This window comes from Bacteroides sp. HF-4919 (assembly GCF_018860125.1).
In genome coordinates this window covers 230686-322521 of the sequence record NZ_JAHKNF010000008.1, presented here as the reverse complement: position 1 = coordinate 322521, position 91836 = coordinate 230686, and the positions used below count along the sequence as shown (strand labels likewise).

Annotated in this window: 71 protein-coding genes and 1 pseudogene (1 of these 72 only partly in view); 47 read left to right on the top strand and 25 right to left on the bottom strand. The window is 44.1% G+C overall.

Annotated features, from left to right (window positions below; translation table 11 throughout):
• Positions 1-196 precede the first annotated feature (196 nt).
• From KO473_RS15475 to KO473_RS15415, 13 genes are all read left to right on the top strand, one after another.
• Entirely contained in the window at positions 197-469 is a 273-nt protein-coding gene (locus KO473_RS15475; protein WP_005821379.1) for a hypothetical protein, read from the top strand.
• Between the two features lie 401 nt (positions 470-870).
• Positions 871-2367 carry a 2-isopropylmalate synthase gene (locus tag KO473_RS15470; protein ID WP_005780895.1) on the top strand — a complete coding sequence of 499 codons (1497 nt, stop codon included), beginning with the start codon at positions 871-873 and terminating at the stop codon, positions 2365-2367.
• A gap of 47 nt (positions 2368-2414) precedes the next feature.
• A complete protein-coding gene (gene leuC / locus KO473_RS15465; protein WP_005821378.1) occupies positions 2415-3809 on the top strand; it encodes a 3-isopropylmalate dehydratase large subunit in 1395 nt (464 codons plus the stop codon).
• 102 nt (positions 3810-3911) lie between these two features.
• Complete coding sequence (leuD, locus tag KO473_RS15460) at positions 3912-4502, top strand: 3-isopropylmalate dehydratase small subunit (protein WP_005780891.1); 591 nt, start codon at positions 3912-3914, stop codon at positions 4500-4502.
• A complete protein-coding gene (locus KO473_RS15455; RefSeq protein ID WP_005821377.1) occupies positions 4481-6010 on the top strand; it encodes an alpha-isopropylmalate synthase regulatory domain-containing protein in 1530 nt (509 codons plus the stop codon). The genes leuD and KO473_RS15455 overlap by 22 nt, the downstream gene beginning before the upstream one ends.
• Positions 6011-6022: 12 nt before the next feature.
• Positions 6023-7084 carry a 3-isopropylmalate dehydrogenase gene (gene leuB, locus KO473_RS15450; protein WP_005807868.1) on the top strand — a complete coding sequence of 354 codons (1062 nt, stop codon included), beginning with the start codon at positions 6023-6025 and terminating at the stop codon, positions 7082-7084.
• Positions 7085-7301: 217 nt separating this feature from the next.
• Positions 7302-8036 carry a glycosyltransferase gene (locus KO473_RS15445; protein WP_005807866.1) on the top strand — a complete coding sequence of 245 codons (735 nt, stop codon included), beginning with the start codon at positions 7302-7304 and terminating at the stop codon, positions 8034-8036.
• A gap of 4 nt (positions 8037-8040) precedes the next feature.
• Entirely contained in the window at positions 8041-8688 is a 648-nt protein-coding gene (locus KO473_RS15440) for a lipid-A-disaccharide synthase N-terminal domain-containing protein (RefSeq protein ID WP_005807865.1), read from the top strand.
• On the top strand, positions 8678-10231 hold the full coding sequence (locus KO473_RS15435) for a glycosyltransferase family 39 protein (RefSeq protein WP_005807863.1): 1554 nt from the start codon (positions 8678-8680) through the stop codon (positions 10229-10231). Before KO473_RS15440 ends, KO473_RS15435 begins: the two co-directional genes overlap by 11 nt.
• Positions 10232-10244: 13 nt before the next feature.
• Entirely contained in the window at positions 10245-11255 is a 1011-nt protein-coding gene (locus KO473_RS15430; RefSeq protein WP_005821375.1) for an NAD-dependent epimerase/dehydratase family protein, read from the top strand.
• Between the two features lie 150 nt (positions 11256-11405).
• Positions 11406-11690 (top strand): hypothetical protein, encoded by a 285-nt coding sequence (locus tag KO473_RS15425; protein WP_005780879.1) that lies wholly within the window; start codon positions 11406-11408, stop codon positions 11688-11690.
• 1016 nt (positions 11691-12706) lie between these two features.
• Positions 12707-15886, top strand: coding sequence for a TonB-dependent receptor (locus KO473_RS15420; protein WP_122130206.1), 3180 nt, complete (start codon positions 12707-12709; stop codon positions 15884-15886).
• A gap of 12 nt (positions 15887-15898) precedes the next feature.
• Entirely contained in the window at positions 15899-17518 is a 1620-nt protein-coding gene (locus tag KO473_RS15415) for a RagB/SusD family nutrient uptake outer membrane protein (RefSeq protein ID WP_005780874.1), read from the top strand.
• Between the two features lie 193 nt (positions 17519-17711).
• Here KO473_RS15415 and KO473_RS23490 read toward each other — a convergent pair whose 3' ends face one another.
• The 5 genes and pseudogenes from KO473_RS23490 to KO473_RS15395 form a co-directional block, all read right to left on the bottom strand.
• Positions 17712-18320, bottom strand: coding sequence for an NUDIX hydrolase (locus tag KO473_RS23490; RefSeq protein WP_032541802.1), 609 nt, complete (start codon positions 18318-18320; stop codon positions 17712-17714).
• A gap of 126 nt (positions 18321-18446) precedes the next feature.
• Positions 18447-18962 (bottom strand): annotated as a pseudogene (locus tag KO473_RS23485) (HAD family hydrolase); the annotation flags it as partial.
• Positions 18963-19065: 103 nt separating this feature from the next.
• Positions 19066-19629 (bottom strand): Crp/Fnr family transcriptional regulator, encoded by a 564-nt coding sequence (locus KO473_RS15405; protein ID WP_005821368.1) that lies wholly within the window; start codon positions 19627-19629, stop codon positions 19066-19068.
• A gap of 15 nt (positions 19630-19644) precedes the next feature.
• Positions 19645-20310, bottom strand: coding sequence for a phosphatase PAP2 family protein (locus KO473_RS15400; protein WP_005821366.1), 666 nt, complete (start codon positions 20308-20310; stop codon positions 19645-19647).
• A 23-nt stretch (positions 20311-20333) separates the two neighbouring features.
• The gene (locus tag KO473_RS15395) at positions 20334-22172 is read right to left on the bottom strand and encodes an LTA synthase family protein (RefSeq protein WP_005821364.1); all 1839 of its coding nucleotides are present in this window, start codon (positions 22170-22172) and stop codon (positions 20334-20336) included.
• Positions 22173-22262: 90 nt separating this feature from the next.
• Between KO473_RS15395 and cysK the strand changes: the two genes are divergently transcribed.
• Together cysK and KO473_RS15385 are read left to right on the top strand one after the other, a co-directional pair.
• Positions 22263-23213: a cysteine synthase A gene (cysK, locus tag KO473_RS15390; RefSeq protein WP_005821362.1), complete on the top strand. Its 951-nt coding sequence runs from the start codon at positions 22263-22265 to the stop codon at positions 23211-23213.
• A 132-nt stretch (positions 23214-23345) separates the two neighbouring features.
• The gene (locus tag KO473_RS15385) at positions 23346-24215 is read left to right on the top strand and encodes a lipopolysaccharide assembly protein LapB (protein ID WP_252733284.1); all 870 of its coding nucleotides are present in this window, start codon (positions 23346-23348) and stop codon (positions 24213-24215) included.
• A gap of 394 nt (positions 24216-24609) precedes the next feature.
• Here the strand turns inward: KO473_RS15385 and recQ are convergent, their stop codons facing one another.
• On the bottom strand, positions 24610-26415 hold the full coding sequence (gene recQ / locus KO473_RS15380) for a DNA helicase RecQ (RefSeq protein WP_005807850.1): 1806 nt from the start codon (positions 26413-26415) through the stop codon (positions 24610-24612).
• 233 nt (positions 26416-26648) lie between these two features.
• On the opposite strand from recQ, the gene KO473_RS15375 reads away from it, so the two are divergent.
• The 3 genes from KO473_RS15375 (at position 26649) to KO473_RS15365 (ending at position 29925) form a co-directional block, all read left to right on the top strand.
• Complete coding sequence (locus KO473_RS15375; protein ID WP_005780854.1) at positions 26649-27113, top strand: AraC family transcriptional regulator; 465 nt, start codon at positions 26649-26651, stop codon at positions 27111-27113.
• 94 nt (positions 27114-27207) lie between these two features.
• Entirely contained in the window at positions 27208-29259 is a 2052-nt protein-coding gene (locus KO473_RS15370; RefSeq protein WP_181996019.1) for a dihydrofolate reductase, read from the top strand.
• Positions 29260-29262: 3 nt separating this feature from the next.
• On the top strand, positions 29263-29925 hold the full coding sequence (locus KO473_RS15365; protein ID WP_005780849.1) for a DNA alkylation repair protein: 663 nt from the start codon (positions 29263-29265) through the stop codon (positions 29923-29925).
• A 142-nt stretch (positions 29926-30067) separates the two neighbouring features.
• Here the strand turns inward: KO473_RS15365 and KO473_RS15360 are convergent, their stop codons facing one another.
• Complete coding sequence (locus tag KO473_RS15360) at positions 30068-31726, bottom strand: glycosyltransferase family 39 protein (protein WP_005780847.1); 1659 nt, start codon at positions 31724-31726, stop codon at positions 30068-30070.
• A 95-nt stretch (positions 31727-31821) separates the two neighbouring features.
• On the opposite strand from KO473_RS15360, the gene KO473_RS15355 reads away from it, so the two are divergent.
• From KO473_RS15355 to KO473_RS15335, 5 genes are all read left to right on the top strand, one after another.
• Positions 31822-32310 carry a Fur family transcriptional regulator gene (locus KO473_RS15355; protein WP_005780845.1) on the top strand — a complete coding sequence of 163 codons (489 nt, stop codon included), beginning with the start codon at positions 31822-31824 and terminating at the stop codon, positions 32308-32310.
• Positions 32307-33578: an adenylosuccinate synthase gene (locus KO473_RS15350; RefSeq protein ID WP_005780843.1), complete on the top strand. Its 1272-nt coding sequence runs from the start codon at positions 32307-32309 to the stop codon at positions 33576-33578. Before KO473_RS15355 ends, KO473_RS15350 begins: the two co-directional genes overlap by 4 nt.
• 136 nt (positions 33579-33714) lie before the next feature.
• Entirely contained in the window at positions 33715-35019 is a 1305-nt protein-coding gene (locus KO473_RS15345) for an alpha-L-fucosidase (RefSeq protein ID WP_005780841.1), read from the top strand.
• A gap of 117 nt (positions 35020-35136) precedes the next feature.
• Positions 35137-35823, top strand: coding sequence for a zinc metallopeptidase (locus KO473_RS15340; protein ID WP_122130203.1), 687 nt, complete (start codon positions 35137-35139; stop codon positions 35821-35823).
• 412 nt (positions 35824-36235) lie between these two features.
• Complete coding sequence (locus tag KO473_RS15335; protein WP_122130202.1) at positions 36236-37366, top strand: 6-bladed beta-propeller; 1131 nt, start codon at positions 36236-36238, stop codon at positions 37364-37366.
• A gap of 102 nt (positions 37367-37468) precedes the next feature.
• On the opposite strand, the gene KO473_RS15330 is transcribed toward KO473_RS15335, so the two are convergent.
• Positions 37469-38857 carry a transglutaminase domain-containing protein gene (locus tag KO473_RS15330; RefSeq protein ID WP_122130201.1) on the bottom strand — a complete coding sequence of 463 codons (1389 nt, stop codon included), beginning with the start codon at positions 38855-38857 and terminating at the stop codon, positions 37469-37471.
• Positions 38858-38952: 95 nt separating this feature from the next.
• Between KO473_RS15330 and hisS the strand changes: the two genes are divergently transcribed.
• Positions 38953-40317, top strand: coding sequence for a histidine--tRNA ligase (hisS, locus tag KO473_RS15325; RefSeq protein ID WP_122130200.1), 1365 nt, complete (start codon positions 38953-38955; stop codon positions 40315-40317).
• 162 nt (positions 40318-40479) lie between these two features.
• Here the strand turns inward: hisS and KO473_RS15320 are convergent, their stop codons facing one another.
• Together KO473_RS15320 and KO473_RS15315 are read right to left on the bottom strand one after the other, a co-directional pair.
• The gene (locus tag KO473_RS15320) at positions 40480-43017 is read right to left on the bottom strand and encodes a S9 family peptidase (protein WP_122130199.1); all 2538 of its coding nucleotides are present in this window, start codon (positions 43015-43017) and stop codon (positions 40480-40482) included.
• Between the two features lie 23 nt (positions 43018-43040).
• On the bottom strand, positions 43041-45224 hold the full coding sequence (locus tag KO473_RS15315) for a GH92 family glycosyl hydrolase (RefSeq protein ID WP_122130198.1): 2184 nt from the start codon (positions 45222-45224) through the stop codon (positions 43041-43043).
• A 404-nt stretch (positions 45225-45628) separates the two neighbouring features.
• Here KO473_RS15315 and KO473_RS15310 point away from each other — a divergent pair, with 404 nt between their 5' ends.
• The 9 genes from KO473_RS15310 to KO473_RS15270 all read left to right on the top strand — a co-directional run bounded on the left by KO473_RS15310 (position 45629) and on the right by KO473_RS15270 (position 53002).
• On the top strand, positions 45629-47215 hold the full coding sequence (locus tag KO473_RS15310) for a hypothetical protein (RefSeq protein ID WP_005780829.1): 1587 nt from the start codon (positions 45629-45631) through the stop codon (positions 47213-47215).
• 85 nt (positions 47216-47300) lie between these two features.
• Positions 47301-48452, top strand: a complete 1152-nt coding sequence (locus KO473_RS15305) for a glycosyltransferase (protein WP_005807832.1) — start codon at positions 47301-47303, stop codon at positions 48450-48452.
• A gap of 26 nt (positions 48453-48478) precedes the next feature.
• A complete protein-coding gene (locus KO473_RS15300; protein ID WP_005780826.1) occupies positions 48479-49498 on the top strand; it encodes a lysylphosphatidylglycerol synthase transmembrane domain-containing protein in 1020 nt (339 codons plus the stop codon).
• Between the two features lie 82 nt (positions 49499-49580).
• Positions 49581-49742, top strand: a complete 162-nt coding sequence (locus KO473_RS15295; protein ID WP_005780825.1) for a hypothetical protein — start codon at positions 49581-49583, stop codon at positions 49740-49742.
• 697 nt (positions 49743-50439) lie between these two features.
• The gene (locus KO473_RS15290) at positions 50440-50592 is read left to right on the top strand and encodes a hypothetical protein (protein WP_005820048.1); all 153 of its coding nucleotides are present in this window, start codon (positions 50440-50442) and stop codon (positions 50590-50592) included.
• 135 nt (positions 50593-50727) lie between these two features.
• Complete coding sequence (locus KO473_RS15285; protein WP_005780820.1) at positions 50728-51201, top strand: sigma-70 family RNA polymerase sigma factor; 474 nt, start codon at positions 50728-50730, stop codon at positions 51199-51201.
• A gap of 9 nt (positions 51202-51210) precedes the next feature.
• Complete coding sequence (locus tag KO473_RS15280; protein WP_122130195.1) at positions 51211-51789, top strand: hypothetical protein; 579 nt, start codon at positions 51211-51213, stop codon at positions 51787-51789.
• Between the two features lie 129 nt (positions 51790-51918).
• Positions 51919-52080 (top strand): hypothetical protein, encoded by a 162-nt coding sequence (locus tag KO473_RS15275; RefSeq protein WP_005780817.1) that lies wholly within the window; start codon positions 51919-51921, stop codon positions 52078-52080.
• 40 nt (positions 52081-52120) lie between these two features.
• Positions 52121-53002, top strand: a complete 882-nt coding sequence (locus KO473_RS15270; RefSeq protein WP_005780815.1) for a polyphosphate kinase 2 family protein — start codon at positions 52121-52123, stop codon at positions 53000-53002.
• Positions 53003-53093: 91 nt separating this feature from the next.
• Here KO473_RS15270 and KO473_RS15265 read toward each other — a convergent pair whose 3' ends face one another.
• The 7 genes from KO473_RS15265 to KO473_RS15235 form a co-directional block, all read right to left on the bottom strand.
• The gene (locus tag KO473_RS15265) at positions 53094-53636 is read right to left on the bottom strand and encodes a DUF3575 domain-containing protein (protein WP_005821341.1); all 543 of its coding nucleotides are present in this window, start codon (positions 53634-53636) and stop codon (positions 53094-53096) included.
• Positions 53637-53639: 3 nt separating this feature from the next.
• Positions 53640-55676 (bottom strand): M48 family metallopeptidase, encoded by a 2037-nt coding sequence (locus KO473_RS15260; protein ID WP_005821339.1) that lies wholly within the window; start codon positions 55674-55676, stop codon positions 53640-53642.
• 24 nt (positions 55677-55700) lie between these two features.
• Complete coding sequence (locus tag KO473_RS15255) at positions 55701-56519, bottom strand: hypothetical protein (RefSeq protein ID WP_005821337.1); 819 nt, start codon at positions 56517-56519, stop codon at positions 55701-55703.
• A gap of 80 nt (positions 56520-56599) precedes the next feature.
• Entirely contained in the window at positions 56600-57682 is a 1083-nt protein-coding gene (locus KO473_RS15250) for a hypothetical protein (protein WP_005821335.1), read from the bottom strand.
• A gap of 14 nt (positions 57683-57696) precedes the next feature.
• Complete coding sequence (locus tag KO473_RS15245) at positions 57697-58830, bottom strand: DUF5031 domain-containing protein (RefSeq protein WP_032537538.1); 1134 nt, start codon at positions 58828-58830, stop codon at positions 57697-57699.
• A 13-nt stretch (positions 58831-58843) separates the two neighbouring features.
• Positions 58844-59977 (bottom strand): hypothetical protein, encoded by a 1134-nt coding sequence (locus KO473_RS15240; protein ID WP_122130219.1) that lies wholly within the window; start codon positions 59975-59977, stop codon positions 58844-58846.
• Positions 59978-60010: 33 nt separating this feature from the next.
• Entirely contained in the window at positions 60011-61210 is a 1200-nt protein-coding gene (locus KO473_RS15235) for a FimB/Mfa2 family fimbrial subunit (protein ID WP_122130194.1), read from the bottom strand.
• A 677-nt stretch (positions 61211-61887) separates the two neighbouring features.
• On the opposite strand from KO473_RS15235, the gene KO473_RS15230 reads away from it, so the two are divergent.
• The 5 genes from KO473_RS15230 to KO473_RS15210 all read left to right on the top strand — a co-directional run bounded on the left by KO473_RS15230 (position 61888) and on the right by KO473_RS15210 (position 67182).
• Positions 61888-62160 (top strand): co-chaperone GroES, encoded by a 273-nt coding sequence (locus KO473_RS15230; RefSeq protein ID WP_005780804.1) that lies wholly within the window; start codon positions 61888-61890, stop codon positions 62158-62160.
• 42 nt (positions 62161-62202) lie between these two features.
• Positions 62203-63840, top strand: coding sequence for a chaperonin GroEL (gene groL, locus KO473_RS15225; protein WP_005780800.1), 1638 nt, complete (start codon positions 62203-62205; stop codon positions 63838-63840).
• Positions 63841-63985: 145 nt separating this feature from the next.
• A complete protein-coding gene (locus KO473_RS15220; protein ID WP_005807819.1) occupies positions 63986-65143 on the top strand; it encodes a 6-bladed beta-propeller in 1158 nt (385 codons plus the stop codon).
• A 21-nt stretch (positions 65144-65164) separates the two neighbouring features.
• Positions 65165-66448, top strand: a complete 1284-nt coding sequence (locus tag KO473_RS15215; protein ID WP_122130193.1) for a carboxypeptidase-like regulatory domain-containing protein — start codon at positions 65165-65167, stop codon at positions 66446-66448.
• Between the two features lie 155 nt (positions 66449-66603).
• On the top strand, positions 66604-67182 hold the full coding sequence (locus KO473_RS15210) for a flavodoxin family protein (protein ID WP_005807817.1): 579 nt from the start codon (positions 66604-66606) through the stop codon (positions 67180-67182).
• Positions 67183-67285: 103 nt separating this feature from the next.
• On the opposite strand, the gene KO473_RS15205 is transcribed toward KO473_RS15210, so the two are convergent.
• Positions 67286-69025 carry a thiamine pyrophosphate-dependent enzyme gene (locus KO473_RS15205; protein WP_122130218.1) on the bottom strand — a complete coding sequence of 580 codons (1740 nt, stop codon included), beginning with the start codon at positions 69023-69025 and terminating at the stop codon, positions 67286-67288.
• Positions 69026-69265: 240 nt separating this feature from the next.
• Here KO473_RS15205 and KO473_RS15200 point away from each other — a divergent pair, with 240 nt between their 5' ends.
• A complete protein-coding gene (locus KO473_RS15200) occupies positions 69266-69484 on the top strand; it encodes a winged helix-turn-helix domain-containing protein (protein ID WP_005780792.1) in 219 nt (72 codons plus the stop codon).
• Positions 69485-69552: 68 nt separating this feature from the next.
• Here the strand turns inward: KO473_RS15200 and KO473_RS15195 are convergent, their stop codons facing one another.
• Positions 69553-69978, bottom strand: a complete 426-nt coding sequence (locus tag KO473_RS15195; protein WP_005821327.1) for a DUF6249 domain-containing protein — start codon at positions 69976-69978, stop codon at positions 69553-69555.
• A gap of 134 nt (positions 69979-70112) precedes the next feature.
• Between KO473_RS15195 and KO473_RS15190 the strand changes: the two genes are divergently transcribed.
• The 3 genes from KO473_RS15190 (at position 70113) to KO473_RS15180 (ending at position 72327) form a co-directional block, all read left to right on the top strand.
• Positions 70113-70664, top strand: a complete 552-nt coding sequence (locus KO473_RS15190) for an RNA polymerase sigma factor (RefSeq protein ID WP_122130192.1) — start codon at positions 70113-70115, stop codon at positions 70662-70664.
• Positions 70664-71035 carry a hypothetical protein gene (locus KO473_RS15185; RefSeq protein ID WP_181996020.1) on the top strand — a complete coding sequence of 124 codons (372 nt, stop codon included), beginning with the start codon at positions 70664-70666 and terminating at the stop codon, positions 71033-71035. Before KO473_RS15190 ends, KO473_RS15185 begins: the two co-directional genes overlap by 1 nt.
• Before the next feature lie 278 nt (positions 71036-71313).
• Positions 71314-72327 carry a low specificity L-threonine aldolase gene (locus KO473_RS15180; protein ID WP_005821326.1) on the top strand — a complete coding sequence of 338 codons (1014 nt, stop codon included), beginning with the start codon at positions 71314-71316 and terminating at the stop codon, positions 72325-72327.
• 114 nt (positions 72328-72441) lie between these two features.
• Here KO473_RS15180 and KO473_RS15175 read toward each other — a convergent pair whose 3' ends face one another.
• Both KO473_RS15175 and KO473_RS15170 read right to left on the bottom strand, forming a co-directional pair.
• On the bottom strand, positions 72442-74658 hold the full coding sequence (locus tag KO473_RS15175; RefSeq protein ID WP_005821325.1) for a TlpA disulfide reductase family protein: 2217 nt from the start codon (positions 74656-74658) through the stop codon (positions 72442-72444).
• Between the two features lie 920 nt (positions 74659-75578).
• Complete coding sequence (locus tag KO473_RS15170; RefSeq protein WP_005821322.1) at positions 75579-78089, bottom strand: glycoside hydrolase family 9 protein; 2511 nt, start codon at positions 78087-78089, stop codon at positions 75579-75581.
• A 284-nt stretch (positions 78090-78373) separates the two neighbouring features.
• On the opposite strand from KO473_RS15170, the gene KO473_RS15165 reads away from it, so the two are divergent.
• The 5 genes from KO473_RS15165 to KO473_RS15145 all read left to right on the top strand — a co-directional run bounded on the left by KO473_RS15165 (position 78374) and on the right by KO473_RS15145 (position 84402).
• Positions 78374-79594 (top strand): BamA/TamA family outer membrane protein, encoded by a 1221-nt coding sequence (locus tag KO473_RS15165; RefSeq protein WP_122130190.1) that lies wholly within the window; start codon positions 78374-78376, stop codon positions 79592-79594.
• Positions 79581-81281: a phosphoethanolamine transferase gene (locus KO473_RS15160; RefSeq protein ID WP_005821318.1), complete on the top strand. Its 1701-nt coding sequence runs from the start codon at positions 79581-79583 to the stop codon at positions 81279-81281. The genes KO473_RS15165 and KO473_RS15160 overlap by 14 nt, the downstream gene beginning before the upstream one ends.
• A 141-nt stretch (positions 81282-81422) precedes the next feature.
• Entirely contained in the window at positions 81423-83060 is a 1638-nt protein-coding gene (locus KO473_RS15155) for an ATP-binding protein (protein ID WP_032535629.1), read from the top strand.
• 73 nt (positions 83061-83133) lie between these two features.
• Positions 83134-84075: a DnaJ C-terminal domain-containing protein gene (locus KO473_RS15150; RefSeq protein WP_005821314.1), complete on the top strand. Its 942-nt coding sequence runs from the start codon at positions 83134-83136 to the stop codon at positions 84073-84075.
• A 15-nt stretch (positions 84076-84090) separates the two neighbouring features.
• The gene (locus tag KO473_RS15145; RefSeq protein WP_005780772.1) at positions 84091-84402 is read left to right on the top strand and encodes a chaperone modulator CbpM; all 312 of its coding nucleotides are present in this window, start codon (positions 84091-84093) and stop codon (positions 84400-84402) included.
• Between the two features lie 146 nt (positions 84403-84548).
• Here KO473_RS15145 and KO473_RS15140 read toward each other — a convergent pair whose 3' ends face one another.
• The 4 genes from KO473_RS15140 to KO473_RS15125 form a co-directional block, all read right to left on the bottom strand.
• Positions 84549-88574 carry a glycoside hydrolase family 2 TIM barrel-domain containing protein gene (locus tag KO473_RS15140; protein WP_216035109.1) on the bottom strand — a complete coding sequence of 1342 codons (4026 nt, stop codon included), beginning with the start codon at positions 88572-88574 and terminating at the stop codon, positions 84549-84551.
• A gap of 235 nt (positions 88575-88809) precedes the next feature.
• The gene (locus KO473_RS15135) at positions 88810-90513 is read right to left on the bottom strand and encodes an acyl-CoA dehydrogenase family protein (RefSeq protein ID WP_005780768.1); all 1704 of its coding nucleotides are present in this window, start codon (positions 90511-90513) and stop codon (positions 88810-88812) included.
• Between the two features lie 3 nt (positions 90514-90516).
• The gene (locus tag KO473_RS15130; RefSeq protein WP_005821312.1) at positions 90517-91536 is read right to left on the bottom strand and encodes an electron transfer flavoprotein subunit alpha/FixB family protein; all 1020 of its coding nucleotides are present in this window, start codon (positions 91534-91536) and stop codon (positions 90517-90519) included.
• 15 nt (positions 91537-91551) lie between these two features.
• Positions 91552-91836 carry the 3' portion of an electron transfer flavoprotein subunit beta/FixA family protein gene (locus KO473_RS15125; protein ID WP_005780764.1) on the bottom strand. The gene runs 588 nt beyond the window's last position, so 285 of the gene's 873 nt are visible here — the last part of the coding sequence; its start codon lies off the right edge, out of view; it ends in the stop codon at positions 91552-91554.

The window sequence follows — 91836 nt, the reverse complement described above, 5'->3', positions numbered from 1 at the left end:
AACAGAGAAGTTAAGCCTGATCACGCCGATGGTACTGCGTAACAGTGGGAGAGTAGGTAGTCGCCGTTTTTTTCAGAGAGTTCATCCCCTCGGGTCAGAAGACACGAGGGGATGACTTGTTTTTGGGAGATTCATTTATTTTATCTATATTTGCAAATGAGTATTTATATAAACGTTTAAAGCAAATATTTAAAGTATGAAGACAAAATTCTTTTTAGCTGCTGCAATGGTGGCATTCTCTTTTGCGATGATTTCTTGTGGTGGTAATAAAACAGCTAATTCGGAAGCTGCTACAGACTCTACGTCAGTTGCTGTAGAAGCAGTGGAATCTGCTGCAACTTGTTGCAAAGGTGACTCTGCTGTTTGTGACTCTGCCAAGGCTTGTTGCAAAGATAAAGCTGCATGCGACCAGAAAACAGAATGCCCTCAGAATGCAAATTGTGAAAAGAAAGCTTGTGATAAGAAGTAATCAGCAGGTATTAAAGCTATAATTGAGTGGGAATAAGGTATCTAACAGTACTTTATTCCCATTTTTTGTAGGCAGATACATGAACTTTGATTGTGATATATTTGTTATTATATAGTAGTTCTTCTTATGAAATGATATTTTTATGAATAAAAAAGTAACGTTTTATTTGGAGGCTAAGAAATAATCTATACCTTTGCATCGTCAAACAATAAAAGAGACAATAAACATGAATCAATCATTTATACATATTCTACTGTGTGGTATTATTATTCTGCTGGCAAAGGTCGGGGGAAGTGAGTGTCGCGCGTAAATGTGTATAATGAAAATATACGAAAGCCTTTCTCACTTCCTTGTGTGAAAGGCTTTTTTGATGGTGTATAATCAGATTAAAAAAATAGAATATGAGCGACAGATTATTTATTTTCGATACCACCCTTCGCGATGGTGAACAAGTACCGGGATGCCAGTTGAATACAGTGGAAAAAATTCAGGTGGCAAAGGCATTGGAAGTTTTAGGTGTAGATGTAATTGAGGCAGGTTTTCCTATTTCCAGCCCGGGTGATTTTAACTCGGTGATTGAAATATCAAAGGCTGTGACCTGGCCGACGATTTGTGCATTGACGCGTGCGGTACAAAAAGATATCGATGTGGCAGTGGATGCCCTGAAGTTTGCTAAACATAAGCGTATTCATACAGGAATCGGTACTTCAGATTCACATATTAAATATAAATTCAATTCTAATCGGGAAGAGATTATCGAACGTGCTGTGGCGGCAGTGAAATATGCCCGTCGTTTTGTGGATGATGTAGAGTTTTATGCAGAGGATGCAGGACGTACGGATAATGAATATCTGGCTCGTGTGATTGAAGCGGTTATTAAGGCTGGTGCTACAGTAGTGAATATTCCGGATACAACAGGTTACTGCCTACCTTCCGAGTATGGCGCGAAAATCAAATATCTGGTAGATCATGTAGCAGGTATTGAGAATGCAATCATTTCTACCCACTGTCATAATGATTTGGGAATGGCTACTGCCAACACGATGGCAGGTATTCTGAATGGTGCCCGCCAGGTAGAGGTTACCATCAACGGTATCGGTGAACGTGCGGGAAATACGGCCCTTGAAGAGATAGCAATGATTATTAAAAGCCATCACGAGATTGATATTGAGACGAATATCAATACTCAGAAGATTTATCCTACCAGCCGTATGGTATCGAGCCTGATGAATATGCCGGTACAGGCTAATAAGGCCATTGTTGGACGCAATGCATTTGCGCATTCTTCGGGTATCCACCAGGATGGCGTACTTAAGAATGTGCAGACTTATGAAATAATTGATCCGCACGATGTGGGTATCGACGATAACTCTATCGTATTGACAGCCCGTAGCGGACGTGCTGCCTTGAAAAATCGCCTTTCCATTCTGGGTGTAACACTGGATCAGGAAAAACTGGATAAAGTATATGAAGAATTCCTGAAACTTGCCGACCGCAAGAAAGATATTCATGATGATGATATTCTGGTATTGGCGGGTGCAGACAGAAGTGGTAACCATCGCATCAAATTGGAATATCTTCAGGTGACCAGTGGAGTAGGAGTCCGTTCCGTTGCCAGCCTCGGATTGAATATTGCCGGAGAGAAATTTGAAGCGGCTGCCAGTGGTAATGGTCCGGTGGATGCTGCCATCAAGGCTCTGAAGCGTATTATTGACCGTCATATGACTTTGAAGGAATTCACGATTCAAGCCATTAGCAAAGGAAGTGATGATGTGGGTAAGGTACACATGCAGGTTGAGTATGATAACCAGATGTATTACGGATTTGGTGCAAATACGGATATCATAGCTGCATCGGTAGAAGCCTATATCGATTGTATCAACAAGTTTACTAAGTGATGTGACTCTAAACGTAATTTGTAAATCGTAAAATAATAAATAAAAAGATGAATACATTATTTGATAAAATATGGGATGCACACGTAGTGACTACGGTGGAAGATGGCCCTACACAACTCTATATCGACAGATTATATTGTCACGAAGTAACCAGTCCTCAAGCTTTTGCCGGTTTACGCGCACGCGGGATTAAAGTACTCCGTCCGGAGAAGGTATATTGCATGCCGGACCATAATACACCGACTCACGATCAGGATAAGCCTATTGAAGATCCTGTCTCAAAAACTCAGGTGGATACATTGACTAAGAATGCAGCCGATTTTGGGCTGACGCATTATGGGATGATGGATAAAAGAAATGGTATTATTCATGTGGTAGGTCCCGAACGGGGACTCACTTTACCCGGAATGACGATTGTCTGTGGCGATTCACATACTTCTACTCACGGTGCGATGGGAGCGGTTGCTTTTGGTATCGGTACAAGTGAGGTTGAAATGGTACTTGCTTCACAATGTATTTTGCAGTCACGTCCCAAGACTATGCGTATCACGGTAGATGGTGAATTGGGTAAGGGAGTTACAGCCAAGGACATTGCCCTTTATATGATGTCGAAAATGACGACCAGCGGTGCAACCGGTTATTTTGTAGAATACGCCGGTGAGGCAATCCGCAGTCTGACAATGGAAGGCCGGTTGACACTCTGTAATCTTTCTATTGAGATGGGAGCCCGTGGCGGTATGGTTGCTCCCGATGAAGTGACTTTTGAATACATCAAAGGGCGTGAAAATGTTCCTCAAGGCGAAGAGTGGGATAAAGCAATGGCGTATTGGAAGACTTTGAAGAGTGAAGAAGATGCGGCTTTTGATAAAGAAGTCCATTTTGATGCAGCTGATATCGAGCCGATGATCACTTATGGAACTAATCCGGGTATGGGTATGGGCATCACGCAGCATATTCCTACAACCGAGGGTATGAATGAAACGACGAAAACTTCATTCTTGAAATCTCTGGACTATATGGGATTTCAGCCGGGTGAATCATTGTTGGGTAAAAAGATTGATTATGTATTTCTGGGTGCTTGTACTAATGGGCGTATCGAAGACTTCCGCGCATTCGCTTCCATAGTGAAAGGGCGTCAGAAAGCCGAACATGTGATTGCATGGTTAGTGCCGGGTTCTTGGATGGTTGATGCCCAGATCCGTGAAGAAGGATTGGATAAGATTCTGGAAGATGCCGGTTTTGCCATTCGTCAGCCGGGATGTTCGGCTTGTCTGGCCATGAACGATGATAAGATTCCTGCCGGTAAATATTCAGTTTCTACCAGTAACCGTAATTTTGAAGGACGTCAGGGGCCGGGAGCCCGTACGCTATTGGCCAGCCCGCTTGTGGCGGCCGCTGCTGCCGTAACGGGAGTGATTACCGATCCGAGAGAACTGATGTAATAGAGCTATAGGACGATCGGGGATTTACTGCTCAAGGAGTTTGTGAACGGAGATTGTCCGCCTGCACTGTAAATCGCAATTATTTAAATCGAAAATAAAAAGATGAAAGCAAAATTCAATATACTTACAAGTACTTGTGTGCCTCTTCCATTAGAGAATGTGGATACAGACCAGATTATTCCCGCGCGTTTTCTGAAAGCTACAACCAAGGAGGGGTTTGGAGAGAACTTGTTCAGGGACTGGCGTTACGATAAACAAGGGAATAAAATAGAATCATTCGTGTTGAATGACCCTACATATGGAGGACAAATTTTGGTAGCCGGAAAAAATTTTGGTTCGGGATCCAGCCGAGAGCATGCTGCCTGGGCCATTGCCGATTATGGTTTCCGTGTAGTGGTGAGTAGTTTCTTTGCAGATATTCATAAAAACAATGAATTGAATAACTTCGTTCTTCCGGTTGTGGTAACCGAGGAATTCCTTGCAGAGTTGTTCGATTCCATCTTTAAGAATCCGAAGATGGAAGTGGAAGTCAACCTGCCGGAACAAACCATCACTAACAAAGCTACCGGAAAGAGTGAACATTTTGAAATCAATGCCTACAAGAAGCACTGTCTGATGAATGGACTTGACGACATCGACTTTTTGTTGACTAATAAAGATAAAATAGAACAATGGGAAAAGGCGTCAAAATAGAAATCATGGACACGACTCTCCGCGACGGTGAACAGACCAGCGGAGTATCGTTTGTGCCCCATGAAAAACTAATGATTGCCCGACTTCTGCTGGAGGAGTTGAAAGTAGATCGTGTGGAGGTAGCTTCGGCACGTGTGTCCGATGGAGAGTTTGATGCGGTGAAAATGATATGTGACTGGGCTGCCCGAAGGAATCTACTCCAAAAAGTAGAGGTATTGGGGTTCGTCGACGGACATACTTCATTGGATTGGATTCATGCTACCGGATGTCGTGTCATCAATCTGCTGTGCAAAGGTTCGCTGAAACATTGTACCTGCCAGTTGAAGAAAACGCCCGAAGAACATATCGAAGACATTCTTGCCGTAGTGGATTATGCCAATGAACTCGATATTGAGGTTAATGTATATCTGGAGGATTGGAGTAATGGTATGAAGGACTCTCCCGAATATGTGTTCCGGATTGTGGATGCATTGAAGGAGACCACTATCAAACGGTTTATGCTTCCCGACACATTGGGTATCCTGAACCCGCTTCAGGTGATTGAGTTTATGCGGAAGATGAAAAAGCGTTATCCTGACACACATTTCGACTTTCACGCACACAATGATTATGATCTGGCTGTAAGTAATGTGCTTGCTGCCGTGCTGAGTGGGGTAAAAGGGCTCCATACCACTATCAACGGTTTGGGTGAACGTGCCGGAAATGCTCCTTTGGCGAGTGTACAGGCCATCTTGAAAGACCATTTCAATGCCATAACCAATATCGATGAGAGCCGGCTGAATGATGTGAGTCGTGTGGTCGAATCGTATTCGGGCATTGTGATACCCGCCAACAAACCGATTGTAGGTGAGAATGTATTTACTCAGGTGGCCGGCGTACATGCCGATGGAGACAATAAAAGTAATCTTTATTGTAATGATCTGCTTCCCGAGCGTTTCGGGCGTATACGCGAGTATGCTTTGGGGAAAACTTCCGGTAAGGCCAATATCCGCAAGAATCTTGAAAGTCTGGGACTGGAACTGGATGAAGAGTCCATGAAGAAGGTTACGGAGCGAATCATTGAGTTGGGTGATAAGAAAGAGTTGGTTACTCAGGAAGACTTGCCCTATATTATTTCTGATGTGTTGAAGCACGATGGCATGAGCAATAAAGTAAAATTGAAAAGCTACTTTGTCACTTTAGCACACGGATTGAAGCCGATGGCAACACTGAGTATCGAAATCGACGGTCAGGTTTACGAAGAAAGTTCTTCCGGTGATGGACAGTACGATGCCTTCGTACGCGCTTTGCGTAAAGTATATAAGGTGACTTTGGGGCGTAAGTTCCCGATGCTGATCAATTATGCCGTAAGTATCCCCCCCGGAGGCCGTACCGATGCCTTCGTGCAGACAGTCATCACCTGGAGTTTTGGTGAAAAGGTGTTCCGTACCCGTGGATTGGATGCCGACCAGACAGAGGCTGCCATCAAAGCTACTATTAAAATGCTGAATATAATAGAAGAATATTAATTATTGAACAATATGGATTTTAAAATTGCTGTATTAGCCGGTGACGGCATCGGACCGGAAATCTCTGTACAAGGTGTAGAGGTGATGAGTGCCGTCTGTGAGAAGTTTGGACATAAAGTAAACTATGAATATGCCATTTGTGGTGCGGATGCTATTGATAAAGTAGGTGATCCTTTCCCCGAAGAAACCTATCAGGTGTGTAAGAATGCCGATGCAGTTCTCTTTTCGGCTGTAGGTGATCCTAAGTTTGACAATGACCCGACTGCCAAGGTACGTCCGGAGCAAGGACTGCTGGCTATGCGTAAGAAACTTGGTTTATTTGCCAATATCCGTCCGGTGCAAACCTTTAAATGTTTGGTTCATAAGTCGCCTCTTCGTGCAGAGTTAGTAGAGGGAGCCGATTTTCTGTGTATCCGTGAGCTGACCGGTGGTATGTATTTCGGTGAGAAGTATCAGGATAATGATAAAGCATATGATACGAATATGTATACACGTCCTGAGATTGAACGTATCCTGAAAGTCGGTTTTGAATACGCAATGAAGCGTCGCAAGCACCTTACCGTAGTCGATAAAGCCAATGTGCTTGCTTCCAGCCGTCTGTGGAGACAAATTGCACAAGAGATGGCTCCGCAGTATCCGGAGGTGACTACTGATTATATGTTTGTGGATAATGCTGCAATGAAGATGATCCAGGAGCCTAAGTTCTTTGACGTAATGGTGACGGAGAATACCTTTGGCGACATTCTGACCGACGAAGGTTCTGTAATTAGCGGTTCTATGGGATTACTCCCGTCTGCTTCTACGGGCGAGAGTACTCCGGTGTTCGAGCCGATTCACGGTTCATGGCCGCAGGCAAAAGGTTTGAATATTGCTAACCCACTGGCACAAATCCTTTCGGTAGCAATGTTGTTCGAATACTTCGATTGCAAAGCCGAAGGCGCTTTGATCCGTAAGGCTGTCGATGCTTCTTTGGATGCAAATGTACGTACCCCCGAAATTCAGGTAGAAGGTGGTGATAAGTTTGGCACGAAAGAAGTAGGAGCATGGATTGTTGATTACATCCGGAAAGCCTGATTTCGTTTTTATATTTATAAAACAACAGACAATGCCGGAGAGGAGTGATATTCTTTCCGGCATTCTTTTTCTGTTTTAAGTCTGTATGAATGTTATAATCCGGTTTCATTTTTTCTTTTTGTGCTATAAAAACATAAATTAGATTTGGTTTGTTGTTTCAATACCCCTGTTTTATTTCTTATTTTTTGTATTTTTGCAGGATATTTACAATGAGGCAATGAATAAAACGATCAATTATCAACTGACTATCGTTGTTCCGGTATACAACGAAGAAGACAATATCTACTCTTTGGAACAGAAATTGGGAGAATTTTTGCCCAACTCTATTTGTACGGCTTGTGTATTGTTCGTGAACGATGGTTCACGTGATAACAGTAAGCAACGTATCATGGAGGTATGTGCGCGCAATAAGGATTTCTTTTATATGGATCTGGCAAAAAATTCCGGATTGAGTGCCGCCATGAAAGCGGGTATCGACTACGCTGAGTCGGTATATGTGGGATACATGGATGCCGATCTTCAGACTACTCCCGAGGATTTCAACCTGTTATTGAAGGATATTGCCGACTATCAGTTGGTGATGGGTATCCGTGCCAATCGTAAAGACTCCTTTTTTAAAAACCTCCAGTCCAAGATTGCCAATGGTTTCCGGCGGATGATGACCCATGATGGTGTTCAGGATACAGGTTGCCCTCTTAAAGTGTTGCATACGGCCTATGCCAAACGTATTCCGTTCTTTACGGGTATGCACCGTTTTCTTCCTGCGTTGATTTTATTGCAGGATGCTAAGATCAAACAGATTCCTGTCCGTCATTTCCCGCGTGTAGCAGGTACATCCAAGTATCATTTGTGGAACAGACTGGTTTCTCCTTTCCTCGATTGCTTTGCGTACCGTTGGATGAAGAAGAGATATATTAACTATCGTGTCGGCGACAATAACTTAATGGAGTAGTCTTGTGGGAGGTAACGGCTTTATTTATGTAATCGGTTTTTTGGCGCAGGCTTTTTTCTCTGCGCGCATCATATTCCAGTGGGTACTATCGGAAAAAGCAAAGAAGGTAGTATCTCCTTCCATATTTTGGATTCTGAGCATTGCCGGTTCTTATCTGTTGTGTATCTATGGGTGGTTGCGTGATGATTTTTCTATTATCTTCGGACAGTTTATTTCTTATTATATCTATTTGTGGAATCTGAACGAGAAGGGTATTTGGAATAAATTGCACGGGGTACTGAAAACTCTGCTGGTAATTACCCCCATTATTGCAGCAGCTTTTATGCTGCACGATGCACAACACTTTATCGATAGTTTCTTCCGAAACGAGAAGGTGCCTCTCTGGCTGTTGGTCTTCGGTTCAATGGGACAAGTCATTTTCACTCTTCGTTTTGTATATCAATGGGCTTATTCATTCCATCATAAAGAGTCTTTACTGCCTGCCGGTTTCTGGATTATCAGTCTGGTCGGTTCATCGGTTATTGTGGCATACGGTGTATTCCGTCTCGATCCGGTTCTGATTTTGGGTCAGTCTGTCGGTTTCGTAGCCTATTTTCGCAATCTGATGATTGGGCGTAAAAGCTCCAAGCAATCAGTTGCCTATGAAAAGTAAATTTCTTCCGTTTTTATTATTGCTGGCAGTATTGCCCGTGCTGATTTTCCGGGATTATACTCCCTCCAATGAGTTACGCTATCTGAGCATTGTCGACGAGGCACTGCGCAATGGTGATATTTTTACGTTCACCAATCACGGTGTGCAATATGCCGATAAACCTCCTTTGTATTTCTGGATTCTGATGCTGGGCAAATGGTTGCTGGGCAGTCATGCCATGTGGTTTGCGTCACTTTTCTCTTTCATTCCTGCTCTGGTGATTATGCTGGTAATGGATCGGTGGGTAGAACGTGAAACATCTGCGGCCAATCGTCTTTCGGCACAGCTAATGTTGATGAGTTGCGGCTTGTTTTTAGGGTTGGCAGTTGTTTTGCGTATGGATATGCTGATGTGTATGTTCATCGTTCTTGCCCTCCGTACTTTCTACCGGATGTTGAAAGGGCAGGGCAGCAAGAACCGGAATGCCTTTCTGTTTCCCTTCTATATTTTTATGGCTGTTTTCTCCAAAGGTCCGGTCGGTATACTGGTACCCTTGCTGTCTACTTTTGTCTTTCTGCTTATCACCGGGCGTGTGAAAACCTTCGGACGCTATTGGGGATGGAAGACATTTGCCGTGCTACTGTTAGGATGTTTCATCTGGTTTGGTGGTGTCTGTTGGGAAGAGGGAGGTTTGAACTATCTGCATGATCTGCTATTCCGCCAGACTGTAGGACGGGCTGTCAATGCTTTCGACCATAGTGCACCCTTCTATTATTATTTTATTTCCGTTTGGTATTCGTTGGCTCCTTGGGCGTTATTGCTGATAGGGGTGATTGTGGCCGGGGCATGTCGTCGGTTAATCCGTTCAGATCTGGAGCGTTTCTTTATGGTAATCATCCTCAGTACTTTGCTGATGTTGTCTTGTTTCAGTGGTAAACTTGCCGTCTATTTGGCACCGACTTTCCCATTTTTTGTCTATCTGGCCGTACTTTTGCTATCACATTTCCGATGGAATCAATGGCTGGCGTTGACGTTGGTTCTTCCTGCCGTTGTTTTTGTGGCAGGCCTGCCCGCTCTTATCGTGTTGGGACGAATGCCGGGCACCGAATTTCTGGGACAGAAGCTTTTTTACGTGGCCGGTGGAGTGTTGACAGTTAGTGGTTGTGCGGCTCTGTATTTCCTCTATCGGAAGAAATCGTTGAACAAGACTATCAATACGCTTGCCTTCGGATTGTTTTGTGCTATCTTTGTGGGCGGTTGGGATGTACCTGCCATTAACAGTGAATTGGGTTATTCCGAATTATGCCGGAAAGCAGTGGAACTTTCCAAAGAAAAAGGGACTTCCGGTTATTGTGTCCTGAATGTACGTCGTCCTGAGAATATGGATGTCTACCTGCACGAAGGGGTGAAAGAAGTGACTGAAGAAGAAGTTTTGGATAATAAATGTCAGAATACCATCCTGATGATTTCGAACAAGAAAATACGTTCGAACAAGGAACTGCAGAAATTTGTTGACGGTAAGGAACATTATGTTATAGGCCGTTTTTCCGTAATGGTACTCTAAATAAGATTGAATCATGAAAGTATTAGTGACAGGAGCTGCCGGTTTTATCGGCTCTTATACAGTAAAAGCATTGATAGCACAGAGTTGCGAAGTTGTAGGGTTGGATATAATCAATTCTTATTATGATGTGCAGTTGAAGTACGACCGCCTTGCTGATACTGGTATAGCAAAAGAGTCGATAGAAGATGGTGTATTGTTACCAAGTTCTAAATACCCTTCTTATCGCTTTATTAAGATCGATTTGACTGATCGTGACGGACTGAACCACTTGTTTGAATCCGAACATTTTGATGTTGTGGTTAATCTGGCAGCCCAGGCGGGTGTGCGCTATTCGATAGAAAATCCTTATGCGTACATCGAATCGAATGTTGTAGGTTTCCTGAATTTGCTGGAGTGTTGCCGTCATTACCCGGTGAACCATCTGGTATATGCCAGCTCAAGCAGCATTTATGGCCTGAATGACAAGGTGCCTTACGCTGAGACGGATAAGGCCGATACACCGGTAAGTTTATACGCAGCGACGAAAAAGTCGAATGAACTGATGGCCCATGCTTATAGCAAACTGTACGGTATACCGACTACCGGTGTGCGTTTCTTTACAGTGTACGGTCCGTGGGGACGTCCGGATATGGCTCCATGCCTGTTTATGAAAGCAATCCTGAACGGAGATCCCATTAAAGTATTCAATAATGGGCAGATGCGTCGTGACTTCACCTATATAGACGATATCATCGCAGGGTTGATGAAGATCATCGCCCATCCTTCTGCCGATCCTATTCCTTTCTATATTTATAATATCGGTAATTCCGCTCCTGTGGAACTGATGGATTTCATTTCTGTGATTGAGAAAACAGCGGGTAAGACGGCAGTTAAGCAGATGATGGGGATGCAGCCGGGAGACGTGGTATGTACTTATGCCGATACAAGCCGGTTGGAAAATGATTTTGGCTATAAGCCTTCTACTTCCATAGAAGAAGGAATCCGAAAATTCTATGACTGGTATATAAAGTATTTCAATAAGTAACGTACAAAATCTTACTTTTGATAACCTGAAAATCTTTCCTGACGGTCCTCAGTGGATAATCGCACGCAGACAGAAAACAAAAAGAAAATAAAGCGGTGGCAGTATATCCTCGGGACAAATAAATGAAAAGGAAATGATAAATGCCGGATTATGGAAACACTTGGAAAGATTATTTTTTATCTATCAAACTTAGCCTTATATCATCTTCTGATGTGGTGGGGAGTCAATACGTTGTGTGTTGGGGTGGTAGCTGCCGGTTTTGAATATTGGATACTTTTTGCTGTGCTTATTTTCTTAGGGATAAGTACTTTTAGCTATTTACTGGCGCACTATTTTTGGAATAGTAGCTATTGGGGGATGTTCCTCAAAAATGCAGGTATGTTCCTTTTGGCTTTATTTGTTACTTATTTAAGAATGATGTTTTACGACCTGTAATTGTCGGGATGCCTTTCTGCATCTGCCTGAATTTCATGTTTTGGGGATACTTTTGCCTTTGAAAGAGTTCTTTTGATAGTAATGCCGCGCAAATACTTGAAAATAGGACAGTTGTTAAAACATTACTTCTTTTTCTACAATGCCACGATAAAACAATTAATGTTCAAATAACCGGCATAAATTAATCACTATTTTAAATAAGATTTCATTTCGCCCAAAGTCCTAAGGCATAGAAAGAAAATCTGCTTGAAAGGGCAATCAAACTTCATCTTTGCAGCCAAGATGTGTGTCTTCGCAGCCAAGATATACATCTCTGCAGGCAAGATGTATATCTTAGCCGCTAAGATGAAGAAAGTTAGGCATAGAACTTGGATTACACCCGGATGAGCCGGTAAGAGAAATATGAGGAGGATTGGAGTACGTATTGGATTGCTAAGTTCTTTCAGGACTATATCCGCAGTGTAGAAAACGCAATTCGGAGCTTTTAAGGCTAACAAATAATTCACATCTCTTAAGTCTTTGGCAGATGTTATGCAGCAAAGATAAGAATAAGAATTAATAAAATGCAAAAATAGAATCTTTTTTTTAATAAATACCAGAGAACTTAGACTAACCAATCTTTTGTAGTAAATCGAAACGGCATCCTTAATTTCTATCTTATAGATATAAGTTGCATATATTCAGTGTATTATATTTTAGTTTGGTAGAATATAGGTACAAATAAGTATAAATGATACGGTTGTTCCTTCAAAAAAGCATCTGCATTTCTTGCTTTTACTCTGATAAACTGTACAAAATTCCTGTCTTTCCAAGTCCTGAAAGGACTACTCCCCAATGAATTGTTTTTCGGAATAGGATATCAGCATAGTTCAGCAAAGTTTTAATGTCGACAGAAAACTAATAATCAAAACTAAAAGGCCTATGAAGACTTAGAAGAACGACCAAACTGATTCCGGATTTATACATCTTCCGGATGGAACATTCCTTTTTTTATGTTTAACCGAAAAATTTAATGTATGACAAAAAGAACTAACCTGTTTCCGAGTTTGATCAAAGCTCGTGAAATGAATTGCCTCAAAATAGCAGGTGCCAGTTTGCTGCTATTATGTATGTCACCCCAGTTTGCTGTGGCCGATAGCCTAAAGCAAGATGCAGTTACCGTCACACAGCAGCACAATGTAAAAGCCAGCGGCATTGTTACCGATGAAGCCGGCGAACCTCTCGTTGGTGTATCCGTATTGGTAAAAGGGACTACTTTGGGAAGTATTACCGACCTGAAAGGAAGATTCTCTCTGGATGTTCCGGAAGGAAGCACTTTTGAGATTTCTTATATTGGTTATAAAACACAGATTGTCAAAGCGGAGAGAACTCCGATGAATATTGTTCTGAAGGAGGATACTCAGAAGCTGGATGAAGTTGTTGTAGTGGGCTTTGGTACCCAAAAGAAGGTTAACTTGACGGGGGCGGTATCGGCTGTGACCGGTGACGATATTTCGAAACGACCGGTTGCCAATGCCGCTATCCTGTTGCAAGGACAAATTCCGGGATTGCGTGTCAATCAGGGGCTTGGACAGCCCGGTGGCGAAGGGACTTCTTTCCGTATCCGTGGTCAGGGGACTTTCTCTTCTGCCGGATCAGATCCTTTGATCCTGATCAATGGTGTACCGGGTAGTATGACCAACCTCGACCCCAGTGTGATCGAGAGTGTTTCCGTTTTGAAAGATGCTGCTTCGGCGGCCATTTACGGAGCAAGAGCCGCCAACGGTGTTATTCTCGTTACTACCAAGCAGGGTGTCGTGGGAGATAAGGTGAGCATTAGTTATCATGGGAATATTGGTTTGCATACACCGACCAAACTCTACGACCGGATTACCAATTCGGCAGAATATATGGAGTTGGCAAATCTGGCCTGGAAGAACTCCGGAACCGGAAAGCAGTACACCCAAGATCAGATCAACCTCTATCGGAATAATGTCGGTGACCCCCAATATCCCAATTTCGATTGGCAGGACTATATGTTCCGTACGGCCGTAGTGCAGACACATAATCTCTCGATGGCCGGAAGTACAGAGAAAACTACTTATAACGTGGCTTTGAATTTTGTAGATCAGCCGGGTACTATGCGTGGATTCAAATATAGAAAGTATAACGCCACAATCGACCTTACCGCACGCATTACCAATTTCATCAAAGTCGGAACCTATGCCAACCTGATGTATGGTGAAACGGAACAACCCCGTCAAGGCCAGAACGATGCATTCCTCTCTACTCTTTCGCAAGCACCGACCTATATGCCTTGGTTGCCGGACGACGGAACAGGGATTCGTCGTTGGACAAGTTCGGCTTATTCGTTCGAAAGCCATAACAAGAATATGCCTGCCATTATCGGAGAGAATGCGATGAAACGTGACAACAATTTCGATATTAATGCCCAGTTGTGGTTAGAGATTAACCTGGCTAAGGGATTGACATGGTACACCAAGGGTGCTGCCCGTCTTCAGTCGAACAAAAGTAAAGACTGGAGAGGGAGTACGACTTATACTTACGATTACCACACCGGAGAGAAGTCGTCCGAGCTTGATAAAGGAGGATTGGGGCTGAGCGTGGGCGATAGCCGCCGTTTCTATACCAATCTTTATAGTTACTTGAAATATGACCTGTCACTGGCGGAGAATGCACACAATTTCTCTTTGATGGTAGGTTATAATCAGGAATCGGAAAAATATGAAACGCTCAACGCTTACCGTAAGGACTTTGCCTTTGACCTGCCGGTGCTCAATGCCGGTGGTACGGCCGATTGGAGCAACAGCGGAGGTGAAGAAGAATGGGCTATCCAGTCTTTATTCGGACGTTTCAACTATAATTTCAAGGAGCGCTATCTGTTTGAAGCCAATATGCGCTATGACGGAACTTCGCGTATTTCCGATGAAAACCGTTGGGGTGTGTTCCCGTCATTCTCAGTCGCCTGGCGTGCTACGGAAGAAGAGTTCATAAAAAAAATGAACCTCAACTGGCTGAATAACTTCAAACTGAGAGGCTCATGGGGACAGTTGGGCAACCAGAATATCGGGCTTTATCCTTATCAGGCCATGATCTCTGGGGTAAATGACTATCCGTTTACCAAAACTTCGGACGGAGTGGTTATCGGTTATCAGCAGACGGCTTATGCCAATCGTAACATCAAGTGGGAGACGACTACCATTACCGATATCGGTTTTGACTTACAGGTGTTTGACGGTTTGAGTGTGACCTTCGACTGGTATAAAAAGACCACCGATGACATTTTGCGCTCTTCACAGGTGTCCAGTTTGCTCGGACTTTCGGCTCCGACTGTAAACAATGGCTCGGTAGAGAATAAAGGTATAGAGGTTGCCCTGAATTATGCCAATATGGTAAAGGGAGGCACACTCAAGGGACTCCGTTATAATGCCGGTGTTTATTTTGACCGTTCGCGCAACAAACTGACTGAATTTGGCGCAGAGGAGATCGGAAGTTACAGTATCAAACGTGAGGGATTGCCTTACGATGAATACTACATGCTGGAGTGCATCGGTGTATTTGCCGACAAGGCCGAGATTGACGCTTCGCCGAAGCAGTTTAATGACAACACCCAGCCGGGTGACCTGAAGTATAAGGATATCAGCGGCCCTGATGGGAAACCGGACGGAGTGATCGATAATTACGACCGCCGTACTTTCTCCGGACGCTTCCCCGGCTTTGAATATGGCATCAATGCCAGTGCCACCTGGAAAGGCTTCGACCTGTCGTTGATAGGTCAGGGAGTAGCTGATAAGAAATATTACACCACTGACTGGGGAGTGCAGCCTTTCATGCAAGGCGCTTCTCCCAACAAAGACTATATCAAGCACATGTGGACGGAAGAAAACCCGTATGGAGCCAAACATCCCAAACTTTATTGGCAGGATATGGGCGGAGGCAAGAATACACGTCCCAACAGCTATTATCTGAAAGACGCTTCTTTCTTCCGGTTGAAGAATGTGACACTTGGCTATACGTTACCGCGGGTATGGACCGAAAAGGCAAATATCTCCAAAGTACGTATTTACTTCTCCGGTGACAACCTGTTGACCCTGACCCCTTACAAAGGACTCGACCCCGAACGTAACGGTGACGGAAGAGATGCCATCTATCCACAAAACAGAATCTACTCGTTTGGTTTAAATGTTGAATTTTAATTAGGACATGCAATGAAAAAGAATATTCATATATTGTTAGCTGCCACATTACTTTTCGGTGCCACCTCGTGTGAAGACTTTCTTCAGAAAGATCCTCCGTCAAGTCCTTCGCAAAGCGTATTCTGGCAGAAGAAGAGTGACTTTGAATCAGCTTTGGCCGGAACCTATTCGGTCATGTACTCCGGTGTATTCTCTCAGATTATGCCTTGTCTGGACGGATTGACCGATAATGCAATCGTGCAACACAGTGAAGGTACCTACGGTTGGGCCAAGACCATCGCCCAGGGAGACCTTACTCCCAATCAGGGCGGGTTCGTGACCGACATTTATGGTAATTGCTATAAAGGCATTGCCCGTGTACATATCCTGATGGAACAACTCGAACAGTATACCGGATCGGATATCAGTGCAGACGATAAGAAGTTTATGCTCGCACAGTGTAAAGCGTTGCGCGGTTACTTTTATTCATGGTTGTATCAGTGTTACAAAGAAGTGCCTGTTGTGACCCAGTCACTCGACTTGAACACAATGTACCAGCCTAAGGCCACCCGTGCCGAAGTGTTGAACCGTGTGATGACCGACTATGACGAGGCTATCAGCGAATTGCCCGATAAACTGTATTCCGACTCACAGACGTCCGGACGATTTACCGTTTCGGCTGTCAAGGCTCTGAAGGCGAGAATTCTGTTGTTCGATGCCTACGATAGCAATGGGAAGGCCATCCCTTCGAAGATGGAAGAGGTGCTGACTTTGTTACAGAGTATCAAAGGATATAGCCTGGCAGCACGTGTACGTGACAATTTTATCTCTGAGAAACAATTGGCATCACCGGAAATCATGTTCTCCGTCCGCTTCCTGCGTCCGAACCTGACTCACTCCATGGACTTGTATTATGGTGCCTGGGCTGTTCTCGATCCGACCCGCAATATGGTGGATGCATTTGAATGTACGGATGGAAAACCGTGGGGAGAGTCGCCTCTGACCGTACGTCCTGACGAAAGTATATTGTATGGTAACAATGATGCGCTGAAGAAAGCAGAACGTGCCAAGATGTTCATGAACAGGGACCGCCGTCTGTATGAGTCGGTCAATCACTCCATGATGGCTAACTTTGCCGGTGACGGATGGAAAGACGAGGAGGTACAGGTGAACGAATCGAACAATAAAGGACCTACCGGTTTCAGTGCCCTCAAATACATTCAGCCTACGGATGTGACACCCGGATACAGTACTGTTTCGGATGCAGATGTAATCGTGTTGCGCTATGCTCATGTATTGTTGATGATAGCCGAGGCGGAGAATGAAGCCCATGGAGCCACTACGACAGCTCTGGATGCTATAAACAAAGTAAGGACACGTTCGGGACAGCCGGCTATTGAGGCAGGTATTTCACAGGACGACCTTCGCGAACGTATCCGGAACGAATGGCGTATTGAGACTTGTTTTGAAGGTTTACGTTACTTCCAGCTGAAACGATGGAAGCTGATGGACAAACTGGTGAACGGAGCGGAAGATCCCGCCTATCCGGGATATATCAAGGTGTATAAACCTGCATTTGAATTCTTCCCCATTCCGCAGTCCGAAATAGACAAGGCAGGCGGTGTCCTGAAGCAAGATCCGGCCTATGAGTAAGGGTACGAAGAAGACATGACCGGTAGCCGGATTCACGGTTGGTAATAAAGATGATAAGCCGACGGAATGCATGTTTCATAAGAAAGAAGCGCGTTGCCGTCGGCTTTTTGTAACAGACGAGATTTCAGATAATAAATCGGATAATCTCGTGTATGTGATTCTTTTTTCAATATATCTATTGGTTTATCACTTTTTAATCAAAGATGGTGTGCCAATTTTTATCATAATATGCATCAAAACATAGTCTGACTTGCTCTGCATTGTTCTTCTCCTCTGCCAGTGGAGGTAGTTCGTCTAATCCGAAATATTCACTTTTAACGGTTTCCAGATTGTCAGTGAACTCACCTCCCACGACTTTGCATAATACAAAAGCCTTGGTAACTCCATAGGCATATTCGGGCAGGTTGTGTAGTTTTCTATCTTGTACAGCAATTAGTTTTATTGGAATTACATCCAGTCCTGCTTCTTCTTTCACTTCTTTGACAGTGTTTGTTTTAATAGATTCGTATACATCGACCCATCCTCCGGGTAAAGACCACGTACTATTTTTTTCTTTAACAAGCAGAATTTTATCCTTTTGGAATATAGCGGCTCTTGTGTCCAGTTTAGGGGTTTGGAACCCTGTTTCATTGCAAAAGACAGATTTCACATGACTCAATGAATATCCGCTACCTAAACTGATCATTTCAGCTGAAATCTCCCGTATTCTTCCAAATCGTTCTATATCGAATGGATCTTTTGAGTAGCATAGCCCTCCCTGTGCTAAAAATTGCAGTTCTGTTGCCAATTTTACCCAGGGCATTCTGTCACGTTTATTCTTGTCGATGGATAAAAGATAAAGAATATCAGTGGGATGATTAAAGTAATAATCTGTGTGGATATGGTTTACACAGTGGCATCCCCACAATGCCAAACCGAAAGCTACGCCCGCACTTGACGCACATTGCATGTCGTAAAATGTGTCTCCAATATAAATGGCTTCCTCTTTCTTTGTTTTCGACTGTTCGAGATATCTCAGCATGGGGGCAGGAGAAGGCTTAGGCTTATCACTGTCTCCGGCACAAATTACGGTATCAAAATACCCGTCCAGGCCGAAGGGAGAAAAATCAGTTTTGTATTCTTCCCTGTTTTTGGATGTTATGACACCTAATTTGTAACCCCGGTTTCTGAGCTCTTTCAGAACATCTGCTACGCAGTCAAATAGTCTGATCGTATGAGAATAATTGGCAAGACAAGTATTCCAGACGATATTACCATTTTGTGTATCTGATATTCCCAACTGCTTCAATGCTTCCTCCCCGGGTATCCCCAAAGCGAAAGTTAGGTCGGACAGCTCCACTTTTTCGTTTTTTAATTCCCATATTGTATCACGCAGAGAATTTAATACGGCATATTCCGTGTCGAGTAAGGTGCCGTCTATGTCAAATATTACCGATTTAATCATATTCCTATATGTTTTTGTTGTTGAAATAAAGACATTGTTGTTTGAGGCAAAAGTAGGAAGGATAAACCGGAAAAAATTTGTGATAGATTAAAATAGTGTGTTGCTAATACTCTGCCCGTATTTTACTTAGTGTGGGTAAGGTAATGCCGAGGTAAGAGGATATATAGCCTAAATTAACCCTGTTGTGTAAGTCGGGGAAATCTTTTAGCAACTTTTCATAACGTTCTTTGGCCGTAAGCGTAAGTCTTTCAATACGCAGATTTTGTAATAGTAGGAATGCTTCCTGATGGGCGATACGGGCCCAATTCGCTAATTCGGCATTTGTTTGGAATAAATTGTTAAGTGTATCTATCGGTATGGAATATGCCACCGTTTCTTCAAGAGTCTGCACATATTCAAAGCCTACCTTATTTTTTAGGAAATCCAACGAACCGTAAGTCCAATCTCCTTCTTTTGAAAACCAGGTGGTGGTTTCCTTGCCATCAGTCAAAACATAGGATCTTGTAAGTCCCGATTCAATGAAAAACACATTCCTATCCGGCTTATTTGCGCTTATTATATGAGTTTTGGTGGGGAATAGGTGTTTCTTGAATCCGGAAGTCAATAGTTCTATTGAATCGTTCGATACAGGATATTTTTTCTTTATGGATTCTATGATCTTATTCATATACAGTCGGGACCGTTATGCCATGATGAAAGCGTAAATCAGAATTCCCAACGTGGTCAGCAAACCGGCATAGATCGTGATTTCCGTATGTTTCACTTTGCCGAAGGAGGTGCCTTTGGCTATTTTCTTCAACAGATAGCACATCAGTGCAGCTCCGCAGCATCCTATGACAGCTCCTACAATCAGGTCGCCCGGATAGTGTACCCCCAGATAGATGCGTGTATAGCAGTTCAGTGTGGCCCATAGGAGAATGAAAAGGCTCAGCCACCGTTTGCGGAACAGGAAAACCAGGAAGAAGGCAAGTCCGAAAGAGTTGGAGGCATGACAGGATGGAAACCCGTAGCGTCCGCCCCGGTAGTTGTTTACTACGTGAACGAGGTCGGAGATCGGATTCTCCGGGTTTGCCGGGCGCAAGCGCTCTACGACGGGACGTATCAGGCCGGCACAAACCTGATCGGCAAAAGTAATGGTCAGCGCGATGGCAGCCAGACAGCACAAAGTTATTTTCCAGTTGAAATTCTTTAGCAGTACATACAAGATGCTGGCATACATCGGCACCCAGATCCATTTCCCGGTGAAGGTACTCATAAAATAGTCGGCAAAGGTGTTATGAAAACCGTTGAGGTATAGCAGCAGGTTCTGGTCTACGTTGGCCAGTGACTGGATAAGGTCGTTAGTCATATCGTTGTTGGGTTATGGGGTGATTATCTTTTAGCCAGGTCGTCGTACAGCTTTTGCAAATATGCTTTAGCTTTGGGTAAATTCTCTCCTTTATGTTCTCCTTCGTCCGAAACGACAGAGTTCGATTCACAGTTGAATACGACTTCATTTTCCGGTGTCATCATTCCGAAAGCGTTCGGGAAAGTGAAGAATCCGAAGTGAGGAGAGGCCGGGTTAAGCATGTTTTTACTGAAAGCGAACTCTTCGTGCGGAAGTCCCAGTTGCCCCAGCAGTGTGGCGGCAATGTCGATCTGTGAACCGTAAGTATCGATATGTTTCGGTTCTTTCACCGCTCCTCCTATGAAAATCAACGGAATCCGGTAACGGTCTACGGTCAGGTTATCTATATCCTGCGGATAGGCTCCCAGATGATCGGGTACAAGAATGATGACCGTATTCTTCCATAAAGGAGTCTCTTTGAACCGGTGTACAAAGTCGCCGGCACAACTGTCCGCATAAGCAAAAGCATTCAGTCTCGGATTGTCCAGCCGTTGAAACGGAACTTCGAAAGGTTCGTGACTGCTCGAAGTCTGTACTATTTTCATAAAAGGTTCTTTGGGAGGATTCTGTTCCAGGTCGTTCAGCAGTCGGTTGAATACCACGTGGTCGTGTGCTCCCCATTTGCTGAGCCGTTCGGAAAGAGGAAAATCCTTATCGGAAACAATGTTGTCGATTCCTGCCTGAATCAGGTAAGAACGCATATTGGTGAAGTCGGCATCTCCTCCGTAATAATATTGCAAGTCGTATCCTGCCTTTTTCAGGCTGCCGGGGATCGAAGGCAAGTGTTGCGTCTTCTTCGGGTACTTCATGATGCTGGTGGTCGGTTGTGCCGGATAACCACTGATGATGGCTGCCAGGCCGCGGTCGGTACGGAAGCTGTTGGCGAAGAAGTGGGTAAACAAGACCCCTTCACGTCCGAACTGATCCATGTTGATAGCTACGTTGGGTTCTCCTCCAAGGGTTTCCATCAGTTTGGACGAGAAGCTTTCGAGTATGATTAATACTACGTTCGGGCGTTCGGTAGTGAAAAGCTGAGGAACACTGTCGGACGGAGTAACCGGTTTATCCTTGAGTTCTGCGAAGAGTTTGTCGGCCTCCTCAGCCGTCATGAACCGGTATTGTTTGTCGAAATTATCCTGTCGCGACAACGACTCCATCAGGCTGAAACAAGGATTGATGGCTGCATGGTTCAGTCGCTGGTTGCTGCTGAAGTAAGCTTTGCTCAGATTCATGGTCGACACCGTGAAGCCTCCCCGTATCGGGATGAACAGGAGTCCGGTGACGAGCAGCAGAACTCCGGATACGCTTAACCGGTGGAAAGGTATTTTCAGAGGTTGCTTCTGATAAATCAGCACCCGATAGAATATCCAGTAAAGCAGGGCTGCATAAACGGCGATTGCGGCCAGTCCGGCTATTACGACCCAAATGCTGACACTGGCCAATGCGTCTTTGGGAGAAGAAAAGAGGTAAAAAAGCGGGGTGGCATCCAGACGGAATCCCCAGTATTCATATAACCCTAAGTCGCCGATAAAGATACAGGATAGCAGGATGGCTATGATCATGAAGTATACCCGGCGTATCTGGCGGATAATGGAAGGTTGTATCCAGACCGAAGCGATCAGCAATAGTCCGGGAATAGCGGTCAGATAACCGGCAAGCGAAAGGTCCAACGGAAGCCCGTGCCCTATCACGGAGAAATAATCAGTCCATGACACCTTATTATATAAGGTATGGTAGTAACCCATGAAAATTGGTTTCTGGAGGACGAATATGAGGACAAAAAGAAAATAAGTCGTGACGAATTGGATAAGTCTTCTCTTCATAAACTCTATACTTAAAAAGATTGAACGGTCACAAAGGTACGATTCTTTTCTTTATCTTTGCGCATTAACTGTGGTAAAACAGAGAGCTATATGGCAAAAATCGCAAAGAAACTTACCGAACTGATAGGCCATACTCCGTTGATGGAGTTGTCCGGTTATAGTCGTAAATACGGCCTGGAAGAGAATATTATCGCTAAACTGGAGTCATTTAACCCTGCCGGGAGCGTAAAGGACCGGGTGGCACTTTCGATGATCGAGGATGCCGAGAAGAGAGGAGTTCTGAAGCCCGGTGCCACGATCATCGAGCCGACCAGCGGAAATACCGGTGTGGGACTGGCCATGGTGGCTACCATTAAAGGGTATCGGTTGATACTGACCATGCCCGAAACGATGAGTCTGGAACGTCGCAATCTGTTGAAAGCACTGGGAGCACAAATTGTATTGACTGACGGGTTGGCAGGAATGGCCGGTTCCATAGCCAAAGCTGAGGAACTGAAAGACTCGATCCCCGGTTCGGTCATTCTGCAACAGTTTGAGAATCCTTCGAATGCGGAGGTGCACACACGCTTCACCGGCGAAGAGATCTGGCAGGACACTGACGGACAGGTGGCTGTGTTTGTAGCGGGAGTAGGAACGGGCGGAACCGTTTGCGGGGTGGCCCGTGCACTGAAAAAGCATAATCCGGATGTATATATAGTAGCTGTGGAACCGGCATCGTCTCCCGTACTTGAAGGCGGGAAGGCCGCTCCCCACCGTATACAAGGGATTGGGGCGAATTTTGTTCCCGGTATTTACGATGCTTCGGTTGTAGACGAAATCATGCCTGTGCCTGACGATGAGGCGATCCGTGGCGGGCGTGAATTGGCTTCTACGGAAGGACTGTTGGCGGGGATTTCTTCCGGAGCCGTTGTTTATGCAGCCCGCAAGCTGGCCGAACGTCCGGAGTTTAAAGGAAAGAGGATCGTGGCTTTATTGCCCGACACCGGCGAGCGTTATCTCTCTACCGAGTTATTTGCGTTTGACGCTTATCCTCTGGATTAAAAAGCACACTCGCGCTTGTCTGACATTTTAATATATATGAACCGGAGATCGGCTTCTGACCGATCTGTGGAGAAAGAAACTGTATGCTCTGCGTATACTCCCCATTACCGGTTCGTTTTTAATAGATTATTTATGAATCGAAAAACTATCATTGTTCCCTTTCTTTTGGAAGAGGGGATAGGGAGGAAGCATCTCTTTCTCCTTCTTTTCTCCATCTTTTCCATATCCCTTTCCGCTCAGACCTATCAGGAACTTTCTGAGAAGGCCGTCGAGTGTGTTGGAAAAGACAGTCTGGCGCAAGCCGAAGATCTTTTGAAGCAGGCATTGAGACTGGAACCGAAGAACCCCCATAATGCTCTGTTGTTTTCTAATCTCGGCTTGGTGCAACGCAAGCTGGGACGTTATAATGATGCTGTCGAGTCGTATACTTATGCACTCAACATTGCGCCGCTCGCCGTGCCCATTTTGCTGAACCGTGCCGCCATCTATCTGGAGCAGGGTATGCAGGACAAGGCTTATGTGGATTATTGCCAGGTGATGGATGTGGACAAGAAGAATACGGAAGCCTTGCTGATGCGGGCGTATATTTATATGTTGCGGCGGGATTATAAAGGGGCTCGTCTGGACTACCAGCGTTTGTTGGAAATTGATCCGAAGAATTATAACGGACGCCTCGGCTTGGCAACTTTGGAACAGAAAGAGGGCAAATTTCGTGAATCGCTCGATCTCCTGAACCAATTGTTGGTGGAATTTCCCGAAGATGCCGTTTTGTATGTGGCCCGTGCCGATGTAGAGCGGGATATGAAACATGAAGATCTGGCACTGGTGGATTTGGACGAAGCCATCCGTCTGGCGCCTAACTCCGTCGATGCCTATTTGCTGAGGGGGGATATCTATCTGGACCAGAAAAAGAAGTCGCAGGCGAAGGCAGATTTCGAGAAAGCTATTTCGCTGGGAGTGCCCCCTGCCGATGTTCACGAACAGATGCAACAATGCAAATAATTTCGGAAAATAATAGTCCGGAAGCTTGACTTTTGCTGTTGATTATCGTATCTTTGTAAGCGTAATCATAAACTATATTCAGATTAAAATACGGTAGAAGGGAGAAGTTGAAAGCTTTTCCCTTTTTTTATGCCTTTTCTGTTCATCGGCACGGAAAGCCGGTGTATATGGGGGGAAGCCCGGCTTTCGGATGATGAAAGCCCGGCTTTTCGACCCAAACAGACGGTTGCTCCGACTCGGACAGACACCGTCTTCCGACCCGGATGAAGCTTTGTTCCGGTGCATTACAATATGTGTTATGAAAATATCTCCTATTGTTATCGGCCGGTAGCCTACCCGGTTAATAAAACGTAAAACTGCTCTTGACAAAATCCGGTTGCGGTTTCTCTTCCGGTCATACAAACTGGCGGATCAGCGCGACAAATTCTTTTCCGTATTTTTTCTTTTTGTATTCGCCAATCCCATTGATGTTGCCGAATGCTTCGACGGTTGTGGGACGCGACAGGCAGAGCAGGTGCAGCACTTTGTCCGATAACACGATGTATGCCGGGAGTGCTTCCTGGTCGGCCAGTTGCTTGCGCAACGCGCGCAAGGCCTCGAAGAGGTCTTCTTCCTTGCTTCTGCTTTCTCCGTCCCATGCCTGTGCATGGACGTTTACGGTCTTTCTTCTCTTTCTGGCGGTAGCAGGCTCTTCTCTCCGGATGACAACCAGCATTGCCCTCTCACGGCCAAAAAGGACGTCACTTCCGCTCTTTGTTATTTTCAGGTGATTGTTTTCGTTGTAGGCTATCTCAAAGTATCCCATTTGCAGCATTTGCAGCAAATAGTCCTGCCAGTCGCGCGCCGGGATTTCTCTTCCGGCTCCAAACGTTTTCAGCTCCGTATAAGCTTTTTCGGTGATTTCAGCAGTAGGGTTCCCTCTCAGGATATCTATCAGGAGAGTTATGCCTGCCTGTTGGTTGGTACGGGCTATGGCGCTTAAGGCTTTTTGAACGATGACAGTTCCGTCGAAGCGCTCGGGCGGATTACGGCATACATCGCAGTTGCCGCAATCTTCAGTAGCCGTTTCGCCGAAATAGCTCAATAAGATACGTCGCCGGCAGATGTCGGCTTCGGCATATTGTTGCATCCGGTTTAATTTTTCCAGATTGATATTCTGCTGGTTGCTTTCTGTTGCAAACTTTGTCAGCAAAATCAGGTCGCCCAATGAATAGAATAAAATCGTATCGCTGGGCATACCGTCACGCCCCGCACGGCCGATTTCCTGGTAAAAACTTTCAATGCTTTTCGGCAGGTTATAATGTATCACCCACCTGACATTCGACTTGTCAATGCCCATCCCAAAAGCGATGGTGGCACATACCACTTCGATCCGGTCGTTGATGAAGTCGTCTTGTGCTTCGTCCCGTTGGCGGGCAGACAGTCCGGCATGGTAAACGCCACAACGGATACCATGCTTTTGCAACATCTGTGCCACTGTTTCAGTTTTACTGCGGCTCATGCAGTAAATGATTCCGCTTTCACCCCGGTGGCGGGCAATGAAGTCTACGATGGCTTTGCTCTTCTCCTTGGGTTGGTAGCCTCTTTTTACAGACAGGCTCAGGTTAGGGCGGTCGAATGATGAAATAAATATCTCCGGCTGCTTCAGTTGCAGTTGGCGGACAATGTCTTCCCTTGTGATTTTATCTGCCGTGGCAGTCAGGGCAATCATGGGGATGTTGGGGAATTGAGTACGTAAGAATCCCATCCGGGCATATTCCGGGCGGAAATCGTGTCCCCATTGCGAAATACAGTGGGCTTCGTCTACCGCAAACAGTGAGATGGTCATATCCCTCAGCAGATAGTCGGCTTCGGAGAGCAGTTTCTCCGGTGATATGTAGAGCAGCTTGAGCTTGCCTGAGATACAGGCCCTGCGTAAGTTGGCATTTTCGGATTCGTCGTTGCTGCTGTTCAGTGCACCTGCCGGTATTCCGTTGGCACAGAGAGATTCTACCTGATCCTTCATCAGTGAAATAAGAGGTGAAATAACAATTGCAGTGCCTTCCATCAGCAAGGCCGGAAGCTGATAACAGATTGATTTGCCTCCCCCCGTGGGCATCAGAACCAGCGCGTCTCTCTTACTCATCAGGTTTCGGATGATCTCTTCCTGCAGGGGACGGAAGCTGTCATAACCGAAATAAGTTTTGAGGGTTTGTATCATTTGATATTTTTCATTCATCTTTCGGGCAAAGGTACGCTTTATTTCCGGGTTATTAAAAGTTAAATATTCTTATTAACGCCCCTTTTTACCCACTTTTCGACGATTTTGATTGTTTTTATATCAAAAATATATACGAAAAAGTTGTGTATATCAAAATAATGTATGAAATTTGTGACATCTAAAGTTACAAATTAATAGTGATATTTAAAAACAAACCCTAACCAGTTAATTCAATGAGTGATTTAGAAAACAAAACCCAGGAAGAAACTCCTAAAAAACGCCCTTACAATTTAAGGGAGAAGAAAGAAAAGAAAGCTGCTTACCGGTCTTTAATCAGACCAGAATTGGCAGATGAGTTGTATGACAAGATTCTGAACATCATTGTTGTACAGAAGAAGTACAGAGACCCTGACTATTCGGCTAAAGATTTGGCGAAGGAACTGAAAACCAATACCCGTTATCTTTCGGCTGTAGTTAATTCTCGCTTTGGTATGAACTATTCTTGCCTGCTGAACGAGTACAGAGTAAAAGATGCTTTGCACTTGTTGACGGATAAAAGATATGCCGACAAGAATGTAGAGGAAATCAGTGCGATGGTTGGTTTCGCTAACCGTCAGTCTTTTTACGCTGCATTTTATAAAAACGTAGGTGAAACACCCAACGGATATCGTAAAAAACACGCAGAAAAAAAGAAATAATTGCATTTCTTGAAACGGAATAAAAAGGAATTATCTCAGAGTACGGCTTTGAGGTATTTCCTTTTTATGTTTTATAACCTCAACGTCTAAAGGTATGAAGAAACATTTTATTTCAATGGCTGCGGCCGCAATCTTACTGACTGCTTGCGGCAGAGCCGAAAAAACAAACCCTGCTGCGGCAGATAATTTTAAATATACAGTGGAACAATTTGCAGATTTACAGATATTACGCTATCGCGTACCCGGATTTGAGAATTTAACTCTCAAACAGAAAGAGTTGGTTTATTATCTGACTCAGGCTGCGTTGGAAGGAAGAGATATTCTGTTTGATCAGAACGGAAAGTACAATCTTACCATCCGTCGGGCGCTTGAGACGATCTATACGGATTATGCCGGTGACAGAAACAGCCCGGACTTCGTGAATCTGACCACCTATCTGAAACGCGTATGGTTCTCAAACGGTATTCACCACCATTATGGTTCGGAGAAATTTGTTCCGGGCTTTACGCCGGAGTTTCTGAAACAAGCATTGCTCAGTGTAGATGCTTCCGGGCTGCCGTTGGCTCAAGGACAGACGGTAGAACAACTGTATGAGGAGCTGTCACCCGTTATTTTTGATCCGAAGGTGATGCCTAAGCGAGTGAATCAGGCGGACGGCGAAGACTTGGTGCTGACTTCGGCCAGCAATTACTATGACGGAGTCACCCAGCAGGAAGCTGAGGATTTCTATAATGCGATGAAGGACCCCAAAGATGAAACCCCTGTCTCTTACGGACTGAACAGCCGTCTGGTTAAAGAGAACGGAAAGATCGTCGAGAAGGTATGGAAAGTAGGAGGGCTTTATACGCAGGCCATCGAAAAGATTGTGTATTGGCTGAAGAAAGCTGAAGGGGTGGCAGAAGACGAAGCTCAGAAGGCTGCCATCGGCAAGCTGATTGAATACTACGAGACCGGTGACCTGAAGACGTTTGACGAATATGCCATCCTTTGGGTGAAAGATCTGAATTCACGCATTGACTTTACAAACGGATTTACTGAAACCTATGGCGATCCGCTCGGGATGAAGGCCAGCTGGGAGTCCATCGTGAACTTTAAAGACCTGGAGGCTACGCGCCGTACTGAACTGATAAGCGGCAATGCCCAATGGTTCGAAGATCATTCCCCAGTGGACAAGCAATTTAAGAAAGAAAAGGTGAAAGGGGTGACTGCCAAAGTGATTACTGCTGCCATTCTTGGCGGAGACTTATATCCGGCGACGGCCATCGGAATCAACTTGCCTAACTCTAACTGGATTCGCAGCCATCATGGCTCCAAGTCGGTCACTATCGGGAATATCACCGACGCTTATAACAAAGCGGCTCATGGAAACGGATTCAACGAAGAGTTTGTGTACAGTGATACAGAAAAGCAACTGATCGATAAATATGGTGATCTGACAGGAGAATTGCATACCGACTTGCACGAATGCCTGGGTCACGGTTCCGGAAAATTACTTCCGGGAGTTGATCCGGATGCCTTGAAAGCCTATGGCTCTACAATAGAGGAGGCACGTGCCGATCTGTTCGGACTTTACTATGTAGCCGATCCTAAATTGCTGGAATTGGGCTTGGTGCCGGCTGAAGAGGCTTACAAGGCCGAATATTATACCTATCTGATGAATGGCCTGATGACCCAGTTGGTGCGTATCGAGCCGGGCAACAGTGTTGAAGAGGCTCACATGCGCAACCGCCAGCTCATTGCCCGTTGGGTGTTTGAGAAGGGTAAGGCCGATAAGGTGGTGGAGATGGTGCAGAAAGACGGTAAGACTTACGTCGTGGTGAACGACTATCAGAAACTTCGTCATCTCTTTGGCGAATTGCTGGCCGAGATACAGCGCATCAAGTCGACCGGAGACTTTGCAGCAGCCCGTTCGCTGATAGAAACCTATGCCGTAAAAGTAGATCCCGAACTTCACTCCGAAGTATTGGCCCGCTATAAGAAACTGAACCTGGCGCCTTATAAAGGATTCGTGAATCCAAGATACGATGCGGTAACCGACGAGAAAGGAAATATAATTGATGTAAAAGTAACCTATGATGAAGGCTATGCCGAACAGATGCTGCGTTATAGCAGGGACTATTCGCCACTGCCTTCTGTAAACGATTAACCCATGGATGTAAAAGAACAATTGAAAGATATTAAAACACAGCTCCGTCTCTCTATGAACGGAGTTGTGTCACAAAGCATGCGTGAGAAGGGGCTGGACTATAAACTGAACTTTGGTGTTGAGTTGCCCCGTATTAAGAGCATCGCCGCTGCTTATGAGAAGAACCATGACTTGGCACAAGCCTTGTGGAAAGAGAATATCCGCGAGTGTAAGATTCTGGCAGGTTTATTGCAGCCGATAGATACCTTCTTTCCCGAGATAGCTGATATCTGGGTAGAGGATATCCGCAATATTGAGATAGCAGAACTTACGTGTATGAATCTGTTTCAAAACCTGCCTTATGCCCCGGCGAAAACTTTCCAGTGGATTGCGGATGAGGCGGAATATACACAAGTTTGTGGCTTCCTTACCATAGCCCGTCTGTTGATGAAAAAGGGAGATATGGCCGAACGCCCTGCGGGTGAATTGCTCGATCAGGCGATTTGTGCCGTACAATCGGGAAGTTATCATGTCCGTAATGCGGCAATGCTTGCTATCCGTAAGTATATGCAGCATAGTGAAGAACATGCTTTCCAGGTATGTCGCCTGGTAGAAGGCATGGCCAACTCTGATAAAGAAGCGGAACAGATGCTGTATACGATGGTGAGAGAGGAAATTAGCGATTAACGATAAGGTTGTGTCGAAACTTCACCACAGATTACGCAGGTTTTCACGGATTATCAACATCGATAATCAATGACTTAAAACTCACTCAGTGTCACTCTGTGCCCTCTGCGGTGAAGTCTCGACACCTTTTCATCGTCCGTCTTTATCGTTCGTCGACTATTGTCACATTGCTGATAAATACGCTATCATATCTTTTGTGCCCTTTTGCCCAGCGATTGTTGTCATAACAGTCGATAAAGCGAAGACTTAAATTCTTTCGGATGGAATCCGGAATCAGTTGTTCCGCCGGTTTCTGTGAGATCAGAACAAACGGCAGGGCTTTTGTAATCTCTTCTTTATTGGTTAAATCCATGTCTCCGATCTTCTTATGTGCTTCGTATACCAACTCGATGCGTAGCACTTCGTCTTTGCTGTGATAGAATGGCAGAGCTTTTAGCTCCGGGTTTTCTTGGGTAGCGCTGATGCTTTTGGGATCTGAGTTACTCACAAAACTTCCGATATAAGGCATTACAAACAACTCGGCAACAGCAAATAACGCTACGACTCCCATCAGGAAAGAGAAAGGCCGGAGCTTGAGCGCAGAGCTGAATAGCCAAACTGCTACTGCCAGGAATAATACAGCCAACCATATGAACATCCCTGTACCTATCCGTCCTTCCCGGTACATGAAGAGATAGAGAGCAACGGGAAGGGCCAATGTAGCCACTACAATCAAATAAGCATTTATCCGGTAAATCACTCTGTCTTTCAGGTGCGGCATTTTCTGTTTAGCCTGTTGAATCCAATATACAAATAAGTATCCCATGGTCAGTGCGGCCGGTAATAAGATAGGAAGCAGATAGCGTGTCTTCTTTTCCGGGAGCAACGACAGGAAGAAAAGGATCAGTAACATCCAGCTCAGGCAGAACATGTACTCTTTGGATGCTTCGACCCGCTTTTTCCAGAAGGGCACTATCAGTGCTGTCAGTGTCAGCAGCGACCATACTCCTGTTTCCAGGAAAAACTGCCAGTAATAATACCAGGAACGTACGTTGTGGTTACTCCAGGAAGAAGACTCTTTGTGGAATACATAGGATGCCATCTCCTGGTGGCAGATGTATGTGTAGGCATACCACCACGTGCTGAGCACGATGCAAATAAAGATCATGGTGAAGAGTGCGGCCCATTTTCCTTTCATTCTTGTTTCCCTGCGATAGAATAAGAGGTAGGCACAAATGAACGGGAGAAGCAGGGCATAGAAAGATACGGGCCCTTTGCCAAGGAAAGATAATCCCATAAAAACGCCTGCGGCAATGAAAAGAGGCCACTTGCAGGCAGTTTGCCGCAAAGCAAGATAAAGATAATAAATAGCTCCCATCATGAATGCGTGGCAATAAATGTCCCAGGTAGCTGTACGTCCCATCAGAATGATATTATAAGAGGTGCACAAGATCAGGGAAGATACCAGGGCATAGGTTCGGTTACCGGTCAGTTTCGTAGCAAACTTATAGAAAAAGAGTACTAACATGACGGCCGCAAGTCCGGCCATGGCTCGTTGCAAGGGAAGATTATCCGGCGAAATCACTTCTACCACGGCAGCAATCCATGTGGGAAGTGGAGGCTTTTCCAGTCGCAGCTCTCCGTTCATGGTAGGCACCAGCCAGTTATGGTCGTATACCATTTCGCGTGCAGTGACAATGTTTCTTGATTCCATGATGTCTGCAAAGATTGCGCCATTGTTTATAAAGAAAGAACAGCAGAACACAAGAAGTAATAGAGGCAAGTGCCAGCGATAATTTTGCGTGAAGGGGACTCTTGTCATAAAACATTTTTTTAGTGATTGGGTGCAAATTTACAGATATATTTTTGCTTTCCGCAAAAAACAATTAACTTTGTTGGCGCTAAAATAGCGCCGATATGGAAACTCAAAATGTGAAAGATACGGTACGGCAGATATTCACCGAATATCTAAATGCGAATGGACATCGCAAGACTCCTGAACGTTATGCGATACTGGATACCATATACTCCATTGACGGGCATTTCGATATCGATATGCTTTATTCGCAGATGATGAACCAGGAAAATTTCCGGGTGAGTAGGGCTACACTGTATAATACCATCATCTTACTTATCAATGCACGTCTGGTGATAAAACACCAGTTCGGCACTTCCTCCCAATACGAAAAATCATATAATCGCGAGACACACCATCACCAGATATGTACGCAGTGCGGTAGGGTCACAGAGTTTCAGAATGAAGCTTTACAGAACGCGATTGAAAATACCAAACTAAGTAAGTTTCAACTTTCGCATTATTCCTTATATATATACGGTATATGTAGCAAATGCGACAGGGCCAACAAGAGAAAAAGAGTAAATAATAACAATAAAAAAGAAAAATGAAAGTAGATGTTCTATTAGGATTGCAATGGGGCGACGAAGGTAAAGGAAAAGTAGTCGACGTCTTAACTCCGAGATATGATGTAGTTGCACGTTTCCAGGGTGGACCGAATGCCGGTCATACACTTGAGTTCGAAGGACAGAAGTACGTGCTTCGCTCTATCCCTTCGGGTATTTTCCAGGGAGATAAAGTAAATATCATCGGTAACGGTGTAGTGCTCGATCCGGCTTTGTTCAAAGCGGAAGCAGAAGCGCTGGAAGCATCGGGACACAATTTGAAGGAGAGACTGCACATTTCGAAGAAAGCGCACCTCATTTTGCCTACGCACCGTATACTGGATGCTGCCTATGAAGCTGCCAAAGGTGATGCTAAGGTAGGAACTACCGGAAAAGGTATCGGTCCGACTTATACGGATAAAGTAAGCCGTAACGGTGTCCGTGTGGGGGATATCCTGCATAACTTCGAACAAAAATATGCTGCAGCGAAGGCTCGCCACGAACAAATCCTGAAAGGTCTGAATTATGAATACGACCTGACTGAACTTGAAAAAGCCTGGTTTGAAGGTATCGAATACCTGAAACAGTTCCAGTTGGTAGACAGCGAACATGAAATAAACGGTTTGCTCGATGCCGGAAAATCCGTGCTTTGTGAAGGTGCTCAGGGAACTATGCTGGATATTGACTTTGGTTCGTATCCGTTTGTGACTTCTTCGAATACCGTATGTGCAGGTGCATGCACCGGTTTGGGCGTTGCTCCGAATAAGATCGGCGATGTATATGGTATTTTTAAAGCTTATTGTACACGTGTAGGTTCGGGTCCGTTCCCCACAGAGTTGTTCGATAAAACTGGCGATCAGATCTGTACGCTTGGTCACGAATTTGGCTCGGTGACGGGACGTAAACGTCGTTGCGGATGGGTGGATCTTGTTGCACTGAAATATTCAATCATGATCAATGGTGTCACCAAACTGATTATGATGAAGAGTGACGTACTCGATACTTTCGAGACGATCAAAGCTTGTGTGGCCTATAAGATGAATGGTGAAGAGATCGATTACTTCCCTTATGACATTACCGACGAAGTGGAACCAATCTACGTGGAACTTCCGGGATGGCAGACAGACATGACAAAGATGCAGAGCGAAGATGAATTTCCTGAAGAGTTCAATGCTTATCTCTCCTTCCTTGAAGAACAGTTGGGCGTACAAATCAAAATTGTTTCTGTAGGTCCCGACCGCGAGCAGACTATTGAAAGATATACTGAAGAATAAGAAGCCTCACCTGTATCCTTCTTTTTTAAAAGGAGGAAGAAGTAGACTTTTATAGAAGAATTAATTCAAAACGAGGCCTTTCTTCTTCCCTCTCTAAAGTAGAGAGGGGCGAGGTGAGGCCTTTATTATAATACTTATGAAGAAGCATTTTATTACTTTTCTCTTGCTATTGGGAATGACTGCTTCCCTGACAGCGCAACAAAATTACCAACCGACAGAGGCTAACCTGAAAGCCCGGAGTGAATTTCAGGACAATAAGTTCGGAATCTTCCTTCACTGGGGGCTTTATGCCATGCTTGCTACCGGCGAGTGGACGATGACGAACCATAATCTGAATTATAAAGAGTATGCCAAACTGGCCGGAGGATTCTATCCCTCTAAATTTGATGCAGATAAATGGGTGGCGGCTATCAAAGCCTCCGGTGCCAAGTATATCTGTTTCACTACCCGTCACCATGAAGGTTTCTCGATGTTCGATACCAAGTATTCCGATTATAATATTGTAAAAGCCACTCCTTTTAAACGTGATGTGGTAAAGGAACTGGCTGATGCATGTGCCAAACATGGCATCAAACTGCATTTCTACTATTCACATATAGACTGGTATCGTGAAGACGCTCCTCAGGGAAGAACCGGACGCGGAACCGGACGTCCCGATCCGAAAGGAGACTGGAAGAGCTATTATCAGTTTATGAATAATCAGTTGACAGAGTTGTTGACCAATTATGGTCCGATCGGTGCCATTTGGTTCGATGGTTGGTGGGATCAGGATATCAATCCCGATTTCGACTGGGAACTTCCGGAACAATATGCATTGATCCATCGTTTGCAGCCGTCTTGTCTGGTTGGTAATAATCATCATCAGGTACCTTTTGCAGGGGAGGATATTCAGATATTCGAACGTGACCTTCCGGGAGAGAATACCGCAGGACTTTCCGGACAGAGTGTCAGCCATCTGCCTCTTGAAACATGTGAGACGATGAATGGCATGTGGGGATATAAGATTACAGACCAGAACTATAAATCAACTAAAACTTTGATTCATTATCTGGTGAAGGCTGCCGGTAAGGATGCCAATCTGTTGATGAATATAGGTCCGCAGCCCGATGGAGAACTTCCGGAAGTGGCTGTTCAGCGTTTGAAAGAGGTGGGAGACTGGATGTCAAAGTATGGTGAAACCATTTATGGAACGAGAGGTGGCTTGGTAGCTCCTCACGATTGGGGAGTAACGACCCAGAAAGGCAATAAACTCTATGTGCATATTCTTAATTTGCAGGACAAGGCTTTATTCTTGCCTATCGTTGATAAGAAAGTGAAAAAGGCAGTGGTCTTTGCTGACAAAACGCCGGTACGCTTCACAAAGAATAAAGAAGGAATTGTACTGGAACTCGCTAAAGTTCCGACGGATGTAGATTACGTGGTGGAACTTACAATTGACTAATTTTTAGCTAATTCTTCATAAAAGCGATGTGTGGGAAATCTCCTCTCCGTCGCTTTTGTTTATTTTTGGCAAGCTATTTGTATATTAGCTATTATAACAATTTAATTAAGAAAGAATATGGTAATAGGAATTCAATGGATTATTTTTATAGGCATCGCTCTCGTTAGCTGGCTGGTGCAGATGAACCTGCAAAACAAGTTCAAGAAATACTCCAAGATACCCACAGGAAACGGAATGACAGGACGCGACGTAGCTATTAAAATGTTGCATGACAACGGTATTTACGATGTTCAGGTGACTCACACTCCCGGACAGTTGACCGATCATTATAATCCTGCCAATAAGACAGTGAACCTGAGTGAAGGAGTTTATGAAAGTAATAGCATCATGGCTGCTGCCGTGGCTGCTCACGAATGCGGACACGCTGTTCAGCATGCACGGGCTTATGCGCCGTTGACGCTCCGCAGTAAGCTGGTGCCGGTGGTTTCGTTCGCTTCACAGTGGATGACGTGGTTATTGCTTGCCGGTATTTTGTTACTGAATTCGTTTCCGCAGTTATTGCTTGCCGGCATTATCCTGTTTGCTATGACTACGTTATTCAGTTTTATCACACTTCCGGTGGAGATTGATGCAAGTAAACGTGCTCTGGTATGGCTGAGTGCATCGGGAATTACTAACTCGTATAATCATGCCAAAGCGGAAGACGCTCTTCGTTCGGCTGCATACACTTATGTTGTTGCTGCGTTGGGCTCGTTGGCTACGCTGATTTATTACATTATGATATTTATGGGACGCCGGGATTAATCTCTCCTTCCCGTACGGAATAAAAAGAAAGGAGATGTGTCAAGACTCACCACAGAGGACACAGAGTAACACAGAGGCGATTTTAAGTTATTGATTATCAATAAAAAGACTCTGTGATACTCCGTGTTACTCCGTGGTAAAAAGAGTTATGATACATCTCCTTTTGTGTATAGGAAAGTATTTTTTATGTTTTAAGTGCTGATGGTGCTTTTTTTATATATCTTTGAAGAAATAAGAACAATGTTTATAAAAAAAGTATTAATATCAATCAATATGGTCCCTATCTTATAAGTCTGAGAGGACAAAACGTTTTTGCATATCGCGTGGTAACAGAAACATCCTGTTTTGGAGTTGGAGTGATAAACTGTACATCAGGTATAAGCGAAAGTTGGGTTCCGGTAAATTGAAAAGTATGAGAATTAGAACAGCCTTTTTTATATTTTGCATTTCTTTATTGTCGGGAGCCTGTAGGCAAGTTGCGACAGAGTCTCGAGTGCAGTCGGTTTCTTTTGAAGACGGTTCTTCTATGATAGCTGATACGATTTTCTTAGATAGCTTATCTCTTTTTATGCCCGAAACAAACGAAGAAGCTTTAATAAACAACATTGATAGAGTCTGCGAATTTGATGGACGATATTTTATTTTGGATAAACGGATGAAGCAGGTGCTTTGTTATACTCTTTCTGGGAAACATTTATTCACGATACATGCTGTGGGGAATGGGAAGGGAGAGTATGTGGATCTGTTCGATATTGCGATTGATGAAACAGAAAATAAATTGTTGCTTTTAGTCTATCCTTCGCAGATTCTTTACTATGATTTGGAAGGTACATACCTGTCTTCTTATCCATTGGACGATATGTATTTATCGTTCGCAGTGGATAATGGATGTATCTATTTGCGGAATGATACTTATGCTAACGGAGTGGTGTCAGATCATTCTCTGACAGTGATTAATAAGGAAACGGGTAAGCGAACTTCTTTATTAGAACCTTTATACGAAACGGCACCGTTTTGTTCTTTTGGTAATTACCAAATTACGAATACTGCTTCAGTGTTATTTACCCGTAAGTTTGATAATTATATATATCGAATAACGGGAGAATCGATTGAACCACTTTATATGGTAGATTGGAAAAGCAAGGCTTTTCCGGAAAGTGATAAGCAGCGTCAGTTCCAATGTAACGATTTGAATCAGTTCTGTTATCAAGGGAAATATATATATACTATGACTGATTTATGTGATACTCCTTCCTGTTTGTTGTTTAGAACCAATCAACCGGGCGTGTGTCTGCTTTCAAAAGCTACCGGTACAGTGAACAATTATCAGGTAATTATCAATACGGATTATCAGTTACCTTTACCCAATTATATGCCGGTAGATGGGAAACAAAGTCGGATTTTCTTTATCTATTCATCCGAAGTATTATGCGAGCAAAAGAGATTGTCTGCTGAAGAAGGTATTAATGAAAAAATGCGCTGCTTACTGGATCGGATAAAGGAGGGAGATAATCCGGTTATTTTTACATATCATGTAAAGTAAGTCGTTTAAAGATTACCCCAAACATCATAGATTCTATAAATGGCGTTTTAGAGTTGATGTTGTCTATGACGCTTGGGGATAATATCGTTTAGTCTTTTAGGCTTATTCTTGATAAGGTGATTGCCAGAAGTAAGAGTCATTATGTGAGTCGTAGGCGGTGGCACCGGGCTTTCCATTGCTACTGTATCCTTCCGGAACTAACGAGATATACATCGGCCACTTTTTGCCCGGATAGTTTGTTTCTGCGTTATATTCGCTTTGCAGAGGGCAAGTTACGTAATACAGGTTCTTGGCCATGTAGTAATCCAGATAATACTCTTTGGTCTGTTTATTTTTATTGTTCCAGTTTGCGTCTTCGTTTAGTACAACGGGTTGATTGTTGCGGAGGCGTTCGCGCACTTCACCAATGCCCAGAAGGTTTCCTTTTTCATCTGTTACATAAGCGTTGAATGTCGGGTCCATCCATAACCATTTGTTGAGGGTGTTGGAGTAGACTGCATTGATGACGTGGCAATCATTGATCATCACTTTGGGCATACAGGTGATGAAACGGGATTTGAATCCCATAGCCAGATAGCACTCGTTCAGCATTTGTGCCATCATCCGGCAGTTTACGCCCCGGTTCTCCTTTTTGCAAAGTTCTACCATGGCTATTGTGTTCCGCTCTTCCGGATTACGTGAATTGCCATCATGTGGAACTATGTTGTGAACCCAGTAGAGAAGGTTTTTGATTTTGGAGATTTCGTCTCCGCTTCCGGCGATACTATCCAGGTTGAAATGTTTCCGTAACTGTACCAGATTACTGTCGTTAGGATTCATGTAGGTGAAGCGGGGTAGAGTGTCAGTTACTGATTCATTATAACATATCGGTTTTGTTTCAGTTCTGTTGTATCCTTCGGCTTGTTGCAGAATATACAGATAGTCACTGTCCAGACGCATTTTAGCCATTACTTCCAGATACTTCTTCTCTTTACGTAAATTGTCGATGTCACTGTCACCTTTAGCATGGTTGTAATCATTCCATCCGGAGTTGAAAGCCTTCTCAAAGTTTTTCAGGGCTGCCTTTTTCTTTCCCTGAAGTGCCTGATAGCAAGCAAGGTCGTAATAAACCAGTCCTGTTATATTTTTTGCTTTTTCCTGAAGTTGTTGAGGCAATCCTTGATACAACTTCAGTTTCTCCCAATTTAATTTCTCGGCCTTTTTGTAATCTTTCTGTTTGCGGGCGTTTGCTACTTCCTGAGTGAGTGCGCTGTACTTTCTCTCAAATTCTTTTTTTTCGTTGTTTTGTGCCATTCCCGATAGTCCAAGGCATAACATTGTAATGATCAAAAAAACTGTTTTCATATGATTCCTGTTAGATAATGTGATTTCTTTGTCTTTCAGAAGGCAAATGGTATACCAAATTAATAAATATCTCTTATTGAGCAGAATGGCATTAAAAAGTATTGTCCGAAAATGAACAGTCTTAACGGAACCGGACACCGGATACATTTGCTTACAGATTCACAGAAAGTCTGTGGTTTCTGTTTTAATAATCAATTATTTCATCTAACTTTGCAACTCAATTCAATAAAACAGTTAAAACAATGGCAGCAAAACCAGGTATACCTAAAGGAACCCGTGATTTTTCGCCCGTAGAGATGGCGAAACGTAACTACATATTCAATACAATTCGTGACGTATATCATCTGTATGGTTTCCAGCAGATTGAGACTCCTTCGATGGAGATGCTTTCTACCCTGATGGGAAAATACGGTGAAGAGGGTGACAAATTACTTTTTAAAATACAGAATTCAGGTGATTACTTTTCGGGTATTACAGACGAAGAGCTATTAAGCCGTAACGCCGCTAAACTGGCCAGTAAATTTTGTGAAAAAGGGTTGCGTTATGATCTTACCGTACCCTTTGCCCGTTACGTGGTAATGCACCGTGATGAAATAACTTTTCCCTTCAAGCGTTATCAGATTCAACCAGTCTGGCGTGCTGACCGTCCGCAGAAAGGACGTTATCGTGAATTTTACCAATGCGATGCCGATGTGGTCGGTAGTGATTCACTGCTGAACGAGGTAGAATTGATGCAGATAGTAGATACGGTGTTTACCCGTTTCGGTATCCGTGTCTGCATAAAAATCAATAATCGCAAAATACTGACCGGTATTGCCGAGATCATCGGAGAGGCGGATAAGATTGTGGATATAACTGTAGCTATCGACAAACTGGATAAAATCGGTTTGGAAAATGTGAATAAAGAATTGGCTGAGAAAGGGATTAGTGATGAGGCTATTGCCAAACTGCAACCTATCATTCTTCTGAGTGGAACCAATGCTGAGAAGTTGGCTACACTGAAGACTGTACTTTCCGGTAGCGAAACAGGTTTGAAGGGAGTGGAAGAGAGTGAGTTTATTTTGAATACCCTTCAAACGATGGGACTGAAAAACGAAATAGAGCTTGACTTGACATTGGCACGTGGATTGAATTACTATACAGGTGCTATTTTTGAGGTGAAGGCGCTTGATGTGCAGATTGGCAGTATCACCGGTGGAGGTCGTTACGATAACCTGACTGGTGTATTCGGTATGGCAGGAGTATCGGGCGTAGGTATTTCGTTTGGTGCCGACCGTATTTTCGATGTGCTCAACCAGTTGGAACTGTATCCGAAGGAGGCTGTTAATGGAACTCAGCTTCTGTTTATTAACTTCGGTGAGAAAGAAGCTGCTTTTTCTATGGGTATTCTGGCTAAGGCCCGCGCAGCCGGTATTCGTGCCGAGATATTTCCGGATGCTGCGAAGATGAAGAAACAGATGAGTTATGCGAATGTTAAGAACATTCCTTTCGTAGCCATCGTAGGTGAAAATGAAATGAACGAAGGAAAAGTTATGCTGAAAAATATGGAGAACGGTGAGCAGCAGCTGGTCACTTCCGACGAGTTGATTGCCGCTTTAACGAAATAAGGAAATCGCTTCTACCTTTTCAACTAAAGCTCTTTTGGGGTGAAAAGGTAGACAGCTTTGGTTTAAAAGAAACGGGGCCTTGGTTTTGAACCAATGACCCCGTTCTTTTTTATAAGCTTTTTATAATACCCATACTGCACTGCCTCAGTGGCGAGATATATTCTACAAGTGGCGTTCCGGATACATATCTTCCCACCACTGAGGACTATCCTGCAACCAGCGGGCAAACCATGCCATAATACTGTTATGCCATTGCACGCGTTTCGGATAGTCGGCAATAAAGTGGTTTTCTCCATCTACAGTGATGAACTCTACTGTTTTACCCAATATTTTCAGGGCATTGAATAGCTGGATGCTTTCACCGATAGGTACATTGGTATCTACGGTGCCGTGCAGCAGTAAGAGTGGAGTGTTGATCTTATCGGCGTTGAAGAGCGAGCCTTGTTTGGTGAACAGTTCCGGATTGTTCCAGGGATAACTGTCTGCGGCGGCTATGGCATTATAACCGTATCCCCAATAGCCTTCACCCCAATAACTGGTCACATTGCTGATACCGGCATGTGAAACTGCGGCGGCGAAAATATCCGTCTGAGTCTGGAGGTATTGTGTCATGAATCCACCGTAAGATGCACCGAGACAACCGATTTTCTTATCATTCACGAACGGGTGTTCCTTGCAGAACTGTTTGGTACCTTCAATGATGTCGTCAGCAGTACGTTTTCCCCAGGCATTGACATGGCGTGCTGAAAACTCTTGTCCGAATCCGATTGTTCCGCTTGGCTGGATAACATATACCACGTAGTCGCGTGAAGCAAACAGTTGTGCGCAGTACGGATTGCTGATGCCTCGTTCTGTCGGGGTCGTTCCTCCATAGTAATACACAATCAGCGGATACTTTTTATTAGGATCGAATGAAGGCGGCAAACACATCATACCTTTAATCTCAGTGCCATCTGAAGCAGTGAAATTCCATGGTTCCATTTTACCCAGTTCAATTTTTTCGAGGGTAGGCTTCATCGGGTCGGCTATCAGTCGAGAGGTTTTCTTTTTCAGGTCGTATACATAAGCGACTCCTGCATTGTAGCATCCTTGTCCGATGTAGGCTGCCAGCGACGGATTGTTTTCCGACATGGCAAATGCACTGGTGACATCAGTCTCCAGGTTCAGCTTTTCAAACTTACGGTCTTTGGGAGAGTAACGATAGATGTTCCGGCAATCTTCGTCATTGGTGCTAAAATAGATGCACCCGTCACCTTTGTTCCATTGCAGGAAGTTGACAGACGGATTGAACTCTTTAGTGATCGGATCGATCTTGCGGGTAGCTAAATCCATGATGAATGCCTGAGAGTCGAAATCATTGGCGATCGGATGATTACCACAATTCTTGCCGATACCGTCAAAAGCTTCCGGGCTTGCCGTCAATAGCAATTGCTTGCCGTCCGGTGAGTAGCTGGCTCCTCCGAGGAAGCGGTCTTCAAAGAACAGAGTATCGACAGCCAATGTTTCAAGGTTCACTTGGAACAGTGAACTCAACGAGAAAGGACGTTGCGTGATATTTTCCTTCGAACTGCTGTAAAGTAAATATTTGCCGTCCGGTGAGATATCCTGCATATACGTACTGTGATTGCCGTAGGTCAGTCGTTCGGAAGTTCCGTTGGCAATGTCATATCTGGCCAGGAAACTACGTCCGCGTGTATTCGGAATACGGTCGGCGGGGCTGACAATGCGTTTCAACGGCCCATCATCTTTCACGCCTTCTTCACGAGGATAGTATATCAGGAAGTCTTCGTTGGGCGACCAGCTGAAACCTTGCTCGGGAATGCCCTGCAGGAGAACTTCTTCCTTCAGCGTGATGGGATCGAGAGTGATGACGTCATTTCCTTCGGATGCCACTGCCGTATAATAAAGTTTATTACTTTTCGGCATCCATCTCATGCCGTCCCTCAGATTGGTGAGGAGTACTTTTCCTGTTTTCAGTTCAGTCAGTTCACAGTAGGTGCGTGAACGTTTCAACGAATGATTGTCCCAATAGCGGGTCAACAGATATTTCCCGTCCGGTGATACGGAAACAGCAATGGCGCGGTTGCCGTATACGGTATTGTCGAGTGCGAAACGGTGTTTCTGATCGGGATCGGTGCTACATGCCACTTCTTTGAATTTATCATCTTTCACCAGTTCGCACTTCAGTGAAGGCGCAGTCTTATCGTCCGGGGTTGAAAGTAGTTTAATGGCAATTTCATAATCCATTTCCGGTTCCAGGCGTAGGGCAATTTCTTTGGTTGCTGCTTTGGAGATACTGTCTTCCGCAGCATCTTTCACCATTTTCGATTCGCCGTTGATGAAAAGCTCCCACCGGACCGGAGAGGTCACTTTCAGTTTGCCTTTCATGAAGCGTTCGGCCCGTAGCTGAGTCTTCAGCAGATAAAGCAGATTGTCTTTATCGGCTTTCGCAAAAGTGACCAAGCCTGCCGTGTCGGCAGACAGCATTTGTGTCGGTGCATTGGCAAGGTCAAGCATTACCGGCGTTTGCAGCAGTGCTTTGGCGGTGTGTTTTTCTCCTTTGGGGTTGATACTGTCGTTCATGATCGGAGTGCGTACAGTAATGGCATTTCTTACCTGATACTGCGTCAGCCTCTCTTGTGCTTGTGTGGCAAGTCCTGTTGTCATCAACAGCGCCATCATCAGTAACTTTTTGTCCATTGTTTCTTTGAGTTTATAATTGGTTATTTCATTTTATATACCAGCGTACCACCCTTCACGATGTCTTCGTGGGAGATATAGTTTTTAGTATAAAGTTCACCATTCAGTGTGATGCTGTCGATGTACTTATGTTCTTTCGACAAATTTTCGGCAATGACTGTGAACGTTTTTCCATCCGGCAGGTGAAGTACTATTTTCGGCATCTGCGGAGCACCGAATATATAATGCCCGCTCACCGGATCGACCGGATAGAATCCCATTGCATTGAACATATACCAGGCTGACATCTGTCCGCAGTCGTCGTTTCCACAGAGACCATCGGGCTTGTTTTTGTATTGGGTATCAAAGATTTCACGTATCAACTCCTGAGTGCGTTCCGGCTTGCCGGCCAAAGCATACAGGAAGGTGACATGGTGGCTTGGTTCGTTGCCGTGGGCATATTGTCCGATCAGTCCGGTAACGTCTGCCAGTCCGCTTCCTTCCAGTTTGATAGTGAACAATGAATCCAGTTTGTTGAGGAAAGGCCCTTTACCACCGAATAATTCGATCAATCCCGGTACATCGTGCTGAACATGCCAGGTGTATTGCCAGGCATTTCCTTCAGTATAATCGCCTCCGCGGCTTTCGGCATGTGCCAGATCGCTGGGATTGAAAGGAGTTTTCCAGCGTCCGTCGGCATAGCGCGGGCGCATAAACTGTGTTTCCTTATCGAACAGGTTCTTATAGAATTCCGAACGTTTACTGAAGTATTCCGCATCTTCCTTTTTACCCATTAACTCTGACATTGTAGCTGCGGCGTAGTCATCGTAAACCGATTCAAGTGTACGTGAAACCGATTCGGCATCTACCTTGTCTGTCGGATAATAACCATATTTCATATAAGTTTCCCAGTCCGATTTCGGATGCGAAACAGTCAGTGTCTGTTTGATGGCATCGAATGCTTTCTCGGCATCAAAGCCATGGAACCCTTTCTTATAAGCTTCGGCAATAACCGAAACAGAGTGGTTGCCGATCATAGTATTCGTTTCTTTGCCCCACAAGGTCCAGATAGGTAAGTAGCCTTGTGCCTGATTTTGTTCGATCATCGAATTGATGAAACCGTCTACTCGTTCGGGTACGGCCAATGTATAGAAGGGGTGGGCAGCGCGGTAGGTATCCCAGATCGAGAAGGTGGAGTAATAGACTCCCGATGCTGATTTTACTACCGAGTCTTTGGCGTTACGGTATCTTCCGTCTACATCGGCAATATTATTAGGCTGTATCAGTGCATGATAGAAGCTGGTATAAAAATTCTCCAGTTCGTCCGGAGTACCTGTCACTTCGATGCGGCTCAAGTAACTGTTCCAGATGTCCTTGGCTTTCTGTCTTGTACCGTCGAAATCCCAGTCTGCCAACTCTTGATCCATATTCTTACGGGCACCGTCTACACCGACTGTAGAAATGGCTACTTTCATCAGCAGTTGTTCGTCCGGCTTCATGTCGAAACTCATTAACAGACGTTTTCCTTTTTCAGTTTCTTCCATTGGCAGGGAGATGGAATCGGTCACCGGCTTGCTGAACTTCATTACAAAGTATAAATCCTGATTCACCCATACGCTGCTGCGCACGTGTCCTGTCAGTGTTTGAGCATCTTCCCAATTGATTTCGCAAGCTTTTACGTGCGATTTATATTGTTGGGGATTCCATACCAATCCGTGTTGAAGGTCGAGTAACAGTGAGGCTGAATCGGCATTCTGATAAGTGTAACGATGCAGTGCTACATGATCTGTTGCGGTCAGTTCTGCTTTTACTTTATATTTATCGAGTTCTACAGTGTAGTATCCCGGTGTTGCGCTTTCTGTCTTTTTAGAGAAACCGCTTTTGTAGTCATCCCGTACTCTTTGTCCGGTGACAGGCATTACAAGGAGGTCGCCCAGATCCATACATCCTGTGCCATTGAGGTGAGTTTGAGAGAAGCCCCAGATCAGTGAATCCTGATAATTGTATCCTGAGCAATACTGCCATCCGATGGCATTGGTTTCCGGGCTTGCCTGTATCAGTCCGAAGGGCAGGCAGGCACCCGGGAAGGTGTGACCGTTGTCGGCTGCTCCGATAAAGGTGTTTACGTACTGGGTGTAGTCTTGGGGGGGGGCCGGGGTTTCGGGGGTGCAGGATGTGCAAAGACCGAGTCCTAACCATGCAAGCATAAAGGTTGATTTGAACTTCATAGAATGACCTTGATTAATTGTTTTGGTGACAAAGATAAGGAATAAAACCGAAAGATAGTAAAGAATAGAGAAAGAAGGCTGTAAACAAGAGGCTTAGATTTAATTTATTCGTTTCAAGAAGCTACCTGTTGTTATCCTAAATAAGTGAGATGCCGATGGATCGGAAATTAAGTTCTGAATAATGAAAGAGTATCTGTGAGGTATTCAAAAGAGAGCCTGTGAATGAAGTTACTGATATATTCGGATGAATGATTGCCTATTAATCTATATATTTGTGGAACCGTATGTCGTGATAGTATTGAATACGGTCCGACGATTATGGCGAACTTGGGAATAAGGGAATAGGTATTCTCTATGTCATGGGCTATGATTGAGTAGAATACATTCAAAGAAAAAGAAGAAAAATGAAGAGAATGAATGCGTATCTGTTGACAATGATTTGGATTTTGGGAGCGGTATTGGTTCTGATGCTCTTATGTTATGTGATTTCCGGTTTTGATTTAGGGGCACTTGTCCTGGTATCAATATTATGGTGCATTCCGACGTTGCCGTTTCTCCTGTTTATAGCCTGTAGTTTTATATTTGGACTGAAAGGTTTGGACCATTTATATTGGGCGATAGGGTCGTTGTGTGTGTATGGGCTGTTGACCTATATGTTGCTGACTTCGTGTCAGATGGCTGCCGATCCTAAAATTGTTCACGGAACTTTGAAAGTAGTTCTATTTTTTGCCATTGCTTTCGGGTGTGGCTGTTTGTGGCGCCCGACTGTATGCAATTTCTCTGTTGTACTGGGCATTGCAAAGATTCCTGCAACTTTGTGTGCTGTGTTGCTATTGGGTTATGTTATGCTTGCAAATATGCGAGAAATGGGTGGAGTCAATGATTTATACTGGGCAGGACCCCAATATAATGCGGATAAAACACTGTTTTATGATTATAAGATGCGCCTTTCTCCTTTCCCTGCCCGGGTTGTCGGTGTGCGCTATTTCAACAAATATGGGCATTACGTTGGAGGAAGTGCCGAGCAACCGTGCAATAATGTCCTTATGGATATGCGATTGGGGGACATCCCTGACGGGAGTGCCGATATTCTGCTTCACAAACGGTATAAACCCACTGTGGTAGGTTTACTGGCTGACTGCAAAAAAGCCTTTTGTTACGATCGGGATCATACCACCATTTATTTATTTTACAAGAGTGATTCTTTGCGTCGTGTGGAAGTAGACCATCACGAAAACGGTATTATTTCGAAGATTCGCAAGTATCAAGCAGGAACTGTCGATGAATATGATACGGTAGAAATGTTCGACGAACTGGGTGTGCCACAAAAGATGTTTTATAATAACAATTCGTGGTTTCGTCTCTGGCGTATAAACGATTTTCAGGTAGAGCCCGAGGTTCCTTGTTTCAAGTATGGATATGCCAGTCCGGATCATCCGGCAATAGATGAACGGCTTCGTAAAGTATTGGACTTCAGTAGACAAAAGGAGCAAACACGCGATTCACTTCGGATGCTGGGAGAGTCCGGGGATAATCTAAACATCGCTCTTCTGTTAGAAGGATTTATAATTGACAACCATACTACGATCTCGGTTGCGGTTGATGCTGATTCATATTACGGGGAGAACCATAATAGTGATTTTGAGAATTTGAAAACCGTCCGGCAGATGGAGACCATCTGTGATGCATTGTCTTTATGCCGTCTGGAATCGGGAATAACCGAACGCATTGTGCACTATTACGATGAATCTATTAAGTGTCCCCGAATCAGGATCAAAGAGAATAGTAAGCGTAACAAGTATATCATTTTCTATCTATTAGAGAATCGGGTTGTCAGTTCTGATTTTAAGCTTTCTTTTGTTTTTGACCCTTCGGCTCATATGGACAAGGTTAAACGGAGAGATGCGGTTGATTATTGGGAAAAGATGCATCAATTAGTGGATAAGTCTGCTGATGATAATGGGGATATGCCGACGATCGAAAGTGAATGATTTAGAAGAAGAACATTCTCGTCACAAGTCCGTCAAACAATTGTAATACGTAAGCTGTTTCTTTGCAAACAGATAATGGAATGCAATGATAGGTCTTTTTAACGATTGTTTCCCTCCGATCATGGATGGGGTATCACTTACTACACAGAACTATGCCTACTGGCTGCATAAGAAGACGGGGAATGTTTGTGTAGTGACTCCTAAGTCGCCTGATGCGAGAGATGCGGAAGAATACCCGGTTTACCGGTATTCATCCATTCCCATTCCTATGAGAAAGCCTTACAGATTAGGTTTTCCGCGCATCGACTGGCCTTTTCACGAGCGTATCAGCCGGCTTTCATTTGAACTGGTACATGCGCATTGTCCTTTTTCTTCGGGAGCATTGGCCATGCAGATTGCCAGAGAACAACATGTTCCGGTTGTAGCTACGTTTCACTCCAAGTACCGGGCGGATTTTGAGAGGGCCATTCCTTCCCGTCTGTTGGTAGACTATCTGATACGAAAGGTGATTCGTTTTTACGAAGCTGCCGACGAAGTGTGGATTCCGCAGGCTGCCGTAGAAGAAACTTTGCGGGAGTATGGGTATAAAGGTAGGGTGGAAGTGGTGGATAACGGAAATGATTTTGCGGGTGTCCCTTCATTGGAGTCCATGCGGCGGGAGGCACGTCGCGAACTGGGACTCTGCTCCGGGGAGTTTATGTTTCTTTTTGTCGGTCAGCATATTTGGGAAAAGAATTTGGGCTTTTTGCTCGATGCACTTGCACTATTACCGGATGTTCCTTTCCGGATGTACTTTGTAGGTTCAGGTTATGCAAATGATGAATTGAAACAAAAAGTGGCGGGGTTGGGATTATCTTCCAAAGTGACTTTTGTCGGTAGTATTGTAGAGCGTGAAGTCTTGAAACGCTATTATGTGGCTACCGATCTTTTTCTTTTTCCTTCTTTATATGATAATGCCCCGTTGGTAGTGCGTGAAGCTGCCGCTCTGGGCACTCCTTCGATACTTATCAAAGATTCGACTGCTTCGGAAATTATTTCCGATTCGGTAAATGGTTTTCTGAGTTTTAATAGTACGGATGCCTATGCCGGTCGGATACGTGAAATATTGCAGGCCCCTGCCGTGATCAGACAAGTGGGAGAGGAGGCGTCGCGAACCATTGCCCGTTCGTGGGAAGATGTCACCGAGGAGGTGTACGACCGTTATAGCCGGTTGATAAAACGGAAAGAAAACCGGTAACTTGTAATATCCCAATTCTTTTAATCATGTCAGATTCTATTAAAACCTTTAAAGCCGGCTATATCCTGCTTCCCGTCCTGATAGGGCTGTCAGTGGTAGGGTGGCTGTTCTACCGGGAGTTCAATCCGGAACTTTTCAGTGATATTCATTTCTCCTGGCGTCTGGTAGGCGGATTGCTACTTGCCATACTTTTTATGTTTGGGCGAGACGGTGGGTTGATGTGGCGTTTCCGCTTTATTACTGACAGGGAATTGACTTGGCGTCAGGCATTTCGGGTAAATATGCTTTGTGAATTCACATCGGCAGTGACTCCCTCTGCAGTGGGAGGGAGTAGTCTGATTGTGTTATTTTTGAATAAAGAAGGCATTAATGCCGGACGCAGTACAGCTTTGACTATCTCCTGCCTGTTTTTGGATGAATTGTTTCTTGTATTGGGCTGCCCGCTGGTTTTACTCTTATTTTCGTTTGATGATTTGTTTGGTAATGTGGCTATATTATCGTCAGGAATTGAGATTCTGTTTTTCCTGGTTTATGGGGTCGTTACGATCTGGACTTTCCTGTTGTATCTTGCTTTGTTCCGGCGTCCGGAATGGGTAAAACGTTTGTTACTCACTATTTTCCGCTTGCCACTGCTCCGACGTTGGCACAAGGCCATTGAAACACTTACGGACAATCTGGTATTAAGTTCCAGAGAGATGAGTCAGAAGTCTTTTACCTTTTGGTTGAAAGCTTTTGGGATTACTTGCTTGGCTTGGATTTCACGTTATCTGGTAGTCAATGCTTTGCTGATAGCCTTTACCACTTCGGGCAGCCAACTGTTGGCCTTTGTACGTCAGCTGATTCTATGGGTAGTTATGACTATCAGCCCTACTCCCGGCGGCAGCGGAGTGAGCGAATATATGTTTCGTGAATATTATACCGATTTTTTTGATGTGGCAGGCATGGCTTTGGTTGTTGCTTTCGTTTGGCGGATTATTACCTATTACATGTATTTGCTGATAGGTGCTATAATTATTCCCGGTTGGGTGAAGAAGTTGAGAGATTAAACAATGTTGTCACAAGCCTGTAAAAAGAACGTAAATTCTTGCCGCTATCTTTGTCCTGTCAAAATTAAAAGAGAAAAGCCTTATGAGTAGAGAAGAATTACAGCAGAAAAGTCGTTTCGCCATGATAGGAACATTGATGACCATTGTCAGTCTGGTGTTTTTGTTTTATGTAGGCAGTTCGCTGCTCAATACAACCAAGAAATATAAAGAACAAGCCATTGAGATAGCGTGTATGGACAGATAGTTAGTTACTTAGTATCCGGTGACTACTTGATCAGTTCTTAGGCTGATGAGATTTTTTGGACCTCCTTTTCTACATGCGGATTATTAATAAAACAACTCGATTTTGTGCTGCTTATAATGCATTGTAAATAAGAATATTACTGTTCTTTTCGATGTCTTTATCTCAGCCCGGGTACGAGGTTCCATGGGTTTGTGTACCCAGGACAGGATAATACTCAAACCATTTTTGCTTAATATACTAAGGAGAATAAAATGCTTTATATGATACAAAGAGATAAGTAATTAATGTCATTTTCTTGTTTATTAGGACTTTATAACGAATAAATCCTCTTAAATGAAGGGTGGAAGATGGAAGATCGAAATGCATTTTCTGAGTTCTTCTTCAAATTTGGTGGTAAGTTTTCTTTTACTCATGGAATTTAATTCCGTTTTCGGAAGTGTAAGCCCTCGTTTATAGTTGACAAAAAAGCAAGTATCCCGGCTTTCCCCCGAAGAGTCCATCCATAAGGTGAAGAAGCAAATTTTAAAATAAACCATCTGAAAATCAATATCTTTAAAAAGTAAGATTTCTATCCTCAAAAGCTTTGTTTTAACACAGAGTTAAAGCTTGTTCTTTGGATGTGAATAACAAGTTCTTTAAATGCAAAAGCCTTATTATTTGCGCATAAGAACCTGACAAACTGCAAAAGGCGTTAACAATGTTAATTGAAGAAAGGGATAAGGATGAAGATACCGGTTCAGACGGCGCAAATTCACTTCCGAAACTTGAGTTATCTTATTCAGCCGGTGTCTATTTTTTCTTATTAAAGCAAGCAAAAAGGACAATTATCAACTTGAAAATAAAGAAATAAAGAATTTACCACCAAATTTGAAGAAGAACCATTTTCTGTATGAGAGGAAGCAAGTAATGTATCTTAATTTATTTCTCTTTTCTCTGAAACTATTTTCTTCTTTTGCCGACTAATGGATTAAAAGAGACAAGAAACATGGAAATAGAAAAGGATTTTATAAACCTGTTGACTTTACACAAAGCTCTTATATATAAAGTTTGTTTTATGTATACTTCCAACCAGGAAGATTTGAACGACCTCTATCAGGAAGTAGTAGTAAACTTATGGTGCTCTTATCCGGGATTCAGGAATGAAAGCAAGTTGTCTACGTGGATATATCGTGTAGCTTTGAATACTTGTATTTCGGATTTACGAAAAAAGAAAGCATTGGATTATGTGCCGTTGAGTATGGAACTCGGAGTGTATGATGATTGTTTGCGCTATGAGTCGTTGAAGGAAATGTATCGGTTAATACGTCAACTGGATAAATATGAACGAATGTTTGTCTTATTGTGGCTGGATGAAAATAGTTATGAAGAAATAGCAGCCATCACCGGAAGTAACCGGAATACTGTGGCTGTAAGGTTACACCGGATCAAAGAGAAATTAAAGAAGATGTCGAACCAATAAAAAACAAATATGGAACTGGATGAATTAAAACAAAAATGGATGGAACTCTCCGAACAGGTGGAGAAAAATGAATTACTCAACCGCCAGATAATTATAGATATGATACAGTCAAAGAAAGAAACCTATTTGCAGCAACAATTGCGTGTGGAAAAGATTGGTTTCGGTGTCTTAGGTATTTTTCTGGGTGTGGTATGTTATACCTTTTGGAGAAATGTAGCTCCCGACTGGATTTCATGGTATTTGCTGGGAATGGTGATATGGCTTTTGGTTATGCAAAGTTTCATGTTTCGGATTGTATATACCTTAAAGACTGTAACAGAACATGTAGAGCAACAATACAGGAGGTTACAATCTTACAAGGTGTTGATGAATCTGACATATATTTTTGCGTATGTGGCAATCACTCCCGTCATAATTGCCTTTTTCTGTATATGGCATAACCCTCTTTTTAGAACAACATTGTGTGTGATGATACTGGCTGGCTTTTTGGGAGACTATTTTATTTATCATAAGACCAGTGACCGGTTAAAAGGGTTTAGGGAAGCTGTCCGTTCGTTGCAGAATTTAAAGTCTGGAGGTAAAGAATAGAATTTAAGCCTCCTTTGGTTTAATTAGCTAATCGGATGAAACTTTTTTGCCCGATTCTTTGTATCTTTATTACCGGATTATAACAGGTGTCACTGTAAAAGGTTGCACTCTAAAAAGAAAGGATCAGAAATGGATACAAACGAGTTAAAACAAAGACAGCATTTCATTCTAATCAGGACGTTGCTGGTTGTCACAGCTCTTGCCCTGTTGGTCTATATCGCTTTCTCAATGGCCTATTCATCCAGAAGATTTCAGGAAAGTACTTCAATTATCGAATTGGTTAGTGATTAGCTAAATAACGTCCGAAGAAGATAATAAACAGATTGGCGAAATGAAAAAAGAAATCTTGAAAAGGCTGTTGGCTACTCCCGGAGCGGAACATACCGTTTCGGAATTTGATACTCACTTTACAGGCGATTTGACCAAACAGGAAGCCGGGGCATTACTGGCTGAAGATATTGAGAAGCTTTCTGCTTTGCAGGGGAAACTGTATGCACAGGACCGATATTCGGTCCTCGTCATTTTTCAGGCAATGGATGCTGCCGGAAAGGACGGAACAATTAAACATGTAATGTCCGGTATCAATCCGCAGGGTTGTCAGGTATACTCTTTCAAACAACCATCAGCCGAAGAACTCGACCATGATTATCTTTGGCGTATCAACAGATGCCTGCCGGAAAGAGGGCGTATCGGCATATTCAATCGTTCGCAGTATGAGGATGTGTTGATTGCCAAGGTACATCCTGAGATTATTTTGTCTAATAAGTTGCCGGGTGTCACCAGTCTGGAAGATGTCACTCCGAAATTCTGGAAAAAGCGCTATCGTCAGATAAATGATTATGAACGCTATCTGACGGAGAATGGTACGATTGTTATCAAATTCTTCCTGAATGTTTCGAAAGATGAACAGAAGAGACGCTTTTTGGCACGGCTGGAAGATGAGGCAAAGAACTGGAAATTTTCTACTTCCGATTTGAAAGAGCGTAGCTATTGGGATGATTATATGAAGGCTTATTCGGATATGCTGACTCATACTTCGACGGAAGATGCACCGTGGTATGTGATTCCGGCTGATAATAAATGGTTCATGCGTTATGCTGTGGGGCGGATTCTTTGTGAACGCATGGGTGAACTTGATTTGCATTATCCGGAAATGCCTGTTGAGGCACGGCATAAGATTGATGATTTCAAAAAAGCTTTGCTGGATGAATGAATAAAAAGCGGATTATCCGTCACAGACAATCCGCTTACTTTTTAACATTAGATTTTTAGAGAACTATGAAATTATTTATGGAAAGTACTTGCTATTTGAGTATATAAATAAGACTGAATCCGAGCTTGGTTAATCCGAAGTAGTTGGAATGGTCTTGTCCAAGGAATAATCCACATTTGGGACGTTCATATTTATCATAATTCATCGATGCATATCCTATTCCGGCGGACACTTCAATGTTCCATCGTTTTTTCCAGATCCATTGGTAGCCATAAGATGTCCCGATCCCGTATAAATCTCCCTGATAGCGATATTTACTGAATCCTCCATTGTACTGGCCATAATGGGCATGAAGTCCCATAAAGTGTTTATAGAAAGGGATGCAAAACCAATATTTGATTTCCGGTTGAACTAAGAAACCACCCATTTTACGATTGTCGGATAAAAAAGTCCACCCTTTATACATGATATCTGTTCCTGCAGTTAGCCGAGGTGAGATTTTGAATTCAGCTCCCAGGTTTACAGTGGTGGTTGCCCAGGAGAGGGCATTGGTTCTCAATGCTATTTCTTGTGAAAGTATGGAGGGCAGCGGAATAAGCAATAGCAAAAGTAGGAAGAAGGCTTTCTTTTTCATACATTATTTCTTATCTATATCTAATAAATCCAGTAAATCTAATACGTCTCCATCTTTTAAAGCAATTTCTTTTAAAGACGGTTTTTGGGCGATGGCGTTCCTCAGGTGAGTAACAGCTTCGCCTATGTTGTCCAACCTGTTTGCAGCGATTGCTCTGACATATTCGCTCTCGGGAGAAGTATCTTCTATGCTTTTCAGGATTTCCCAGGCTTTTTGGTTTTGCTTCATGCTCAGCAGTAGGATGACCTGATTGATCCCCCCTTGTTTCTCGAAAGTGGGATAAGCTTCCTGATACTTTCCATCCATGGCGGCAGCAAGTGCTTTCACCATTTCGGTCTCTTTATTATCAGGCAGAAGTTCTGCGAAATGGTTTGCTTTTTTGAAATCCCGCTTTTGTAGATAGGCTACAGTTTGGTTGACCAGTATGGCCGAAGGGGCATCCTGAGTGATAAAGGGTTTCAGTAGAGTTGTATCGGCACGGTTTTGTTTTATTAAGAGTGATGCCAGATTGTTGGCTGCAATCATTAGGTCGGGATGTACCGAGAGGGCTTCTCTGTATAAAGCCTCTCTTTTTTCGTCAGTGATTTCTTTTTGATTCATGATGTAACTCCAGAACTCACTTGCCGTTAATTTTTTGGGGTCTTTCCGATAGAGAGTATTGATTTCATCTCTGTTGAGTGTACGCAGTTCAGAATACTCGTAGAAATATTCGACTCTTCGCAAGCGGGGTAGGTAGCGGTCGCGAATAAGCGGATAAATTTTCATTCGTCTGGCCCCCCAGGATATTTCATTATGGTTTCCCCGGGCGCGTCTGATCAGATCTTTGAGTTGGGTAACTTCTTTGATGCTGTCTTTTTCCATTAGTTCGCAAACCGTATTCCATGATTCTACTATGGCATCATTTTCAACTTTGGCCTTCCGGATTGTTTCTTCAGAAATATTTTCGAATACTTTCTCTGCTGCGTTTTTCATTCTTTTTTTAGCCAGTTTAAGATTGTATTCATACGTTCCTTCGGGAGAAGTGTATCCTGTGATCTGAAAAGTTGTCAGTGTTTTAGTACGATCTTTATCGATATCATCCAGTGCTTTTCTCATTTTCCTGAGTTCTTCAGCGTTTCTTCCTTCATTTTCGTAAATATTCGCATCTTCAGGACGGAACCGAAGATGCATTTCTCCTTTCTCATTGAAGTTGAGAGGGGTTTGTTTGGGTATATAACTGTTGTCCAAATCCATTGCACTCAGATTATAGTTGAAAAAACGCATCGGATAAATAATGCCGTTTGTGATACGGACTGTGTCCCGATATTCGTCTTTACAAAAAGTACTTATCTTGATATGCACTTCTGTTGTGTATAAGTCATTGATGTTATCTACTGTGCATGAATCGGCATAAGTCAATGTCTGATTACAGATCGAGTTAGGGTTTATGACTTGTGCGAAACGGGAATAATATTCTTTTTCTGACGGATCACCACAGATATTTCCACGGCGAAGCAGGATGTCGTAGTTTTTACCGTCGTATACAATGGGGGAAAAGTCTTTTCGGGTTCCCTGGCTACTGTTTACCAGAATTGGCTGAATGATAACCCGGGAGTCGTTTTGAAATCGTTTGGAAGGAATCTTATATCGGGTTTTAAGATAGAGCATATCTTTGATTAATTCCAGATCGGACGGAGCGAAAACAAATTTCATACTGTTCTTTAATGTGGATGTAACCATGATTTCGGGCAACAGGCTTTGTGATTCTTTGAGAATGATCTCCAGCCATTTTTCTTTACCGGAGTGAATAGTGACTGTTTCATAACCGACGGAGGAAAAAGTGATGATGGAATTTTGTGGGATCTCCAGTGTGAATTTTCCTTCTTTCCCCGTAGAGGCTTTCCATTTCTGACCATCTACCTGAATACTTACTCCTGAAATAGGAGCGGCTTCCTTGTCTTTCACGATACCACTAATGGTATGTGATGTTTGGGCTGATAGACGAACAAGCATGAAAGTTTGTAATAAGATAATAATCAGAGTTCGTATTCTCTTTTTCATGATTTACTGCGTTAATGTCCAAAGTTAGGGTATGATTGTTTCATCGTCATTATTTGTACCATCCCAGTCAGGATTGATGGTCACGGAGAAGCCGGAGTTCCCCAGAATGGTATAGTTAAAATCTGTGCTGATACGGGTCAGTTGGTTACGTAGAATGCGTACATTGTTTAGTGTGTTCTGGTAAACCGGAGAATCGGACTTACCATCGGCATATAATTTAAGGATAATGCTGGCATTCTCTGTTCCGGTTGTTGGGAAGGTACCTATATTGAAAGAAACGATACCTTCTGCGTTAGTGGCTTCTGTGACTGTGGTATGGTATTCGGCTATTGTTTCACCTTTATATAAAGTATCAATCTGACAGGTCGCCGCTACTTTATGCATTTCTACTGCGATTCCGGTAATGTTTTCGGGTAACTGTTTCAGTTGGAATTGAGTTACGGCTTGAGTACGTCGAAGAATTACGAAGTCTTGATAACCGCATTCACAATCAACGGTAAAATCATAACAGGATGTAAAATAATCTTTTGTTTGTTCGGCTCCCGGATAGTTTAAATTGAGTGCCTCGGGGGTAGTCGTGTCAGAAAGTTCCTCTTCCGAAGCATTGGCAACAAGTCCCAAGCAATACTCTCCGAATGCCAGTTTGGGAAAGCTCAGTGGATGCGTATCAGTGTCCAGGTCAGTTGCATTGTCTATAATTCCGGACTGGACCAGTGTGTTATCTTTATAGAGATAATAACGGATGCTACTGATTCTGGCAGACAGATTATCTTCCAATTGCCCTTTATCGGTAGCCGGCTGCTGGAATTTTTCAGCTGCAATTGTCAGGGTAACGTCACCCATCCAGCAGTTTTTCAAATCTTCTTTCCAGCAACTGCTAAAAAGTAGAATGAAAGGAAGAAGGTATAAAAGACGGTTTGTTTTCATTTTGAGAAATTGAGTTCTATGTGTCCCCATGGAATATTATTAGGATCCCAATTATCGGGCGTACCTATTATGAGAGATTGACAGTTTAAAGCAGATCCTACTTTATTTAGGATAAGAGTCGTCACTTGATTGCGCATCGCTTGGGTTTCGACTTCAATAGTAGGCGGTGTTTGATCGTTGTCCTGGAAGATGGTTACAGTAATGTTTTTACCTTCGGGTGGGGTTAATATGTTTTTTAATTTATCCTCCTCTCTCACTCCAAAGTAAGTGAAAAACATGGTCTGATCACCGACTTGATACTGAAATGCTTGTCTTATAATTGTTTTTAATTTACCGAAAGATAACTCTGTATCTTTTGTGACAGTTTGACCAAGTAGATTTATTCCAGTAATACTTTGTTCTTTTATGGAATAATTAATCTCTGTTTCTTTATCAAAGATTCCCCAGAAGTCGTCTCCTGTTGTAGATAGGCGTATTAATGAAGAATATCGCTTTAGAGTTAATTGTTCTGTTAATGGGTGGTGATGACCGGAGTCTTCAAGTTTTTCAGTTTTTTTAATCGTAACAATGTCTGATGTTGCGAAAAATATTTCATAACTGCAATAGTCTGTATCAAGGCTTGTTAGCCATGGAATATCGCTTTCTGTAAAGCTTTGATTAGGTTGTAATGTATTGTTTTTCGGACCATTAATGAGAAGTATAAATTTATAATTTCCCGGGCGTAGCGTCTTTTGGAGAGTATAGTTAAATGAATCGGAAGATTTTATGTATCCTTGGGGAATAACCTTATCTTCTATCTCTTCTATCACCCATGTGGAGTTATCTACTTCTTTTATAATGATCAATCGGCTATCGTTGATTGCTGTCACATTGTAGTCTGCTATGCTGTTGGTTCGTGTCCTCATCGGTACAATTTCGTTGTCTGTTGAGAACTCTTTACTGTTTATAGTGGCAGTTAATCGGACTGTAACCAGTTCATCCTTACTATCAGGGAATTCCACCTCATTACTACAGGAGGTATATAAGAATAATAGACTTATCCATCCTGATAGAGTATATAATAATCTATGTCTCATCATATTCTCATTATTTTTTAGTCCCATTTCCAGTCTATTCCGTAATTACCCGAAACAGAAAGATCTATGATACGATTGTTTCGAAGGCGTATATTGGTTACGGTATAATGATCTTTCACGATAGTCAATGGTTTGTCGGTAAGAGATAGAGTGAGTTTTTGGGTATTGTAACTTCCGGGAGGAAATGGAGTTGTGTCATAATACGAAAATTTGAGGACAGCTTTGACTCCTTCTTCTATCTCTGCCACTCCTGTTTCCGGATTATCTAAAGTTATCTTGGAGAAGAGGTATGGACCACAGATGCGCGTTGCTCCATTTACGGCTTTATTACCAATATCCAACGGAGCATCGTTAAGTAACTCTATGATTCCTTTATTGCTTTCGAAAACAGGGAAGTATGTATCCTCTTTGAGAGTGACTGTTTTAGAGAAACAAATATCAATTCGTTCCGGCTTTTTCGTTTCGTTGGTTAAAGACACTTTGGGTGTCACTCCGCTTACCTCCATATCTATTTGAAATACTCTGTCTAAAGTTGAGGAGCATTCTGCGTCAATATCGATGGGATTACCCTTTTCATCGCACTTCATTACATCAAAAACCAGTTCACCCACTGCCCGTTTTAATTTGAACTCGATAGAAGTTTTTCCTTGTGTTATGTCTTCCGGGGTAAGAGCCTGGATGGCATAATAGTTATCTTTGGAAAGAGGAATATAGCTGTTATCGTTTTCTCTAACCATACTGATCTCTGAGTCTGTGAAAGTCATACCTTCTCCACTTAAGACTACAGACTCCGGTTTCTGTTTCGGAGTGGCATGGAGTAGTAACAGATAAAATCGATCAGTATATTCGGTCGGGATGGATAATGTGTAGTTTTGGATTTCTTCCAGATCGAGCCCTTTCTCTTCGGTCCGTTCCCAAAAGATATAATCGGAACCATCATTGGATGAAGGGGTAGAAGTTTCGGAACGGAAAATGAAAAGATGGTAAACCAATTGGGGTAATACTGTATTATCACCGGGGACTACCTCTCCGGCAGGAGGCACCAGACTAAGGCTGAAGGCTGAAGTTTCAGGGGCTCCTTCGGGTTGTTCACACGAAAAGACCCCCAACAATAGAATTCCTAAAATCAGAAAAAGTGTATGTGGTTTCATTGCCTGTGTGTTGTTAGTTCCAAAATCCGTCGTTACCGGCAACCTGACTATTGAATTTTAGTTCTTCTAAATTCAGTTCGGCGTCAGGGGAAATGGAAATATCAATATTTTCATTTAAAATCCAAAGGGTGAACAGGTACATCTTGTTGCGTTCTAAAGTGATATTTTTTAATGTGAAAGTTTTGCTCTTCAGAGTTCCTGTGTAATCGATATCGATGGTTATGCAAATCGTTTGATTGAGAGGGGCAGGGAATAGTAGCGGACCTTCGCAATAGGCTGCTCCTTCGTACTTTTGATAGTCTGCTTTTTCAATAGCCGGACTGAACAGAGAAACAAATTTGTCTACATCAAACTTTTTAAAAGAGAAATTTCCGTCTTGAAGCCGTGCCGAACAGTGGTAGGACATCGGATTTTTAAAGATTAATCCGGTTTCACTTAAATAGCAGCGGCTACTGCTTCCTTCTATTGTAAGATTGATGCCATCAATCTTTTTCAGTGCATTATCAAAGGTGTTTTCAGGTGAATCAATTGATATGTATTGTCCGTTTTCTTTTCTGGCTCTTTGCACAATAAAGCATAATTGTCCTTGTAAATGGTTTATTTTCCGGGAAATTTGTGCTTGATTCATTGTTGATAAATCATATTCTGTCTGACTGTCTTGGATCTCTTCTTGGTCTGAGTCCGTAAAGAGGGCTGTTGTGCAGTGATTGAGTTCCGTTTGTTCGTTTACAACATGGGTAGGATACTGAAAATAATAGTTCCGGTCATATGAAGTTGAAATTAGATTTTCCGGATTATCTTCGGTCACGAATGAAATTTTTTCAGAACTTACCGCATTTTGAGAAAATCCTTTTGCCAACAGAAATCGATAGATTCCTGTTGGCAATAAGATGTTTTTTTGCAAGTGTTCTTTCTCGGTAAACCATGGACTCTCTTGGATACTTTCTGTTTTGGTAAATTGGTTCTCTTCTTTTTTAAATATGAGAACTGACATTTCGTCGTCATCTCCTCCTTTGGTGGAAGGTGACTGTTGGGCCTTAAATGTGACATTGACGGAAGTATCTCCTTCGATTATTTCCCGGTGGTTAGTACAGGCACTTCCCAGCACAAGTGTTCCCAAAAGTAATTGTCCGATGTAGTGTTTCATCATATTAGGCTCTGCAGAAGGATTTTAGTGGATTTATTCGACATCAACATCCGTTTGATGGATACCGTCATAAGTTTTTTCTATTTCTACAATGAAAGTAGATTTTGGGTTGAATAGATGTTCGTCATCATTACCTTCACCATTGTTTTCGGCTTCAGTCGAAGAATTTAATTTAATGGTAATCACAGAAACATAGTTTTTGGTGACTGTGAACGAAGGGACTTTGATCGTTCTTTCCTGATTTGCTTTGTTAAGTTGAATGTTGGCGTTCAGCGTTTGAGAAACAGATGGTGAAAATGGTAGTAAGTAAGATCCCATAAAGTAGGCTCCACCGTTTGCTATACCATTTTTGATATTAGTTTCCATATTTTGGTTGATTGCATCTGCATCTTTAGGGAATGGTTGGTACTCTGTTGACTTTACTGCATCCGCGCCGGATTCTCCATATCGAAATGTAGGAGTATTGTAGGTTACTTCACATGGGATGCCTGCTGTATAGTCCGGATTTTCTCCATAAAGGTTATATTTGAGAGGGATATTTGTTGGCTTGAAGATCAACGATGTCAATGGGTTCGCCTCTGTACTTCCAAATATATTACCTGTTTTATATGGTACTTCTATTGTGGGATCGTCTGACGCTACTTTGATAAACTTAATATCTATGCGTGATACAATACGTGCCAAAGTTAATTCTATTTTTATTTCATTGTCATCTCCGCCTACACCACTGGAAATATTTATCTCTTCCGTATTACCACAGAAAATTTCATTCATGTCCGTTTGGTATTGGGAAGTGGTAGAGGGGTAATGGGTAATTACGATACTTTTTAATACAGTCTCCCAACTTATATTTTTTATGTTTTCTATAATTTCATTGAGATTAGTTCGGTTGCTTTCGTTCAGATTGTAAAATGCAATAAATTTATAGGTACCTACCGGAAATGCAGCATTATATTTCCAGGTTTCCCCATTAATGGCAGCTGCTGGGTGTTTAGCCTCTTCATAACTAAAGTTACCTTCTCCGTTTTTTTTGAATGCATACAGCACGAAATGGTCCTCGTCCAGACTTGTTGGTGCGGATCCTCTTGTTTGGGCGGAAGAATGAGTTGTTAATTGAGTGGTACAACTGATGTTTCTCAATTCTGTTTCAGGAATTTCTGTTGTAGCTTTTTCGCTGCAACTTAGAGTCATTGCAGACAATGCAGTAATAAACAATAGTTTTAATGTTTTCATAATGTTGAGTATTTGTTATTGCTTTGATGAATAATCGAATGGGAGATACTCCCCCCTTGTGTAATTGGCGTAATACAAAAACAGCAATGTTGAGGTTACAAAGCGTTTTGATAAGAAATTAAAAATGATTTGTTGATAAGGCACGCTACGCTCTTACCTCTTACAGAGGCGTTATACGATAACGTAATAATAAAGATTAGGAAAAGACTTTTCTCATACTTAATAGGTAAGAGAATTTATTTTATGGACATATGCTCTTACGGGTAGTTTTGAGTTAAATTCATAATCTCATGGCAAGAAACAGTCATATAGATATATATTATTTTATAATAAGGAATTATATTTACTTTAAAAATCATTCATAGATAACAATTTAATAAAAAGAACTGGTGTAAAAGGCAAATATTAAATAGTTTCATTTAAAAAAAAGAAAAGAAATATTTTGGATACATTAAAAATTATCCATACATTTGCAACGATAAAATGAATGACTTATCATTCTCTTACCTATTAAGTAAGCGCCTGTTTTTCCAATGTCATCAGTCATTTTGGCAGTCCTTCTCTGACAAACAATCATTCTTCCCTTTTGGCACACTTTTCGCAATAGGTTATTCGTCCTGCTAAAAGGACAAAATATTACTATAATAAGTATAACATATAAAAAATAAAAAGTAACTATGAACATTAAACCATTAGCAGACAGAGTGCTGATACTCCCTGCACCTGCAGAAGAAAAAACAATTGGTGGTATCATTATTCCTGATACAGCAAAAGAGAAACCTTTGAAGGGTGAAGTTGTGGCAGTTGGTCACGGTACGAAAGACGAAGAAATGGTATTAAAAACAGGCGATACGGTTCTTTATGGAAAGTATGCCGGAACAGAACTTGAAGTAGAAGGTACAAAATACCTTATCATGCGTCAGAGCGATGTTCTCGCTGTTTTGGGTTAATAAACGTAGTGTTTAATCAATTAATTAAATAGTAAAATCATTATGGCAAAAGAAATATTATTCAATATCGAAGCTCGCGATCAATTGAAAAAAGGTGTTGATGCTTTGGCAAATGCGGTAAAAGTAACACTGGGCCCGAAAGGACGTAATGTAATTATTGAGAAAAAATTCGGTGCTCCTCACATCACTAAAGATGGTGTGACAGTGGCAAAAGAAATTGAACTGACAGATGCTTACCAGAATACCGGTGCACAGTTGGTAAAGGAAGTTGCTTCTAAAACAGGTGACGATGCCGGTGACGGTACAACTACTGCAACTGTTTTGGCTCAGGCTATCGTAGCAGAAGGTTTGAAGAATGTAACTGCCGGTGCAAGCCCTATGGATATCAAACGTGGTATTGACAAGGCTGTTGTCAAAGTGGTTGATTCTATTAAAAATCAGGCAGAGAAAGTTGGTGATAACTATGACAAGATCGAGCAGGTTGCTACTGTTTCCGCTAATAATGATCCGGTTATCGGTAAACTGATTGCTGATGCCATGCGTAAAGTTTCTAAAGATGGCGTAATTACTATTGAAGAGGCTAAAGGTACTGATACTACTATCGGTGTGGTAGAAGGTATGCAGTTCGACCGCGGTTATCTGTCGGCTTACTTCGTGACTAATACGGAGAAGATGGAATGTGAGATGGAGAAACCTTACATCCTGATTTACGACAAGAAGATTTCTAACCTGAAAGATTTCTTGCCTATCCTCGAACCGGCTGTACAGTCAGGCCGTCCTTTGTTGGTTATCGCGGAAGATGTAGATAGTGAGGCATTGACTACATTGGTAGTGAACCGTCTGCGTTCTCAGTTGAAGATTTGTGCAGTAAAAGCTCCGGGCTTCGGTGACCGCAGAAAAGAAATGCTGGAAGACATTGCCGTATTGACCGGTGGTGTGGTGATCAGCGAAGAAAAGGGTCTGAAACTGGAGCAGGCTACTATCGAAATGTTAGGTACTGCTGACAAAGTGACTGTTTCTAAAGACAACACTACAATTGTAAACGGTGCCGGTGCTAAAGAAAACATCAAAGAACGTTGCGACCAGATCAAGGCTCAGATTGCTGCTACTAAATCAGATTATGACCGTGAGAAATTGCAGGAACGTTTGGCTAAGCTGTCAGGTGGTGTAGCTGTTCTTTACGTAGGTGCTGCTTCTGAGGTAGAAATGAAAGAAAAGAAGGATCGTGTGGATGATGCACTTCGCGCTACTCGTGCTGCTATTGAAGAAGGTATCGTACCGGGTGGTGGCGTAACTTACATCCGTGCAATCGATGCTTTGGAAGGTATGAAAGGCGACAATGCCGACGAAACAACCGGTATCGAAATCATTAAACGTGCTATCGAAGAACCGTTGCGTCAGATTGTAGCCAATGCCGGTAAAGAAGGTGCTGTAGTAGTTCAGAAAGTTCGTGAAGGTAAAGGTGACTATGGCTATAATGCCCGTTTGGATGTTTACGAAAACCTTCATGCAGCCGGTGTGGTAGATCCTGCTAAAGTAACACGTGTTGCTTTGGAGAATGCCGCTTCTATCGCAGGTATGTTCCTGACTACCGAATGTGTGATTGTAGAAAAGAAAGAAGATAAACCCGAAATGCCGATGGGCGCTCCCGGAATGGGAGGAATGGGTGGAATGATGTAATTTATTCCCAGGATTGAAAAAAGAAAGCTGCTTTCGGAAACGGAAGCAGCTTTTTTTGTTGACCTTTGCGGATATTGCGTGGAACGCTTTGCCGAGATTATATATTTGTGTACATTCGTATATTCAAACCAAAACAAACTTATATATGAAGGCACATCTTATATTTCTATGGTTCGTTGCTTTGGGGGTGATAGCTTGTACTTCTCAGCCGGGGATTAATACCGGTGGCCACAAAATAAAAGGAGATACTATACCTGTATTAGATTTTGCTTCGGCAATCCATAAACAAGTTCCTGATACGTTTATGTGGAATAGTGTGGCCAAAAAGATTACTTATATACCATTGTCCTCTTCTCATCTGATGGACGGTCATCCTGTAATAGAGTATCTCGATGATGATATGTGCATTATTTCGGAAGGGAAAAGTCAATGGATAAATTGTGTCGATTATAAAGGTAATTTCTTAAATAGCTTCAGGCATGTAGGCAATGGGCCCGGAGAATATGTTTATTTATCTTCAGTCGTATACCATCTAAAAGATTCCACTATTCGTGTTTTTGATAATGGCAGTTATAAACATATCATCTATAATAAGCAGGGGAAGTTCTTCCGGGAGATTAATTTGGCCGATTCCGAATTTAATTATTTATTGCACATGCAGGGCGATTCTTATTTTTTTCGTGGTAGTTTCAGTAAAGGTAAATCAGAAGTTATTGTGACGGATACGGCATTGCGGGTGAAGTCTTCCATTTTACCTTTTGATTCGACGGCCGATTATATTACACGGGGAGCTACTATGTTGAATAGCAGTATAAAAGCGTGCAGTCCTGATCTTTGTTTGTTTAATCACATTAATAGCGATAGTGTTTTTCTTTTGACTCCGGACGGATTGAAACTTGACTTTATCCTTCGTAAAGGCAAATATGCGCCGTCTTCGGAAGATGTAAAGCAATTCATGAAGTGGAATCAATATGATCCATTTATTAAAGGATTATCTATTAGTACTTTCCCGGGATATTATTATTTGCAGTATGCATACAAAGAGCAAGTTCTGGGCGAAATATGGAGCCGGAAAACGAATCAAATCGTGTCGAGAAGTATCTTGACCCGTCCCAATCAGTTTACAGTGTTCCGTGGAATCCAATTTCGTTTACCTTCGGGTACAATCATCAAATTATTACCTGCTTATATAAGTGGAAATAAACTTGCTTTTTTTATTCCGGCGGATGAAGCTATGGGTGAAATACCGGGAGTAAAGATAAGGGAGGATGATAATCCGATATTGATGGTGATGGAGTTGTAGCTCATATTTTGGGGGATCAATATGTTGACAAAGTATTCGCGTGCGGCTTTATTTCTATGTGCTCTTTTTTTGGGGGGACCAGTTGTTGATGCTCAAACTAAAGGAGTTGTTGTGGATGGTGTAAAGGGACGGCTTTTGTCCGGTGTGAATATTTACTTGCAGAAAGATTCCGTTGGAATCGGATCGACAGACCGAAAAGGAGAATTTTTCTTTAGCTGTGATATGATGACGAAAAGTGATACCATCGTCTTTTCGCATGTCGGCTATTTGCCGTTGAAGTGTACATTACCCCAATTACAGCGTCTTGAATATAAAGTGACTCTATATGAGCATCCCCAATTGCTGCATGAGGTAGTGGTTAGCGGAGAGCGTCCGCCATTCTTCCTGGAGTGGACGTCACTAGCTCCTTTACCCAAGCCTTTATACTCTTACGGCGGATTTCTGCATGCAGGGAAGATTTATGTGGTTGGCGGTGATGAAACACTGGTCCGAATGGCATCCAATAAATACAGGCAAGGTACTGAAGCCTGGGAGTATCGTTCTTCCAATATGTATGTGTATGATATTGCAATCGATATGTGGAAGAAATGTGCTAAAGGCTTTATACCGCGTGCCGGCCATGTTGCCCATTTCTATAATAGCAAAGTTTTTGTTTTAGGAGGGAAAAGATTTTCCACTAACCGGCAGTTGGAGTATACAGATGCTACAATGGAAATTTATGATTTGGATAAGGATACGTTGTATGTCGATCCCGTCAATCCCCATCAGGCAGTTGATTTCACTTCTTTCATTTACGGTGACTGTTTGTATGCGATGGGAGGGGCTATAAAAGAGAAAGTTTTTTCTAATAAAATACACACGCTCGATTTGAAACGAGGTGTCTGGTATGAACTGGAAGATACCATTCCTGCCGGGCGGTGTGGCAGAATGAATGGCATTCTGGTGAGAGATAAGGTTTATTTTTGGGGTGGTTACCATACAGCACCTATGTGGACAGCTGCGAGTTACGATTTGCGGACGGGGAAATGGCAACGATTGTGTGACCTGAAAGATGGAGTTTCCTATCCCGGACTGGCTTCTGATGGCAGCTATATTTATATTTTTGAGAATCGCAACTTACAGGTTTACAATATTGAAACAGATACAGTGCGTATTTACGAACTGGCTGCTTTGGACGTGGAAAATGCAGGGCTTTTCTACTGGAAAAATACGCTTTACATAGTGGGTGGATGTAACCGTCAAGGGATATATGTAACCCCTCTTAGAGGCGTGATTGCTGTTGATGTAAGTCAGATTAATCCCTAAGGAGTCATCGTACGTTAACTGCGGTAAATTGTGTTAAATTGTGCTTGTGTATCAATAATAAAACAAAATAGGAGGGCCGGAACCAAGGGCACTTTTACTCTAACATATTTTACTAATTTATATTTGCATTTTAAACCTATAAAAGAACAGACAAAATGAAAATTGTGGCGTTTAACGGAAGTCCCCGTAAAGGTGGCAATACAGAGATGCTAATTAATGAAGTGTTTAAACCTATACAGGAAGCCGGTATAGAAACCGAATTGGTACAGTTGGGTGGGAAGTTGCTGCGTGGCTGTGCTTCATGTTATACTTGTTTCAAGACAAAGGACGGACAATGTGTCATCAAGACCGACCCAATGAATGAGTTTATCCGAAAAGCCCAGGAGGCAGACGGAATAATTCTGGCATCACCTACTTACTATGGTAGTGTGAGCGCGGAGATGAAAGCTTTTATGGACCGATTGGGGTTGACCACTATCGGACAAGGGCGTACACTGACACGTAAAGTTGGAGCTGCCGTGATTAGTGTCCGCAGAGGTGGTGCCGTAACGGTTTATGATGAACTTAACCGTTTTATGCTCGGAAGCGGAATGATTGTTCCCGGATCTACTTACTGGAACTTCGGTATTGGTGAAATGCCGGGAGAAGTTTATGATGATGCAGAAGGGTTGAGAAATATGAAAGACCTGGGAGTACAATTGGCGTGGTTGCTAAAGGCTGTACATGATAAATGATGAATGCTGAATGGTGTACGATGAACGCAAGGTGTGGATCATAATTATCCATTATTTACCGTTCATCGTTTACCATTCATCATTCACCCAACCCTGTTCATCATTAAAATACCTCTCTGATATGTTTAAAGTTCGAATTGATCGTATCGATAACTTCCTGTGAGCGTCCGTTGATCAGTAGTTTATACATGGATTGGGCGAAGCCTACCATTTGGCCTAATTCTATTTTCGGAGGCATGGCCAAAGCATTCGGGTCGGTCATGATATTTACCAATACGGGACCTTCCAGTTCGAATGCATTACATAATGTATTTAATACCTCTTCCGGATCGGAAACATTGAAGCCTGTCATACCCATTGCTTCGGCTACTTGTGCAAAGTTAGGATTCAGCATATTCGTCTGCCAATCCGGCAGTCCGTCTACTTCCATTTCCAGTTTTACCATTCCCAAGGACCGGTTGTTGAACACAATCACTTTTATAGGGAGTTTATATTGTACCACAGTCTCCAGATCTCCCAATGTCATGGATAATCCTCCGTCACCACAAAGGGCGATTACCTGTCTGTCCGGGCAAGCCAACGCTGCTCCTATAGCTTGGGGCAGGGCATTTGCCATCGAACCATGATTGAAAGAGCCCAGCATGTGCCGCTTTCCGGTCGCTTGCAGATAGCGGGCTCCCCATACACACGTCATACCTGTATCTACCGTATAGATGGCGTCATCGGATGAAATCTTATTGATTTCGGACATCACATATTCCGGATGAATCTGATCCATTTTGCCTTTATCTTCCGTATAGGCAGCCAGATCTTTCTTTACTCCTTCGTAGCGTTTCAGCTGTTTGCGTAAAAAAGAGTCATCCTTTTTCTGTTGTAGCATGGGCAATAAGGCACGGAGAGTAGAGCGTATATCTCCACAAAGCCCCAGATCCACTTTGGCACGTCGTCCCAGTCTTTCGGGTTTAATATCCACCTGGACGATTTTTATATCATCGGGTAAAAAGGCGGAATAGGGGAAATCGGTTCCGAGCATGACAAGCACTTCTGCTTCGTGCATGCTGTAATAGCCGGAAGGCATACCCAGCAGTCCGGTCATACCTACTTCATAGGGATTGTCATATTGTACTTCCATTTTTCCTTTAAAAGTATACGCGACAGGAGCATTTAGAATCTCGGACATCCGGATGATTTCCTCATGTGCTCCTTTACAGCCTATACCACAAAACAAGGTGATGCGTCCGTAGTGATTCAGCATGCCGGCCATCCGGATCAGGTCTTCTTCGGCCGGACATACGGACGAAGCTAACGGATAAATCTGTTCAGAGGACTCTACTTGGGCTGCCGGTTTCTTTGCCAAGTCACCAGGAAGCCCGATTACGGCTACTCCTTTTCGGGTAGTGGCTGTTTGCAAGGCCGATTGCAGCATGCGGGGAAACTGTTGGGGAGTAGTAGCTACTTCGTTATAGAAACTACAGGCATTGAATAGCTTGATCGTATTGGTTTCCTGAAAATATTCAGTTCCGAATTCTCCGGTTGGAATAGTTGAGGCAATGGCTATCACAGGAGCTCCCGAACGGTGAGCATCGTAAAGCCCATTGATTAAATGGACATGTCCCGGTCCGCTGCTTCCTGCACAACATCCCGGCAGTCCGGTCAGTTGTGCTTCCGCACCTGCGGCATACGCACCGGTCTCTTCATGACGTACATGTATCCACTTCATTGCTTCGTTTTGCCTGACGGCTTCATTCACTTCGTTCAGGCTGTCGCCTGTTACTGCATAAATTCTTCTGACGCCTGCCTCAATCAGAGTGTCGACAAGCTGTTCTGCTACCTTCTTTCCCATATCTATCATTCAGTTTAGGTTATTCAATGATGCAATAACAGGTGATTATATCAAAAAGTTGTATATTTAACGTATGCTAATAACCTTGGTATATTGGTATATAAGATAGATTTTATGTTAAAAATATCGTATGTAGTATGTTTTTAGTGTTTTTGTAGTAACAATGCTTACATAATTTTGTTAACTTACACCGCGTAAATAGTAACTTTATGTGTTTTAACCTTTAAACTTTTGTATCAAATGGATAAGAATGAAATCGGCTTGAATGCTGGAAAAGTTTGGCAATTGTTGAGCAACAATGACAAATGGAGTTATGGTAACCTGAAAAGGAAATCCGGGTTGAAGGATAAGGAATTGGGGGCAGCTCTGGGCTGGTTAGCCAGAGAAGATAAGATTGAGTTTGAACAAGAAGAGGAGGAACTTTATGTTTACCTCTGTGTAAATGTTTATATTGGGTAGATGATGCTGCTTATTATGAAAAAAATCCCCGGAACAGTCCATTGGTATTGTATTCCGGGGATTATTTTTTATTCCTCTTTCTTTTTATTGCAGGAATTCCGTTCTATCAAAAAAGAAGTCACTAATCCAGCTCCTCCGAAGAGAAGTGTGCATGATCCGTAGATAACTCCTACCATTTCGCGGGTATATCCCCTGTCGAACCTATCAAAGTCATACGGAGAGAAGCTTACGTAACTGATAATGAAACCGGTTAATAGTCCCAGTCCTACTCCCAACAGCAGGCAGCCACCTTTCAAGGTTCCGAATGACAATTGAGAACGGTTATAGTCAGGCAAACAAATCTTCCCATTCAGTTCGAGATTGCCTTCTGACATTTTCTCTCCTAACTTTTCAATAAGAGTGATGCGTTCGCGTCTGCACGCAAAAAGTTCAAACAATTTGTAAATACCTAAGGTAATGATTCCCACAACTAAGGGGATTGTAATGAAATCCATCATGATCGTATGTTTTTAAGTGAATAATTCCGTTCTTTGCACTGTTTGACGCAATAGACTACGGAAAGGTTACAAAGAAAAAAATATTTTTTTGCCTGTAACCTTTCTGATTCGCTTGCGTCTAACCGAATATCATGGTACAGAACGAAGAAACACAATACATAGCACGGATACTGAACGGGGACACAGAAGCTTTTTCTGTATTTCTCGACCGTTACAGCCGTCCGCTTTATGTGCTGATTGTGCAGATTGTCGGTTGTCCCGAAGATGCGGAAGAGTTGGTACAGGATGTTTTTCTGAAAGCCTTCCGCTGTCTTGACAGTTATAAGGGAGAGTGCCGCTTCTCTACCTGGCTTTATCGGATTGCTTATAATGCGGCTGTATCCGCTACCCGCAAAAAGAAACAGGAATTTCTTTATATTGAGGAAGGTACCATAAATAATGTACCCGATGAAAAGGCCGACGAAATACTTTGTCCTACCGATGACGAAGAACGGACTGCGAAACTGATTCAAGCCATCGACTTGCTGAATGTTGAGGAAAAAGCCTTGATTACACTTTTCTATTTTGAAGAGAAGTCGATAGAGGAGATAGGAGAGGTGCTGAAACTTTCATCGGGAAATGTCAAGGTGAAGTTGCACCGTACCCGCAAAAAGATTTATTTATTAATGAACGGAGATGAGTAATTATGGAAGCAAATAAGAAATGTACGGAAAATGCATTGAAGCAGGCCCTTCGGAAAAGGCAACCTGGTAATCTGCCGTCCAATTTTAATTACCGGATGATGGAACTGGTTCGACTGGAGGCCGAAAAACAGCGGAAACGGAAAGAACGGACTATGCTTTGCGGCATGATTCTGGGTATATTGCTATTGATAGGGATGGCGGTCTATACACTCGTTTTCAAATTAGAATTCAACTTAAAGGAGTGTTTGTCCGGAGTCGATTGGTCCGATACCGCTTCTCCGATGATGGTTTTCTATAGCTATATTGCAACTTTGGTTCTGCTCCTGCTCGGATTGGATTATTGGCTGCGTAAGAAGAAGTTTCATTCCTGAGTGAGTTTGATTTCACTACAGATTACACAGATTTCCACAGATTAATAATTTATTCCGTTGATATTTAAAATTATTCGTTGATATTTAGGACTAAAGATTCGGTGAAAATTCGTGTAATCTGTGGTGGAACCGATTCATTCCTATTTTGGATTGTCCATTCATCAGCTGAGGATATAATATCAGAAAACCTCTGTGCCCTCCGTGTAGTCTGTGGGGAAATCTTTTCTTTTTCTGCGAATAATTTTCTTCCTTTGCAGAAAAATTTATCTTTATAGACTATGAGAAGTTTTGCCTCTGATAATAATTCGGGTGTACACCCTGCCATCATGGAAGCTCTGACACGGGCTAATCAAGATCATGCGCTGGGCTATGGTGACGATTCGTGGACAAAAGAAGCTGTCCGGAAAATTAAAGAAATATTTGTTGCCGACTGTGAGCCGTTGTTTGTTTTCAATGGAACAGGCAGTAATGTCATTGCTTTGCAACTGTTGACTCGTCCTTATAATTCTATTATTTGTGCCGAAACTGCACATATTTATGTAGACGAATGTGGTTCTCCGGTGAAGATGACCGGTTGCCAGATCCGTCCCGTAGCCACTCCCGACGGAAAATTGACACCTGAACTGATCGCTCCCTATCTGCATGGCTTTGGTGACCAGCACCATTCGCAGCCGGGCGCTGTTTATCTTTCGGAGTGTACGGAGTTGGGTACTATTTATACGCCGGAAGAGTTGAGAGCAATTACCTTACTGGCCCACCAACACGGGATGCGGGTACATATGGATGGTGCACGTATAGCCAATGCCTGTGCTGCCCTCGGCCTTTCACTGAAAGCATTGACCGTAGATTGCGGTATCGATGTGCTCAGTTTTGGCGGAACCAAAAACGGATTGATGATGGGAGAGTGTGTGATCGTATTTGATGATTCGTTGAAAGCGGAAGCTCGATTCGTACGCAAGCAATCGGCTCAACTGGCATCGAAGATGCGTTATCTTTCCTGCCAGTTCACGGCTTATCTGACAGAGGAACTGTGGTTGAAGAACGCAATGCATGCCAATGCGATGGCCAAACGTCTCTATGAAGCTTTGAAGCAGATTCCCGGTGTGCGTTTCACCCAAAAGGTGGAAAGTAACCAATTATTCCTGACCATGCCTCGCGCCGAAATAGATCGTATGCTGCAATCTTACTTTTTTTATTTTTGGAATGAAGAGGCGGATGAAATTCGTTTGGTTACTTCGTTTGACACAACGGAGGAGGACATCGATACGTTTATCCGGATATTGAAAAAATAGGATTGCATCCAATAGCGCCAGATGCTCACCACGGAGTAGCACAGAGTCTCACAGAGGGAGAATGATAGAAATTAAATTCTTTGGGATTCTGTGTTACTCCGTGGTGAAGTCTTCTTATTCTTTTCTTATTTTAGATTCTTTCAGGAATTGTTCGATGTTGTACATCGGAAAATCCCCGTTCAGCAGTTTTCCGTCCCGGTCCAGTAATACGTAACGGGGGATACCGTTAAAGTGGAATAGCTCCCTCAAATAGTTATAGTCGCTTTGCGGAAGGCGGAATATGACTTCTTCTTTCAGATTCTTCTCTACATAATCGTTGTAAGCTTTTTCAGGTGATTCACTGTCACTGGTGATGAAGATGAACTTGATATCCGGACTGTTCCGGTACTCTTTTCGCAAATCTGCATGATGCTCGATGCTGGCACGGCAAGGCCCGCAAGTAGTTGCCCAAAAGTCAATGACCACCAATTTTCCATGATAAGGTGCTACGATTTTGCGGATGATATCCGTTCCTTTCCCTGCCGGAAGTTCTTGTGGCTGGTTCCCTTGTGGCGGATAAATCTGACGGTACATACGTTCGGACTCTGCCATAAGGAATGGCTCGTGTAAATAGCTTTTCAGGATATTGAGTAGTGTGAAAGCTTTTTTCCCATCCTTGAGAGTTCCGGCCAGGAAGGGGTAAGAACGGGTGAGAATGAGTTCTCCGGCCATTGGGAATGGGATTCCTGTCGTGTCCTCCAATATCTCCTTTTTCTTTTGCCAGCTTTCCGCATATTTTTTCACATGGTCGTCTGTGCCGATCTTGATTTGCCAACTTGCCCGGTTTAAAGGGTTCATATACTCAAGTCGGTTGATGAAGGTTGAAAAAGAACTGCAACCGATGGCACGGACGTCATCGAGCGGCATTTCTTTCAGGAAATCATAATAGTCCGGAGCCTCTTTTATTTTTAATATCGCGTTGGTGGTATCTTTGTGGGCATTCATGTCTCTTTGCAGGATAAAATCGAGAAGCCAGCTGCCGTACATCATTTTCACATTATTCTTCAGCATTTGCATTCCTTCGGGTTGCAGCGTTTTTGATTGTTCCAACGAGTCGAGCCGATGCATCCACAGGTCGTACATCGGCTTTTGCTGTGCTTTAAATTCATCGGGAGTCAGCGTGCCGCATGCTTTCAACAGGATGTTGAAGTCTCTTGAGAAGAGCGGTTCACAAGGCATCAATTCTTGGTTGAAAGTGCTTGAAGCCCCCATATATTGAGTTTCTGTCAGCATGGGTTTCAACCTTCTTTGCCGGTTGTAGTCCAGCAGGTCTTCCCAACTGAGGTAAAGGATCAGTGTTTCGCCCGGTTTGACATAAAACCCTATCCAACAGCTGCCCAGACTAAGGTGATGTACCCCAGGATAATTGACAATGAAGTCCGACTCGAAACGTCCGTCCGGATGGATGGTCACCAGGGCGGGACTACTCTCGCGGGTGATATGATTGTCTGTATAGATCAGGGCGGTGGTAAATCCTAACTGCGGGTTGTATCCATCCAGAAAACCACGTATGTGAGCCGTATCTTTCCGGAAAAAATCAGTCCGGGGAGTAGTGGAAGCAGTTGTTACCGATGCGTAATTTCGATGGGGCAGTCCGGCGCGGATATACTTTTTCTCTTTTTCACCGTTTTTGCCGATGCGTATGTTGCCGTCTTTTTCTTGTGTTATTTCAAGTTGGCACTGTCCGTCAGTTTCATTCCTTAAATTCAGTTTGAGCTTTTTCCCCTGTTTCCGGCAAAGTTCATATTTCCAGAACCGGTTATCCATGATGGCAAGTGAATCGTAAATTCCGATGTCCCATCCGTTTCCTGCATCTGTCTGCTGCCAGTTTCCACGGATTTCGCGAAGGAAGGCCTGCTCTTTGGTCTCCTGCGGTTTCACCAGCAGAATGCCATAGGTGTTGGTTTCCGATTTAAGATCGTCCTCCATCCAATCTATCCGGGTTGTGCCTTCGGGCAGGGGAGGATAGGTGATGACACAGTCGTTTTCTATTATTCCTGAGGCGGGAGTCGTTACGCGTTCGCCAAATTTGCGCCCTTCTATGCGGAGAGGATAAAATTGCTTTCTGCTTTCGGGGGCATAAATATAAGTCAGGCTGTCGATGCTGGTCCACCATTGGGGGCGGAATACCGTCCGTATCGTGAGCCGGGTTTCTGTCGGAGATAGTTCTATCTTCGAGATGGTGTGTGCACTTCCCTGGCGTGTTTCGAAAGAAGGGTTTTCAATTACGGTTTGTGCTGCGGCATACGTACTTCCCAGAAGTAGCAGTAGCGGGAGTATCTTGTTTTTCATATCCGTATGATTAAAGTTGTGACGGTAAAGATAAATATTTCATGGGAGAAACCTTACTGTATAGCGTTTTATTTTTGTCCGGGAGGCAAATTCCTTCTCTTTTAGGAGATATGGCATACCAGTTGTGCAACTTGGCAAACAGATGTCTCGGAGAAACGGAGCCGGTCTTGGAGGGAAGGCATAATCACGGCTCTTTCATTTAACAACCGTCTTCCTCCCTTGCCCCCCACAAAACCTTCCATTCGCACACAGCCATGCGGAAGCAGCGCTTCGTTGTTTCTTTTTTAAGAAAGAATCCGGCCGACTATTACCGAAGAAATCCAGCAGATTAACCATTATCATATAACTCTTTATCCCAGCCCGCATACCCGGGCTGATGAGCCCACATGCCCGGGCTGATGAGCCCGTATACCCGGGCCGATGAGCCCGCATGCCCGGGCCGAGATAAGGATCCGACCATTTGCACTAAAGAGAGTAAGGGAAATGAAATGCTTTTAGAGAGATAAACGGATAAGAAATTGGACATATCCATTTGTTTTCCAAGCCGTTACTACTGAAATATCCCCTAAAACAGCAGGTGGAAGATGGAAGATGGGGGTGGAAGATAAATGGCATAAAAACCGCATCTTCCACCAATCTATACATCTCACAATCAACGGCATGCACTCTAAAAGGTGGAAGATGGAAGATCGAAACGTGTTTTTTGTATGAGAAGAAGGCTGAGTATGAAAGAGCCGTGAGGGCATAATAAAGGTCCGGACCTTCGCAGGCGCGGACCTTCGCTTATTCAAACCACGCTCCTTGGGGGTGGAGGGGTTTGTTTACTGAAAACAATCCGGTCGATTGTCTACCTTAAATACCTATTATGATAACCTTCTTAACTAACCTTTATCTTATTCTACATTAAGTAAAAGCTGTCTCTATATCCCGACAGCCTCCCGCAACGGGACAAATTTATATCCTTTTTTCTTCAGGACTTTAATCAACCGTTCAAGGTAGCCGTGGTAGAACTTATCAATCCGGCGATCGTCTGTTCCGAAATGGATCAGCATCAAGTGTCCGTTCAGTCCTTCGCTGGCTTCTACCGAGAGGATTCTATCATAAATGTTCCGGCTGCTTCGGTAGTTTTTCATGTCCGGTGTGGTATAGTCGGCATTGCTGCCTGTCCCAGGTGTGAAGTTAACCACTTGAATACCCATACTCTTCGCCCACGCTGCAATCTGCCGGTTGTAATATTCGTAAGGTGGGATGTAGAGCGGTGCGTCTTTAAATTCAATACCGGCCTTTCGCATCACTTCGTAGCTTTTCAACAGATCTTTTTCAAACTCTTCGCGCGTCACCAGCAGCGAATCGCGGTTTTCCCACGGGCTGTACAGCAAATGTCCGTAACTGTGACTGCCGACGTAGTGTCCCTCTTTCAGCAGGCGTTGCACTACGTCCGGATAGAGTTCGTAAAATTCTCCGGTAAAGAAGAATGCCCCTTTGATACCTTGCTTTTTCAGGGTACTGATGATGGTGTCCGCTCCGTCCGCTCTATCGGCGGCGGTGAATACGAGCGTGATTTGTTTTTTGGAGGGGTCGGTACGTACAATGCCGCCATTGCTGTAGATGTTCTTATCTGCTGCTGCGTTTGCCTGCTTCATTCCGTCTTTCTGCAAAGAAGATAAGTAGTAGGTCAGGCAAGCGGTTCCGTCCATGGTCGGTTCGTTGGTCGAATAATCGTGAAGGGCGTCGTGATAGACCATTAAGTCCGGTTGGAAACGTTCGTAATCCTGTCCGGGCATTCCCGGAATGCCCTCCATATTTACTCCCCGGAGACTTTCGAAGATGGTACGGTATACCGGGCCGTCCACCAGTCCGCCGGTAGTGTTGCCTATTCCTGCGTTCAGCAATGAAGAGTGAGGCTGTATCGGATAATCTCCGGATAAAGGTAGCTCTACAATCATGCTGGTTCCCCACGGGTTGCACCCCAGGAGCCAGTCGCGCAGAGAGGCTTCCATCTCTTCATAAGTCGTGTCGCCTGTCAGCTCACGGTAAAGCCGGCATTGCGTAAGCATGGCGGTGGTCAGGTTATTCGAACACCAAATATAAGGTATGCCGTGCAGGAAAGGACTACCGACGGCTTTTTCATACGTTCGCTGTATTCCGGTTCGCAGGTTCCGGATAAATTCGTCGCGCAGGCGCTCGTTGCCCGAAGCTTTGGCTACCCAGTAGTGTCCCATGTTCATAAACGGATACCATTGGTAGTGGCGGGCACTGTCGGCACCCATCCACGGTGTCACCGGTTCACGCCTTCCGTATTCTACTGCCTGCTCCAGATATTTGGGGTCGCCGGTAGCTTTGAACAGTTCCATGGCTCCGAGTTCCATATCGTCCACCCAATTGTCTTCTTCATAAATATAGGGTGACTTTACCGAGGCCGTTTGGCAGGGCCCGGGTTTCTTTATACCCTCCTGATAGGCGTTATCTGCTTTAGAGGCTATTTCTTGGGCGAAGTCCGGATAGAAATCTTTCAGTACCTTTGCCCCCAGTGCAAAGCAAGAGGCGAATTTGCCTGCGGTACTGGCCACTCCGGTGGTTGCATTCCTGAATTTGCCGCGAACCTGAGGCTCACCACTGCAAAAGTAAACCGGGCGCCCTTGTCCTCGTCCGTAGCCGTAGTCCACCGAATCTTTGCCGGGCAGGCGCATCCCTGCATGGTCCCGGTCATCGGCAATCTGGTTGTAAAGTTCTCCTTGGGCAGGGTTCATCCGGTTCAACCAGTCGAGCCCCCATTTTATTTCGTCCACAATGTCCGGGATGCCGTTAGCTCCAGGGTGTCCGGCAGCATCGTAAGCATCGCCGAAAGCTTCCGGGTTTTGCAGATAGGCAAACATCATCTGGTAAATGGCATTGGCCGAGGTTGTGGTATATTGCAGATAGTCGGTCGCGTCATGCCATCCTCCCCGGACATCGGTGTGCTGTCCGGTCTTTGTGGGATGATACACGATAAAGCCGTCATGTACATGGCAACTGTCTTTCAGGAAGGGGTTGTAACCGCATCGCTGCTGGCGCATGTAATTCAGCAGGAAGTCGGCCGTTCCGTTGTATACGCGGTGGTTGATGGGGAAGTGGGGCGATACTGCTTTTCCGGCTTTTAGATAGTAGGTTCCGGGTGTATCAAAGGTACTGAAGTCCAGCCGGTAGGTTGATTTCATTTGTCCGATCGGGCCTGTCTTCCGGGGAGATGTGAAAGTACGTACCGTTTTTCCGGTGAATACATCGACCAGTGAATAGTTGTTCACTTCAACCGGTACTTCACTCATAAATACGGCTACCTTTTTAGATTGGGGGAGGTAGCCCAGTTGGTTGATCCGTATCCATTCACCTGCCTGAGCGTGCAGGGTGGAAAGCAAGAAAACAATGGCCAAAAGCCAGTAATTCCGTTTCATAATGGAAGCATTGTTTAAGGTTGGGGAATGTGTTAAGTTGTACAATGCAAATAAAGCGGATTTAATTTACTTAAAGAATAATAGGGTAGTTTTATTAGCTGATATTATGTGTCGTTTACAAGTTTTTAGAATTTGATATTGCTTTATATGGTATATTCTGAACTTTTTTCGTTTATTAAGTGTTAAATGGAGGCAATAAATGATAAAAGAGAATGTAATATGATTGTAACAAGGAATGATAAAACTACTTTTGTAGATTGAGTTTTCTTAAGAGGGAACAATATATGAAACCTAAACACAAAAACTGGCTATTACTTGGATGCTTTTCCGCACTGTGGACTGTATCTTTGGCACAGGGGGAGAACTGCAACGATAGTCTCTCACCGATTACGTATATTCCTGTTGCGGAGGATTCCGCCTCTACTGTTGTCGTTGCCGACTCTACTGCGGTGAAGCGTAGTTTTTTAAAGAAATTCCTTGATTACTTCAATGATGCCAATAAGGAGAAGAAGAACAAGAAGTTTGATTTCAGTGTAATTGGCGGTCCGCATTATTCCAGTGATACCAAGCTTGGGCTGGGACTGGTGGCTGCCGGATTATACCGTACCGACCGTGCCGATACACTTCTGCCGCTTTCCACCGTATCATTGTATGGCGATGTGTCCACTGTCGGATTCTATCTGCTGGGCGTTCGGGGCAATCATATCTTTCCGAAAGATAAATACAGGCTGAATTATAACCTTTATTTTTATTCTTTTCCCAGTTTGTATTGGGGAATAGGATACCGGAATGCGGTGAATGACGAAAATGAAAGCAGTTACAAGCGCTTCCAGGCACAGGTGAAAGTCGACTTTATGTTCCGTTTGGCAAAAAACTTCTATCTGGGACCTATGGCAAGTTTCGATTATATCGACGGACGCAACTTTGAGAAGCCCGAACTTTGGCAGGGGATGGACGCCCGTACGACCAACGTCAGTGCAGGGCTTTCCCTTGTGTATGATTCTCGGGACTTCCTCACGAATGCCTATAAGGGGTATTATCTGCGCATAGACCAGCGTTTCAGTCCTGCGTTTCTGGGGAATGACTACGCATTCAGCAGTACGGAGCTGACCACAAGCTACTATCGTAAGGTGTGGAAAGGTGGAATACTTGCCGGACAATTTCATACGCTGCTGACTTACGGCAATCCGCCCTGGGGATTGATGGCAACATTGGGAAGTTCGTATTCCATGCGCGGATATTACGATGGCAGATTCCGTGACAAGAATGTGGTGGATATGCAGGTTGAACTCCGGCAGCATGTATGGAAACGTAACGGAGTAGCTGTCTGGGTGGGAGCCGGAAATGTTTTTCCCGACTTTTCTTCGTTCGAGGTGCAACATATACTTCCCAATTATGGATTCGGCTACCGGTGGGAGTTCAAGAAGAGAGTGAATGTACGATTGGATTTAGGGTTTGGAAAAGGCCAGACCGGATTTATATTTAATATCAATGAAGCTTTTTAATAAGATAAAGAAATGGTTCGATAATCAGGAGAACTTGTTCTACCTGTTTTTGTTTGTGCTGATTGTGCCCAACATAGCACTGTGTTTCACGGAACCTTTACCGCTTGTGGCCAAGGTTGCCAACGTTCTGTTACCTTTGGGTTGTTATTATCTGATTATGACCCTGTCCAGGAATTGCGGAAAGATGCTCTGGATATTGTTTCTTTTTGTATTCTTCGGGGCCTTTCAGATCGTGTTGCTCTATCTGTTCGGGCAGTCCATCATAGCGGTGGATATGTTCCTCAATCTGGCTACGACCAATTCTTCCGAAGCCATGGAGTTGCTCGATAATCTGCTGCCGGCCCTCGTTACGATCGTGATACTGTATATACCCGCCCTGATACTGGGTATGATTTCCATAGTTCGTAAACGCAGGCTCTCTGTCGACTTTATCCGTAGGCAACGGAAACGTGCGTGGGGAGTACTTGCCGTTGGCTTTCTTTCGTTGGGAGCTGCCTACTTGCTGGATAAGAAATATGAGATGACCACCGATTTATATCCGGTCAATGTGTGCTACAACGTGGTGCTTGCCGTAGAGCGCAACGCGCAGACCCTCGACTATGCAGAGACTTCGAAGGATTTTACTTTCCATGCTACTGCTACCCATCCGGCGGAGGACCGCGAGATATACGTGCTGGTTGTGGGGGAGACATCCCGTGCTCTCAACTGGTCGTTGTATGGCTATGACCGCGAGACGAACCCCAAATTGTCGGAAATACCCAATCTTACGGCTTTCACGAATGTGCTGACCCAGTCGAACACAACCCATAAGAGCGTTCCGATGCTGATGTCCGCTGTTTCGGCAGAGAATTTCGACTCTATCTACCATCAGAAAGGTATTATTACGGCTTTCAGGGAGGCAGGTTTCAAAACGGCTTTTTTCTCCAATCAGCGTTACAATAATTCTTTTATAGACTTCTTCGGAAAAGAGGCCGATCATTGCGATTTCATCAAAGAAGATTCGCTGACCGCCGGTCAGAACCTTTCGGATGACAACCTGCTGGCATTGGTGAAAGAGGAACTTGCCAAAGGGAACCGCAAACAATTCATTGTGTTGCATACCTATGGTTCGCACTTTAACTACCGTGAGCGCTATCCTGCCGGGGCTGCGTTTTTCCGGCCCGACAGTCCGGCGGATGCCGAATTTAAGTATCGGGACAATCTGATTAATGCCTATGACAACTCCATCCGCTATACCGACGATTTCCTGGCAAGGCTGATCGGCTTGTTGCAGCAACAGGATGCCGGTTCGGCCATACTCTATACTTCGGACCATGGAGAAGATATTTTTGACGACGACCGTCACCTCTTCCTGCATGCGTCGCCTGTGCCTTCGTATTATCAGTTGCACGTGCCGTTTATTGTCTGGACTTCGGATACATACCGGGAGAAATATCCGGAGCATATCGCTGCTTTACAGCAAAACCGTCAAAAGTCTGTCGCTTCGAATCGGGTAGTGTTCCATTCGGTACTCGATCTGGCCGGAGTGACTACTGCCTATGTGAACGACTCGCTGTCCGTGGCAAGCCCGTCCTATACGGAGTTCCCCCGCTTTTACCTGAATGACCACAATGAGCCGCGGGCTTACGACGATATCGGATTGCGTAAGGAGGACTTTGAGATGTTCAGGAAGATGAATATTCGCTGAAAACGCATTTAAACTATAGACTTGGGGATATAAGTGTAGTATCTCGAAACTTTGTTCCCTACAGGTGCTTTTGTTTCATATTGTGGTGAAAGTCGGAGAATAATTTCTATATTTACCGTCAATTCATCACAATATGCAATTATGGCAACCAAACTACTATTGGTAATGGGGGTAACCGATAATCTATGGCTTTATGTGTTATCCGTATTTTTGTTTCTGACCGTTTGCTTCCTGCTCTTTCAGAACTTCCGGCTTCGTAAATCGGCTTCGGCAGACGATGACTATCGTCGCTTCCTGTTTGAGATATTAGATAATCTTCCGTTTCCTATTATGGTGAAGGATATTCAGGAACAATTCAAGTACACGTACTGGAATAAGGAGGCCGAGTTGCAGTCGGGCATCAGCCGCAAAGATGCCGTCGGCTTTTCAGATGCCGATATTTTTGGTGAAGAACGGGGTAAACAGTACCGTAAAATAGATGAAGATCTCGTTAAAGCCGGAAAACCCTATAAAGCGGAAGAGAGGTATGTGACTGCCGATGGAAAAGTGCATGATACCCTTGTGGTGAAATCAATCATATCTTCGGGCAAACTGGGCAAATGGTTACTGGTGGCCCGTTGGGAGATCACTCAGCTTAAGATGTACGAAAGGGAGCTTTTGGCTGCCAAAGAGCAACTGGAGGGAGCCGTTCGTAAACAGAAACTGGCTTTAAGAAGTATTGATTTCGGCCTGATTTATATTGACCGAAATTATAAGGTGCAATGGGAAGAGACCAGTAATATAAAGAATCTGGTTGTCGGACGTCATTATATTCCCGGCACTACTTGCTACCGGACAACGGGGCGAGGAGACAAACCGTGTAAAAGATGTGCTTTTCAGGAGGCCATCAGTACCGGCAAAATGGTGAGGCATATTACCCATGTGGATCATGTAGACTTTGAAATTACCGCTACCCCCGTTTATAGTGATACGGGAGGTGAAATTATCGGTGGATTGCTGCGCTTTGAAGATATCACCGAGAAACTGAAAGTAGACCGTATGCTTCAAGAGGCCAAGGAGAAAGCAGAGGAGTCCAATCGGCTGAAGTCGGCCTTCCTTGCCAATATGAGCCATGAAATACGTACACCGCTCAATGCCATCATCGGTTTCTCCGACCTGATCTGCCAGACAGATGATGCCGAAGAGAAAGAGGAGTACATCCGGATTGTCACTTCGAATAACGAACTTTTGTTGCAGCTTATCGACGACATTCTCGACCTGTCGAAGATAGAAGCCGGAACGATGGATTTTTCCTATGCCCTGACGGATATCAACGAACTGATGGAGGACATCTGCCTGCAAATGCAGCAGAAGAACCAACGCCCAGGGGTACAGATTCTGTTTACTGAAAAGGAACCCTGCTGTGTGATCAATACGGATCGTTTGCGTTTGTCGCAGGTCATCATCAATCTGATGAATAACGCAATGAAGTTTACCGCCGAAGGTTCCATTACGTTGGGATACCGGCTGAACGGACAGAAGAATGAACTTTATTTCTTCGTGAAAGATACAGGCATCGGCATTCCCGCCGATAAAGCTGAAAAAGTCTTTGAACGTTTTGTCAAACTGAACTCCTTCGTTAAGGGCACGGGGCTGGGACTCGCCATCTGCCGGGTGATCATAGAGCGCCTGGGAGGAACGATCGGGGTCGATACGGCAGTAGAAGAGGGTGCCTGCTTTTGGTTCCGTCTTCCTGTTCAAGAGGACATACCGCTCGATATTCCTATTAATTTGTGCTAAAAATTGAACCTAAAACTCCGGTTGGCGTGTTGTTTGTATACACTTAATATAGAGGTTTAAATATATAAAAAACATGGCTTATATAGATTATTACAAGATTCTCGGAGTTGACAAGAATGCTTCTCAGGATGATGTCAAGAAGGCTTTCCGCAAATTAGCCCGTAAATATCATCCCGACCTGAATCCGAATGACCCAAGCGCCAAGGATAAGTTTCAGGAGATTAATGAAGCCAACGAAGTATTGAGCGATCCGGAGAAAAGGAAAAAGTACGATGAATACGGCGAACATTGGAAACATGCGGACGAATTCGAAGCGCAGAAGAAGGCCCGCCAGCATGCCGGTGCGGGTGGAGGCGGCTTCTCCGGCTTTGGCGGAGACGGTGGTTCCTATTGGTACTCGTCCGATGGAGAAGGATTCTCGGGTGGTGATGCCGGAGGATTCTCGGATTTCTTCGAGTCTATGTTCGGGCATAGGGGCGGAGGCGGACGAGGCGGCTCAGGTTTCCGCGGACAAGATTTTAATGCGGAACTACACCTGTCTCTTCGCGATGCGGCACAGACCCATAAGCAGGTGTTGAATGTGAATGGAAAGCAGGTTCGTATCACAATACCGGCCGGTGTAGCCGACGGACAGGTGATTAAACTGAAAGGATACGGTGGTGAAGGTGTTAACGGTGGTCCGGCAGGCGATCTGTATATTACTTTCCGGATAGCCGAAGATCCTGTATTCAAGCGTCTCGGAGACGATCTGTACGTGGATGTGGAAGTCGATCTCTATACTGCCGTACTGGGTGGTGAAAAGGTGGTTGATACGCTGGAAGGTAAAGTGAAACTGAAGATAAAGCCCGAAACCCAGAATGGTACGAAAGTACGCCTGAAGGGTAAAGGTTTCCCCATATATAAGAAAGAAGGACAGTTTGGCGATTTGATTGTCACTTATTCAGTCAAGATACCTACGAGTCTGACAGATAGGCAGAAAGAACTGTTCAGAGAGTTACAACAGAGTATGAACTAATAATGAAAGAGCGCTATGCAGACCGAATTAATAATAGTCAGTGAATACTGTCACAAATGTCATATTGAGCCTTCATTTATCGACCTGTTAGAAGAGGGTGGCTTGATTGAGGTACGCACCGAGGGCGGCGAGCACTATCTGCTTGCGTCGCAACTTCCCGATGTGGAACGATACAGCCGTATGTATTACGACCTGTCCATCAATATGGAGGGTATCGATGCCATTCATCATTTGCTGGAAAGGATGGAACTGATGAGACGTGAAATCAGTACTCTCCGGAATCAGCTTATCGTCTTTAAGAGGGAAGGTGTAATGGAGGACTGGTAAAAGGTTTATTTCATGTGTTGGATAAAGAGGCTTTTCCGGTTTCTATCAGAGCCTCTATATGATATAAACAGAGCCTTTATCAAGGGTGGACAGAGTGTCTGTTCCGCCCCGATAAAGGCTCTGTTTTTTTATGCTTGGCCGTACTCTTATTCAGCCAGAATCGTCAGTTCGGCACCCGAAGCGTAGTCTTGTCCGCGTTGTTCACTCAGAGCGGTGAAGCGGATGTAACGGGCTTTTACAGGTTTCTCGAACATTACTTTCTTCTCTTTCAGGTCTCTTGCGAAAGTACCTTTCAGGATTGGTTCACCCCATTCTTTGCCATCCTGGCTTACGTGTATGGTGTAATCTTTCACATTACCGTTGCTGCTGTCCTGACGTGGAAGGTAAGTGAAACCTTTAATTGTTTTCACTTCACCGGCATCCAGGTCTACCCAGTGCGGGTGTTTAGCCACGGTTACAGAGAACATGGTGTGCCAGATGGTATTCGGGTCACCGTCGGTCAGGTTCTTGGCTTCGCCTCCATCCGATTCTTCGCTACTTGCATAGATCACTTCCGTCTGGATGCTTTCGATCTTGTCGAATGTCATGGTTGCTTTGATGAAAGGTGCATCTTTGAACCAGGCAGTCACTGTACCGCCATTGCGTAATGCGATCGGTTCGGTGTAAGTTTTGGGTTTACTCTTATCTACTGTGTAGAGGATAACCGCATCCTTTTTCTGTGATGATACAGATACTGCACCGGCACGGTTGCGGGTAATGGACAACGGCACCTCTCCGGCAGGGGCTACATTGGCTGTTGCAGTCAGGTCTTTACCCGCAGGGCGGATGATGAAACCTGTGTTGTGATGGCTGGCGAAGACACGGTCTTGTTCTAGCGGACCACCTTGGCCGCAACTGTTGCCACCCAGGCCGGTTACGGCTGCATCCAGATGAAGATAAGTATCACCGGCTTTCGGCAACTGATACGGATGTGAAGCCAGGATCAGGTCGAGTGCGGAGTAGGGCAGAGCCGAAGCCGACAAGCGGTCGGTAGCTACAAACACAGCACCGTTGCCTGCGTTGTTGGTCAATGCACACCAGCGCACATCTTCGTGGTTACCCATATCCTGTGGTTTGGGGAAGTTGACGAATTCTCCGGCAACCGTGTTCTTATGTTGCTCGATGAACTGTCCTACCTTGCGGTCGGCATAGTTGTCAATAGGTCCGCGTCCGTAGTAAGTGAAGTTATCATATTGCTGAGGCACGCGTATCATATATCCCAGACGAGGCAATACGAGGCTCGGCTGATTGGATGTGATACTTGCTTCCAGTTCGATGGAGCCGTCTTTATAGACAGTCCATACCTGATTGGTGGTGAACTTGAAGTCATTGCTGCCGAACTTCTTGTCCGTCAGTTCTTCAATTTTGTTCTTGCCAGAGCTCGTTCCACCCAAAATCTTAGCTGCGTTTGGAGCTTGGGATTTTACAGTGAATGACAATACGACTGTGCCGTCTTCTTTGGTAGTCATATCGAAGCCGGTAGCTGAGTGCTTCAGGTTGTGCAGTCCGTTGTCGAACCACTGAGAGTAGAACCAGTTATCATTGTTCGTGAACGCGCGGAGCGCATCCAGTTTCGGACCGTTACCGTCAGTAATTACTTTTTCGTTTCCGTATGTCAGGCTGTAGATAGTACCTGTTTTGATATCGAATTGAGCTGTGTAGCCATTGCCTTTAATGGTAATGATATCGCTCGCTTTAATCATAATTATTTCCGGTTTGTCGCTTCCGGATGCTACAGTGTTGATGGCAGGACGTGCAGTAGCTTCTTTAACGAGTATCTGTTCTTCTGCCTGCGCAAAGTTCTTGTCAGCCCAAGGCATGTTGTCTTTCAGCAGGAACTGAATCTTCACGAAATATTCCGAATCGGCTTTCAGTTTACTGAACTGATAAGGAACCGTGATCTGCGTACGGGTACGCGGAGCCACTTCACCCATAGACAATATGCCCGATTGTGCTTCCTTACCGTTTTCGTAAAGTGACCATTTAACTTCATAGTCCGAAAGGTTTTTGAAGTAATACTTGTTGAATACTTCGAACTGTCCTTTTTCTACATCGATTGGTTGTACGCCGATGTGTTGGTACACTTTCTTCACTTCATAATATTGTGGTTTCGGTTCCAGGTCACCGAATACGATACCGTTCATAACAAACTGTCCGTCATTCGGAGTATCACCGAAGTCACCACCGTAAGCCAGATAGCGCTCTCCGGTTTTCTTATCGTAATTGTACATCGATTGGTCTACCCAGTCCCAGATAGCTCCACCACAGAAGAAGTTAGTCGACTCGATAGCTTCCCAATAGTCCACCAGGTTACCGCAGGCGTTACCCATAGAGTGAGCATATTCCGAAACATGGAACGGATATTTGATATCATAATTACCTTTCACGGCACCACGCATCCAGCCGATGGAAGGATACTGGTTGGAACCCATGTCGACGATGTCGTTGTTACGTTCGTACTGAACAGGGCGTGACAAGTCGAATGCTTTCAGTGCATCATAGGCTGCTACGAAGTTCTTTCCCGGTCCGGCTTCGTTACCCAATGACCAGATGACAATCGAAGGATTGTTTACGTTGGCATGAACCATTTCCATCACACGGGCTACGTGGGCGTTTTTCCATTCCACCGGATGAGACAGTGAAGCGGCTCCATAATAGTACTCGTGAGACTCGATGTTGGCTTCATCTTCCAGATAGAGTCCGTATTTGTTGCACAGATGGTACCAGTACGGATCGTCCGGATAGTGAGAGTTACGTACGTGATTGATGTTGGCACGTTTCATCAGCATTACCTCTTTCTCCATCATTTCGCGAGTGATGGCATGACCTACGGCAGGATTTGATTCGTGGCGGTTGACACCTTTCAGTTTCACGGTCTTGCCATTTACATAATAGTAACGGCCTGCCAGTCCGAATTCGTCTGCAGAAGCAGGTGTGTCTTTGATTTCCACTTTACGGAAACCTACAGTAGTTGAAACGGTTTCTATTGTTTTGCCTTTCTTATCTTTCAATTCAGCAACGAGTGTATAGAGGTAAGGGAACTCAGCCGACCACTTGTTGGGTGACTGCACGTTCAATATCGCTTTTTCAGCCTCTGCGGTTTCGTTCGGGTTCACCAGGTCCACAGTAGCATTGGCAACCGCATTGGCAACGGGGGTATTTTCGTCCGAATACAGTTTGTTTGCATAAAGTGTATAAGCCATCTGGTATCCTTTGGCAGCTTTCTTGCCATAGTTACGGATGTCAGCGCTGATAGCCAATGAACCATTGGTGTATGTCTCGTCTAGGTCGGGGATTACAACAAGGTCGCGTACCTGTACTTTCGGAGTAGAATAGAGGGCTACGGTACGGAAGATACCCGGCAGGCGGAACATATCCTGTGCTTCAAGGAATGAGCCGTCCGAACTGCGGTATACTTCGGCAGCAACGGTGTTCTTTCCTTTTTGCAGGTAAGGAGTGATGTTGAAGTTGGCTGTGTTGCGTGAGTTCTTGGAGAAACCTACATACTGTCCATTGATCCAGAGGTAGAAGAAAGAGTCCACGCCGTCGAAGCTGATAAATACTTCACGACCGTCCCAGTCCTGCGGGATGTCGAAGTCGCGACGGAACGAACCCACTTCGTTACGGTCTTTATAAGTAGTCCAGTTGGTCGGGGGAGTACGCATCACACCTCCGCGCCAGTCGTCTACTTTCACTTTGTGCATGAAAATTACAGGTTGGTTCACGTAGATGGGTACTCCGTATTTCAGGCTTCCGTCCTTCTGGATGCCATAAATATTCCAGCTTGAAGGAACCGGGATATTGTCCCATCCTGAAACATCGAAGGTTGTTTGATAAAAATCTTTAGGGCGGGAGTCCGGATCGGGTGCCCAATTGAATTTCCAGTCACCATTCAGTGACAACCAGTATTTACTGTTCTCAGGCAACACCTTTCGTGCGCTTTCCACATCCTGGAAGGAAAAGAACCAGGCGCGCGGTTGTTCTTTGTTGAGTGCTAAGTTTTCCGGTGATTCCCATTCATTGCCCACCGGGGCTTTTTCCGAGGCATACTTAAATCCCTCTAAAGGTCTTTGACCGGCAGAGCAAAGCGTAACCATGCTGCATAGTATCAGACCTAATGTGATTTTCCGCATAATTGTTTTTCTTTTAATAGATTATTTACTGAAGTTTTTTCGTGTTATATTGATCCGTAATCCGGTATCTCTCTAATTTTGTTGCAATATTCGTAAAAACCAGTCACATAGCCAAATCATTTGACATTAATTGGGTATTTTCGGGAGATAAAAATAACTCGCCTCTCTCCGGCAGTAGAAAAAGAAAAGGGATCCGGTTGTCCGAATCCCTTTTTTTAGTCTTGAAGTAAACTCTTTACTTTCTGTAGTAAGCCAGATCGTCTTTATCGAATTTGCGAATAAAGTTGATATGTTTTTCTACTTCAGCCTCAGCATAACGTACGTATACCTGAGCCGATTCGGAGAACAGATCGCTCTTCGAAGCATCTTGAACCATCAGGTGACCCATGATGATGTGGGCAGCCATTTCTACCAGACGGCGTGCGCAGAAGTCGAGCAGTTCCTGGTCTTTTGCTTCTGTGATTTGAGTCACGCAGGCTGCATATTTGCTTGCCATACTTTTCAGGCGGTTCTGCAAGCCTTCCAGTTCTGGAGCTACCGGCATGTTCTCGTATTCTTGGATACGTGCCAGATAAGCACCGGTCGTTACGTAACGGATAGCAGCCACAACCTGCAACTGGGTGGTACCTTCGTAGATGGAAGTGATGCGTGAGTCACGATAGATGCGTTCGCAGGCGTAATCTTTCATAAAGCCCGAACCACCGTGAATCTGAATACAATCATAAGCGTTCTGGTTGGCAAATTCACTGCCCATACCCTTGCCCAGCGGAGTAAAGGCGTCAGCCAGTTTGGCGAATGTTTTCTGTTCGGCACGTTCTTCCGGAGTCAGTTTGCGCTCCTTGGCAATGTCGTCCAGTGCTTTGTAAATGTCTACAAAACGAGCTGTCTCGTACAGCAGTGAACGGGAAGCATCCAGTTTAGCTTTCATCAAAGAAAGTATCTCGGCTACGGCAGGGAATTCGATGATTGCTTTGCCAAACTGTTTACGGTCTTTGGCATAAGCCAGAGCTTCATTGTAAGCTGCCTGTGACAAACCTACCGATTGTGCGGCAATACCCAGGCGGGCACCGTTCATCAACGCCATTACGTATTTGATAAGACCCAGTTTACGGTCACCGCAAAGTTCGGCTTTGGCATTTTTATATACCAGCTCGCAAGTAGGGGAGCCTTTGATACCCATTTTGTTCTCGATGCGGCGTACGTTAACTCCGCCATTGCGCTTGTCGTAGATGAACATAGACAGACCGCGTCCGTCGTGTGTTCCTTCTTCCGAACGTGCCAATACGAGATGAATATCGGCATCACCGTTTGTGATAAAGCGTTTCACGCCGTTCAGATACCAGCATTGGTCTTTTTCACTGTAAGTGGCTTTCAGCATGACAGATTGTAGGTCGGAACCTGCATCCGGTTCGGTCAGGTCCATTGACATGGTTTCGCCCTGGCATACACGGGTGATGTAGCGCTGCTTCTGTTCTTCGTTGGCAAACTCGTAGATGGTTTCGGCACAGTCCTGTAGTCCCCAGAGGTTCTCGAAACCTGCATCACTGCGGCTCACGATATCGGCAGCCATGATGTATGGAGTGATTGGGAAGTTCAGACCTCCAAAGCGGCGGGGCATAGCCATACCCATCAGCCCGGCTTTACGGCAGGCATCCAGGTTCTGGGCAGTTCCGCTGGCATAAGTTACGCGGTTGTCGGCACAAACCGGACCTTCGTGATCGACGCCTTCTGCATTGGGAGCGATGATGTCACCACAGATTTCCCCTACAATTTCCAGTACTTTATCGTAGCTGTCCATTGCATCTTCGAAGTCTACCGGAGCATAGTCGAATTTATCTTTATCAGCATAGTTGCGCTCTTTCAGCTCAACAATTCTCTTCATCAACGGATGGTTCAAGTGATGCTTGAGTTCCGGAGTATCTAAATAAAAGTTAGCCATTTCTTACTTACTGTTTTGTTTATAATACTTAATCATCTTCGGTACAACTTCTTCGATTGTTCCGTTGATCACATAGTCTGCAATCGTATTGATCGGAGCTGACGGATCGTTGTTGATGGAGATGATGATACCGCTTTCCTGCATACCGGCAATGTGCTGAATTTGTCCGGAGATACCGCAGGCAATATAGAGTTTCGGACGTACTGTAACACCGGTCTGGCCGATCTGACGGTCGTGGTCAACGAAGCCTGCATCTACAGCGGCACGGCTGGCGCCTACTTCTGCGTTTAACACCTTTGCGAGATCGAACAGCAAGTTGAAGTTGTCTTTCGAACCTACACCGTAACCGCCGGCAATGATGATCGGAGAACCTTTCAGGTTGTTCTTGGCTTTTTCTACATGGCGTTCGATGACTTTTACTACGTAATCGGTGTCGGCTACGTATTTCTTCACATCATGCTTAATGATTTCACCTTTGTAGTCGGCTGACAGAATGGCTTTTTTCATCACACCTTCGCGAACGGTTGCCATTTGGGGGCGGTGTTCGGGATTGACGATGGTAGCAACGATGTTACCTCCGAATGCCGGACGAATCTGGTAAAGCAGGTTTTTGTAAACCTTACCTTCTTTCTTATCTTCGTGGTCACCGATTTCCAGTGAGGTACAGTCCGCTGTCAATCCGCTGGTCAGAGCTGACGATACACGCGGGCCGAGGTCACGACCGATCACGGTTGCACCCATCAGGCAGATTTGCGGCTGTTCTTCTTTGAACAGATTCACGAGGATTGAAGTGTGGGGAAGTGAAGTATAAGGATAGAGTCCTTCACCATCGAATACATGGAGTTTGTCTACTCCGTACGGGAGAATCTGTTTTTCAATATCTTTGAGACCGGTTCCGGCAACGACTGCTTCAAGCTGGCAGTTTAACTGATTGGCCAACGAGCGTCCTTTTGTCAGAAGTTCGAGGCTTACGTCTGCGACGATGCCGTCTTCTATTTCGCAATATACAAATAAGTTATTCATATCTTTTCTCTCCTCTTACCCTATAGTGTGGTTCTCCAACAGTTCAACAATCAGTTCTTCCACTTCACGGTCGCTGCCGCTGATGGTTTTACTCTCTTTCGCCTGGAACACGATGTTCTGGATAGCTTTTACCTTTGTCGGCGAACCGCTGAGGCCGCATTGTTTCAGATCACCGTTTACGTCTGCTACACTCCATTCCACCAGGTTCAGGTAGTCGCGGGTGTCGTAAAGGTCGGTATAGTCCAGGTTGCCCTGTTGCTTCTCGGTAACGGTTTTGGCATGTTTGTACTTCTGAACCAG

Excerpts from the sequence above, each read along its gene's own strand:
- KO473_RS15175 (WP_005821325.1), bottom strand. The coding sequence starts at position 74,658 with ATGAAAAACAAGATACTCCCGCTACTGCTACTTCTGGGAAGTACGTAT.
- groL (WP_005780800.1), top strand. The coding sequence starts at position 62,203 with ATGGCAAAAGAAATATTATTCAATATCGAAGCTCGCGATCAATTGAAA.
- KO473_RS15295 (WP_005780825.1), top strand. The coding sequence starts at position 49,581 with ATGAGTAGAGAAGAATTACAGCAGAAAAGTCGTTTCGCCATGATAGGA.
- KO473_RS15245 (WP_032537538.1), bottom strand. The coding sequence starts at position 58,830 with ATGAAACCACATACACTTTTTCTGATTTTAGGAATTCTATTGTTGGGG.
- leuC (WP_005821378.1), top strand. The coding sequence starts at position 2,415 with ATGAATACATTATTTGATAAAATATGGGATGCACACGTAGTGACTACG.
- KO473_RS15445 (WP_005807866.1), top strand. The coding sequence starts at position 7,302 with ATGAATAAAACGATCAATTATCAACTGACTATCGTTGTTCCGGTATAC.
- leuD (WP_005780891.1), top strand. The coding sequence starts at position 3,912 with ATGAAAGCAAAATTCAATATACTTACAAGTACTTGTGTGCCTCTTCCA.
- KO473_RS15280 (WP_122130195.1), top strand. The coding sequence starts at position 51,211 with ATGGAACTGGATGAATTAAAACAAAAATGGATGGAACTCTCCGAACAG.
- KO473_RS15320 (WP_122130199.1), bottom strand. The coding sequence starts at position 43,017 with ATGGACAAAAAGTTACTGATGATGGCGCTGTTGATGACAACAGGACTT.
- KO473_RS15365 (WP_005780849.1), top strand. The coding sequence starts at position 29,263 with ATGGATGTAAAAGAACAATTGAAAGATATTAAAACACAGCTCCGTCTC.
- KO473_RS15335 (WP_122130202.1), top strand. The coding sequence starts at position 36,236 with ATGAGAATTAGAACAGCCTTTTTTATATTTTGCATTTCTTTATTGTCG.
- KO473_RS15235 (WP_122130194.1), bottom strand. The coding sequence starts at position 61,210 with ATGAAAACATTAAAACTATTGTTTATTACTGCATTGTCTGCAATGACT.
- KO473_RS15270 (WP_005780815.1), top strand. The coding sequence starts at position 52,121 with ATGAAAAAAGAAATCTTGAAAAGGCTGTTGGCTACTCCCGGAGCGGAA.
- KO473_RS23490 (WP_032541802.1), bottom strand. The coding sequence starts at position 18,320 with ATGCCCTGGGTAAAATTGGCAACAGAACTGCAATTTTTAGCACAGGGA.
- KO473_RS15230 (WP_005780804.1), top strand. The coding sequence starts at position 61,888 with ATGAACATTAAACCATTAGCAGACAGAGTGCTGATACTCCCTGCACCT.
- KO473_RS15435 (WP_005807863.1), top strand. The coding sequence starts at position 8,678 with ATGAAAAGTAAATTTCTTCCGTTTTTATTATTGCTGGCAGTATTGCCC.
- KO473_RS15190 (WP_122130192.1), top strand. The coding sequence starts at position 70,113 with ATGGTACAGAACGAAGAAACACAATACATAGCACGGATACTGAACGGG.
- KO473_RS15210 (WP_005807817.1), top strand. The coding sequence starts at position 66,604 with ATGAAAATTGTGGCGTTTAACGGAAGTCCCCGTAAAGGTGGCAATACA.
- KO473_RS15420 (WP_122130206.1), top strand. The coding sequence starts at position 12,707 with ATGACAAAAAGAACTAACCTGTTTCCGAGTTTGATCAAAGCTCGTGAA.
- KO473_RS15275 (WP_005780817.1), top strand. The coding sequence starts at position 51,919 with ATGGATACAAACGAGTTAAAACAAAGACAGCATTTCATTCTAATCAGG.
- KO473_RS15370 (WP_181996019.1), top strand. The coding sequence starts at position 27,208 with ATGAAGAAACATTTTATTTCAATGGCTGCGGCCGCAATCTTACTGACT.
- KO473_RS15340 (WP_122130203.1), top strand. The coding sequence starts at position 35,137 with ATGGTAATAGGAATTCAATGGATTATTTTTATAGGCATCGCTCTCGTT.
- KO473_RS15180 (WP_005821326.1), top strand. The coding sequence starts at position 71,314 with ATGAGAAGTTTTGCCTCTGATAATAATTCGGGTGTACACCCTGCCATC.
- KO473_RS15455 (WP_005821377.1), top strand. The coding sequence starts at position 4,481 with ATGGGAAAAGGCGTCAAAATAGAAATCATGGACACGACTCTCCGCGAC.
- KO473_RS15165 (WP_122130190.1), top strand. The coding sequence starts at position 78,374 with ATGAAACCTAAACACAAAAACTGGCTATTACTTGGATGCTTTTCCGCA.
- leuB (WP_005807868.1), top strand. The coding sequence starts at position 6,023 with ATGGATTTTAAAATTGCTGTATTAGCCGGTGACGGCATCGGACCGGAA.
- KO473_RS15150 (WP_005821314.1), top strand. The coding sequence starts at position 83,134 with ATGGCTTATATAGATTATTACAAGATTCTCGGAGTTGACAAGAATGCT.
- KO473_RS15330 (WP_122130201.1), bottom strand. The coding sequence starts at position 38,857 with ATGTATCCGGTGTCCGGTTCCGTTAAGACTGTTCATTTTCGGACAATA.
- KO473_RS15355 (WP_005780845.1), top strand. The coding sequence starts at position 31,822 with ATGGAAACTCAAAATGTGAAAGATACGGTACGGCAGATATTCACCGAA.
- KO473_RS15300 (WP_005780826.1), top strand. The coding sequence starts at position 48,479 with ATGTCAGATTCTATTAAAACCTTTAAAGCCGGCTATATCCTGCTTCCC.
- recQ (WP_005807850.1), bottom strand. The coding sequence starts at position 26,415 with ATGATACAAACCCTCAAAACTTATTTCGGTTATGACAGCTTCCGTCCC.
- KO473_RS15140 (WP_216035109.1), bottom strand. The coding sequence starts at position 88,574 with ATGCGGAAAATCACATTAGGTCTGATACTATGCAGCATGGTTACGCTT.
- KO473_RS15200 (WP_005780792.1), top strand. The coding sequence starts at position 69,266 with ATGGATAAGAATGAAATCGGCTTGAATGCTGGAAAAGTTTGGCAATTG.
- KO473_RS15170 (WP_005821322.1), bottom strand. The coding sequence starts at position 78,089 with ATGAAACGGAATTACTGGCTTTTGGCCATTGTTTTCTTGCTTTCCACC.
- KO473_RS15135 (WP_005780768.1), bottom strand. The coding sequence starts at position 90,513 with ATGGCTAACTTTTATTTAGATACTCCGGAACTCAAGCATCACTTGAAC.
- KO473_RS15145 (WP_005780772.1), top strand. The coding sequence starts at position 84,091 with ATGCAGACCGAATTAATAATAGTCAGTGAATACTGTCACAAATGTCAT.
- KO473_RS15240 (WP_122130219.1), bottom strand. The coding sequence starts at position 59,977 with ATGAAACACTACATCGGACAATTACTTTTGGGAACACTTGTGCTGGGA.
- KO473_RS15415 (WP_005780874.1), top strand. The coding sequence starts at position 15,899 with ATGAAAAAGAATATTCATATATTGTTAGCTGCCACATTACTTTTCGGT.
- KO473_RS15130 (WP_005821312.1), bottom strand. The coding sequence starts at position 91,536 with ATGAATAACTTATTTGTATATTGCGAAATAGAAGACGGCATCGTCGCA.
- KO473_RS15360 (WP_005780847.1), bottom strand. The coding sequence starts at position 31,726 with ATGACAAGAGTCCCCTTCACGCAAAATTATCGCTGGCACTTGCCTCTA.
- cysK (WP_005821362.1), top strand. The coding sequence starts at position 22,263 with ATGGCAAAAATCGCAAAGAAACTTACCGAACTGATAGGCCATACTCCG.
- KO473_RS15375 (WP_005780854.1), top strand. The coding sequence starts at position 26,649 with ATGAGTGATTTAGAAAACAAAACCCAGGAAGAAACTCCTAAAAAACGC.
- KO473_RS15310 (WP_005780829.1), top strand. The coding sequence starts at position 45,629 with ATGAAGAGAATGAATGCGTATCTGTTGACAATGATTTGGATTTTGGGA.
- KO473_RS15250 (WP_005821335.1), bottom strand. The coding sequence starts at position 57,682 with ATGATGAGACATAGATTATTATATACTCTATCAGGATGGATAAGTCTA.
- KO473_RS15155 (WP_032535629.1), top strand. The coding sequence starts at position 81,423 with ATGGCAACCAAACTACTATTGGTAATGGGGGTAACCGATAATCTATGG.
- KO473_RS15290 (WP_005820048.1), top strand. The coding sequence starts at position 50,440 with ATGTTAATTGAAGAAAGGGATAAGGATGAAGATACCGGTTCAGACGGC.
- KO473_RS15350 (WP_005780843.1), top strand. The coding sequence starts at position 32,307 with ATGAAAGTAGATGTTCTATTAGGATTGCAATGGGGCGACGAAGGTAAA.
- KO473_RS15395 (WP_005821364.1), bottom strand. The coding sequence starts at position 22,172 with ATGAAGAGAAGACTTATCCAATTCGTCACGACTTATTTTCTTTTTGTC.
- KO473_RS15265 (WP_005821341.1), bottom strand. The coding sequence starts at position 53,636 with ATGAAAAAGAAAGCCTTCTTCCTACTTTTGCTATTGCTTATTCCGCTG.
- KO473_RS15220 (WP_005807819.1), top strand. The coding sequence starts at position 63,986 with ATGAAGGCACATCTTATATTTCTATGGTTCGTTGCTTTGGGGGTGATA.
- KO473_RS15255 (WP_005821337.1), bottom strand. The coding sequence starts at position 56,519 with ATGGGTGACGTTACCCTGACAATTGCAGCTGAAAAATTCCAGCAGCCG.
- KO473_RS15160 (WP_005821318.1), top strand. The coding sequence starts at position 79,581 with ATGAAGCTTTTTAATAAGATAAAGAAATGGTTCGATAATCAGGAGAAC.
- KO473_RS15260 (WP_005821339.1), bottom strand. The coding sequence starts at position 55,676 with ATGAAAAAGAGAATACGAACTCTGATTATTATCTTATTACAAACTTTC.
- KO473_RS15470 (WP_005780895.1), top strand. The coding sequence starts at position 871 with ATGAGCGACAGATTATTTATTTTCGATACCACCCTTCGCGATGGTGAA.
- KO473_RS15400 (WP_005821366.1), bottom strand. The coding sequence starts at position 20,310 with ATGACTAACGACCTTATCCAGTCACTGGCCAACGTAGACCAGAACCTG.
- KO473_RS15215 (WP_122130193.1), top strand. The coding sequence starts at position 65,165 with ATGTTGACAAAGTATTCGCGTGCGGCTTTATTTCTATGTGCTCTTTTT.
- KO473_RS15195 (WP_005821327.1), bottom strand. The coding sequence starts at position 69,978 with ATGGATTTCATTACAATCCCCTTAGTTGTGGGAATCATTACCTTAGGT.
- KO473_RS15285 (WP_005780820.1), top strand. The coding sequence starts at position 50,728 with ATGGAAATAGAAAAGGATTTTATAAACCTGTTGACTTTACACAAAGCT.
- KO473_RS15385 (WP_252733284.1), top strand. The coding sequence starts at position 23,346 with ATGAATCGAAAAACTATCATTGTTCCCTTTCTTTTGGAAGAGGGGATA.
- KO473_RS15345 (WP_005780841.1), top strand. The coding sequence starts at position 33,715 with ATGAAGAAGCATTTTATTACTTTTCTCTTGCTATTGGGAATGACTGCT.
- KO473_RS15430 (WP_005821375.1), top strand. The coding sequence starts at position 10,245 with ATGAAAGTATTAGTGACAGGAGCTGCCGGTTTTATCGGCTCTTATACA.
- hisS (WP_122130200.1), top strand. The coding sequence starts at position 38,953 with ATGGCAGCAAAACCAGGTATACCTAAAGGAACCCGTGATTTTTCGCCC.
- KO473_RS15475 (WP_005821379.1), top strand. The coding sequence starts at position 197 with ATGAAGACAAAATTCTTTTTAGCTGCTGCAATGGTGGCATTCTCTTTT.
- KO473_RS15425 (WP_005780879.1), top strand. The coding sequence starts at position 11,406 with ATGGAAACACTTGGAAAGATTATTTTTTATCTATCAAACTTAGCCTTA.
- KO473_RS15315 (WP_122130198.1), bottom strand. The coding sequence starts at position 45,224 with ATGAAGTTCAAATCAACCTTTATGCTTGCATGGTTAGGACTCGGTCTT.
- KO473_RS15305 (WP_005807832.1), top strand. The coding sequence starts at position 47,301 with ATGATAGGTCTTTTTAACGATTGTTTCCCTCCGATCATGGATGGGGTA.
- KO473_RS15205 (WP_122130218.1), bottom strand. The coding sequence starts at position 69,025 with ATGGGAAAGAAGGTAGCAGAACAGCTTGTCGACACTCTGATTGAGGCA.
- KO473_RS15405 (WP_005821368.1), bottom strand. The coding sequence starts at position 19,629 with ATGAATAAGATCATAGAATCCATAAAGAAAAAATATCCTGTATCGAAC.